109 protein-coding genes, 2 tRNA genes and 1 rRNA gene (1 of these 112 running past the window's edge) are annotated in these 111,039 nt (G+C 41.7%); 57 read left to right on the forward strand and 55 right to left on the reverse strand.

The genetic code is table 11. The features are described from left to right. The 7 genes from rplW to rpsL all read right to left on the reverse strand — a co-directional run. Nucleotides 1-145, reverse strand: partial view of a 50S ribosomal protein L23 gene (gene rplW / locus EW142_RS07710; RefSeq protein ID WP_130612017.1) — the 5' end (the start) only. It extends 146 nt beyond the left edge of the window; only the first 145 of its 291 coding nucleotides appear in the window; its start codon is at nucleotides 143-145; its stop codon lies beyond the left edge, outside the window. 7 nt (nucleotides 146-152) lie between these two features. Beyond that, nucleotides 153-782, reverse strand: coding sequence for a 50S ribosomal protein L4 (gene rplD, locus EW142_RS07715; RefSeq protein WP_130612020.1), 630 nt, complete (start codon nucleotides 780-782; stop codon nucleotides 153-155). Continuing rightward, nucleotides 782-1,399: a 50S ribosomal protein L3 gene (gene rplC, locus EW142_RS07720; protein ID WP_130612023.1), complete on the reverse strand. Its 618-nt coding sequence runs from the start codon at nucleotides 1,397-1,399 to the stop codon at nucleotides 782-784. The genes rplD and rplC overlap by 1 nt, the downstream gene beginning before the upstream one ends. A gap of 158 nt (nucleotides 1,400-1,557) precedes the next feature. Then, a complete protein-coding gene (gene rpsJ / locus EW142_RS07725) occupies nucleotides 1,558-1,863 on the reverse strand; it encodes a 30S ribosomal protein S10 (RefSeq protein WP_007094989.1) in 306 nt (101 codons plus the stop codon). Between the two features lie 13 nt (nucleotides 1,864-1,876). Further along, on the reverse strand, nucleotides 1,877-4,006 hold the full coding sequence (fusA, locus tag EW142_RS07730; protein ID WP_130612026.1) for an elongation factor G: 2,130 nt from the start codon (nucleotides 4,004-4,006) through the stop codon (nucleotides 1,877-1,879). 8 nt (nucleotides 4,007-4,014) lie between these two features. Then, the gene (rpsG, locus tag EW142_RS07735; RefSeq protein ID WP_130612029.1) at nucleotides 4,015-4,491 is read right to left on the reverse strand and encodes a 30S ribosomal protein S7; all 477 of its coding nucleotides are present in this window, start codon (nucleotides 4,489-4,491) and stop codon (nucleotides 4,015-4,017) included. Between the two features lie 20 nt (nucleotides 4,492-4,511). Further along, nucleotides 4,512-4,886, reverse strand: coding sequence for a 30S ribosomal protein S12 (gene rpsL / locus EW142_RS07740; protein WP_031445118.1), 375 nt, complete (start codon nucleotides 4,884-4,886; stop codon nucleotides 4,512-4,514). Between the two features lie 467 nt (nucleotides 4,887-5,353). Between rpsL and EW142_RS07745 the strand changes: the two genes are divergently transcribed. From EW142_RS07745 to EW142_RS07755, 3 genes are read left to right on the forward strand one after another with little or no spacing between them, the layout of a single operon-like run. After that, nucleotides 5,354-8,626: a SusC/RagA family TonB-linked outer membrane protein gene (locus tag EW142_RS07745; protein WP_130612032.1), complete on the forward strand. Its 3,273-nt coding sequence runs from the start codon at nucleotides 5,354-5,356 to the stop codon at nucleotides 8,624-8,626. A gap of 15 nt (nucleotides 8,627-8,641) precedes the next feature. After that, nucleotides 8,642-10,351 carry a SusD/RagB family nutrient-binding outer membrane lipoprotein gene (locus tag EW142_RS07750; protein WP_130612035.1) on the forward strand — a complete coding sequence of 570 codons (1,710 nt, stop codon included), beginning with the start codon at nucleotides 8,642-8,644 and terminating at the stop codon, nucleotides 10,349-10,351. A 16-nt stretch (nucleotides 10,352-10,367) separates the two neighbouring features. Continuing rightward, a complete protein-coding gene (locus EW142_RS07755; protein ID WP_130612038.1) occupies nucleotides 10,368-11,399 on the forward strand; it encodes a hypothetical protein in 1,032 nt (343 codons plus the stop codon). Nucleotides 11,400-11,484: 85 nt separating this feature from the next. Here the strand turns inward: EW142_RS07755 and EW142_RS07760 are convergent, their stop codons facing one another. Together EW142_RS07760 and EW142_RS07765 are read right to left on the reverse strand one after the other, a co-directional pair. Then, the gene (locus tag EW142_RS07760; protein ID WP_130612041.1) at nucleotides 11,485-12,246 is read right to left on the reverse strand and encodes a hypothetical protein; all 762 of its coding nucleotides are present in this window, start codon (nucleotides 12,244-12,246) and stop codon (nucleotides 11,485-11,487) included. Nucleotides 12,247-12,494: 248 nt separating this feature from the next. Continuing rightward, entirely contained in the window at nucleotides 12,495-13,256 is a 762-nt protein-coding gene (locus EW142_RS07765; RefSeq protein ID WP_130612044.1) for a hypothetical protein, read from the reverse strand. Nucleotides 13,257-13,422: 166 nt separating this feature from the next. On the opposite strand from EW142_RS07765, the gene rlmB reads away from it, so the two are divergent. Next, a complete protein-coding gene (gene rlmB, locus EW142_RS07770; RefSeq protein ID WP_130612047.1) occupies nucleotides 13,423-14,160 on the forward strand; it encodes a 23S rRNA (guanosine(2251)-2'-O)-methyltransferase RlmB in 738 nt (245 codons plus the stop codon). Here rlmB and EW142_RS07775 read toward each other — a convergent pair. Next, nucleotides 14,152-14,895 (reverse strand): rhomboid family intramembrane serine protease, encoded by a 744-nt coding sequence (locus EW142_RS07775; protein WP_130612537.1) that lies wholly within the window; start codon nucleotides 14,893-14,895, stop codon nucleotides 14,152-14,154. The two genes, rlmB and EW142_RS07775, sit on opposite strands and share 9 nt — an antisense overlap. A gap of 133 nt (nucleotides 14,896-15,028) precedes the next feature. On the opposite strand from EW142_RS07775, the gene EW142_RS07780 reads away from it, so the two are divergent. Further along, complete coding sequence (locus EW142_RS07780) at nucleotides 15,029-16,306, forward strand: replication-associated recombination protein A (RefSeq protein WP_130612540.1); 1,278 nt, start codon at nucleotides 15,029-15,031, stop codon at nucleotides 16,304-16,306. Here the strand turns inward: EW142_RS07780 and EW142_RS07785 are convergent. The 6 genes from EW142_RS07785 to radC are packed head-to-tail and all read right to left on the reverse strand — an operon-like array spanning nucleotide 16,303 to nucleotide 21,890. Further along, nucleotides 16,303-17,211: a hypothetical protein gene (locus EW142_RS07785; RefSeq protein ID WP_205783241.1), complete on the reverse strand. Its 909-nt coding sequence runs from the start codon at nucleotides 17,209-17,211 to the stop codon at nucleotides 16,303-16,305. The two genes, EW142_RS07780 and EW142_RS07785, sit on opposite strands and share 4 nt — an antisense overlap. Then, nucleotides 17,144-18,604 (reverse strand): DUF5723 family protein, encoded by a 1,461-nt coding sequence (locus EW142_RS07790; protein WP_130612052.1) that lies wholly within the window; start codon nucleotides 18,602-18,604, stop codon nucleotides 17,144-17,146. Before EW142_RS07790 ends, EW142_RS07785 begins: the two co-directional genes overlap by 68 nt. Beyond that, complete coding sequence (locus EW142_RS07795) at nucleotides 18,601-19,152, reverse strand: hypothetical protein (protein WP_240740174.1); 552 nt, start codon at nucleotides 19,150-19,152, stop codon at nucleotides 18,601-18,603. Before EW142_RS07795 ends, EW142_RS07790 begins: the two co-directional genes overlap by 4 nt. Nucleotides 19,153-19,208: 56 nt before the next feature. Then, on the reverse strand, nucleotides 19,209-19,898 hold the full coding sequence (locus tag EW142_RS07800; RefSeq protein WP_130612055.1) for a YjjG family noncanonical pyrimidine nucleotidase: 690 nt from the start codon (nucleotides 19,896-19,898) through the stop codon (nucleotides 19,209-19,211). Beyond that, nucleotides 19,891-21,186, reverse strand: coding sequence for a polysaccharide deacetylase family protein (locus EW142_RS07805; RefSeq protein ID WP_130612058.1), 1,296 nt, complete (start codon nucleotides 21,184-21,186; stop codon nucleotides 19,891-19,893). Before EW142_RS07805 ends, EW142_RS07800 begins: the two co-directional genes overlap by 8 nt. 5 nt (nucleotides 21,187-21,191) lie before the next feature. After that, the gene (radC, locus tag EW142_RS07810) at nucleotides 21,192-21,890 is read right to left on the reverse strand and encodes a RadC family protein (RefSeq protein WP_130612061.1); all 699 of its coding nucleotides are present in this window, start codon (nucleotides 21,888-21,890) and stop codon (nucleotides 21,192-21,194) included. 181 nt (nucleotides 21,891-22,071) lie between these two features. On the opposite strand from radC, the gene EW142_RS07815 reads away from it, so the two are divergent. The 8 genes from EW142_RS07815 (at nucleotide 22,072) to EW142_RS07850 (ending at nucleotide 27,521) form a co-directional block, all read left to right on the forward strand. Further along, nucleotides 22,072-22,554: a nuclear transport factor 2 family protein gene (locus EW142_RS07815; protein ID WP_130612064.1), complete on the forward strand. Its 483-nt coding sequence runs from the start codon at nucleotides 22,072-22,074 to the stop codon at nucleotides 22,552-22,554. Nucleotides 22,555-22,631: 77 nt separating this feature from the next. Then, nucleotides 22,632-23,705: a glycoside hydrolase family 26 protein gene (locus EW142_RS07820; protein WP_240740175.1), complete on the forward strand. Its 1,074-nt coding sequence runs from the start codon at nucleotides 22,632-22,634 to the stop codon at nucleotides 23,703-23,705. Between the two features lie 8 nt (nucleotides 23,706-23,713). Beyond that, entirely contained in the window at nucleotides 23,714-25,135 is a 1,422-nt protein-coding gene (locus EW142_RS07825) for a DASS family sodium-coupled anion symporter (protein WP_130612067.1), read from the forward strand. Nucleotides 25,136-25,209: 74 nt separating this feature from the next. Further along, nucleotides 25,210-25,632, forward strand: a complete 423-nt coding sequence (locus tag EW142_RS07830; protein WP_130612070.1) for a VOC family protein — start codon at nucleotides 25,210-25,212, stop codon at nucleotides 25,630-25,632. Between the two features lie 89 nt (nucleotides 25,633-25,721). Continuing rightward, entirely contained in the window at nucleotides 25,722-26,111 is a 390-nt protein-coding gene (locus EW142_RS07835; protein ID WP_130612073.1) for a VOC family protein, read from the forward strand. Between the two features lie 51 nt (nucleotides 26,112-26,162). Further along, complete coding sequence (locus EW142_RS07840) at nucleotides 26,163-26,573, forward strand: ACT domain-containing protein (protein ID WP_130612075.1); 411 nt, start codon at nucleotides 26,163-26,165, stop codon at nucleotides 26,571-26,573. 2 nt (nucleotides 26,574-26,575) lie between these two features. Then, entirely contained in the window at nucleotides 26,576-27,019 is a 444-nt protein-coding gene (locus EW142_RS07845) for a GNAT family N-acetyltransferase (protein WP_130612078.1), read from the forward strand. Between the two features lie 43 nt (nucleotides 27,020-27,062). Beyond that, entirely contained in the window at nucleotides 27,063-27,521 is a 459-nt protein-coding gene (locus EW142_RS07850; RefSeq protein ID WP_130612081.1) for a GNAT family N-acetyltransferase, read from the forward strand. Nucleotides 27,522-27,535: 14 nt separating this feature from the next. Here the strand turns inward: EW142_RS07850 and EW142_RS07855 are convergent, their stop codons facing one another. After that, entirely contained in the window at nucleotides 27,536-28,891 is a 1,356-nt protein-coding gene (locus EW142_RS07855) for a UDP-N-acetylmuramate--L-alanine ligase (RefSeq protein ID WP_130612084.1), read from the reverse strand. Between the two features lie 96 nt (nucleotides 28,892-28,987). On the opposite strand from EW142_RS07855, the gene EW142_RS07860 reads away from it, so the two are divergent. From EW142_RS07860 to EW142_RS07870, 3 genes are all read left to right on the forward strand, one after another. Continuing rightward, nucleotides 28,988-29,299, forward strand: a complete 312-nt coding sequence (locus EW142_RS07860) for a cupin domain-containing protein (protein WP_130612087.1) — start codon at nucleotides 28,988-28,990, stop codon at nucleotides 29,297-29,299. 3 nt (nucleotides 29,300-29,302) lie between these two features. After that, the gene (locus EW142_RS07865) at nucleotides 29,303-30,088 is read left to right on the forward strand and encodes an SDR family oxidoreductase (RefSeq protein WP_130612089.1); all 786 of its coding nucleotides are present in this window, start codon (nucleotides 29,303-29,305) and stop codon (nucleotides 30,086-30,088) included. Nucleotides 30,089-30,319: 231 nt separating this feature from the next. Further along, nucleotides 30,320-30,694 carry a DoxX family protein gene (locus tag EW142_RS07870; RefSeq protein ID WP_130612092.1) on the forward strand — a complete coding sequence of 125 codons (375 nt, stop codon included), beginning with the start codon at nucleotides 30,320-30,322 and terminating at the stop codon, nucleotides 30,692-30,694. Between the two features lie 39 nt (nucleotides 30,695-30,733). On the opposite strand, the gene EW142_RS07875 is transcribed toward EW142_RS07870, so the two are convergent. The 9 genes from EW142_RS07875 to EW142_RS07915 form a co-directional block, all read right to left on the reverse strand. Further along, nucleotides 30,734-31,462 (reverse strand): LytR/AlgR family response regulator transcription factor, encoded by a 729-nt coding sequence (locus EW142_RS07875; protein WP_130612095.1) that lies wholly within the window; start codon nucleotides 31,460-31,462, stop codon nucleotides 30,734-30,736. Continuing rightward, a complete protein-coding gene (locus EW142_RS07880) occupies nucleotides 31,459-32,517 on the reverse strand; it encodes a sensor histidine kinase (protein ID WP_130612098.1) in 1,059 nt (352 codons plus the stop codon). The genes EW142_RS07875 and EW142_RS07880 overlap by 4 nt, the downstream gene beginning before the upstream one ends. A gap of 46 nt (nucleotides 32,518-32,563) precedes the next feature. After that, nucleotides 32,564-32,914: a hypothetical protein gene (locus EW142_RS07885; RefSeq protein WP_130612101.1), complete on the reverse strand. Its 351-nt coding sequence runs from the start codon at nucleotides 32,912-32,914 to the stop codon at nucleotides 32,564-32,566. Next, on the reverse strand, nucleotides 32,914-33,132 hold the full coding sequence (locus EW142_RS07890) for a hypothetical protein (RefSeq protein ID WP_130612104.1): 219 nt from the start codon (nucleotides 33,130-33,132) through the stop codon (nucleotides 32,914-32,916). The genes EW142_RS07885 and EW142_RS07890 overlap by 1 nt, the downstream gene beginning before the upstream one ends. A 250-nt stretch (nucleotides 33,133-33,382) precedes the next feature. After that, entirely contained in the window at nucleotides 33,383-35,644 is a 2,262-nt protein-coding gene (locus EW142_RS07895; RefSeq protein WP_130612549.1) for a S9 family peptidase, read from the reverse strand. A gap of 213 nt (nucleotides 35,645-35,857) precedes the next feature. Continuing rightward, nucleotides 35,858-36,385: a DUF4136 domain-containing protein gene (locus tag EW142_RS07900; RefSeq protein ID WP_130612107.1), complete on the reverse strand. Its 528-nt coding sequence runs from the start codon at nucleotides 36,383-36,385 to the stop codon at nucleotides 35,858-35,860. Between the two features lie 62 nt (nucleotides 36,386-36,447). Next, a complete protein-coding gene (gene obgE / locus EW142_RS07905) occupies nucleotides 36,448-37,449 on the reverse strand; it encodes a GTPase ObgE (protein WP_130612110.1) in 1,002 nt (333 codons plus the stop codon). A 15-nt stretch (nucleotides 37,450-37,464) separates the two neighbouring features. After that, nucleotides 37,465-37,956: a GNAT family N-acetyltransferase gene (locus tag EW142_RS07910; RefSeq protein WP_165395240.1), complete on the reverse strand. Its 492-nt coding sequence runs from the start codon at nucleotides 37,954-37,956 to the stop codon at nucleotides 37,465-37,467. A gap of 53 nt (nucleotides 37,957-38,009) precedes the next feature. Continuing rightward, entirely contained in the window at nucleotides 38,010-39,128 is a 1,119-nt protein-coding gene (locus EW142_RS07915) for an adenylate kinase (protein WP_130612116.1), read from the reverse strand. Between the two features lie 116 nt (nucleotides 39,129-39,244). Between EW142_RS07915 and EW142_RS07920 the strand changes: the two genes are divergently transcribed. The 5 genes from EW142_RS07920 (at nucleotide 39,245) to EW142_RS07940 (ending at nucleotide 43,905) form a co-directional block, all read left to right on the forward strand. Further along, complete coding sequence (locus EW142_RS07920) at nucleotides 39,245-40,399, forward strand: 5-(carboxyamino)imidazole ribonucleotide synthase (protein WP_130612119.1); 1,155 nt, start codon at nucleotides 39,245-39,247, stop codon at nucleotides 40,397-40,399. 4 nt (nucleotides 40,400-40,403) lie between these two features. Next, a complete protein-coding gene (purE, locus tag EW142_RS07925) occupies nucleotides 40,404-40,895 on the forward strand; it encodes a 5-(carboxyamino)imidazole ribonucleotide mutase (protein WP_130612122.1) in 492 nt (163 codons plus the stop codon). Nucleotides 40,896-40,938: 43 nt separating this feature from the next. Beyond that, nucleotides 40,939-42,969, forward strand: a complete 2,031-nt coding sequence (locus EW142_RS07930) for a M3 family metallopeptidase (protein ID WP_130612125.1) — start codon at nucleotides 40,939-40,941, stop codon at nucleotides 42,967-42,969. Nucleotides 42,970-43,117: 148 nt separating this feature from the next. After that, complete coding sequence (locus EW142_RS07935) at nucleotides 43,118-43,672, forward strand: sigma-70 family RNA polymerase sigma factor (RefSeq protein ID WP_130612128.1); 555 nt, start codon at nucleotides 43,118-43,120, stop codon at nucleotides 43,670-43,672. Between the two features lie 2 nt (nucleotides 43,673-43,674). Further along, complete coding sequence (locus EW142_RS07940) at nucleotides 43,675-43,905, forward strand: hypothetical protein (protein ID WP_130612131.1); 231 nt, start codon at nucleotides 43,675-43,677, stop codon at nucleotides 43,903-43,905. On the opposite strand, the gene EW142_RS07945 is transcribed toward EW142_RS07940, so the two are convergent. Continuing rightward, on the reverse strand, nucleotides 43,902-44,726 hold the full coding sequence (locus EW142_RS07945) for a UbiA prenyltransferase family protein (RefSeq protein WP_130612134.1): 825 nt from the start codon (nucleotides 44,724-44,726) through the stop codon (nucleotides 43,902-43,904). The genes EW142_RS07940 and EW142_RS07945 overlap by 4 nt on opposite strands. A gap of 125 nt (nucleotides 44,727-44,851) precedes the next feature. On the opposite strand from EW142_RS07945, the gene gcvP reads away from it, so the two are divergent. The 8 genes from gcvP to EW142_RS07985 all read left to right on the forward strand — a co-directional run bounded on the left by gcvP (nucleotide 44,852) and on the right by EW142_RS07985 (nucleotide 53,519). After that, entirely contained in the window at nucleotides 44,852-47,701 is a 2,850-nt protein-coding gene (gene gcvP, locus EW142_RS07950) for an aminomethyl-transferring glycine dehydrogenase (protein ID WP_130612137.1), read from the forward strand. 160 nt (nucleotides 47,702-47,861) lie between these two features. Further along, the gene (locus EW142_RS07955; protein WP_130612140.1) at nucleotides 47,862-48,920 is read left to right on the forward strand and encodes a 3-oxoacyl-ACP synthase III family protein; all 1,059 of its coding nucleotides are present in this window, start codon (nucleotides 47,862-47,864) and stop codon (nucleotides 48,918-48,920) included. A gap of 75 nt (nucleotides 48,921-48,995) precedes the next feature. Then, complete coding sequence (locus EW142_RS07960; RefSeq protein WP_130612143.1) at nucleotides 48,996-49,517, forward strand: methyltransferase; 522 nt, start codon at nucleotides 48,996-48,998, stop codon at nucleotides 49,515-49,517. Between the two features lie 48 nt (nucleotides 49,518-49,565). Further along, on the forward strand, nucleotides 49,566-50,417 hold the full coding sequence (locus tag EW142_RS07965; protein ID WP_130612146.1) for a glycosyltransferase family 2 protein: 852 nt from the start codon (nucleotides 49,566-49,568) through the stop codon (nucleotides 50,415-50,417). A gap of 182 nt (nucleotides 50,418-50,599) precedes the next feature. Continuing rightward, nucleotides 50,600-51,601, forward strand: coding sequence for a hypothetical protein (locus EW142_RS07970; protein ID WP_130612149.1), 1,002 nt, complete (start codon nucleotides 50,600-50,602; stop codon nucleotides 51,599-51,601). A 63-nt stretch (nucleotides 51,602-51,664) separates the two neighbouring features. Next, nucleotides 51,665-52,522 (forward strand): hypothetical protein, encoded by an 858-nt coding sequence (locus tag EW142_RS07975; RefSeq protein WP_130612152.1) that lies wholly within the window; start codon nucleotides 51,665-51,667, stop codon nucleotides 52,520-52,522. A 1-nt stretch (nucleotide 52,523) separates the two neighbouring features. Continuing rightward, nucleotides 52,524-52,928, forward strand: coding sequence for a hypothetical protein (locus EW142_RS07980; protein ID WP_130612155.1), 405 nt, complete (start codon nucleotides 52,524-52,526; stop codon nucleotides 52,926-52,928). A gap of 156 nt (nucleotides 52,929-53,084) precedes the next feature. After that, nucleotides 53,085-53,519, forward strand: coding sequence for a hypothetical protein (locus tag EW142_RS07985; RefSeq protein WP_130612157.1), 435 nt, complete (start codon nucleotides 53,085-53,087; stop codon nucleotides 53,517-53,519). Nucleotides 53,520-53,530: 11 nt separating this feature from the next. Here the strand turns inward: EW142_RS07985 and pafA are convergent, their stop codons facing one another. Further along, on the reverse strand, nucleotides 53,531-55,201 hold the full coding sequence (gene pafA / locus EW142_RS07990; RefSeq protein WP_130612160.1) for an alkaline phosphatase PafA: 1,671 nt from the start codon (nucleotides 55,199-55,201) through the stop codon (nucleotides 53,531-53,533). A gap of 118 nt (nucleotides 55,202-55,319) precedes the next feature. On the opposite strand from pafA, the gene EW142_RS07995 reads away from it, so the two are divergent. Then, nucleotides 55,320-56,057 carry an MlaE family ABC transporter permease gene (locus EW142_RS07995; protein WP_130612163.1) on the forward strand — a complete coding sequence of 246 codons (738 nt, stop codon included), beginning with the start codon at nucleotides 55,320-55,322 and terminating at the stop codon, nucleotides 56,055-56,057. Further along, complete coding sequence (locus EW142_RS08000) at nucleotides 56,057-56,824, forward strand: ABC transporter ATP-binding protein (protein ID WP_130612166.1); 768 nt, start codon at nucleotides 56,057-56,059, stop codon at nucleotides 56,822-56,824. The genes EW142_RS07995 and EW142_RS08000 overlap by 1 nt, the downstream gene beginning before the upstream one ends. On the opposite strand, the gene EW142_RS08005 is transcribed toward EW142_RS08000, so the two are convergent. The 9 genes from EW142_RS08005 to porV all read right to left on the reverse strand — a co-directional run bounded on the left by EW142_RS08005 (nucleotide 56,825) and on the right by porV (nucleotide 66,244). Beyond that, nucleotides 56,825-58,282, reverse strand: coding sequence for a DUF389 domain-containing protein (locus EW142_RS08005; protein ID WP_130612168.1), 1,458 nt, complete (start codon nucleotides 58,280-58,282; stop codon nucleotides 56,825-56,827). A 2-nt stretch (nucleotides 58,283-58,284) separates the two neighbouring features. Next, nucleotides 58,285-59,364, reverse strand: coding sequence for a mannose-1-phosphate guanylyltransferase (locus tag EW142_RS08010; protein WP_130612171.1), 1,080 nt, complete (start codon nucleotides 59,362-59,364; stop codon nucleotides 58,285-58,287). An 8-nt stretch (nucleotides 59,365-59,372) separates the two neighbouring features. Beyond that, on the reverse strand, nucleotides 59,373-59,975 hold the full coding sequence (locus EW142_RS08015) for a SprT-like domain-containing protein (RefSeq protein WP_130612174.1): 603 nt from the start codon (nucleotides 59,973-59,975) through the stop codon (nucleotides 59,373-59,375). A gap of 22 nt (nucleotides 59,976-59,997) precedes the next feature. Then, the gene (locus EW142_RS08020) at nucleotides 59,998-60,675 is read right to left on the reverse strand and encodes an SDR family NAD(P)-dependent oxidoreductase (protein ID WP_130612177.1); all 678 of its coding nucleotides are present in this window, start codon (nucleotides 60,673-60,675) and stop codon (nucleotides 59,998-60,000) included. 31 nt (nucleotides 60,676-60,706) lie between these two features. Then, nucleotides 60,707-61,735, reverse strand: coding sequence for a M28 family metallopeptidase (locus EW142_RS08025; RefSeq protein WP_130612180.1), 1,029 nt, complete (start codon nucleotides 61,733-61,735; stop codon nucleotides 60,707-60,709). A gap of 81 nt (nucleotides 61,736-61,816) precedes the next feature. Beyond that, nucleotides 61,817-63,451 (reverse strand): pyruvate dehydrogenase complex dihydrolipoamide acetyltransferase, encoded by a 1,635-nt coding sequence (locus tag EW142_RS08030; protein ID WP_130612183.1) that lies wholly within the window; start codon nucleotides 63,449-63,451, stop codon nucleotides 61,817-61,819. A 4-nt stretch (nucleotides 63,452-63,455) separates the two neighbouring features. Next, nucleotides 63,456-64,454 (reverse strand): pyruvate dehydrogenase (acetyl-transferring) E1 component subunit alpha, encoded by a 999-nt coding sequence (pdhA, locus tag EW142_RS08035; RefSeq protein ID WP_130612186.1) that lies wholly within the window; start codon nucleotides 64,452-64,454, stop codon nucleotides 63,456-63,458. Between the two features lie 83 nt (nucleotides 64,455-64,537). Continuing rightward, on the reverse strand, nucleotides 64,538-65,029 hold the full coding sequence (gene cdd / locus EW142_RS08040; RefSeq protein ID WP_130612189.1) for a cytidine deaminase: 492 nt from the start codon (nucleotides 65,027-65,029) through the stop codon (nucleotides 64,538-64,540). 72 nt (nucleotides 65,030-65,101) lie between these two features. Further along, on the reverse strand, nucleotides 65,102-66,244 hold the full coding sequence (porV, locus tag EW142_RS08045) for a type IX secretion system outer membrane channel protein PorV (RefSeq protein WP_130612192.1): 1,143 nt from the start codon (nucleotides 66,242-66,244) through the stop codon (nucleotides 65,102-65,104). A 383-nt stretch (nucleotides 66,245-66,627) separates the two neighbouring features. On the opposite strand from porV, the gene gldJ reads away from it, so the two are divergent. The 4 genes from gldJ (at nucleotide 66,628) to EW142_RS08065 (ending at nucleotide 70,507) form a co-directional block, all read left to right on the forward strand. Continuing rightward, nucleotides 66,628-68,286, forward strand: coding sequence for a gliding motility lipoprotein GldJ (gldJ, locus tag EW142_RS08050; RefSeq protein ID WP_130612195.1), 1,659 nt, complete (start codon nucleotides 66,628-66,630; stop codon nucleotides 68,284-68,286). Nucleotides 68,287-68,349: 63 nt separating this feature from the next. After that, nucleotides 68,350-69,624, forward strand: a complete 1,275-nt coding sequence (locus tag EW142_RS08055) for a UDP-N-acetylmuramoyl-tripeptide--D-alanyl-D-alanine ligase (protein ID WP_130612198.1) — start codon at nucleotides 68,350-68,352, stop codon at nucleotides 69,622-69,624. A 107-nt stretch (nucleotides 69,625-69,731) separates the two neighbouring features. Then, complete coding sequence (locus EW142_RS08060; RefSeq protein ID WP_130612201.1) at nucleotides 69,732-70,106, forward strand: thiol-disulfide oxidoreductase DCC family protein; 375 nt, start codon at nucleotides 69,732-69,734, stop codon at nucleotides 70,104-70,106. A gap of 101 nt (nucleotides 70,107-70,207) precedes the next feature. After that, entirely contained in the window at nucleotides 70,208-70,507 is a 300-nt protein-coding gene (locus tag EW142_RS08065; RefSeq protein WP_130612203.1) for an HPF/RaiA family ribosome-associated protein, read from the forward strand. A gap of 104 nt (nucleotides 70,508-70,611) precedes the next feature. On the opposite strand, the gene EW142_RS08070 is transcribed toward EW142_RS08065, so the two are convergent. Next, a complete protein-coding gene (locus tag EW142_RS08070; protein WP_130612206.1) occupies nucleotides 70,612-71,013 on the reverse strand; it encodes a hypothetical protein in 402 nt (133 codons plus the stop codon). A gap of 269 nt (nucleotides 71,014-71,282) precedes the next feature. On the opposite strand from EW142_RS08070, the gene EW142_RS08075 reads away from it, so the two are divergent. The 7 genes from EW142_RS08075 (at nucleotide 71,283) to EW142_RS08105 (ending at nucleotide 78,645) form a co-directional block, all read left to right on the forward strand. Next, nucleotides 71,283-73,181, forward strand: coding sequence for a PAS domain-containing sensor histidine kinase (locus EW142_RS08075; RefSeq protein ID WP_313790908.1), 1,899 nt, complete (start codon nucleotides 71,283-71,285; stop codon nucleotides 73,179-73,181). Further along, a complete protein-coding gene (locus EW142_RS08080) occupies nucleotides 73,178-74,227 on the forward strand; it encodes a response regulator (protein WP_130612212.1) in 1,050 nt (349 codons plus the stop codon). The genes EW142_RS08075 and EW142_RS08080 overlap by 4 nt, the downstream gene beginning before the upstream one ends. Nucleotides 74,228-74,288: 61 nt before the next feature. Further along, complete coding sequence (locus EW142_RS08085; protein ID WP_130612215.1) at nucleotides 74,289-75,158, forward strand: universal stress protein; 870 nt, start codon at nucleotides 74,289-74,291, stop codon at nucleotides 75,156-75,158. 84 nt (nucleotides 75,159-75,242) lie between these two features. Beyond that, nucleotides 75,243-76,088, forward strand: a complete 846-nt coding sequence (locus tag EW142_RS08090) for a universal stress protein (protein WP_130612217.1) — start codon at nucleotides 75,243-75,245, stop codon at nucleotides 76,086-76,088. A gap of 14 nt (nucleotides 76,089-76,102) precedes the next feature. Further along, a complete protein-coding gene (locus EW142_RS08095; protein WP_130612220.1) occupies nucleotides 76,103-76,957 on the forward strand; it encodes a universal stress protein in 855 nt (284 codons plus the stop codon). A 10-nt stretch (nucleotides 76,958-76,967) separates the two neighbouring features. Further along, nucleotides 76,968-77,816, forward strand: coding sequence for a universal stress protein (locus EW142_RS08100; protein ID WP_130612223.1), 849 nt, complete (start codon nucleotides 76,968-76,970; stop codon nucleotides 77,814-77,816). Between the two features lie 31 nt (nucleotides 77,817-77,847). Next, nucleotides 77,848-78,645 (forward strand): universal stress protein, encoded by a 798-nt coding sequence (locus EW142_RS08105; RefSeq protein ID WP_165395241.1) that lies wholly within the window; start codon nucleotides 77,848-77,850, stop codon nucleotides 78,643-78,645. Between the two features lie 5 nt (nucleotides 78,646-78,650). Here the strand turns inward: EW142_RS08105 and EW142_RS08110 are convergent, their stop codons facing one another. Together EW142_RS08110 and trxA are read right to left on the reverse strand one after the other, a co-directional pair. After that, a complete protein-coding gene (locus EW142_RS08110) occupies nucleotides 78,651-78,920 on the reverse strand; it encodes a hypothetical protein (RefSeq protein ID WP_130612229.1) in 270 nt (89 codons plus the stop codon). A gap of 96 nt (nucleotides 78,921-79,016) precedes the next feature. Continuing rightward, entirely contained in the window at nucleotides 79,017-79,313 is a 297-nt protein-coding gene (gene trxA / locus EW142_RS08115; RefSeq protein ID WP_130612232.1) for a thioredoxin, read from the reverse strand. Nucleotides 79,314-79,434: 121 nt separating this feature from the next. Between trxA and EW142_RS08120 the strand changes: the two genes are divergently transcribed. The 7 genes from EW142_RS08120 to EW142_RS08150 all read left to right on the forward strand — a co-directional run bounded on the left by EW142_RS08120 (nucleotide 79,435) and on the right by EW142_RS08150 (nucleotide 84,710). Beyond that, nucleotides 79,435-80,277 carry a universal stress protein gene (locus EW142_RS08120; protein WP_130612235.1) on the forward strand — a complete coding sequence of 281 codons (843 nt, stop codon included), beginning with the start codon at nucleotides 79,435-79,437 and terminating at the stop codon, nucleotides 80,275-80,277. 10 nt (nucleotides 80,278-80,287) lie between these two features. Then, a complete protein-coding gene (locus tag EW142_RS08125; protein ID WP_130612238.1) occupies nucleotides 80,288-81,136 on the forward strand; it encodes a universal stress protein in 849 nt (282 codons plus the stop codon). A 59-nt stretch (nucleotides 81,137-81,195) separates the two neighbouring features. Beyond that, on the forward strand, nucleotides 81,196-82,044 hold the full coding sequence (locus EW142_RS08130; protein ID WP_130612241.1) for a universal stress protein: 849 nt from the start codon (nucleotides 81,196-81,198) through the stop codon (nucleotides 82,042-82,044). Nucleotides 82,045-82,054: 10 nt separating this feature from the next. Beyond that, entirely contained in the window at nucleotides 82,055-82,459 is a 405-nt protein-coding gene (locus EW142_RS08135) for a hypothetical protein (RefSeq protein ID WP_130612244.1), read from the forward strand. A 129-nt stretch (nucleotides 82,460-82,588) separates the two neighbouring features. Then, complete coding sequence (locus tag EW142_RS08140; protein WP_240740176.1) at nucleotides 82,589-83,032, forward strand: hypothetical protein; 444 nt, start codon at nucleotides 82,589-82,591, stop codon at nucleotides 83,030-83,032. A gap of 6 nt (nucleotides 83,033-83,038) precedes the next feature. Continuing rightward, complete coding sequence (locus EW142_RS08145; protein ID WP_240740177.1) at nucleotides 83,039-83,719, forward strand: hypothetical protein; 681 nt, start codon at nucleotides 83,039-83,041, stop codon at nucleotides 83,717-83,719. Further along, the gene (locus tag EW142_RS08150; protein WP_130612247.1) at nucleotides 83,694-84,710 is read left to right on the forward strand and encodes a 2-hydroxyacid dehydrogenase; all 1,017 of its coding nucleotides are present in this window, start codon (nucleotides 83,694-83,696) and stop codon (nucleotides 84,708-84,710) included. Before EW142_RS08145 ends, EW142_RS08150 begins: the two co-directional genes overlap by 26 nt. Here EW142_RS08150 and cls read toward each other — a convergent pair. Beyond that, nucleotides 84,694-86,106, reverse strand: coding sequence for a cardiolipin synthase (gene cls, locus EW142_RS08155; RefSeq protein WP_130612249.1), 1,413 nt, complete (start codon nucleotides 86,104-86,106; stop codon nucleotides 84,694-84,696). The genes EW142_RS08150 and cls overlap by 17 nt on opposite strands. A 237-nt stretch (nucleotides 86,107-86,343) precedes the next feature. On the opposite strand from cls, the gene EW142_RS08160 reads away from it, so the two are divergent. The 5 genes from EW142_RS08160 (at nucleotide 86,344) to EW142_RS08180 (ending at nucleotide 92,360) form a co-directional block, all read left to right on the forward strand. Then, nucleotides 86,344-86,793 (forward strand): helix-turn-helix domain-containing protein, encoded by a 450-nt coding sequence (locus EW142_RS08160; protein WP_130612252.1) that lies wholly within the window; start codon nucleotides 86,344-86,346, stop codon nucleotides 86,791-86,793. Nucleotides 86,794-87,230: 437 nt separating this feature from the next. Next, entirely contained in the window at nucleotides 87,231-90,251 is a 3,021-nt protein-coding gene (locus EW142_RS08165) for a SusC/RagA family TonB-linked outer membrane protein (protein ID WP_130612255.1), read from the forward strand. A 12-nt stretch (nucleotides 90,252-90,263) separates the two neighbouring features. Further along, nucleotides 90,264-91,694 carry a RagB/SusD family nutrient uptake outer membrane protein gene (locus tag EW142_RS08170; protein ID WP_130612258.1) on the forward strand — a complete coding sequence of 477 codons (1,431 nt, stop codon included), beginning with the start codon at nucleotides 90,264-90,266 and terminating at the stop codon, nucleotides 91,692-91,694. A 153-nt stretch (nucleotides 91,695-91,847) separates the two neighbouring features. Further along, nucleotides 91,848-92,258, forward strand: coding sequence for a 6-carboxytetrahydropterin synthase (locus EW142_RS08175; protein ID WP_130612261.1), 411 nt, complete (start codon nucleotides 91,848-91,850; stop codon nucleotides 92,256-92,258). 27 nt (nucleotides 92,259-92,285) lie between these two features. After that, nucleotides 92,286-92,360: transfer RNA gene (locus EW142_RS08180), tRNA-Val, on the forward strand. A 90-nt stretch (nucleotides 92,361-92,450) separates the two neighbouring features. On the opposite strand, the gene EW142_RS16980 is transcribed toward EW142_RS08180, so the two are convergent. The 11 genes from EW142_RS16980 to nhaD form a co-directional block, all read right to left on the reverse strand. Then, complete coding sequence (locus EW142_RS16980) at nucleotides 92,451-92,819, reverse strand: DoxX family protein (protein WP_130612264.1); 369 nt, start codon at nucleotides 92,817-92,819, stop codon at nucleotides 92,451-92,453. Then, nucleotides 92,812-93,201 carry an alkyl hydroperoxide reductase gene (locus EW142_RS08190; protein ID WP_130612267.1) on the reverse strand — a complete coding sequence of 130 codons (390 nt, stop codon included), beginning with the start codon at nucleotides 93,199-93,201 and terminating at the stop codon, nucleotides 92,812-92,814. Before EW142_RS08190 ends, EW142_RS16980 begins: the two co-directional genes overlap by 8 nt. Continuing rightward, nucleotides 93,201-93,605, reverse strand: a complete 405-nt coding sequence (locus EW142_RS08195) for a DUF2452 domain-containing protein (RefSeq protein ID WP_130612270.1) — start codon at nucleotides 93,603-93,605, stop codon at nucleotides 93,201-93,203. Before EW142_RS08195 ends, EW142_RS08190 begins: the two co-directional genes overlap by 1 nt. A gap of 25 nt (nucleotides 93,606-93,630) precedes the next feature. After that, a complete protein-coding gene (locus EW142_RS08200) occupies nucleotides 93,631-94,161 on the reverse strand; it encodes a glutathione peroxidase (protein ID WP_417935769.1) in 531 nt (176 codons plus the stop codon). Between the two features lie 20 nt (nucleotides 94,162-94,181). After that, nucleotides 94,182-94,886, reverse strand: a complete 705-nt coding sequence (gene folE / locus EW142_RS08205; RefSeq protein WP_130612276.1) for a GTP cyclohydrolase I FolE — start codon at nucleotides 94,884-94,886, stop codon at nucleotides 94,182-94,184. Between the two features lie 318 nt (nucleotides 94,887-95,204). Next, nucleotides 95,205-95,279: transfer RNA gene (locus tag EW142_RS08210), tRNA-Val, on the reverse strand. A 72-nt stretch (nucleotides 95,280-95,351) separates the two neighbouring features. After that, nucleotides 95,352-96,563 carry a bifunctional folylpolyglutamate synthase/dihydrofolate synthase gene (locus EW142_RS08215; RefSeq protein ID WP_130612279.1) on the reverse strand — a complete coding sequence of 404 codons (1,212 nt, stop codon included), beginning with the start codon at nucleotides 96,561-96,563 and terminating at the stop codon, nucleotides 95,352-95,354. A gap of 4 nt (nucleotides 96,564-96,567) precedes the next feature. Beyond that, on the reverse strand, nucleotides 96,568-97,446 hold the full coding sequence (locus EW142_RS08220; protein ID WP_130612282.1) for an energy transducer TonB: 879 nt from the start codon (nucleotides 97,444-97,446) through the stop codon (nucleotides 96,568-96,570). After that, the gene (locus EW142_RS08225; RefSeq protein ID WP_130612285.1) at nucleotides 97,446-97,832 is read right to left on the reverse strand and encodes an ExbD/TolR family protein; all 387 of its coding nucleotides are present in this window, start codon (nucleotides 97,830-97,832) and stop codon (nucleotides 97,446-97,448) included. The genes EW142_RS08220 and EW142_RS08225 overlap by 1 nt, the downstream gene beginning before the upstream one ends. A 12-nt stretch (nucleotides 97,833-97,844) precedes the next feature. Beyond that, nucleotides 97,845-98,537: a MotA/TolQ/ExbB proton channel family protein gene (locus tag EW142_RS08230; RefSeq protein WP_130612288.1), complete on the reverse strand. Its 693-nt coding sequence runs from the start codon at nucleotides 98,535-98,537 to the stop codon at nucleotides 97,845-97,847. 58 nt (nucleotides 98,538-98,595) lie between these two features. Next, nucleotides 98,596-99,981 (reverse strand): sodium:proton antiporter NhaD, encoded by a 1,386-nt coding sequence (gene nhaD, locus EW142_RS08235; RefSeq protein ID WP_130612291.1) that lies wholly within the window; start codon nucleotides 99,979-99,981, stop codon nucleotides 98,596-98,598. A 236-nt stretch (nucleotides 99,982-100,217) separates the two neighbouring features. On the opposite strand from nhaD, the gene EW142_RS08240 reads away from it, so the two are divergent. The 3 genes from EW142_RS08240 (at nucleotide 100,218) to EW142_RS08250 (ending at nucleotide 107,664) form a co-directional block, all read left to right on the forward strand. Next, a complete protein-coding gene (locus EW142_RS08240; RefSeq protein ID WP_130612294.1) occupies nucleotides 100,218-101,360 on the forward strand; it encodes an acyl-CoA dehydrogenase in 1,143 nt (380 codons plus the stop codon). 323 nt (nucleotides 101,361-101,683) lie between these two features. Further along, nucleotides 101,684-106,189 carry a glutamate synthase large subunit gene (gene gltB, locus EW142_RS08245; protein ID WP_130612297.1) on the forward strand — a complete coding sequence of 1,502 codons (4,506 nt, stop codon included), beginning with the start codon at nucleotides 101,684-101,686 and terminating at the stop codon, nucleotides 106,187-106,189. An 8-nt stretch (nucleotides 106,190-106,197) separates the two neighbouring features. Then, complete coding sequence (locus EW142_RS08250; protein ID WP_130612300.1) at nucleotides 106,198-107,664, forward strand: glutamate synthase subunit beta; 1,467 nt, start codon at nucleotides 106,198-106,200, stop codon at nucleotides 107,662-107,664. Between the two features lie 57 nt (nucleotides 107,665-107,721). On the opposite strand, the gene EW142_RS08255 is transcribed toward EW142_RS08250, so the two are convergent. The 3 genes from EW142_RS08255 to rrf form a co-directional block, all read right to left on the reverse strand. Beyond that, entirely contained in the window at nucleotides 107,722-109,455 is a 1,734-nt protein-coding gene (locus EW142_RS08255; protein WP_130612303.1) for a T9SS type A sorting domain-containing protein, read from the reverse strand. 158 nt (nucleotides 109,456-109,613) lie between these two features. Further along, on the reverse strand, nucleotides 109,614-110,870 hold the full coding sequence (locus tag EW142_RS08260; RefSeq protein ID WP_130612307.1) for an MFS transporter: 1,257 nt from the start codon (nucleotides 110,868-110,870) through the stop codon (nucleotides 109,614-109,616). Nucleotides 110,871-110,955: 85 nt separating this feature from the next. After that, nucleotides 110,956-111,039, reverse strand: a 5S ribosomal RNA gene (gene rrf / locus EW142_RS08265); the annotation flags it as partial.

The raw sequence follows: 111,039 nt of genomic DNA on the forward strand, positions 1-111,039 counted from the left end.
CAACAGAAACACCATAAGTGGCTTCCACTGCCTCTTTGATCTGAAGCTTGTTGGCCTCAGGATTTACATAAAATCCATAACGATTAAAAAGCTCGCTGTCCGCGGTCATTTTTTCCGTAATGATTGGCTTTATCAACACACTCATGATATTCTTATTTCTTTAGGTTCGATTCTATCCCTTCCAAAGCACTCTCAGTCAATACCAAACTTTTAGCGTTAACTATTTTGTAAGTATTTAATTCTGAGTTAGTTATAACTTCGGAGCGCTCCAAATTGCGCGACGACAAATATACATTATTATTCGACCCGCCCAACACTACAAGCGACTTTTTGTTTTCGATTCCCAAAGAAGCCAAAAAAGCTTTGAAATCTTTGGTCTTTGGCGCTTCAAAATTGAAGTCCTCAACGACTACTATCGCCTTCTCTTTTGACTTAAGGGTCAAAGCAGATTTTCTTGCCAAACGCTTCACATTTTTGTTCAGCTTTTGGGTATAATCCTTAGGTCGGGGACCGAAGATTCTACCTCCTCCCCTAAAAATAGGAGACTTGATGCTACCGGCCCTTGCGGTACCTGTACCCTTTTGCTTTTTGATTTTTCTGGTACTACCAACGATCTCAGCTCTTTCTTTGGCCTTATGGTTACCTTGTCTTTGGTGAGCCAAGTACTGCTTTACATCCAGGTAAATGGCATGCTCGTTCGGCTCTATTGCGAAAACATCGTCAGAAAGGTCTACCTTTCTTCCTGTTTCTTTTCCTTTAATGTCTAAAACTGCAACCTTCATTACTTCTCAATTGTTACGTAAGCATTTTTGTGACCAGGAACAGCACCCTTTACTACAATAAGGTTTTTTTCAGGAACCACTTTCAATACTTTCAAGTTTTGAACTGTTACTCTCTCACCACCCATTCTTCCGGCCATTTTCATTCCTTTGAATACTCGGGCTGGATATGAAGCCGCACCGATGGAACCAGGAGCACGCAATCTATTGTGCTGACCGTGGGTTGCTTGTCCAACACCTGCAAAGCCATGTCGCTTCACAACGCCTTGGAATCCCTTTCCTTTGGAAGTTCCAACAACATCAACAAATTCTCCTTCCACAAAAAGGTCGACACCAATGGTATCTCCTAATTTGAATTCTCCTTCAAAATCCCGGAACTCAACGACTTTTTTCTTGGGAGAAGCACCTGCTTTTTTATAGTGACCGGACTCGGCCTTGTTAGCACGCTTTTCTGCCTTGTCATCGAAACCAAGCTGAAGGGCACTGTACCCGTCTACCTCTTCGGTTCTGACTTGGGTAACCACACATGGTCCAGCTTCAAGAACGGTACATGGAATGTTCTTTCCATTCTCGTCAAAGATGCTGGTCATGCCGATTTTTTTTCCTATTAACCCAGACATATTTATAATTATTAATTGTTTACTTTTTTAACTGCCCATATTCGGGCAAAAAAATTGGGTCAAGAAAAGTCTCTGTTCTGACCCAGATTTTTTTCTTTCACCGTTTTTCCTGTACCAACGTCCAGGACATGTCCTCCACCCTATCAGGTGGAATTCAATTATACCTTGATCTCTACCTCAACTCCACTTGGCAACTCCAACTTCATTAGAGCATCAATGGTTTTTGAGGACGAGCTATAAATATCCAACAGTCTCTTGTAAGAGCTCAATTGGAACTGCTCTCTGGACTTTTTGTTCACGTGGGGCGAACGCAAAACCGTAAAGATTTTTTTGTGCGTTGGCAATGGAATTGGTCCAGTAACCACCGCTCCCGTAGTCTTCACTGTCTTTACAATCTTTTCAGCAGATTTATCCACTAAATTGTGATCGTAAGATTTAAGTTTTATTCTAATTTTTTGACTCATCTTGCTGAAAAATTTAAGCGGTTACTCCTTTTACAGATTTAATCACTTCCTCTGCAATATTGGAAGGAGTTTCTGCGTAATGTGAAAATTCCATTGTGGAAGTCGCTCTACCAGAGGACAAAGTTCTCAATGAGGTTACGTAACCGAACATTTCGGAAAGCGGCACCTCAGCTTTTACTACTTTGGAACCAGCTCTGTCGTCCATATTGTTTACTTGACCTCTTCTTCGGTTCAAATCCCCCACAATATCACCCATGTTCTCTTCTGGTGTCAACACCTCCAATTTCATGATAGGTTCCATCAAAACTGCTCTCGCAGCTCTTGCAGCTTCCTTATATCCTATTTTGGCAGCAAGTTCAAAAGAAAGTGAATCAGAATCCACGGGGTGGAAGGAACCATCCTTAAGAGTAATCTTCATACTGTCCATCTCAAATCCGGCCAAAGGACCATTCTTCATGGCTTCCTTAAATCCTTTTTCAACCGATGGAATATATTCTTTAGGAATGTTACCTCCTTTAATTTCATTGACGAATTCCAAACCTGCTCCAGCTTCTTCACCGGCAGGCTCCATAACAAACACAATATCCGCGAACTTACCACGACCACCGGTTTGTTTCTTGTACACCTCTCTGTGATTGGCAACAGCGGTCAAAGCTTCCTTGTACTCAACCTGAGGTTGACCTTGGTTTACTTCAACCTTGAACTCCCGTCTTAGACGATCTACAATAATATCCAAGTGAAGCTCACCCATACCAGAAATAATGGTCTGCCCTGAGGCTTCATCCGTTTTAACCTGGAAGGTAGGATCTTCCTCGGCCAATTTGGCCAAAGACATACCCAACTTATCCACATCGGCCTTCGTTTTAGGCTCAACGGCAATACCAATTACAGGATCAGGGAAATCCATACTTTCCAGCACAATGGGGTGCTTTTCAGAAGACATGGTATCTCCAGTCTTGATATCCTTGAATCCAACCGCAGCACCAATATCACCTGCCTCGATATAATCAATGGCATTTTGCTTATTGGAGTGCATCTGATAAATTCTTGAAATACGCTCTTTTTTACCAGAACGGTTATTCAGGATGTAAGAACCTGCATCCAAACGACCAGAGTATGCTCTAAAGAATGCCAAGCGACCAACAAAGGGATCGGTTGCAATCTTAAATGCCAAAGCGGCAAATGGTTCCTTTGGATCTGGCTTTCTTGTAATCTCGTTTCCAGTGTCTGGATCGGTACCTATAATATCATCCTTATCTAAAGGTGAAGGTAAGTAACGACAAACAGCATCCAATAAGAATTGAACTCCTTTGTTTTTGAATGATGAACCACAGATCATTGGAATGATAGCCCTATCCATAACGGCAGCTCTCAATGCAGCGTGCACTTCTTCTTCAGTGATGGAATCTTCATCCTCGAAGAATTTCTCCATCAACTCCTCATCATATTCAGCTACTGCTTCAATCAAAGCAGCTCTGTATTCTTTAACCTCATCTTGCATTTCAGCAGGAATATCGACAACATCAAATGTGGAACCAAAGTTCTCATCGTGCCACACGATTGCTCTGTTCTTTGCAAGATCAACAATACCTTTAAAGTCAGCTTCCTCTCCAATTGGCAAAACGATTGGAACGGCATTGGAACCCAACATCTCGCGAACCTGCTTACATACCATAAGGAAGTTAGATCCTTGACGGTCCATTTTGTTCACGAAACCAATTCTTGGCACCTTATAGTTATCGGCCAATCTCCAGTTCGTTTCGGATTGTGGCTCAACACCATCAACCGCACTGAACAAGAAAACCAACCCATCCAATACACGTAAAGAACGGTTTACCTCTACGGTAAAGTCAACGTGACCGGGAGTATCGATAATGTTAAAGTGGTATCCTTTAGCATCTGCAGTGGGCTGTCCATTTTCTGTAGGAAACTCCCAAGTACAGGTTGTCGCAGCAGAAGTAATGGTAATACCACGCTCTTGCTCTTGCTCCATCCAGTCCATGGTAGCTGCACCATCATGCACCTCACCAATTTTATGGCTCACACCGGTATAAAAAAGAATACGTTCTGTAGTAGTGGTCTTACCGGCGTCAATGTGAGCGGCAATACCTATATTCCTTGTATATTTTAAATCTCTTCCCATTTTATGAACTAGAATCTAAAGTGCGAGAATGCTTTATTGGCCTCAGCCATTTTGTGTGTATCTACTCTTTTCTTCACGGCAGCTCCTTCTTCCTTGGCAGCGGCCAATACCTCTGCTGCAAGTTTTTGGGCCATTGATTTTTCGTTACGCTTTCTGGCATAACTGATCAACCACTTCATAGCGGTGGAAATCTTTCTGTCTGGACGAATCTGCATCGGGATTTGGAATGTAGCACCACCCACTCTTCTACTACGAACTTCAACATGGGGCATTACATTGGAAAGAGCATCTTTCCATAGTTCCAATGCGTTTTTTTCTTCGTCGGTATTTTTTTCATCCACGATATCCATGGCATCGTAGAAAATCTTGAAAGCAACGGATTTTTTTCCATCCCACATCATCATGTTGACAAAGCGGGTTACCAGCTGATCATTAAATTTGGGGTCTGGAAGTAATGGCCGTTTTTTTGCCTGTTTTTTTCTCATTTCTTCTTCTTAAAAGTTATTTACTTTTTAGGACGTTTTGCACCGTACTTCGATCGTCGTTGTGTTCTTCCGGCAACACCGGCTGTGTCCAATGCACCACGAACGATATGATACCGTACCCCAGGCAAATCCTTTACTCTTCCACCTCTTACCAATACTATCGAGTGCTCTTGGAGGTTATGTCCTTCTCCAGGGATGTAGGCGTTCACCTCTTTACCGTTAGTCAACCTTACCCTTGCAACTTTTCGCATTGCAGAGTTAGGTTTCTTAGGTGTAGTGGTGTAAACCCGCGTACAAACCCCTCTTCGTTGAGGACACGAATCCAAAGCAGCCGATTTACTCTTCTTGGTAATTGTGACTCTTCCTTTTCGTACTAATTGTGAAATTGTTGGCATTAAAAATTTCCTTTTAAAATCAAAACAACCCTCGTTTTGAGGGGTGCAAATGTAATGATAAATAGGAATAAATCAAACGCTGAGCATTTTTTTTGCCATAATATTTATGGTGGGTTTGACATCCTACCCAAGCATATGCTGTATTGGTGCCCTAAGTCCAAACTAAAATAGCCAACTACTTTGATCGATTACAAGAAAAGTCTGTTTCGGTTTTTCTATGCTTCTTATAAATAATCCCTCTCCTCCCCTCTATATATATTAAGGTATAACCCTCGTTTTCATCGGCTCCCTTGATTTATTACCAAATCCTCAAAAAAAGATGCTGTCAATAACGTTTTTACAATTATGGCGATCTTTTTTATATCCTTTCCAAATTCTTAATGATTTCTAAAATTTTCTGAAAATTCCTTTGGATTATTAACATGAAATTATGACTTTAGGGGCTAGCTAATTCAAATAATTAAAAAATGAGAACAAAACTTAATGGATTGTTAACGCTGCTATTGGCGTTTGTTGTGCATATTTCCTTTGCACAAGACAAGACGATTTCAGGTACGGTTACAGATTCTGATGGTCTGCCGCTGCCTGGGGTTAACATTGTCGTCGACGGTACGACCACGGGTACCCAAACCGATTTTGATGGACTTTATTCCATATCGGCAAGTACAGGTCAAATCCTCGTTTTCACCTACATTGGACAAAGAGAAGTTAGACGTACAGTAGGTGCTGGCAGTACAATTAACGTCCAGATGGAAGAAGATGCCCAGGCTCTGGAAGAAGTAATTGTAACTGCACAGGGTATTCGTCGTGAAAAACAAGCCTTGGGTTATGCAGTTTCCGAGGTAGGCAGCGAAGCCTTAGAACAAAGGTCGGAAGGTGATGTTGGTCGTGTATTGACCGGTAAAGCTTCAGGGCTAAACATTACCCAGCAAAGTGGTCTTTCAGGATCGGGTACAAACATCATCATTCGTGGTTTCAGTTCCTTTAGTGGAAGTAACCAACCTTTATTCATTGTTGATGGTGTTCCATTCTCCAGTGATACCAATAACGTTGGTGGCACAGATGGCGATGCCGGAGATGACTTCATCGATGGTAACTCCGGTTCCAGCCGTTTCTTGGACTTGGATCCAAACAACATTGAAAGCGTAAACGTTCTTAAAGGTCTAGCGGCTACCACCCTATATGGTACACTCGGTAGAAACGGGGTAATCCTGGTAACCACAAAGAATGGTTCTTCAGGAGGTGTGGCCAAAAAGAGTGAGATTACGGTAACGTCATCTATCTTCTTTAACGAAATTGCTTCGCTAGCCGATTACCAGAACCAATTCGGTAACGGGTTTGACCAGGCTTTCGGATGGTTCTTCAGTAACTGGGGCCCAAGTTTTGACAGAGATGGTGTAGCCGGTTGGAGCAATGGTATTGATTCACGTGCAAACGTAGGTTTTGATGAGAATGGTACTTTAGCCCACCCGTATTCAACTGCAGCTAGTGCCACAGGTATTCCTGCTGCTTTCCCAGAATTCGCTGGTGAAAGATACGACTGGAGACCTTATAATAGTGTGCCAAGATTCTTTAAAACCGGTACCGTTAAGACCAATTCCCTCAACTTTAGAGGATCTTCCGAAGATGGCAAGGTTTCTTACAATGCAAACTTTGGTCACTTGGATGATACTGGGTTTACACCAGGCAACAACCTAAGAAGGTATACTCTAGGTGTTGGTGGTAGAGCAATCCTATCCAATAAATTTACCGTTGCAGGTACACTTAACTTCTCCAACACAGATTTTAAAAGCCCACCTGTTGCGGCCAGTGTTGGTAATGGGGCTTTGAACCAAGCAACCGGTTCTTCCGTTTTCGGGGAATTGTTCTTTACACCTCGAAGTGTTGACCTAATAGGTCTTCCTTTCCAGAACCCAATTGATGGTTCCAGTGTGTACTACAGACAAAACAATAGTATTCAGCACCCTCTTTGGACGGTAAACAATGCTCAAGTAAGACAGGTAACCAATAGGGTATTTGGTCAAGCTTCGCTTACCTACAACTTTAACGACAACCTTAATTTATTATACCGATTCGGTTTGGACGTCTTCAGTGAAAACAACACCAACCAACAAAATGCTGGTGGTAGAGGACAGCCAAATGCAGAGTTGATCAGTGGTTTCTACCAAACTTGGAACAACACCAATACTATTTTAAACCACGATTTCATTCTTAACGGTGATTATGATCTTTCTGAAAAAGTGGGAATGACTTTCAACGTAGGTGTTACCTCAAGAAGGGAAGTTCTAGATCGTAATGGTGTGGCCAGTAGTGGTCAGCAGGTATTTGATGTCTTCAGACACGTAAACTTTGCCAACCAAAATGAAATTCAGTTCTTCCAGGAAAGAAACATTGCAGGAGCCTTTTTGCAAGCTGACTTTGATTACGATCGTTGGATCTATTTAACACTTGCAGGAAGAAATGACTGGGTTTCCAACTTGGATATAGAGAACCGATCTATTTTCTATCCTAGTGCAAGTTTGTCCTTCATTCCAACATCTGTTTTTGAGGAAATTAAATCAGAAGGTGGATTGAACTACTTAAAACTGAGAGCCGGTTTTGGTACTTCAGCCAACTTCCCAACTGGATATCCTGTTGCAACGACACTTGGAATCAACACTCAGTTCTTCCAAGATGAAGGAGTTGATATTGTAACCAACTCGGTAGGAAACCGATTGGGTAATCCAAATTTGAAGCCTGAGCTTTTGACTGAGTTTGAAATTGGATTGGAAACAAGATTGTTCAATAACATAGTTTCCCTTGAAGCTTCTTACTACAGCAGAACCACAGAAGACCTTATTGTGGATAGACCTCTAGATCCTTCTACAGGATTTACACGTCAGCAAACCAACGTTGGGGAAATTCAAGGTGATGGATTGGAAATCGATTTGGGTGTAGATATTTTCAGAAGCCCAGAAGAAGGTGGTTTCAACTGGTCTATCAACAGTAACTTCACTACGAACAACGCTGAAGTAAAAGACCTTGGAGCAGATACCGACATTATCGTTTATTCTGGTTTTGCCGATTTGGGTAATGCCGCTATCGAAGGTGAGCAGCTAGGCGTTATCGTAGGTACCCGAATCGCTCGTAACGATGCTGGTGAGTTCTTGGTGGACAGTGCCGGTGATTATGTAGAGGAACAAGGACAGTTTGTTATTGGAGATCCTAACCCAGATTGGATTTTGAATGTCAACAATAACATTTCGTACAAGAATTTCAATTTCTCTTTCCTTTTGAACTATACACAAGGTGGGGATATTTATTCAAGAACGGTTTCAACCCTTTTGGGTAGAGGACTTACCACAGACACGGTTGACAGGATCAACACCTTCATTCTTCCTGGTGTGCAGGAGTCTGACGGAAGCCCTAACACAAAGCAAATCAACAACTCTACGTTCTATTTCAACAACGTATTGTTTGGACCAGATGAACTAGGTGTTTATGATGCTACTGTACTTAGGTTACAAGAAGTTTCCCTAGGATACTCTTTACCTAAAAAATGGTTGGACAAGACTCCATTCGGTTCTTTGAGCATTACTGCTTCAGGATTGAACTTGTTCTACGAAGCATTCAATGTACCTGACGGAACTAACTTTGATCCAAACCAAGCTGGTTTAGGTGTTGGTAACGGTAGAGGATTCGACTTCTTGGCAGGTCCTAGCTCTAGAAGATATGGTCTAAGTGTAAAAGCCACATTCTAATTAAAAAAAACAGAAATGAAAAGAATATTTAACAAAATTGGTTCTTGCGCTGTTATTGCAACCTTATTATTAGGTTCATGTGAAACCGTAGAACTAGATATTACAGAGAATCCAAACCAATTGAGTTTGGATCAATCCAGTCCGGATTTACTTTTGAATTCAATTCAGGTAGACTTCGCGACTTTCGTTGAACTCATGGGTCAAAATGGAGGTGACCTTGTGAGAATAGGTTATTTGAATGGTAGAAACTACCAAAACATTGCTAACCTTTCTCCTGCCAACTTGAACTTGGAGTGGAATATCGCCTATCAGGGAGATAATGGTGAAAGTCTTCCTTCAGGTCTTGAAGTGAACGGTATCCTTGCAGATATTAGAGCACTTGCTCCAGCAGCTGTAGAGAATCAGTTGTTTAGACATACTGCCATCTCGCAGTTTATTGAGGCCTACACGATCGTAACATTGGTAGACTTCTTTGGAGACGTCCCATATAGTGAAGCAATTCAGGCGTCGGCAGAAACTCCAATTCTAAATCCAAATGTAGATCCCGGAGCCAGTATTTATGATGCAGCCCTAGCTCTATTGGACACGGCAATCGCTAATTTCCAAAGTGATGTAGTGGCCGAGCCCCAAAACGATTTCTACTATGGTGGAAATTGGGACAACTGGGTGAAAGCCTGTAATACGCTTAAGATGAAAATCTACCTTCAGCGTAGATTGGTGGATTCAGGTGCTGTTGCTAGTTTCAATGCCATTGTAGCTGGCGGGGATTTTATTGATGATACCTCGGAAGATTTACAATTCCAGTGGGGTACAAATTCAATCCTTCCAGATGCTAGACACCCAAGATATGCCGATAACTACACACCTTCTGGGGGTGCAGATTATCTGCCTAACTGGTTGATGAATTTGATGAATAACGCTGACGACCCGAGAATTAGATATTATTTCTTCCGTCAGGTGAACGCAGTACCAGGGGAAGAAATTCCACCCAATGAAGAAACCATTGCTTGTTCTTTGGAACCCGTTCCACAGCATTATACGGATGGAGGTTTCACTTTCTGTACCTTACCTAATGGGTATTGGGGAAGAGACCATGGCCAAAATGCTGGTATTCCCCCTGATGGCTTCTTAAGAGCTATATACGGGGTTTACCCTTCTGGAGGTATTTTTGATGACAGTAGGTTTGAAGGACTTGCTGTTGGAGATGGCGGCGGTGGAGCTGGTGTAACACCAATCTTATTGGCTTCTTCCGTAGATTTTATGCAAGCTGAAATTGCCATGCTTGCCGACCCAGCCAGTGGAGAGCCATTTATTCTTGCAGGTTTGGCCAAATCAGTGGCCAAAGTACAGTCCTTCGGTAGCTTGGATGCATCAGCAGATTTATCCTTTGCTCCAACGGCAGGACAGGTAACTAATCATAGCAATGATGTAAGCGCTGCCTTTACTGGTGCAGACGACAATGGCAAGTGGGATATCTTGGCAGAGCAGTTTTTGGTTTCTTTGTTCGGTAATGGAATTGACGGATATAACTTCTACCGAAGAACTGGATTCCCAACAACGTTCCAACCTAACTTGGAGCCACAGCCAGGAGCGTATATTCGTTCATTGAACTATCCGGCGGATTTTGTGAACAACAATTCTTCCGTTGACCCAAAACCTAATCAAGAGGTTCAGGTTTTTTGGGATACGAATCCTAGTTCACCAACATTCCCAATAGCGAACTAAAAATTATACAGATACAATGAAAACACGATATAATAAAATTGCAATTTTAGGTTTAGCGGCAGCCACCTTCTTTGCCTGTGAAACAGACGATAAGATAGTTGACGGCGTATTGGCGGATGTGGGCACTGGTGCCATTATTAGAACCATTGACGAAGACAACGATCTGGTCTACAACGATGAAACAGATGCATTCGATGCTGGATCCACCTATGCACTTGTTCTTGAAGAACAAGATGAGGAAAACGGAGCCCTTTTGAGCAGTCTCGACATCTTTGTGAATTTTGACGACAACTCATCTGGTGGAACGGATATGACCACTGCGGAGGTGCTTTTAGAAACTCTTCAGGCCAGTGATTTTTCTTCTGGTGATAGAGGATTGCCTCAGGTGAGTGTATCCTATACTTCTGATGAATTGGTTACTGCCACAGGAATTGATGAATCTATGATTGTCGGAAAGGATAGATTTGAGTTCCGACTGGTATTGACCCTTACGAATGGTGAAGTCTATACAAATTCTGATGTAGGTGGACCTGTGAGTGGTGGTGCATTCTTCTCTGCTCCTTTTGAGTATTTCCCAGTAATCGCTTGTTCCATTACGGAAGATCTTTCCGGAACACATTCCTATGTGGTCACAAATCAAAGAGCGGCTCCCGGAGGAGGAGGTGTTTGTGGAGGTGCCGACATTATCGGAACAGTCACATGGACCGAAACTGAAGCAGGCAGTGGTGTTTACACTTCATCAGACATGAGTTTTGGACAATATGAGGATTGCTACGTTGGTAGAGGTGCCGCCGCAAGTGATGAAATAGAAATCGAATGGGATTGCACCCTCTTGACTCCTGATGGGGAAGTATTTCTTGATGATGACGGTGTAGTTGTAGGCGAGGACGACGCCGATTCTGAGGTGACTTTCAGTTATGAAATTACCAATGTAACCGGTGCAGATATGACCATCGAGTTCTCAAGTTCAACAGGTGATGCCGGAACCGTAGTTCTTACAAGAGAAGGCGGGGTAGATTGGCCTGTAATTTTCACAGCGAACAACTAGAAGTAGTTTAGTTATTTAATTGAATATTGAAATAAAAAGCCACCCTTAAAGGGTGGTTTTTTACTTTGTACTAAAATGGCAAATGCTATAAGGTGTTGTAATAAATAAAAATTTGGGTTACGTCCTCAACACTTTTAACCTTTAACCCTTTATCCGAGACAAACTTTTTGACCTTGGCCGCTTTTTCAGGATTGTCCTCAAATAATTTGATAACCTCTTTTTTGGAAGGTTTTAAATAGGTAATTTCCAATTTATCCCCATTTGGCTTTGCAATATATAATTCCTTATCATCAACAAAACGATTGGGCACCTCGAGCTCAAAGGAAGTTTTGGGCTTTTTTCCTTCTTTAAAGAGCTTCCTACGCCTTTCAAACAGAATGATGTCATCGGCTTCCACCATTGTAAAAAGGTAGCCCTCCACATAGTTTCCCTTCTTATCGCCAAAATCATTGTAAGACAACTTGGTTCCGTTTAGAACACAATGAATATCCTTCCTTGGCAGTAACGCCTGTATTTTCTCCTGTGATGGATGTTCTTTGATTTGTATCTCATCAGAATAGCCATCATAGCGTACGTATAGGCTTCCCTCTAAACCATCCTGACTGTAAATCGATGCTTTTTTGAAGTCTTCATTGAAATAGGCAGAGCCTTCAATTTTAAGCCCGTTATCCTTCGGTTTTTGATTCCTAAACTGCTGAAAAATAAAGTCCAAGGTTGGATTTCCTCCCCTTGCATCGAGATCTACGTTGGAACCGCTAAAATTGGATGTTCCCAATTGTGCCATGCCCAAAGCGCCCGCGAAGAGTGAAACTACCAACAGAGCGAACCGCTGCTTAACTACATTCATGGTGTAAGATTTTAAGTATTATATTATTTAGCTATCAAATAAGCGAAAGAAAGATGCATGCTCCTTCCCTCCTTACCTTACTTTGCCCTTAAGTTACGAATTAAGCTCTTAGGATATCCCTGTCATTCAGCTTAATACCGCGTTAAGATTTGTTAAATTTTGAAGTGGGGATATAAAAAGTATTGAAGCAGCCCAGCAAAAAAACCATCCATTTGGATGGTTTTTGGCATACGAAAAATACTTTTTGACTATAAAGTGTTGTAGTACATAAAAACTTGAATCACATCACTTGCTTCCCTTACATTGAGGGCTTTATCCGACATAAAACGCTTCACCAAAGAAGCTTTCTCCGGATTGTTTTCCATTAGTTTAAGAATTTCTTTTTTTGAGGGTTTCAAATATTGGATTTTCTGTCCATCTTCTTGCCCAATGCCAACATACAATTCATTGGCCTCTGTAAAACGATTGGGAACTTCAAGTTCCAAAGATGTTCTTGCTTCCTTACCTTCTTTAAAGAACTTCATCCGCCTTTCGTAAAGTGTCATATTTTCCATCTCAACCTTGGTAAAAAGGTACCCTTCCCTATACCTTCCTTTTCTATCATAGAATTCATTGTATGAGATTTTCGTCCCATCAAGAACACAATGAATATCCTGTCGGCGCAATAATGCCTGAATTTCTTCCTGTGCCGGGTTCTCTTTAATCTGGATCTCATCAGAATAGCCATCATATCGCACATATAGGCTTCCATCAAGACCATCGTTGCTGATTATGGATGCTTTTTTAAAGTTTTGCTGAAAATACGGGGACCCCTCTATTTCTAACCCGTTCTCGCTGGGTTTCACATTGCGAAACTGCTGAAAGATGAAATCCAAAGCTGGATTTCCCCCCCGTGCATATGGGTCGACACTGGTTCCTGTGAAATTCTTGTTGGGCAATTGCCCCATCATAGGGATGGCAACCAAAAGGCCAGCCAATAACAGTTTTGATTTTAGGTATTTCGTTTTCATTTGATGATTATTTAAGGTTAACGTCGGTTGTTTATACAAAATGAAGAAAACGGTTCATTATTCCTTCATCTTGCTTTACTTTGCATCTTCAAGTTACGAATTAAATTCTACAGGATATCCCTGTAATTCAACCTGATACAATCAAAAGCTAAGGCAATCTTCCGAAATGAACGACAAGAATCAAATTTACGGCCTAAGAGCCACCATTGAAGCCATAGAAGCTGAAAGACCGATTAATAAAATCTATTTGCAACGAGGCTTACAAGGAGACCTTTTTAAGGAGTTGGAAACTCTTATCCGCAAAAAGGGTTTGAGCAGCTCTTATGTACCCTTGGAAAAGCTCAATCGACTGACCAAAAGTAATCACCAAGGCGTTGTTGCCAGCATCTCACCTGTCGTTTTTCAAGAGTTTGGCACCTTGGTGGAATCCGTTATTTCAGAAAAGTCCAATGCTTTCTTTCTATTACTAGATCATATTACCGACGTACGAAATTTTGGCGCCATCATTCGAACCGCTGAATGTTGCGGTGTGGACGCCATTGTTATTCCAAAAACTGGAGCTGCCCCAATTACCGATGATACCATCAAAACCTCAGCAGGGGCTGCATTTAACATTCCCATTACCAAAGTGGACCATTTAAAAGATGCTATTTTTTATCTGCAGTCTTGCGATGTTTCCGTCGTTGCTGCCACGGAAAAAGCGGAAAACACACTTTACAATCTCAATTTGGTCGATTCTTGTGCAATTATTATGGGTGCAGAGGATAAAGGAATTTCCCCATCCATCTTAAAAATTGTTGACCATGGGGCGAAACTTCCCATGCTCGGAAAAATTGGCTCATTGAATGTCTCTGTCGCCTGTGGTGTGGTGCTCTATGAGGTAGTAAGGCAGCGCTTAGGATGATGTGTCTCCCTCTTCCTTTGATTTGTAGTGATATCGAATGCGAATTTTTTTAGGGGTCTCCTCTTTCTCTTCTTCAATTTCGATGAAATTTCCATCCTTGTCGAATTGCCTTAAAAAAGGGTCTTCCTCCTCATTAAAATCTTCTTTTTCCCAATCATATCGTTTTTCCTCAGGAGTTTCCACTTTAAGCAAAAAAGCCAAAAACAATCCGGTGAGAAATCCGGAGAGATGACCTTCCCATGAGATACCATCCTTGATTGGAAAAATATACCAAATTAGGCTTCCATAGATGAATACCACAATCAAAGAAAGGGCCACCCATCGATAATGCTTTGTTATGATTCCCTTGAAAAAAATAAAACTTGCCAGCACATAGATCAAACCACTGGCGCCAATATGATACGAACTTCGTCCAATCAACCACGTCAATAATCCAGAGAGTAATATGCCCCAAAAAAGAGCCTTGAAGGCCACTTTCTGATAAAAATGAAAAAGAAATGCCGTAAGCACTGCCAGAGGAATGGTGTTGTTGTATAAATGCTCTACCGAACCATGGATGAATGGACTGAGCACAACACCCCGTAATCCGAACAGTTTTTTTGGATAAATCCCGTATTCATTGAAGTTAAATCCAAATTTCACCTCCACCCAAAACACAATCCAAATGGATAGTACGGCAAAAAGAGGTGCCAATAAAACCTTGTTGGATATTTTAAGCTGATTTTCCGGTAACATAGTTATGGCATTGACAATTACCTTTCCATAATCCACAATTTAGGCAAATTGTCAGGTTTTGGAACAAATTTTGGCATCGCGGGACCTCAATTTTCAATCGTCTGCGTTCCAAATTTATCTTACTTTTATTACCATGAATGCACCTCTGGCAGAACGTGTACGGCCCAAAACGCTTGAAGATTATGTGAGCCAACATCATCTTGTGGGCGAGAATGGCGCTTTGACCAATCAAATTAAGAACGGTTCCATTCCTTCACTAATTTTTTGGGGACCTCCCGGTACGGGAAAAACCACTCTTGCACATATTATCGCGGAAGAAAGCAAAAGGCCCTTTTACACCCTTAGTGCCATTAGCAGCGGTGTCAAAGATGTTCGCGAGGTGATTGAAAAGGCCAAACAAAGTGGGGGACTCTTTACCACCAAAAATCCCATTCTTTTTATAGATGAAATCCATAGGTTCAGCAAATCACAGCAAGATTCTTTGCTGGGTGCCGTTGAAAAGGGATGGGTCACGCTAATCGGTGCAACTACGGAAAATCCCAGTTTTGAGGTTATTCCCGCTCTTTTGTCAAGATGTCAAGTCTATGTGCTGAATCCTTTTGGCCGGGAAGATTTGGAAGCGTTGTTGCACCAGGCCATCGAAACAGATACTCTCTTAAAAGAGAAGCACATTGAATTAAAGGAGACGGAGGCCCTTCTAAGGCTTTCGGGAGGTGATGGAAGGAAGCTTTTGAACATTTTTGAATTGATTGTCAGCGCTGAAAAGTCGGAAAGCGTCACCGTGACCAACGAGCTTGTGCTGAACAAGGTGCAAAAAAACACCGTGCTCTATGACAAAACAGGCGAACAGCACTATGATATCATCTCAGCTTTTATCAAGTCAATTCGTGGTAGTGACCCCAACGCAGCTGTATATTGGCTGGCCCGGATGATAGAGGGGGGTGAGGACGTTAAGTTCATTGCCCGTAGAATGTTGATTTTGGCTTCCGAAGATATTGGCAATGCCAATCCTACTGCCTTGGTCCTTGCCAACTCCACTTTTCAGGCCGTAACTACCATTGGGTATCCTGAAGCTCGTATTATTTTAAGCCAATGTGCTACTTATTTGGCCAGCTCACCAAAGAGCAATGCAAGCTATTTGGCCATAAACGAGGCCCAAGGAAAAGTAAAAGAGACAGGTGATTTGCCTGTACCCTTGGAAATCAGAAATGCCCCCACTAAATTGATGAAAGAGCTTGGGTATGGTGCCGGGTATCTTTACGCACATGATCACAAGGACAACTTTGCTGACATGGAATTTTTACCCGAAGATATTTCAGGAACTACTTTTTATAGACCCAGTGAAAATGCTCGGGAAAAAGCAATAAAGGATTTTTTGGAAAAACGCTGGAAAGGAAAGTACAATTTTTAGAACTTAATGTTCAATTGTTCAAGTTTTTTGTTTCCGTTTTCCATATGCTCCCACCACCAAGTGTCTTCTTTTTGATAAACAATTCCATTTGGTCCACCCTGAACCAAAAAAACGTTTTCCAGCGAACTCTTAACCAGAATTAGTCTTATTTCAGGGGTGCTGTCCACCAGTTGAAAACCATTTTCAATAGGTTGGGCGTAGAGGGTTTCAGCTGCACTTGATTCGGCCTTAGTATAATTTGAAGGAGTTGGCTCAACACTTTTATAGGTCTGGTTTTCTGGGGTCGCTTCCTGCTCAATGACTTTTGATTTCTTTTCCTCCTCCACAGTTTTCACATCATCTTTGAAACTAATTTTGATAGGCTCATCCTTTGGCGATACTTCGGTGCTCTCAGATGGCTTATAGGTGTAGTTTATGGCATCAAAAGAAACAAAGGCCATTTTAATCGCTTCTTTATATGCTTCCTTAAATTCCTTACTTCGACTGGTTCCCTCGATGGTTCTGAAAACTTCGTTGGATTTACAGTCCTTAAATAGTATAGACAGTTTGGTGTTAAACATGGAAGAGGTGTCCTCAACGTCTGTCATCAAAGCCAAGCACCTGTTGGTCAACACATCCGGAGGAAGGGCGTCATCATAGACTACATTGAATCCATGCTGGGTTAGCATATATTTGACCAATGTACTGGTTTGATGTTGATTGGGCTTCCTATAGGCATCAAACTTTTTTGGCACAATAATGTACTTGTATTCATTGAATTGAGCAGAGCCTGAATTGGCCGCCATCACGCCAACCATTACTAAAAGTATTGCTTTGATTTTCATATTGTATTCCCAATCAATTATCGTTCCAAGATAGGATATTAATTCCAAATTGGAAAGAGGCATAATGGCTGTCCGCAACATTTTGATAGCCCAAAAGATTGTCGCCAAGAATGTAAAAATTGATGGGGCCAGCTTGCACGTTGATACCCAATCCCACATTGGAAAAAGAGTACTTGTCAACCGTGTAGGTGGTCTTTACTGAAAAGGATTGACCTAATCGTTTTTGGTAAAAGGCCGTAAGCGCGGGTTGTATGCCCAAAGGTCTTTTTTGAAGGAACAACTGACCTCCAATGCTGTTGCGGTAATATTCCGAGCTTGAGCGTTCAACCACATTGATGGCACAGCCACATTCTTTGGAAAAAGTAGTGCCCCCTCCCTGTCCAAAATCATAGCGTATGGACCCATAGACCTTTATTGGTCGGAAGCTGATGTAGCCATTATCGTTGTCTTCGAGAGGTACGGAGGCCTCAATTTCGTCCACCAAGTCTTGCCAGAGATCTACACCTAAATCATCAATGTCTTCGGGCAGAAAAATGTTGATTCCTTCATTGCTGGCATTACCCCGTACGGTATAATTTTTTACATCCTTAGAATTGTAAATGAACCCAACGTCCAATACACTTCCGGTAATGGTGGTCTGCGGATTAAGTTTATAGGTGAACCCTGCGTCAAAACCCAAGCCCAGATTGCCTCCAAGTAACACCCTTTGGGCAAAGAGTCGTTCCAAATCTTTGCGTGTGGTGTCTGTATCTTCCTCAACAATATCGATAAAGCCCTCTACACCAGCAGTCTGAAGCTGCATATCAGCGGTAATGGTATTCGCTAGGAGGTTATCTTCTCCAGGTACGGTTCGAAAAGTTCCTGAGTTGTTGGTAGATTTAAAATTGAATATACTTGAGTATAATTTTGCACGCACTCCCAAAGTGAGAGATTCGTTCATTTTTCTATTGATGCCGAAATGGAAGACATTAACCATCTCGCCCCGGACGTTCAAATGACCCAGGTCGAAACCCCTACCAATATTTGCGCCTCCATTGCCCTCAAAGGCCAGTATTGCCAAATCCTTGGGCCAGTACACAATGAAGTCCATTTCCCCATACATTCCAAAGGAATAGTAATCATCGGGTCTGTTTCTGCCCCGAAAACCAATGGAAAAACCCTCAATTTGACTTGTGGAACTAAAATCGTCCCTTCTGCTCAAGGCGTCGAGGACACGCTCCCTGACCTTGACATTGAAATCGATACCATCATTGGCAAATAAATCGTTCACCGTTACTCCACTCGTGGCTGCCTGAAAAGACAGACCGGACAATACAGGGACTCCAACATGCCATTTCTCTTGCGCATTCACGCCTGGGTTTACCATCAATGACTGGGGAATTTCATAGAAATCGTACAACAACTGCTTGTTCTGTGAATACAAACCGGTGGCCACGAACGCAGTGGCGCAAAGTGCTAGGAATTTAATTCTCATTTTAATCGAAATAAGAATTCCGCTGCAGATTTCATTACTATTTTAGGGTCAGGTTCTGTGGAGGTGCTTGTAGTATCGCCAAGATTTATTCCCGTTATTCGAATATCTGAGGTGTTGGCCAAAATATCCAAAGGTTTTCCTCCGGGACCATAATCCACTTCAATGGTAAAAGCTGGGGCTGGTCCAGCTGGAATATCAAAAATTTCAGTATCCAAAACACCACCACCCTCATCTAAAAACTCGATGGTAATAATCAAAGGTTTGCTCGTGGTATTCTCAAACTCATAGGTAATGGTCCCCTCCAAAAGTCGCTCAGCAACAAATTCTTCATTGAAAGCATCAAAATTGAAGGTATTGGTGTAAAACGTGTTTACGGTCGTAAATGAATTAATAAAAGGCTCGTCAGCCTCCACTGAAAAAATACTGGATGCCAGTGTCGGGGTAATGCTTAGGTCGTCGAACTGGTCAAAATCCTGTTCATCGGAACAAGCGTAAGAACCCAATAAAAGGGCTCCCATCAATAAGTAGCGCACATAGCGGGCTTTCATTGTTAAAACAATTTTTAGATAAAACAATGGGGCGGCTGGTATACCCTACTATAACTCTACAAAATGCTTTTTATTTCAAGTAGGTCGTCAATAGTTTTGCACAAATTGGGGTCTCCATCGGCATGCGCATTAAAATGAACAGTGTGAAATCCCAAATACCTTGCTCCTAGAACATCGGCCTCCATATTATCGCCGATCATAAGGGACCTATGGGCCGGCACTTGAGCTTTTTCGAGAGCAAATTTGAAAATTCTGGGATGGGGCTTCTTTACTCCCACACTTTCGGAATCAATAACATGCTCAAAAAAGTGATGGATGTTTGAATTTCTCATTTTCTTTTCCTGAATTTCTTGAAAACCATTGGTGATAATGTGCAAGCGATAGTTAGGAGAAAGGTATTCCAGAACTTCCACAGCATTAGGAATCAAATGTTGAAACGACGACAAATGCTCAATGTACTCATCGGCAAGGACGAGAATAGTGTCATCGGAAATCGGAAAGTGCAAAGCATCAAAACTTCTTTTTAGTCTTTGGTACCGAAGATCTGGCTTGCTGATACGGTTTTCACGGTACATTTTCCAATATTCCAAATTGATGGGCCGATAGACCGACATAAAATCATTGAGAACAACTGACACCTGATTTTTGGACAATATTTTCTGGAAAGTGAGCTCTGAGTTTTTCTCAAAATCCCAAAGCGTGTGATCCAAATCAAAGAAGATATCACTGACCACCCCTCTAAACATAATAGCGCTTTAAAAGGGATTGGTAAAGGTCCAGCCAATTGATTTTATGGCTGCTTCCCAATAATTCATTGGAAAACACACTGATCAGCTCCCCATTCACCTCTTTGACCGAACGGAAGACGGTGTCCATCTTAGCGAATACTTCATTGGCCTTTTTATACTTCAAAAAAGCGTAGTCGAACACAGCAAAGGGGTGAACTTTAAGCGGCTGCTTCGTCTCCATGGAAATGTCATAAAAATGAAATGGGGTACAGGTGCCCGCTCTAAAACCTATTTCATGGGTATAGCCCATGGAGAAATCATCGGTAAACTCAACATCAACCAAATTGCGATAAGTCAGGGGTACATTGACACGGTTATAGCGAAGTCTAGAAAAATTAATGGGACGGTGTATCAAATTGCCCAGCCGGTCCTTTTCCTCCTTCAGGACATCTACATTGGCAGAAGATAAATTGGAGGTACTCAGCGACACAGTACTATAATCGGCAACTGACTTAATAAGGTTTCCGAATTTCCGGTTGTTGGGGGAAATATTTTTATCGTGGGCCGAATATTCGGCAAACTGGAAGAAAAATAGGGTTCTTATCGGAAACTTCTTATGAATGCCTATCAAGGTGTCAAAATTGTCATAGGGATCTTCTGAAGCACCCAAAATTACACCTATACGCTTTATCATCCCACTTAACCGGAAATTCCCAAGATCTAACAGAAAACCACCGAGTGATCGAGTAAGGCCCCTGTGGGCATAGCAGTGGGAGGTGGTCACATTGATAATGGAGGTAAATCGATATTTTTTTTCTTTTCGGGTAATATCTGGGAAACGTTCCTTTAACCTTCTAAATAGCTTAAGGGCCCAGAGGTCAACCACAGGCAATTCCAAAAAACCGTGTTGGTAAGCCAGGCTCTCCTTGGCAGGAAAACGCCCTACGCTATCCTTCACATGCGGTAGGTATTCCTCGTACCGGCTTAGCAAAAAGAAACTGGCCGAAAAAATATCATAGGGAATGGAACTTTTTTCATCACAGGCAAAAAAACAAGGAACCCCATCCCAATGGTCTACTTTAATATCCAAATCATTTACCCCTTGCTCAAACAATAGGTCATTGCTTCGAATAAAAAACTCATTTTGCAAGGGTTGTTTAGAGTAGGTGATTTTAGGACCCTTGTGCTTGATGAAGTCCTCCACCTTAGTGGTAAACGAAGTTTCGATGCCCAAAATGCCTTCGAATATCTGCTTTGCGGTATAGGAAAGGCGATTGGTTATTTTATGGGTAAAAATGAGCAACATGGTGTTTACAATATTCCTTTGTCCGCGAAACTCAGGTAGTCATGAGGGGTAAGTATCAAATGATCTAAGATTTTAATATCAAGGGCCTCCGCGGCTACTTTTAGCTTTTTTGTAAGCTGTTTATCTGCACCGCTCGCCCTTAAAGTACCCGACGGGTGGTTATGCGCCATGATCAGGGCCACCGCTCCAAGTTCCAGAGCTTGTTTCAAAACCAACCGAACATCGACCAAGGTTCCGGTAATGCCACCTTTGCTCATTTGTGACTTGTGCACCACTTTGTTGGAATTATTCAGGTAAACGATCCAAAATTCTTCGTGGTCCAATTCGGCCATATAAGGGTACAATAACTCAAAAGCGTCGCGACTACAGGTAACTTTTTCAATTTTCACAAACTCTTCTCCCCTTCTACGCCTGCCAATTTCAAGAGCTGCAGCAATGCTCACCGCTTTGGCTTCACCAATACCATTGAACTTCATAAGGTGATTGACTGATAACTTACCCAAATCATTGAGGTTATGGTTTACCGAGGCCAAAATACGTTTTGCAAGTTGTACAGCACTTTCTGTGCGATTTCCAGAACCTATCAAAATGGCAATCAATTCAGCATCGGACAACACATTGCGGCCCTTTTGCAACAACTTTTCCCGAGGTTTATCATCATCGGCCCAGTTTTTTATGGAAAAGGAAACGGTTTTTGGTTGCATAGGCTAAATATAGCTGTTTCCGAAGTTATCCAAAGGTTGTAGGAAAAATTGTTATCAAGAATATCCCCATTTTGACCACCCAAAAGCCTTTTCAAAGGCTTTTTCTAGGGATTTCAAACAAAATTTAAGAATTTTAAAGAATTACGTATAGTGCTAATTTATAGCATGTTAAATCCACAACATGAAAAACGTTTTGTTTCTGGTCATCATTTTGGGAGGTATCTTCATGGCAAGGTCCCAAAAGGTTGCTAAAATAGATAGCATCCAAATAGTTGGGAAAGTTGATGACTGGAACAAAGCATGGAAAATCAAAGATGTGGACCTCGCAACCAAGTGGTACTCGGACGATGCCGACTTTACCAATGCTTTCGGGTTTAGCATGATTGGTAAAACTGCAATCAACAGCTATTTATCAAAGGTTTTCAAAATGGACTTTGTGATGTCTGGCGACTCCGAACAAACATCCTTGAAGCTAAAATATATCAACGAGACTACAGTACTGGTCATTTCAACAATTTCAAGAATAGGTCAAAAACTGAGCGATAACAGCGAGCTTGGACCGCGGAAAACAACCCATTATAGGTTATTCCAGAAAAGCGACGATTGGGAAATAACCGCGCATCTTATTTCAGATGCGAGAAGTATTGCAACGAATAAGCATTGATTAATGCTACTTTAGCTGATGGTTGTGCAATAATAGACCAGAAATTTTAGCCGAAACCTATACGCTACATTGTTTATATGAAGTTCACAAAAACTATACTCTTATTTCTCTTGGGCCTTGCAGTACAATCGATAAGTGGTCAAAAATCGAAAACAAACTTGGCTAAATTTGAACCCCCTAATGGCAAATGCCTCGTCTTTGTTGGACAAGACCTGGGTGCGACAGGCGGTCTTGATAACTATTCGAATGGGTATTCCGATTTCTTTGATACCCCTTCAGGGGTTACGGTGTATACCAACCTTTCCCCAGGTGATGAATCTTTTGGATACTTTAATAAGGGCCTCGATGGACTAAAGACTATGGCCAATTGGGGGGCAGGAGATTCTTGGGCGCAAAATTATATTGATGATACCACTTATGCCCATAGCCTTATGGCCATTGGCTTGTCCATGGTCAATCATGAAAAAAAAGTGGCAAAAGGAGAACACGATGATCTTATAAAAGAATTGGGGAGTTGGATCAAGTCAACCGGGCGTCCCATTTTTCTTCGGATTGGATACGAGTTTGATGGTTGGGATTGGAACCATTACAAAAGGAAGCACTACTTGAATGCTTGGAAGCGAATACATGCGATTTTCGAGGCTATGGAGGTGAACAACGTTGCTCTGGTTTGGCAATCAAAGGGCACGGGCTCTGATCAGGCGGTTTTGGAAGATTGGTATCCAGGCGATGCCATTGTGGATTGGTGCGGGTATTCCTATTTTGGAAATCCCGATGAAGAAATGATCACATTTGCCAGAAAACATGGAAAACCCGTTTTTATTGCTGAAGCCAGCCCTGTTTTGCAAACGGACAATGTTTATTTTGATTCCGACCTAAAGAAAGAGGCCGTTGCCAAACGAGCTTGGCAAAATTGGTTTGTGCCTTTTTTTCGAACCCTAAATGAGCATCAAGATGTTATTAAGGCGTTTAGCTATATTAATGTAAATTGGTCCATACAACCCATGTGGATAACCAATCCTGTGTTTCAAAAAGTGGATTCCAGAATTCAGGTGAGTGATTTTATTTCAGAAAAATGGAAGGCAGAAATGGCAAAAGCGAGATACCTAAAGCCAACAACCGACCTTTGGAGCCGATTGGAAAACAAATAAGATAACTAATGACCCTAAAACTAAATCCCCCAAGCTCACGTTGGGTAAAACGATTCATCACACTTATTTTCGGTATTGTGCTCTGGCATCTTCCCATTCCCTGGGATCTCTCGCCCGATGCCTGGCATTTGTTCGCCATTTTTATGACAGCGATCCTTGGGGTCTTGATTGATGCCTTATCCATTTTTACTGCTTCTGTTCTGGCTTTGGTCGCAGTGGTTATGCTCAGGGTCCTCACCCCGGAAAAGGCATTTTCAGGGTTTTCAGAGAGTTTTATCCTGCTTATTTTGGCCGCTTTTTTAGTGGCAAAAGGGGTTATTAAGTCCGGTTTGGGAAGACGAATCGCCTTCTTGCTCATTCGACGATTTGGAAAGTCGACCTTAAACCTAGGGTACTGCATTGTTGCAACGGACACACTCTTGGGACCGGCCATCCCAAGCAATACAGCGCGTTCAGGAATTCTGTATCCTATTACACACGCATTATCCTTGGATACGGGGTCTCTACCCACTCCCGAAAGTAGAAGAAAAACGGGCACCTATCTCATGATGACGGCTATATCGGGGCACACCATAAGTTCCGCGCTTTGGTTTACGGGCATGGCCGCCAACCCTGTTGGCGCTGGAATTGCAGCGCAATTTGGCGTAAACATGAATTTTGGCAATTGGGTTTTTGTGGCATCCGTACCCTGTATCATAGCCCTGATTGCAATTCCTTGGATACTTTATAAGCTCTTTCCGCCCGAAAACAAATACACCCCTGAAGCGCCCGAAATGGCCAAAAAAGCTCTGCAAAAAATGGGGCCCATGAGCAAACAGGAACAAATAATGGGCATCACCTTTTTTGGTATGATTCTACTTTGGGCACTTTCCCCAGTCTTAAACATCAATTTGGCGATTGTGGCGTTTCTCGGATTATCTGTTTTGATACTGTCCAATGTGTACACGCTTGACGACATCCGCCAAGGTGCAGGCGATGCCCTCGAAACCTTTATATGGTTTGCCATTTTGTATATGATGAGCACCGCCCTTAACGAAATGGGATTTATGAAGACCTTGGGCGAACAGATTGCGACTTACATTGGTGATTTTGATTGGGTAACGGTGTACCTTTTTCTCACGGTACTTTACGTGGCCATTCACTATCTTTTTGTGAGTCAAACAGCCCAACTATTGGCATTGTATGCGGTTTTCCTGCAGGTTGCCGTAAATGCCCAAGTACCCGCAGCACTTATGGCCTTTATGCTGTCGTTTGCCACCAATTATTTTGCCGTGGTCACGCCCCAAGCTTCGAGTTCCAATGTGCTTTTTGCTGGAAGCGGCTTTTTGCCTTCCGAAGATATTTACAAACAGGGCGCTGTAATCACAGTTTTGAATACAGTGATTTTCCTCCTGGCGACACCGTGGATTCTATGGGCATCCTCCTTATAATGATTTTAGGGAATAAGTACAGCATAATTGATAAATTGAAGGTCATTACGAAAAGGTAAACACAACAGATCACAATGGAACAAAGATTGACCATAATAACCCTAGGTGTTTCGGATTTGAATAAATCTACCGAGTTTTATGAAACCAAATTTGGATGGAAAAAAACGGAGGACAGTAATGCCCATATTACTTTTTTTAGGTTGAACGGAATTTTACTATCTCTTTATAAAAAAGAGGAGCTTGCCAAAGATGCCCAAGTGAACCCCGAAGGAAAGGGCTTTAAAGGATTTACCCTAGCCTACAACACACGATCTGAAAAAGAAGTGGACCAATTAATAGGAAAGTTGAAGGCTATGGGTGTCAGAATCATCAAAGAACCCCAAAAAGCGGATTGGGGAGGCTACAGCAGTTATGTTGGCGACTTGGATGGCTATTTGTGGGAAATCGCTTTTAACCCTTACCTAACTCTTAATGAAAATGGTAATGTAAAACACTAAAGAACCAAATTTTTTCGTGGAGCATTTCTACTTTCCGCTTCACTATAACTTTATCAAATACCACTAAACAAATTCATGAAGTAAGGAAAATGGAAAAATTAGCTCCACAATGGATTGTTGATAATCTGAAAGAGACGATACATTTCTACAAGGAAAATCTAGGTTTCGAGATAGATTGGCAGGGTACCCTCTTTGCCATCATAAGCAAGGGAGATGTAACCCTTATGATTCGGGAACTGCGAGAGGGAAATCTAAAGAGACCCAATAGAATTCCCTTTATAGAATCAGGTTGGCATACCAATGGTTCGGAAGCCTGGGACGCTTATATTTGGGTACAGAACGCAGATGAACTCTATACTGAACTTAAACAAAAGGAAGTGGCCATTTTTCGGGAAATACAAGATTCTGAATATGGAAACCGCGATTTTGAAATTGAGGACAACAATGGATATATTTTGTGTTTTGGGCATAAAACGTGAAGAAATAGAGTTTGAACTCCATAAGCGCTTTCAACCCATACTAAAAACCATATGACCGGAGAAACCAACATATCGGCTTTGATCAAGGAAATGAACCCTATTCTCAATGAAGGGGAATATGTCTTCTGCACAGTGAGGGATGCAGGTAAAATTGGCCATAAGGAAATCTTAGGACAGTTTAAAGAGAAAGAGGGGACCACTCTGATACTTGAACGAACCAAAGCTGATGAGCTTCACCTAAACTATGATTACGTCGCATCATGGATTACACTTATGGTACACTCCTCACTGGAAGCTGTTGGATTGACTTCGGCATTTTCAACGGCGTTGGCTCAAAATAATATTAGTTGCAATGTGGTTGCAGGGTACTATCATGATCACATATTTGTTGGCAAAAGAGATGCAAAAAAAGCGGTTGAAGTATTAAAAAAACTATCGAAAAACCAGTTTAAAGCGTATTAAAAATGTCAACATTGGATTTTGAAATCGTAAAGTATTCCGATTCTTTTCACAACCAACTTCTCGAGGTATGGGAACAATCTGTTTTAGCGAGCCATCATTTTCTTGACCCGAAAGACTTCGAATCCATAAAAAAACTGGTTAATACAATTGATTTCAACTCTTTTGATGTCTATTGCTCAGTCCATAACCTCGCATTAACAGGTTTTATTGGGGTTTTGGATAAGAAAGTGGAAATGTTATTCATCTCACCCCGGTATTTTGGAAAAGGAATAGGAAAAAAATTGATGGATTTTGCAGTTAGAGAATTAAAAGCTGACAAGGTAGACGTTAATGAACAGAACTCAAAGGCGGTTGAATTTTACCAAAAACTTGGGTTTAAAACCTTCGAAAGAACGGACAAAGATGATCAGGGAAACGACTACCCTTTGTTACGAATGAAACGATAGCACCGTTCGTGAAAATAAGCAGGTGCATTGAATAAAAGTTACTATGAAATTGAGAAAAGCTAAACTGGAAGATGTTCCCTTCATTGTTCAAATGTTGGCAGACGATGAACTTGGGGCAAAGCGAGAGAATTTTCAAACTCCTCTTCCCCTGTCATACATTAAGGCATATGAAAAAATAGCTGCGGACAGCAATCAAGAATTAATGGTTGTTGAAAGTGATACTGGGGAAGTAATCGGTACGCTCCAGTTATCCTTTATTACCTATCTCACCTATCAAGGAGGTACCCGTGCCCAGATAGAAGCGGTACGCATTCGAAAGGACGAAAGAGGGAAAGGTCTAGGCAAGAAAATGTTTCTTTGGGCCGTTGAACGAGCCAAGGAAAGAAAGGCCCATGTGTTGCAATTGACGACCGACAAAAAAAGGCCCAAAGCCATTTCCTTTTATGAGGATCTTGGTTTTAAGGCCACCCATGAAGGAATGAAACTGCATTTCAATCTGTAGGCACGCTTTCTGAATTAATCCAGCAAATTTTTGATTTCAGAGAAGTCCAAGCCTCCATAATTTCCTGAACTCATTAATAATAAGGCCGAGTTGCTCAAATCCAAATTAAACAACCGCTCCTTAAAGGTCGCTGGATTTGTAAAAACCTGTAATCTCGAGTTTTCGAAAGCTGCAGAAATTTGCTCCGAGGTAACTTCATCAAGACGCTTGATCTTAACTGCCTCAGGCGAGTAAAAAACAAGGGCTTCATCAGCGGCATCCAAAGTCCCCTTATATTCTTTCAAGAACTCAGCATTTAAACTACTATAAGTATGTAGCTCCAAACAAGCGATAAGTTTTCTATTGGGATATTGATCCCTAACCGCTTTGGTGGTTGCTCCTACTTTACTGGGTGAGTGCGCAAAATCTTTATAAACCACGGTTTCCGAGGATTCTGCTATTTTTTCCAAACGCTTTGAGGCTCCTTTAAAAGATGCAATGGCCTCGTAAAAGTCGGCTTCATCCACTCCCATCTGCTGGCAAATCCATTTTGCCCCCGCCAGATTGTTAAGATTGTGCTTGCCAAATATTTCAATGGGCATTTCACCTTCGGGGGTGTCCAAGAGCGTAACATCATTTTCTACACGATAATCTGGGGTCCGATAGGGAAACTTTCTTATAGAATTTTCAGTCACTTCCACGATATTGGCTAGTTCAGCATCCTCCTCATTATAGGTAATGCTCCCTCCTTTTACAATACCATCGACAAAGATTTGAAACTGTTCAAGATAATTTTGGAAAGTTGGGAAAACGTTGATATGGTCCCAAGCAATACCGCTTACCAAGGCAATGTTGGGTTCATAAAGGTGAAATTTAGGTCTACGGTCAATGGGAGAGGATAGATATTCATCGCCTTCCAAAACGATAAAGTCGTTATGGTCGGTCAAATGGACCATGCGGTCAAAACCTTCCAATTGAGCGCCCACCATATAATCCACTTCTTTTTCGTGATATTGCAAAACGTGGAGAATCATGGAAGTAATAGTGGTCTTTCCATGACTGCCGCCGATGACCACCCGGGTTTTATACTTTGACTGTTCGAACAGGAATTCGGGATAGGAGTAAATTTTCAAATTTAATTCCTGGGCCTTGAGTAATTCAGGATTATCGGCTTTTGCATGCATCCCCAAAATAACCGCATCAATCTTAGAATCTACTTTTTCGGGAAACCAACCCATTTTCCCGGGCAACAATCCCTTCGCCTCCAACCGGCCTTTTGAAGGTTCAAAAATAGCATCATCACTACCACTAATTTCGTATCCCTTGTGATGCAAAGCCAAGGCCAAATTGTGCATAGCACTCCCTCCTATGGCAATAAAATGTATTCTCATTAAACTGGTTTACCGTTCAAAAATAGCCATTGGTCCAACCAATACAAACTAAGACTTGATCTTATTAATCTTTATCTTCGGATAAAATATAGAACCATGAACCTATCTGAAATTCCATCCAAGGAAATTATGCCGGGCTATCACGGAAAAATGATTCATTCGAAGGAAATGACGTGGGCCTTTTGGGATGTGGAGGAAGGGGCCACCGTACCCGAACACCATCATGTGCATGAACAAATTATGCATGTGGTCGAAGGAACGTTTGAGTTTACAGTTGCCGGTAAAACAGGCATTTACGAACCTGGTGATGTGGTCGTAATCCCATCCAACATTCCGCATGGCGGAAAAGCCCTGACTCCCTGTAAATTAATGGATGTTTTTTGTCCCGCTAGGGAAGAATACAAATAACCTATGAACATTTCAATTCTTGGTAAAAATGCCCTTGTGGGGGGAAGCAGCAAGGGTATCGGTAAAGCAATAGCACTTCAACTGGCAAAGAGCGGCGCCAATGTGACGGTAATGGCTAGAAACGAGAACGACCTGAAGTCCGTGGTTTCTGAACTGGATACCTCCCAAGGACAAACACACCAGTATTTGTTGGTTGATTTTTCCAATTTTGAAGCTTTCAAGAAAGTAATTACCAGTTTTTTCACAACCTCAAACGTGGACATCTTGGTCAATAACACCCAAGGTCCAGAAGCGGGTGGCGCTCTTGAAAAAACTGTGGATGACTACCAAAAAGCGTTTGATTTGTTGTTTAAATCGGTCGTTTTGACCACCGAATTGGCCTTGAAGCATATGCAACAAAACAAATGGGGAAGAATCATTAATGTAGCATCCATCTCTGTGAAGGAACCCTTGAACTATCTTGCGCTTTCCAACTCCATTCGTGCGGCTATGACCACTTGGGCCAAGAGTCTTGCCATTGATGTTGGAAAGAATCATATTACGGTAAACAATGTGTTGACCGGCTATTTTGACACTGACCGTATTGCTTCCCTAAACGCAAAAAAGGCGGAAAAAATGGGTGTTTCTCCCCAGGAAGTCCGTGCGGCCATGGAAGCCATGGTTCCTGTAAAACGCATTGGAAAGCCGGAGGAATATGGCTTTTTGGTCACTTTTTTGGCATCGGACCAAGCGGCTTACATCACGGGCACCAATATTCCCATTGACGGAGGCTTATTAAAATCCTTGTAGTCCAACACCGGTCTTGTGTTTTGGAATTTAGGGCATTTTTCTGTGCTAAACGGTAAAGTGGCTCCATCTTAGGAGCATTAATTTGGTGCGTCAATGTTACAGTATTCATTCCCTATTTCATCTTCTATCATATTTTCTGAATGCTCAATATTTGGGGAGTAAAAGCCCAAAAAACTGATAATTTCTTAAAATTTTGTTACTTTTATTGCTTAACCAATAAAACATACCCCTATGAATTCAAAAGTGTTTATGGTTGTTCGAATCTTATTGGCAATTATGCTTTTAGTATTTGGCACCAACAAATTCTTTAATTTTTTACCTCCTTTTGAAGTGCCGCAGCCAGCGCAGGACTATTTTGCAGCAATGGCTTCAAGCAAGACCCTTCATATGGTAGGAATTGTTGAAGTTCTGGCGGGACTTGCTTTACTAATTAACAGATATGGAGCATTGATGGCTGTTATTCTCATGAGCATCTCGGTAAACGCGGTTCTTTTCCATGCTACCTTGGCCCCCGAGGGAATTGGCCCAGCTCTTGGATTATTGATTTTAAATATCTTGGTGCTTGTTGGATACAAAGACCGGTACAAAGACATTTTAAGAGCTTGATATAAATAGAAAAGCCTCCAAATGGAGGCTTTTTTAATACTATAGACTCATACGGTCCTTAAAAATATAAGATTGCCTACGTGACACTTCCACTTCCTCCCCATTCTCCATTTTCAGCTTGAGTTTTCCGTTAAACCATGGAATCACACTTTCAATGAAGTTGGTGTTCACAATTTGTTGACGATTGACCCTAAAAAAAGATTCTATTGGAAGCTTCTCCTCAACTTGGTTCAAGGACTTATATAGCAGCGGTCTTTTGTCTTCAAAGAAAACCCGTGTGTAGTTCCCAACGATTTCAAAATGGGAAATATCTCCAATCTTGACCAGCCAGCACGACTCTCCATCTTTGATGAAAATCTGGCTATTTGCCTTGAGTCTTTGACCTTTATCATTTCCCTCATTGGCGTGCACTTCCATTTTGGCTCTTACCTTGTTCAAGGCCATGCCAAAACGTTTCTCATTTACTGGTTTCAGCAAATAATCCAAAGCGTTGTATTCAAAGGATTTTATGGCGTATTCGTCAAAAGCGGTGGTGAAGACGGTGATGGGCACCTCATCCAACATCTCTAGAAGTTCGAAGCCATCTTTTTCTGGCATATTGATATCTAGAAATAAAAGATCGGGGTTCTCTTTTTGTATCAGTTCGTATCCCAAGTCCACATTTTCGGCTTCGCCCACGAGCTCTACCCCATCTTGATTTTTGAGAAGCTCCTTAAGCTCCTGACGCGCCAATCGGGAATCTTCAACAATTACCGCTCGTATCTTCATGCCAAGGGAATTTTTATGTTGGCCACAACCTCACCAGCCGATTCATTGAGCTGAAAGGAAGCTTTATCCGAGTAAAGCAGCTTAAGGCGTTGCCTTATATTCTTCAAACCCAATTGGGTCGTATTATTGGCTAATTGCAGTTTTCCGGTATTGCGAACCTCAATGACCATCAGCTCCCCTTCTGGTTTAATGCTCAGTATGATTCGACCACCTGTTTTTAAATTCGAAATACCATGTTTTACCGCATTTTCTATCAAAAGTTGAATGACCATGGGCGGAATGTTCAGGTTCAGGGTGTTTGGATCAATATCCTTCACAAACTCCAAACGTTCCTCAAATTGAATTTTGGAGAGGTCAATATAATTGTCCACAACCTCAAGTTCCTCCTCCACAGTAATCGAATTGATGTTGTTCTTGGTCAAGGAATACCGTAAAATCTCCGATAGCTTGGTCAGCATTTCCCTGGACTTTTCAACGTCTTCCAACATTAATCCTCGAATGTTGTTGAGGCTATTGAACATAAAGTGGGGGTTGATTTGACCCTTAAGGGTATTGAGCTGGGCTTGCTTTAGGTTGGTGTTGAGTTCGAGGCGTTCAATACGGTCACGGTTCAACTTCAAAAGCAATTTAATGACCAAATATGTGACCAACCAGGCACCTACGAGAAATAGGGCATTAATCACTTGTAGCCAAAACCCATCGTACGCTTTGAAGACCCGGATTTCTTCCTCGGTAAGACTGGGTCCAAATTTGGCATAAAGGTATCCGAATCCATAATTACCGCTTCCAAAAAGCACACAGGCCACTAAAAAGGCCAGTCCAATTTTCAAAAAATCCCCAACATCGAAAGATTCAAAATCAATATTTCGTTTTAGATACCAACGAAGTATGGAGGTAGATGCAATCCCAATAAAAATTCCAAATACGATAGAGTACGCGATTAGTTCGGTACTTATCTTTTTCATAATGAACAGGGACAAACAATTGATGAATCCCCAACCCAAAAACTGAAGTATCCAAAAGGCCTTATTTTGATTTTCCTTGGTGAGGTTCATAAATTTTCAAGCTTTGACTTTAAATATACCAGTCTTTTATATTCTCTCAATGTATTAGGTGGTAAATTAATCTACCTATTCCAAATCCTAGTCCGAATAAGGCCAGAATAGTCATAAAAGTTACCATTCTAATTTTAAAATTGTTCGGTGGTGAAACTTCCTTGGTTTCAGAACCCAAAATCAAGGTTTTGGATTGGTCATTCATCTGCGTAAAGGAGAAAGAAGAGATTCCCTTTCTTCCGAAATAGGTGTAGAGTAAGACAGCAGCTGCAAAAAATGACATTACAACCATGAGTAGATTATGATCCGCTTCCTCCAGCCTTAAATACCCCACAATGGTGAAAATAAGGGCTGCTACTAAGGTTAGAATTTTTTCATTGCTTTTCATGACCTTCATTATTTTAAGGTTTGGGCCTCCTCGGTTTTCTTCTTTCTCCAATAGCACCTCTTTGATCTTCGGTTATCGAGAAACGCTATCCACATAAATGATGTGCCCGTGTAGAAAAAAGTAATAAAGTCGTTCTTGTCCCACCCTATGGTTTTACCATAAATACCGGTGAGGGTTAAAAACACTCCCACAACCAAAAGGGTCCATTGAACTTTAGAAAGCTTCATTTGTCTTGGGTTTATCGGTTTATATTAATACATCGACTATGATCGAAACTATCAACTTGGCTAAGGCTATCATGACTTTTAATTTATTGTTCACAGCTAAAGTACAATAGGGCCATGCCCGAACGAAGTGTATTATGACCAATGGTAAAAACCTAAGTTTGAACGGCAACAAAGTGCGCTCATCTACTTTATCCCATAAAAAAAGGAGCTTTTACAAGCTCCTTTTCCAATTTTTGATTGATGAAAGTGACTAATCCTTTAAAGGAGTTGGTATTTCTTGCTTACCCAAATGCTTGGCGTAGAAGCCCATCATGGACTTATAGAGTTCAATTCGATTTTCTTCTTTACCAAAGCCGTGTCCCTCATCGTATTTTACCATGTAGGGCACATCGAAGCCCTTGGCGCGAAGAGCACTGACAATTTGATCGGACTCATCGATGTTCACCCTTGGGTCATTGGCCCCTTGCACTACGAACAAGGGCTTTTTGATCTTATCAATTTGATATACAGGTGATACTTCCTCCATGATGGCTTTTTCCTCAGGAATGCCCTCATCGTACCAAATCTCCTTAATGATTTTTAGGTAAGGCTTCCAGTATGGTGGAATGGTCTTCATAAAGGTGAAAAGATTGGATACCCCTACATAATCGACGCCACATGCGTATAAATCTGGCGTTTTGGTTAATCCGCGAAGTACAGCATACCCCCCATGGCTACCACCGTAGATGGCCACCTTATCTGGATTGATCCATCCTTGATCAATTACGTATTCTACGCCATCCTCTACATCGTCCATGGCTTTACGGCCAATTTGTTTGAACCCTGATTCCAAAAATTCTTTTCCGTAGCCTCCAGAAATTCTGAAATTAACCTGAAGGGTAGCGTAACCACGACTTGCAAAAAGTTGGGCTTCTGGATTGAATCCCCAAGAATCTCGAATGCCCTGAGGTCCTCCATGTGGATTTACGATCAACGGCACTTTTTCACCTGCCAAGGCAGCTTTGGGCAAAGTGATGTACCCATGCAAGGTAAGACCATCCCTACTCTTAAAGGCAATAGGTCGCATTTCCGACATATCCTCTTCTTTCAGCTGGGGCATCAAGTTGTACAAAAAGGTAAACTCATCCTTGGCAACATCATAGGAGTAATATTCGCCATACAATCGGTCACTTTGAACAAATATCAAATATTGGTCTTCCTCATCCGTGGCATCTGGAATACTGTATTGTTTTCCTGGGAACTGGTTCACAATTCTTTTGTGAAGTTTAGTGTAGAAGTCACTTACAGGTACTATTTCTGTTTTTTCACCCTCAAACTGGAAATAGTCCAGTTCGTATCCTCTTTTTCTTGAAATACCAAGATCTTGAACATCATATTTATCATTGGAGAAAACCTTTTTCAGGATTTTGTTCTCCTTGAAGTCATAAAGAACCACCTCAGCCTTATCATTGGTCAAATTGGAAACCACGTAGGCATCGTGCGGGTTATCGGTAGCATAGTTAAAATCTAAAATTGAAAAGGCATCCTTCCAGTTCAAACTTTTAGCTAAGCCGTAACCACCCTTGCCATCTTCATAGTACAAATCCATTTCTACACCGTCACGTACCTTGGTGTAGGCTTTAAGGTTTCCATCCTTATCAAAATCGTATCCAGCAATTGGATTGGAAGGGTCATCATTCGTGAAAAGCTGCTTCAATTCTCCGTTGACCACATTCACTTTGTAGGGCTCAAAAACTTGAGGGTTGTTCTTGTTCATGGAAACAATGATATGGTCCTTGTCTTCCTTGAGCAGCTCCGTAAACTGCGCTTGAACACCATCGAATGGGGTCAAATCCTTCAGGTTGCTCCCATCAAGATTGACGGCATACACATGGTAGTTCTCATCTCCCCCATTATCCATAAGGTAAGCCAATCGCTCATTGTTGATCCATCCATAGCCACGAACCAATTCTTCCTTTTCCTCAATGGCTTTTTTGACTTCCCCAGTGGCAATCTCCTTGACCATCACATGTCGTTTTCCATTTTCGTCCTTCTCTCGATAAGACATGTACTTACCATCCGGAGAAAACCGAAATGTAGAGGCTTTGGGTCGGGCAAAATAGTCTTCTACCTTATACCTATAGTCCCCAGCATCCAATGAAGCCAAGGCTACAAGCTCTTCATTTGAGCTCACCAATTCAGGATTGCCCGGAATGGTCTTCTCTTTCTTTTCCAGATTTAAAGGAAGTTCCATTTCGCCTTGGTAAAAGGTCCCCTTCATGGTTTCACCTTCTTTTTTACCTACGTACTTTATTCCTGCCTGTTTGAAAACAATGGTAAGTTCGTTTTCAGCCCAGGTTGTTTCATCCATGGGGATATCCGTTGCACCTTGTGATGGACTGTCCATGGTAGCTGTAAGTTCCCCATCTTCTTCAGAGACATTAAAGATCAAAGGCATTTCTGTGCCTTGCACATCCAATTTTCCATGCCAGGAACCTACCACTTCTTGAGCTTGGGCAGCAATCCCAAACATCAGGAAAAGGGTAGCACCTAAAATTAATTTGATGGTTTTTGTTTTTTTCATGTGTGTTTAATTAAAGTTTTTCAATTGAGAGTTTAAACAAGTGTATCATTAGGACGCATTTTTTTACGCCATGTTACAAGTTTGAGCGTATAAAGGTACCTGAGATGAAAAGGAGATTTGCTGAAATTATGGTCAGCGGTAAATAGGTAAAGGTCAACGGGGTTATCGCTTTTCTGGCGGAAACTTTGAGAACACTTTATCCACCACAGCCCTTAGTCTTTCTTCACGAACACTGGGAGATGCGTTGGAGCGAAAACCGCTTTCGCTGGTGGCTTGCCAGAATAGGGCATCTTTTTGGGCATCTACAAAATCGAATTGGATCATCCTTTGAATTCCAGAATTCCCGACTGGAATCCCCATAGAGACCCCACCGCCAACATTTCTTCCTGCACCACCAATGCCAACTCCGACAGCACTGTTGGAAGCACTTCTAAATTCGTTGCTCAAAATGTTAATGTAAAAATCCGGTTCTTCATCCAATCGATATCCCTTGGATTGCAAGGTGGAATCCAAAACCCTGACCAATCGTTTCTCGTCAAGGGCACTTAAGCCCGACTCAATGTCTGAGAAATAATTATAGGTGGTATAAGAGGAAAAATCCGTCGCCCGATCATAATCATAATTCACTCTTACAGAGCTGCAAGAGGAGAGAAGCAAGCCAACAAACAATATTTGAAAAAGATAGCGCATACGGTTTTAGACTACCTTTAAAAATACGCAATAAATAATTGCCATTCGGCATTTAATACCAGCTATTCGTTTAACAGCTGCCAGAGTTTATCCTTGAGTTCCTGTAAGCCCATTTGGGCCACAGACGAAATAAAAAGATAAGGCGTATCTGGAAAGTCTTTGTCCAATTCGGCACTCATCTCTTGAATGAGTTCCTCGTCCAACATGTCGGATTTTGAAATAGCAACAAAACGCCTTTTGTCCAATAATTCCGGATTGTATTTTTTCAGCTCGTTCAAAAGAATCTGATATTCCTGGGAAATATCATTGCTATCGGCCGGAATCAGAAAAAGTAGGGTAGCATTGCGTTCAATATGCCTTAAAAAGTAATGTCCCAAGCCTTTACCTTCGGCCGCCCCTTCGATGATTCCAGGAATATCGGCCATAACAAAACTTTGAAAATCGCGGTACTCAACAATCCCTAAGTTGGGTTTAAGGGTTGTAAACTCGTAGTCAGCAATTTTGGGCTTGGCGGAGGTCATTACGGATAGCAAGGTTGATTTTCCCGCATTTGGGAACCCTACCAAGCCTACATCGGCAAGCACTTTCAACTCTAGGGTAATTTGGGATTCCTGACCTGGAATACCAGGTTGGGCATAGCGTGGTGTTTGATTGGTAGGACTTTTAAAATGCCAATTACCACGTCCTCCCTTGCCCCCTTCCAAAATAATGCGTTCTTCCTGATCTTCGGTAATCTCAAAAAGCACCTGATTGGTTTCCGTATTTCGAATGACTGTTCCTAGAGGAACTTCAAGATAAACGTCGGTACCATCGGCCCCTGTACTTCGGTTTTTGCTGCCATGTTCCCCATGGCCTGCCTTGAAGTGTTTTTTAAACTTATAATGAATGAGGGTCCAAAGGTTTTTATTGCCACGAACGATAACATGACCGCCACGTCCACCATCACCTCCATCCGGACCTCCTTTGGCCACATATTTTTCGCGATGCAAATGCACAGAGCCCTTCCCTCCATTTCCAGAGGAGAGATGCACCTTTACATAATCAACAAAATTACCTTCAGTCATTTTTTTATTGATTTTTTAATCGCTATGCTTTTTTTGAAATCTATAGGTAATGTTATCGTTCCCTTTAGTGATTTCCTTTTTGAACCTCAATTCTTCAGATAACATCCTCCCAAGTTTTTCAACAGCCTTTAGGGATCGAACGTTCTCAAAATCCACAAATAAAACAACTTCCTTAAAATATTGAAAAGCGTGATCTAGCATTAATTGCTTTATGGCAAAATTATGCGTCCCACCCCAATACTTGCGTGAAAGAAATGTCCATCCTATTTCAACCGCGTTTGGAAAATCATTCAATACCTTGAATCGAGAGCTTCCGATACACTTGCCGTTCTCCACATCTTCGATCCAAAGTGCACCATTCGATTTTATGGATTCTGAAAAAAACTTGACAAATCCAGATAGGGTGTGCCTTTTCTTGTCCGGATGTTGTTCCCAAATCGATGCGTCTGATGCCACACGATAAAGCGGCACAAAATCCTTAGCCTGTAAGGGCCTAAGACAAACCATGTCATTTTGCAGAAAAGGTTGAAGTTCATGGCCCATCATGTAGCAAATGAAGACTATTCTAGTTCAAAAAGGGCATCTATCACCTTGGCCAGTCGCCCCGTGATTTCATTTATTTCTCCAATTCCATTTACGGAATGGAACTTGCCTTGCTTTTCGTAATAGGATTTTAAGGGTGCTGTCTTCTCGTTGTACTCGTCAAAACGATTACGAATTTTGCTCTCGTCTTGATCATCAGAACGTCCACTTGCCTTCCCACGTTCCAAAAGACGCGCCACCAAAATATCATCTTCGGCTTCCAAGGCTATTGTTGCATTTACCTGCATATCCTTGGATTCCAAAAAATTATCCAAAGCTTCGGCCTGTGCCGTGGTTCTGGGAAAGCCATCAAAAATAAAACCCGCAGCTTCTTGGTTCTTTTCCACTTCGTCTTTCAACATATCGATGGTCACCTCATCAGGAACCAAATCTCCGCGGTCAATGTAGGACTTAGCAAGCTTGCCAAGCTCCGTACCGTTTTTCATGTTGTAGCGGAACACATCCCCAGTGGAAATGTGTTTCAAATTATATTTCTCTTTCAAAAACCCTGCTTGGGTTCCTTTTCCTGCGCCCGGCTTTCCAAAAAGCACTAGGTTGATCATATTCCCTTGGTTTAGTTGATATACTTCTCTTAAATTTCTTCCCAACTCGTTGTAATCCAGACCGTATCCCACGATGAAATCATCTGGGATTTCCATGCCCACATAATCAATCTGATATTCCCCATTATAAATCTCCGATTTATAGAACAGCGAGGCAATTTTAAACTCCTTGGCATTAGTTTGCGAAAACATGTGCACCAGTTGCTTCAAAGTACGGCCCGTATCGATTACATCCTCCAAAATGATGACACTTTTACCGTTGATATCTTCTGGTATGTCCAAAAGGCTTTCAACAATGCCCGTGGATGTCAAACCTTGATAGGAACTCAAACGGACAAACGACACGTTGCATGGATATGGGTAAGCCTTTAAAAAATCAGAAACAAACATAAAAGCTCCGTTCAAGACCCCCACAAATAAGGGCACCTCATCTTTATAGTCCTCTGCGATCTCCTGGGCCATTCGTTTCACTGCGGCAAGGATTTCATCCTCCCCTAAATAGGGCTTAAAGTACTTGTCGTGAAGCTTGATCAAAGGTTCATCCGTTTTAATAGGTGGGCAAAGATAACATTTTTAAAGGCTCTTTCGGTCCAAGGCTTTATAGGGTCAGGGAATTGCGTTATTTTTGCTCTCATCACAATTGAAAATTGATGCACTTTTTCTCTTCAAATTTTACTTTAGGGATTCTAGGCGGGGGACAACTGGGCAAAATGTTGCTTTATGAAACCCGAAAATGGGATGTTTACACCAAAGTAATAGACGCTTCTTTAGAAGCACCCTGCAGAATTGCCTGCAACGAATTCGTTCAAGGGGATTTAATGGATTTCGATGCCGTTTACAACTTCGGAAAAGGAGTGGATGTATTGACCATTGAAATTGAAAATGTGAATGTTGATGCTTTGGAAAAATTGGAGCAGGAAGGACTTACGGTTTATCCATCCTCCAAAACCCTGAGAACTATTCAGAACAAAGCTTCGCAGAAGCTGTTCTACGTGGACAATAACATTCCCACTGCGTCCTTTACACGATTCGCATATGCCTCTGAAATTGAGGATAGCTTGTCCAATGGTGGGCTTCAACTACCCTTTGTTTGGAAAAGTGCCCAATTTGGTTACGACGGGCAAGGAGTGAAAATTGTGCGAAAGTTGGAAGATTTAGAGCATTTGCCCAATGTGGAGTGCATTGCCGAAAACAAGGTTGACTTCAAAAATGAATTGGCTGTGATTGTGGCAAGAAATTCTAAAGGAGAAAGTAAAACCTATCCTGTGGTGGAAATGGAATTTCATCCGGAAGCGAATCAAGTGGAATATGTGATATGTCCTGCACGAATTGAACCTGAGGTCATGAAAAAGGCCATCGCAGTGGCTTTAAAAGTCTCCGAAAGTTTTAATCATGTGGGATTATTGGCTGTTGAGCTTTTTCAAACCCAGGAAGATGATATTTTGGTCAATGAAGTTGCCCCAAGACCCCATAACAGTGGTCATTACAGTATTGAGGCGAGCTATACCAACCAATTTGAGCAACATATCCGCGCCATTTTGGGTTTGCCGCTTGGAAAAACGGACAGTAAAGTGGCCGGGATTATGGTAAACTTGGTAGGAGCCGAAGGGCATACCGGGGATGTTGTATATGAAAATATAGATGCCATTTTGGAGATGGAAGGGGTCACACCACATATTTATGGGAAAAAACAAACGCGCCCATTTCGAAAAATGGGCCATGTGACCATTGTGGACGAAGATGTGAAAAAAGCAAGGGCCATGGCACAAAAAGTCAAGGAAACAATTAAAGTAACAAGTCATTGAAATTATGGGGAAAGTAGCAGTAGTTATGGGCAGTACGAGTGACCTTCCAGTCATGCAGGAAGCTGTTGATATTTTAAAGGGATTTGACATTGAAGTGGATGTAGATATCGTTTCGGCACATCGAACTCCGGAAAAACTGTTCGATTTTAGCAAAAATGCCCATAAAAATGGCTATTCCGTTATTGTGGCGGGAGCAGGTGGCGCCGCCCACCTTCCAGGTATGGTCGCTTCCCTATCACCATTGCCCGTTATCGGTGTTCCTATAAAAAGCAGTAATTCCATTGATGGGTGGGATTCGGTGCTTTCCATCCTTCAAATGCCGGGAGGTGTCCCTGTAGCCACAGTGGCCTTAAACGGAGCCAAAAATGCCGGTATTTTGGCCGCACAGATTATCGGTAGTTCGGACCAATGTGTTTTGGACAAAATAGAAGTCTACAAACAAGGCCTGAAGGAAAAAGTCATCAAAGGCGCCGAAGAAGTACGAAACAAAAAATAAGCTAGCCCGTATCAGGGAAAATCTCAAATTTTTACAATAAACAATGCACAATCCTTTGTTAGCCCCATTTGATAGGGCTCCCTTTGAGCAAATCAAGAATGAACATTTTAAACCTGCTTTTTTGGAAGCTATTGAAATGGCACGAAAGGAAATTGAGGACATTAGCAGCAATTCCGAAGCTCCAAGCTTCCATAACACTTTGGAGGCCCTGGACTTTTCAGGTCAGCAATTGGATAGGATATCCAGCCTTTTCTTTAATCTGAATTCTGCCGAAACGAATGAGGAAATCCAAAAAATAGCCCTGGAAATTTCTCCCTTGCTTTCGGAATTCGGTAACGATATCATATTGAATCAAGCGCTTTTTGAACGCATAAAATCAGTCTATACCCAACGAAATGACCTACAGCTTTCCGAGGAGCAAAAAACATTACTGGAAAAAAAATACAAACGCTTCAGTCGTAATGGCGCCAACTTGGATGAGACAGGAAAAAAGAGACTTCGTGAAATAGATGCTGAGTTATCGAAGCTCACCTTGAAGTTTGGTGAAAATGTTTTGGCCGAGACGAACAAATTCGAAATGCTCCTGACCAATGAGGAAGACTTGAAAGGATTACCTGAAGGGGTTAAGGAAGCTGCTGCGCAATTGGCAAAATCAAAAGAAAAAGAGGGTTGGATGTTTACTTTGGACTATCCTAGTTACATTCCCTTTATGAAATATTCAGAAAACCGGGAGCTTCGCAAAAAACTCTCCTTGGCTTTTGGGAGTAAAGGATTTCACGGTGATGAACTCGATAATCAAGAAAGCATTCTGACAATTGTAAACCTTCGCCATGAACGGGCCACTCTTCTGGGGTACGAAACCCATGCCCATTTCGTTTTGGAGGAACGTATGGCCGAGACCCCAGAAAAAGTACTTGATTTTTTAAACGAGCTTTTGGAAAAGGCCAAACCGGCAGCCAAAAAAGAATTTGAGGAATTACAGGCCTTTGCCAAGGACTTGGACGGAATTGAACAACTGCAAAAATGGGATAGTGCCTACTATTCCGAAAAATTAAAACAGCAGCGTTTCAACCTGGATGATGAAAAGCTAAAACCTTATTTCAAACTTGAGAACATCATTGATGGAGTTTTTAAGGTTACCCAAAAATTGTTCGGACTTCACTTCAAAGAGGTGTTTGACATCGAAAAATATCATGAGGAAGTCAAAACCTATGAAGTTTATGATGATTCGGGAGCCTTTGTCTCGCTCTTCTATGCCGACTTTCATCCTAGGCCCGGTAAAAGAGGTGGCGCATGGATGACCTCATACAAAGGACAATACATCAAGGAAGGTGAGAACAGCAGGCCCCATGTTTCCAATGTATGTAATTTTACGAAGCCAACCCCCTCAAAACCATCGCTGCTCACCTTTAACGAGGTTACCACCCTCTTTCATGAATTTGGACACGCCCTTCATGGGATGTTGGCCAATACAACCTATCCCAGTTTGTCGGGTACTTCTGTCTATTGGGATTTTGTGGAATTGCCCAGTCAGGTTATGGAAAACTGGTGCTACGAAAAGGAAGCGCTTGAATTGTTCGCCTTCCATTATGAAACTGGGGAGTTGATTCCGATGGAATTGGTGCAAAAAATAAAGGAGTCTTCCAACTTCCAAGAGGGCATGGCCACGATGCGCCAATTGAGTTTCGGGTTTCTGGATATGGCATGGCATGGTACCAATCCTACTGCAATCACGGATGTAAAGCAATATGAGGAAAAAGCATTTCAAGACACACAACTTTTTCCATCGACCAAGGAAACCTGTATGAGTACTGCCTTTGCCCATATTTTCCAGGGTGGCTACTCCTCGGGATATTACAGTTACAAATGGGCCGAGGTTTTGGATGCGGATGCCTTCGCCTATTTCAAGGAAAATGGCATTTTCAGTAAGGAAGTGGCGGATAAATTTAGAGAGCATGTTCTTTCGAAAGGAGGTACGGAAAATCCGATGACACTTTACAAACGCTTCAGGGGAGCTGAACCCCAAATTGAGCCACTATTGGAAAGGGCTGGGCTGGTCAAAAAGGCTGGGTAGACAGTTTGCTACCAACTTCATACTGTTAATCTTTGTATAAAGTAAAAGCGCCATGAACATTTCGTGATACTTTTTCAAGTGGTTTGCAGTCGACAAAGCTTAAAATCATTAACTAAAATCCACTACATTTGGTACTTGTAGATTAAGTATGGCGACTCACGAACTTCATCCCGAAACTTGGGTAGATCAATATGCAGACTACCTTTTTAACTATGCCGTCGCTCGGGTGAGTGACGCTGAGATTGCTAAAGATCTTGTTCAGGAGACCTTTTTTGCAGGTTTGAACTCCGCAAAAAATTACAAAGGAGATGCCGCTGAGAGAACTTGGCTAATTGCTATTTTAAAGCGAAAGGTCATCGATCATTACCGCAAGATCAACTCCAATAAGGGCAAAGCCGAGGTTCGAATCAACTACAACTCGGATTCTGAGTCGGAAGGTGACTGGTTGGAGGAACAAGTGGCCGACCCTTTCAGCAAAGATGGTGACAATACCATCGAAAATGAGGAACTCGGGATGGCCATACAGGAATGTATTTCAAAATTGCCCCAAAAACAGTCCGTGGTTTTTAAGATGAAAACCATTCAAGGGATGAGTACTGAAGATATTTGTAATGAATTGGGAATTAATCCGTCCAACCTGTGGGTAATCATCCATAGAGCGCGTACCGCGTTGATGGGTTGTTTGAATCAAAATTGGTTTTAGTTATGAAAATATCGTGCGAGCAGGCCTCACACATTTGTAATAAATCGCAATATAAGGAAGCAGGGTTTTGGGAAATCTTTCGGCTTCGACTGCATATACTCACATGTAAAGCCTGTGCGAGTTTTACAAAGAAAAACACGGCGCTTACTTCCCTTTGCGAAAGAGCAGGTCTGAACACCCTTTCTGAGGCTGACAAGGAATCCATGAAAAAGGACCTGGAACAGCGTTTCTAGAGGAAACTCTCCAATGCCCAGTAAAAACAAAGCCAAAAAATAGGAATGGCTTCCACCCAAAGGGATACGAAATAATCCTTATGAAATCTACTTCCTGACCGAAAGAACAGCATTAAGAGTGATGTTAGAAAAAGGCGTGCTATGATTTCTTGTTGGGTGACATCGTCCTTTAAAAATGTCATCAGAAAAAAGATACCGGTCAAGACAACACCCAATATCCTTGTTTGTTGAACACCAATGACCTGCGGAATTGTCCTAAGTTTTGGGTCATCCCATTTCAAATCCCGTATTTCAAAAGGCAGTATCAAAATGAGCACCAAAATAAAACGTTGAACAAGTAGAACTCCCAAGTCCCAAGAAAAGGACAATTTGGCCTCCAATATGGGAAGTAGTACCGTAAATCCTGACCAAACAGCTGCTACCACGTAAACCTTAAGTCCTCCTAAATTTCTGAGGTTTTTCAAACTTGGCAGTAACGGAATAGCATACAAGGCGGAAAGCATCCCCAAAAGTAGAATGGCCAACCACAATTCTTTGCTTAGCTGAGCCCCAAACAAAAGAGCCAATCCAAAACTTAAAAAACTAAAAATCTGTATGTTTTTATGGTAGGCGTTGGCCACAATTAAATATTTCTCTGCCTCCACCCCATATTTCACAAAATTATAGCACACTATGGTGGCAAAAAAAATGAATCCCACCAACGAAAAATTCAGTGAAATGTTCAACATTTGGGTAGTGATAATGAACAAGGAGACAACGGCAAAAGCCACATGCACACTGGCATCCAGATAAAAGTTAAAAATAGCTCGTAGCAGTCGCATTCAACAAAATTTACTTTCAGGTCGCAAAGGTTAATTTTCGGTTAACAACTTTGGCCCTCCTCACCTCAAAAATGCCCATTTTCATTGAATTAATCGCTAATTTTGTGGACTTTATAAAAATGACTATGAATACTGAGGTTTTTGCTTCTCGACACATTGGGATCACCGAAAACGACCTTCCCAAAATGCTTGAGACCATTGGCGTTGACAGCATAGAACAATTGATTCAAGAAACCATTCCAAATGAGATTCGTTTGGAATCCACATTGCAACTGCCGGAAGGTGTGAGCGAACACGAGTTTTTGAACCATTTGGAAGCTCTTTCCAGAAAGAACAGCGTGTTCAAAACATACATTGGAATGGGGTATCACGAATCTTTGACGCCTTCTGTAATTAAGCGCAATATTCTTGAAAATCCAGGGTGGTATACAGCATATACACCATACCAAGCTGAAATAGCCCAAGGAAGGCTTGAAGCCTTGTTGAACTTCCAAACCATGGTTTGCGATCTTACCGGAATGGAATTGGCCAATGCTTCACTTTTGGATGAAAGCACCGCTGCTGCCGAAGCCATGACCATGTTGTATGATATAAGAAGTCGACAGCAAAAGAAAGAAGGGGTTCTCAAATTCTTTGTTTCAGAAGAGGTGCTACCCCAAACACTAAGCCTATTACAAACAAGATCTTTGCCTTTGGGTATCGAATTGGTGATTGGAAATCATGAAGATTTTAATTTCTCATCAGAATTTTACGGTGCATTGCTTCAGTATCCAGGAAAGTACGGCCAAGTCCATAACTATGCGGAATTTGTGCAAAATGCAAAAGCCAATGACATCAAAGTTGCTGTTGCCGCCGATATATTAAGTTTGGTAATGCTAACACCTCCGGGAGAATGGGGTGTGGACGTTGTTGTTGGTACTACACAACGGTTCGGAATCCCTTTGGGCTATGGAGGCCCACACGCAGCTTTTTTTGCCACCAAAGAGGAGTACAAGAGAAGCATTCCAGGTAGAATTATAGGCGTCACCAAAGATTCAGATGGCAACCGTGCCCTTCGAATGGCCTTACAGACCCGTGAACAACATATTAAAAGAGATAAAGCCACTTCCAATATTTGTACTGCTCAAGTATTGCTTGCTGTAATGGCGGGTATGTACGCCGTATATCACGGACCTAAAGGTTTGCAGTTTATTGCTGAAAAAGTCCATGCTTCCACGAAAAAACTGGCCATGGGAATCACCCAACTTGGTTATGAGCAAGAAAACACGATTTATTTTGACACACTTTTGGTTAAAGTTGATGAGGCCACCAAGCTAAGGGCCATTGCTGAAAGCAAAGAGATAAATCTTAACCATGTTGATGAAAAATCGGTCTCCATTTCTGTAAATGAGGCCACCTCCCATAAGGACTTGGAGCTTCTCTTATCGTGCTTTGCTGAACTTAAAGGCGATAGCTCCCCTCACTTGGAATCCACTTCTGAGGAGATTTTACCAATGGGCTTAAAGCGCGTTGCCCCTTATTTGGAACATGAGGTATTCAATTCCTATCACTCCGAAACAGAGTTGATGCGCTACATTAAAAAATTGGAGCGCAAGGACTTGGCCTTGAATCATTCCATGATTTCCTTGGGCAGTTGCACGATGAAACTAAATGCCGCTTCCGAAATGCTTCCGCTAAGTTGGGCCAACTGGGGAAATATTCACCCTTTTGTGCCCCTCGATCAGGCGGAAGGGTATCAAATTGTTCTCAAAGAGCTCGAACACCAATTGAATGAGATTACCGGTTTTGCAGCTACATCACTTCAGCCCAATTCTGGGGCCCAAGGGGAATATGCCGGACTGATGACCATAAGAGCCTACCATAGATCACGTGGGGAGGAGCATAGAAATATTTGTATTATTCCAGCTTCTGCACATGGCACCAATCCCGCTTCGGCGGTTATGGCGGGAATGAAAGTGGTGGTTACCAAAACCGATGAACATGGAAACATTGATGTTGCCGATTTAGAGGAGAAAGTATTGCAACACTCTCAAAACTTGGCAGCTTTAATGGTGACTTACCCTTCTACGCATGGCGTTTTTGAATCGTCGATTGTAAAAATCACCAAACTGATTCACGACCATGGTGGTCAGGTGTACATGGATGGTGCAAATATGAATGCCCAGGTTGGCCTAACCAATCCTGCAGTTATTGGAGCTGATGTTTGCCATTTGAATCTGCATAAAACCTTTGCAATTCCACATGGGGGCGGAGGACCAGGAGTCGGGCCTATTTGCGTTGCTCCTCAACTAAAACCTTTCCTTCCATCCAACCCCGTGGTGCCAACAGGTGGAGAAAAGGCTATCACAGCTATTTCAGCAGCCCCTTGGGGCAGTGCACTGGCTTGTTTGATTTCCTATGGATACATTAAAATGCTAGGAGCCAAAGGGGTAACCGATGCTACGAGAATTGCTATACTAAATGCGAACTACATCAAAGACCGTCTAAAAGGAAAATATGATGTACTGTACACTGGTGAAAGGGGAAGAGCTGCACATGAAATGATCATTGACTGCCGCCCATTCAAAGCACATGGCATAGAGGTGACGGATATAGCCAAACGTCTAATGGATTACGGTTTTCATGCTCCTACCGTTTCGTTTCCCGTGGCAGGTACCATTATGATCGAGCCGACTGAAAGCGAAAGTCTCGCAGAGCTAGACCGTTTTTGCGAAGCGCTATTGGCCATTCGACAGGAAATTGACGAAGCAGATGCAGAAAATCCGAACAACATCTTGAAAAATGCGCCACATACGCTCGCTATGGTCACAAGCGATACCTGGGAATACCCTTATAGTAGGAAAAAAGCTGCATTCCCGCTGCCTTTTGTGTCGGAGAACAAATTTTGGCCAACAGTTCGAAGAGCAGATGAAGCCTTTGGGGATCGTAATTTGATTTGTACTTGTGCTCCCATAGAAGCCTATGCAGAGGTATAGCAAAAGGCGATAAATACTAGGGCGAAACATGAACATTCATAAAATTTTCGCCCTTTCTTTTTAAAAAAGATATTTTAAGGGGTATTGAGCGTCGTAAATGATATTATGCGTGCATAACAAGCGATTGCAATACGGCTTATATTAACATCAAAACCTCAACATGAAAATAGGTATTACCGGAACTGGAAGCTATATTCCATCCGTCATTGCAAAAAATGAAGATTTTCTAAATCACGAATTTCTTGGTACCGATGGTGCAAAGTTTGGCTATGAAAATGCGGTTATTATTGAGAAGTTCCAGTCTATTACCGGTATAGCTGAAAGACGTTATGCCCTACCCGAGTTAAACACATCCGATTTAGGACATCTTGCCGCCGATAAGGCGCTTCAAGATGCAGGGATTGACAAGGAAGATCTGGATTACATTATTTTCGCCCACAATTTTGGAGATATCGAACATGGTAAAATTCAAGGCGACACCTTGCCCAGCCTTGCCACTCGAGTAAAACATTTGCTTCGTATCAAAAATCCGAAATGTGTTGCATATGACATGATTTTTGGTTGCCCTGGATGGATTGAAGGTGTAATTCAGGCTTCAGCCTTTATCAAAAGCGGGTTGGCAAAAAAATGCTTGGTCATTGGCGGTGAAACCTTATCGCGGGTTGTTGATGAACATGATAGAGATAGCATGATTTACTCTGATGGTGCCGGTGCTGCGGTTATTGAGGCCAATCCAGATGGGGGGGAGATTCTAGGCCATGCGTCCTTGACTTTTGCCAATGGGGAAGCCTATTATCTATTTTTTGACAAGACCTATAATGAGGGAGGTTGTTCCAATACGCGTTATATTAAAATGCATGGCCGAAAAATATACGAGTTTGCTTGTACCCATGTACCTAAGGCGATGGCAGACTGCTTGGAAAAAAGCGGGGTTGACATCGACGAGGTAAAAAAGATTTTCATCCATCAGGCCAATGAAAAAATGGATGAGGCCATTATCAAAAGATTTTATCGCCTGCACAACAAAGAGGTACCTGAGAATATTATGCCCATGAGCATTCATAAACTGGGAAATAGTTCGGTAGCTACCATTCCAACCCTCTATGATTTGGTTCGGAAAGGTGAACTGGAACCCCACGGTGTTGAGAAAGGGGATGTAGTGATTTTCGCAAGTGTTGGTGCGGGCATGAATATTAATGCCTTTGTATACAGGGTTTGATAAATCCGAAAAATAATTAGCATTTAGCCTAGGTTTTTCTCCTTTATTCTGATTTCTTTTTTGGATTTTTGACCTATGTACGAGAATAGCTTTCCCAACAAACGCTACCGCCATACCTTGGCGTTTCTTCAAAAACATATCAAAAGCTCTGAAAACATACTCGATTTGGGTGTGGAAAATCCTTTTTCAGAAATCATGAAGCATAGTGGATATTCCGTGGAAAACACCAAAGGACAAGACCTCGACGTGGAGTTCGACCAAATAAGAAATTCCGATGCTGAGGTGGTAACGGCCTTTGAAATATTTGAGCACATGATTGCCCCTTTCAATGTACTGCGGGAAATCAAGGCGAACAAACTGATGGCCAGCATCCCATTAAAACTTTGGTTTGCCTCGGCCTACAAGAGCAAAACGGACCCTTGGGACCGGCATTATCACGAATTTGAAGACTGGCAATTCGATTGGCTACTGGAAAAGTCTGGGTGGATCATAAAAGATACGGCCAAGTGGACCAACCCCACCAAAAAAATTGGATTGCGTCCGCTACTTCGGCTTTTTACCCCTAGATACTATATTGTATATGCAGAGCGCAAATGAGCCAAAGATTCTTTGGGAATTGTAGTTTGTTTTGCAGAATTTTAGCGAATGCGTATAGGCATCATCATACCAGCCCATAACGAAGGTCCACATCTGGCTCAATGTTTGGATTCATTTGTCAACCAAACTATAAAACCCGATGAACTAATAGTGGTTGATGACAATTCTTCGGACGATACCCATCAAATAGCTGTCGAATATTCCCAGAAAAACTTATGGATTAAGGTTGTAAAAAGAAAATCTTCTGATGCGCATATCCCAGGCACCAAGGTGGTGCAAGCCTTTAACTATGGACTAGAACAACTATCTGAAACAGATTTGATTGGAAAGTTTGACGCCGATATTGTTTTGCCTGCCAATTATTTTGAGACAATGGTCCAACATTTTCAAGCTAATTGGAAATTAGGCATGTGCGGGGGTCTTCTTCATGTTAAGAAAAACAACCATTGGGAGTACGAGAACATTGCTGACAAATCCCACATTAGAGGTCCAATCAAGCTGTATCATAAAACATGTTTTGCTAAAATAGAGGGGCTACGATCAGGTGTTGGTTGGGACACTGTTGATGTTTTGCTTGCAAAATTCCATGATTTTGAAACCTATGTTGACCCTTCCTTACATGTAAAGCACCTACGCCCAACAGGTATGGGGTACAGTTTAAAAAAGGCACATGCCAAGGGAGAAGCTTTTTATCGAATGCGATATGGAATCGCTCTTTCCAAAATTGCCGCTTTCAAGATGGCCCTGAACGCAAAGAGTCCCAAACTATACTTCCAAATCATCTGGGGGTATTTCAAAACATTACGGCAAGGTACCCCAAGATTTGTTACTTCGGAAGAAGGGGCCTTTATTCGAAAATACCGTTGGAAGCGTATCTTTTCGAAGTTGTTCAAAGCATAAAACACCTACCTTTTCTTATTCTCTCCACATTTCTTGATTTATCAATTCAAATCCATCATCGGTCAGTTATTGTTCTTTTTTCTCGATAAAAAGAAAGATTTTACTTCCATTCATTAAAATGATATGCCCTTTTTAAAAAGGACGTCGACCTCTCAACAAATAGCAACTTGAAAACTTACTATATGAAACTTTTGAGAGACTATCGAATCTTTTTTCTTGCACTACTGACCCTTTTGGTTCATTCTTGTCAAAAAGAAAACAATACCAATATTCACACAGATGCCCAAGATGATACGGTCGAGGGCAAAACCATTGTTTTGGGAAATGAACTTTCGATTCCCTACACCACGGAGAACATGCAAACAGCCTTTGACAACCTCTTGTTCAACTTGAAGAGCAAATCAAAAAAAAGCGCGTTGGCCAAAACTTTCAAGGTTGAAAAAGAAATTGAAGTGGTTCCGTCCCATTACTACTATCGTTTTTTGCCCAAGGACAGCCTTGAACATGAAATGATCACCCAAGACACCATTCTTCAAGTATCCAATGTTCCTTTACATTACGAAATCAAGGAAGAAGGCGATTTCTATGATGACCCAGAATTGGAAGGTGATGAAAATCCTAGTGCACTCTCCTACCTCTATGCTGTAGTTCCCTATAACTATGAAGTACCCGGAAATGTGCATAAGGAACGTTTGGACAACTTCTACTTTGCCCCAGAGATGGATGATAAAGAAGCAATGGAAGAAGGCGAAATTGAAGTAAAACTACCCCGAAACAAAACCACTAGGGACATCCTGACCGTGGATGAAAGCGGGGAGGTCTTCGAGTATTTGGAATTGGAGGCTCTAAAACTGACCAACAATTTGGAAGCGGATGAACTGGCAATACTACGATTTTATTTACCCAACGATTCTACTGCAACTACGTACAGTTATGCAGAGGCAGCTCAGTTGGGTTATGAACAAAGAGACCTGATCATTGATTTGACCTCAGTAGAGACGATGTTAGAACAGGAAGCATTGGCCGGTCGCCGTGGATGGACACCAAGTGGACGAATTACCGTTTATGAAGATGTAGTGAACAAAACAGTTGGTGTAATGGCCGCAGAAGTCAAAGTACGGAAATGGGGCCTTGTGGTCATTCGTAGGGCACGCACAGACCGAAATGGCAACTTTAGAACGTGAAGAACTCGAACTAAACGGGTAAAATATGCTGTTCATTTTAACAGTACCAGAAGATTTCGAATTATGGCAGGCTCCATCTTTATCCGAGCCAAGCACCGAGGCACCCGAAGGTACAAGAGAAAGGCATGGAAGCAACATTTCTCATATGGTAGAAGCAAGTTCTATGCTTTGGTGCATAATGCCGCCTACGATTTTTACGATAGGGCTGTACGCAAGTTTGGTATTCACCATCCCAACCAAAGTTGGTTGCGGATAAGTGCACGATACTATGGTGAACTAGCTGACTCAAGACATAATGACTTAAATATCAATGGGGGTTTTGCTTGGGTTCCTTTGTTAGGGTGGAAGTCTGAAATACAAGTAGGTCGTTTATCCCAAGGAAAATATGAAGGCAGTGATAAAATCTATGGCATTGTAGCACATGAAATGGCGCACGCCAGTCATTACCGAATGGATAGGTATTTCTTTCTTAATGTTCGTTTTTTAACTTTAAAAAATCGTTGTAAAATGCGTACAATATCTGAAAGCTGGGCTGAGGGAGTAGAGACGGTTGTTACAAATGATAGATTCCAACAACTCAGTAATAACTATAAAGCATCACCAAGCACTACATCTCCTTCAGTAGGCAATTTTTATAATTCCAGATTTCAAGCTTTACAATATCCATCTATTAGTGAATATACACCTATAGTAGCAGATCTGAGCGATAGCTTTAACCAAAGAACAATAAACGGTAGTTCAAACAAAAATAGACCCGACGACCGTGTACATGGTTATACATTGAATCAAATCCAAAGAGCCTTAAAAACTAGTAGAAGTTCACACGATTGGAAGGAAAGACTAAAGAGTTTATATAACAACTCCACCGAACACTTGGTTGATGCGCTCTTTAACGAATATATGTACGATAGATGCCAATAATATGAAGAGAATCTTTTTTACCGCAATCCCCGTCCTTTTTATTTGTTGCTCAGAAACTACTGAAGATATTTACTTCACCCTTTACAATGACACCGATAAAATTGTCTCTCTAAGGGCATTTGCAAGAGATGAAAATATACTAGTAGATAAAATCAATTTGCCCCCCTTTTCACAACATATCCAAAAACAACGTATTGGTTTTAGTGACACTCAAAGTAGGGCCTTTTATTCAGGGTACGGAGTAGATTCCGTTAGGGTTATATTTAATAGGGCAAAAGTTGCCATTTACACTGCCTATGCCGGAGAAAACATCAATCTTGAAATAATATATGGGGATAATCGGGAGTACCATATAACAAATAAAGATTTTTCCAAAGCAATGGACTGCAGCAATGATTGCGAATAACCAAAACCACTGCCTAAAGGCTCAAAGGTCAAACTTCCCGTATGACTCAATGGTTATAAGAAAGCTTAAAAATCGTACACTTCTGCTCAACCGAAGTATTTGTAGACGAGCTGTTCGGAGTCTATATGTTTGATAATTGCAGATAAGAGATGTTAGATGAAAAAGTATATTATTGTCTCGATACTTTCCATTATGCCCATGGCTTGTGGCATAATTGAAGATACCTCCGAGGAAACAGTCACCTATACTTACATTTTAAAAAATGAGACTGGAATTGCTTTACAAATTATCAGTGATTTTGGTAGAATAGAATTGATTTCCAACGGTAACTCATTCCAATGTGAAACAATTGCCAATCCCGGTTATGTGGGGGGGCTTTGTTCAGGTGAACTTGAGATTCGTATTCCCGACTCTAATAAAGGATATCGTTGCTTTGGTTTAGGTTCCGAATCAATAGGGTTATGTTTTGTTGAAGACAGAGGACTCTTCACTATATCAAACTACACCGTTTTTAAAGAAATCGACACCCGAACGTATGAATATATACTAACCCCAGAACTTATTGAGAATGCTTTTGAGTTACCTGATTAGAAAGGAAAAAACTATTCCAAAACCTCTCCTATCGGCTCTCCTGTAGTTCCATTGGGAAAGGCGATTCCCAGCAATGTTGAAATAGTGGGAGCAATATCAGGAATTTCCGTTCGGTCCGCTGTACTGCCCTTTTTGATGCCCTTTCCAAAGAACAACAGTGGCACATGGGTATCATAGATCATTGGTGTGCCATGGGTCGAACCTGTAGATCGGTACGTAGCAAATCCTGGTCTTGCGACAAACAGAACATCCCCCGAACGTTTTTGGTTGTATCCTTTTTGTAGGATGTATGGGATACCTTTTTTATAATTGTTTTGCCACATTTGATATCCGGTAAATACGTGGCCAATGTTTTCATACCTCAACAATTCCATGGCAATTTCCTCTTGGGCATCATCCAAATCAATGTCAAGATTTGCGATGACCTTATGGTCCAAAAAAATCTGATAGTTTGATATGTTTTTTACAATATCCGTAGTGCCATAACGGTATTTCAAAAACTCAGTAAACTTGGTTTTCATGCCATCCATGTCCATATACCCTGCTGGAATTTTTTCATCCTTCAAATAAGCGGGAACATTGATTGCGCCATGGTCTGCCGTCAAAAACACCGTATACTGACCTACCCCTACTTTTTGGTCCAAAGTGACCAAAATACGTTCTAGGTCCAAATCAAGGCGTAGATACGTGTCCTGAATCTCCTTGGAATTCACACCGTACTTATGCCCAATGTAATCGGTGCTGGAGAAACTAATTGCCAAAAAATCTGTGATGTTGTCAGTTCCCAAACCTTCTTTATCCAGAGCTTCTAGAGCAAAGTCGGCGGTAATGCTATTGCCATATGGCGTGTATTTCAATATTTCAAAATCTTTCTCTTTGCTTAAAAGGTTAGGTGTGGCATGAGGAAAAACTGGACTTGCCTCATCCTCAAAAGGAGTTTCATAGGTATTGTTGTCCGTCCCGCTTTCCACATAAAGACTGATATCCTTCAAAGTGTTCCAGGCTTTTTTGTAATCTTTTATTTTGTTGGACGCATTGAAATCAATAACCCAGTTAGGAAGTTGTTGCATATAATAACTACTACTCACCCATTTCCCAACATTATCTCCTTCAAACCAATAGGCGGCATTGGCCATATGCCCTCCAGGGAGAACGGCTCCTCTATCCTTAAGGGCCACAGCGATAACCTTGGCTCGCTTTTGTGTATGCAGGCGCAACTGGTCAGTGATGGTCGTACTAAGCATTCGATGTGGGGACATCTTACCTACATCCGAAGTTGTACCAATAGAAGCATAGGAATCATCCCCAGCGCAATAGACCTCCTTATCCTGCACTTTGTCATACCAACTGTTTCCGATAATCCCATGGGTGGCCGGAGTGGTACCCGTATACACTGAGGCGTGCCCTGGTCCTGTACTGGTGGGCGCATAATTAAAATGATGGTTCTTGCAGTTAAATCCTTCTCGTACCATACGCTTAAATCCTCCTTCTCCATAGTGGTTCCAAAATCGTGTGAGGTAATCGTAACGCATTTGGTCCACAACAATACCAACGACCAGTTTGGGGTTTTGGGTAATTTCCACGGGTGGCTGGACCTCCAATTTCTTCTTGTTGCGTTGGCCCAAGGCTGAAAAAAAAACAAGGACAGAAACCAGTAGTGCTAAAAGGGTAGTCTTACTCATCGGATATGTTTAGTCTATATTTCACAAAGCTATTCAATATTGGCATTTAATAATTTAATTGAAGGTTAAATACAAAGCAATATTCTTACTTTTATCGCTGGAAGTCTATTTTTAGCGCATGAATTACCTTGAAGCGATTGGGAAATACTTCATTATGGTTTGGGAAGTATTTAAGAAACCCACCAAATGGCCAATCATGAGGTCGTTGATATTTAAGGAAATCGATGAACTTATTTTCGGATCTCTAGGTATTATCATTTTCATTTCCTTCTTTATCGGCGGAGTGGTCACCATTCAAACAGCATTGAATTTGAACAGCCCCCTTATTCCCAAAAGTTTGATAGGGTTTGCAACACGTCAATCGGTGATTTTGGAATTTGCGCCAACCTTCACCTCTATTATCATGGCCGGTAAGGTAGGCTCCTATATCACTTCGAGCATTGGGACGATGAAGGTTACCGAACAGATTGATGCCCTTGAGGTGATGGGGGTGAATTCATTGAATTATCTTGTTTTTCCAAAGATAATTGCCATGCTGATGTACCCATTTGCGGTTGCAATTGCCATGTACATTGGCATTTTGGGCGGATGGATTGCAGGAGCTTTTGGAGGTTATGCTCCCAGTGGGGAATTCGTTAAGGGGCTTCAGCTCGATTTCATTCCGTTTCATGTTACCTATGCTTTTATCAAAACGGTGGTTTTTGCCTTTGTTATTGCGACTATCCCCTCTTTTCATGGTTTTTATATGAAAGGTGGTGCCCTTGAAGTTGGAAAGGCAAGTACCACTTCCTTCGTATGGACCAGTGTGGTCATAATAATATTGAACTATATTCTCACTCAACTCCTCTTGGGCTAATGATTCAGGTAGAAAACGTACATAAATCTTTTGGAGATGCCCATGTGCTCAAGGGAATAACCACCCAATTTGAACAGGGAAAGACCAATTTGGTCATTGGGCAAAGTGGTTCGGGGAAGACGGTTTTTTTAAAGTGCCTTTTGGGTCTTTTTGAACCCGAACAAGGCACCATTACCTACAACGGACAGGTATATTCTGAGCTCACTATCAATCAGCGTCGAGACCTTCGTCAAGAAATGGGAATGGTCTTTCAAGGTAGTGCACTGTTCGACTCCATGACAGTTGAGGGCAACGTGATGTTCCCTTTGGAGATGTTTACCAAACAGACCAAGGCTGAAATGAAAGACAGGGTCGATTTTGTTTTGGAGCGGGTAAACTTGGTAGATGCCCATCAGAAGTTCCCTTCGGAAATCTCCGGAGGTATGAAAAAAAGAGTGGCCATAGCACGGGCCATTGTCATGAATCCAAAATATTTGTTCTGTGATGAACCCAATTCAGGATTAGATCCGAAAACGGCAATCCTTATCGATAACCTGATACAAGAAATCACCAAAGAGTACAACATTACCACGGTGATCAATACCCACGACATGAACTCTGTTATGGAGATTGGCGAAAAAATCATTTTCCTTAAAAATGGGTTCAAAGAATGGGAAGGTACCAACAAGGAAATTTTCAAAACTGACAATGAGGCGGTGACCAATTTTGTTTATTCCTCGGAGCTTTTCAAAAAAGTACGTCAAATGTACATTGAGGAGCGTAACTGATTAAGGGATCACCTCTTTCACAACTACCGTGGAGTCTTGCAAACGAACCTTCAACCATTTAGTAATTTTCTGTAGGTCGGAATTCTTTTCATTTTGTCGAACCCCATCTTTCCACTTTAATTCAAATACCGGAAGCGTGTCTAGTTTTTTGAAATCGGTAAGCATTTGATACGAAAAACCAACACCGGTCACATTTTGATAGTTGGCCCGTAGCTCTGCGCTAATATTTTGAAAGGGAATCTGTTTTGAGGCGCTTTTGGTAAGGTCGGCCACAGTCTGCTCCAACAGCCGTATTTGTTCGTCTTTGTTTAGTAGTTCGGCCTTATTCTTTTCGTAAAGCTCACTCACATAGTTAAATTTCTCCTCAGAATCGTCCCTGCCACCTTGCAGTATCCTAAACTCAGCATCCTTCAATCTCGAGAACTCGTTTTTTTGCACCCGCCACGTATTGATCACGTTTTCAGGAATCAACTCGTCCCCCATGCACACCAATTCTATTAACGGGGTACCACCTTCAACGAACTCAATCTTTGTCAGGTTGTCCACATACCTTCCTGAAGAAGTGAACTGATATACTTCAATAGTTTCTTTCAGGAATTCTTGGGCCTGTTTCTTAAAAAGGGATTCTTGAAATACGTTGTAAAAGGTAATTCCTGCAGGAATCATCACCAGAATACCGGTAATCGAAGCTACCCTGGCGATAAATCTTCTCCGCTGCGAATTTGCATAGCGGACCATGGGAAATCGAAGGAATTTGATAACCAAAAAAGTAGCGAGTCCAATAAAAATAGTGTTGATAGTAAACAAATACATGGCCCCGGCGGCATACCAAGGCTTACCTATCGCCAAGCCAAAACCTACTGTACATAAGGGTGGCATAAGTGCAGTGGCAATGGCAACTCCAAATATGACACTGGCAATGGTTCCCTTTTTTGCTCGGGCGATCACCAAGGCGAGTCCTCCGAAAAAGGCAATTAAAACATCGCGGATATCCGGCTTGGTGCGAGCTAAAAGTTCGGAAGATTCATCCCGTAGAGGAAACAGATAGAAAAACAAAAAAGCCGTTACCACACTCAGCACGACCATCACTGCAAAATTCTTCAGCGACCTTCTTAGCGTGTCAATGTCGTTAATGGCCAGAGACATGCCCATTCCTAAAATAGGACCCATCAAAGGGGATATTAACATGGCTCCAATAACTACAGCAGTAGAATTGGCATTAAGACCAACGGAGGCTATAAAAATGGAACAGACCAAAATCCAAGAAGTGTGCCCCTTAAAAGGAATATCGGCGATGATGGATTCCTTGGTCGCCGTAGCATCCGTATTGCTTCGGATTTCCAAGAGTTCGGATAAAAATCTCCGAACGCTGCCCAGCAGCCCCTTAAAATCTCTTTTTACATCATCCCCACTATCCTGATTCGGCTTGGGGTCTTCCGCGAACAAATTTTCACTCATATTTAGGTGTATTGCTCCCCAAACTGCTCTTTTACCTCACCCAACACTTTTTTAATATCCTGCTGTTTGGACTTTGGATAAATCAGAAGTACTTCTTCCTTATCCACAATAATATAATCTTCCAACCCATCAACCACAACGATTTTGTCTTTTGCTGTTCGAATCATATTGCCTTTTGCATTATTCAAAAGGATTCTACTGTTCACAACAGCATTTTTGTTGTCATCTTTATCCAACTTTTCATATAGGGCGCCCCAGGTTCCTAGGTCGTTCCAGTCAAAAGTGGCGGGTAGGGTAAAAATGGATTGGGATTGTTCCAAGATAGCATAATCAATGGAGATGTTCTCTGCCTTTGCATAATTTTCTTGTATGAAAGTGGCCTCATCCGAAGTATTATAACAAGCGATTCCTTGCTCGAACAACTCATATTGACTTGGCTGGTATGTTTTGAATGCATTTACGATAGTCTCCACGCTCCACATAAAAATACCGGCATTCCAAAGAAAATTGCCTTGCTCCAAGAACTCCCTTGCTGTTTCGTAATCGGGTTTCTCCCTAAATTGGGACACCTTTTTGAGTTGGGCGTCACTTTCTTTCTCGTACTCTATATAACCAAAGCCGGTATTGGGAAATGTAGGGCGAATGCCAAGAGTACAAAGCACCGACTCGCTGGTACATTTGTCAAAACAAGCTTTTACATCCTGTTCAAAGGCCTGCTCATCTTCAATCCAATGGTCACTTGGAGCCACTACAATCACCGCATTGGGATTCATTTTTTGAATCTTCAGTGAGGCATATAAAATACATGGGGAGGTGTTGCGCATTGCAGGTTCCAAAACAACCTGATTTTGTTTCACCAAGGGCAATTGCTCAAGAACCAAATCATTATAGCGCTCGTTGGTAAGAATGAGAATATTCTCTGAAGGTATAAACTTGTTGAGTCGGTCGAAGGTTTTTTGAATCAGGGTTTTTCCTGAGCCCAACATATCATGGAACTGTTTAGGGTAAGAAGAGGTGCTCACCGGCCAAAATCGAGATCCCACACCCCCAGCCATTAATACGGCGTAATAGTTTTTATTCATTCCCATCCTTATTTTATGAGTTCCACTTCTGCGTTAGGCTGAAACAAATATACCTTGCCTGTAGCCAATTCGATACATTCGTAGCGTTTTATTCTTTTTTTTCCTTTTTGAAATAGTTTACCATTGTACAATCGAAAAGTACTGCCCGCTGGAAGCTCAAAAACATAAGATTTTCCTTCTTCTTGTTTCGGGTCAAAGGTTTTTAAAGCTATGGATAATCTGGCATCGGTACTGCTGCTAGCCTTTGGATTTTTGAAATGATTGGCCAAAATGGGCAACAGTTGCGATGGAAAAATTTCAGGCCTAATAAACGGAATCATAAGGTGTTGAAAAGTACGCTTCCATTCAATACCATGGGGTTTTATACGTCGTCCGTAGCGTTCAAAGGCCACTAAATGGGCAATCTCATGAATCAATGTAATCAGAAAACGGTATTGGTTTAGGGATGCATTAACTGTGATTTGATGACCTCCATTAGGCATTTTTCGATAATCCCCATGCCGTGTTACCCTATGGTTTACAATTTTTAGGTGGACGCCAAACTCTTGAATCAGTTCAAAACAAGGTTGCGCTGCTCTTTCTGGGAGATATTTTTGTAAAGTGGAATTCACTTATACAAAGTTAAGCTTTTGTTCAAGGTGTGCTATTGCTCACTTGAAGCAGTTTTCCGTTGTACAATTGATGCCCGTTCAAAGCAAAGTCCTTTATGTAAGTCGCCATTTGAACAGCGGTTACGGGAGCTTGATAACCAGGGAACGCCTCGGCCAGCATTTCAGTCTGTACTGCCCCTAGGGCCAAGACATTAAAACTAGGACCTGTTTCCTTGAATTCCTCGGCCCAGAGCTCGGTCATGGTGATAACAGCACCTTTACTGGAACTATAGGCCGACAAACCAGGAAACTTAACACTGCCCTGAACCCCTCCCATTGAACTGATGGTGACCACATGACCTTCCTTACCCATCATGGGCAAAACGGTTTTGGTCATCTCTGCCACACCAAAAACATTGACTTTGTAAACGGCTTCAAATTCTTTGGCTGTAGTCTCCAAAAAAGGCTTGTTTAACAACCTTCCTGCATTGTTTATCAAAACGTCAACCGATTTCCAAGATGAAATGGCCTCTTCTACCTTGGTAAAGTCCTGTGGATTTCCCAAATCAAAAGAAAAAGTAGTCACGTTTGGCAAATTCAAGGCTTCGATTGGTTTTTCATTCCGTGATAGGGCTAAAACCTGGTGCCCTTCTTCTGCGAATCGCTTTACCAATTCAAAACCTATACCCCTACTTGTACCCGTTATGATAACATTTGCCATGGAGAATCCGGTTCTTGATTTTTGAACTTTATTAGTTAACCTTAACCTCTTTTTCTGGTGAATTGGCAATACCTTCCAGCACTGGAATCAACTTGTTCACCACATTGGCCATGTGATCAAAATCCATAATATCCGATTCATCCCCAACTCTGTGATAGTAGTCAAAATTGGTAAAATCAAAAGTGCAGAAAGTATGGGAAGGCACTCCAAATTCCGTATGAAAAGGATAATTGTCAGATCGTTGGAAAAGGTTGTAGTCTTTGGCGGTTCGCAAAAACCCAACGAGATTTTCGTCGGCATATTTGTTGCTCACTTCTGCCAAATTTGATTTCTCATACCCTGTGATATAAATCAAATAATCTCTTCCTTTAAGTGGCACGCCCGTCATCTCAAAATTCAACATCGCATAAAGGTTCAGGTTATTTTCCTTCATGTTTCTGGCCATATGCTTGGAGCCCAAAAGTCCTTTTTCTTCCGCGCTGAAAAGCGCAAAAATTAAGCTTCGCCTGTTGGTTTTTTTGGTTCCGAAATAGCGTGCCAATTCCAATACTGTTGAAGTACCGGAAGCATTGTCGTTAGCCCCATTGGCTATAGCATCACCATTTTCAGCCTTGATTATCCCTATATGATCATAGTGGGCACCTATTAAAATATACTCGTTTTTTAGGTCTGGGTCTGAGCCCTCAACCATTCCCACGATGTTGTATGACGTTTTTTTATAGTTGGCCAAAGTATCACGAAAGGATTCATAATAAGGAGCCAAACCGTAGGATCTAAAATAATTTTCGGCGTACTTGGCGGCCATTTCAATGCCTTCGCTCCCGGAATCACGCCCTTTTAAATCATCGGATGCTAGAAAATTCATCATTTCTCCAATACGGGATTCACTTGTAAAAAAAAGAGTTTCCAAGGGTGCCTCATTGATGCTGGAAACCTCACCCACCTGAATCTTTACCCCATCAGGTCCAGAAGGTGGCGGAGGTGTGTTTTGAGTTACCAATCTAGAGGAACCACAGCTAAACAATAGCAAAGTTCCCAGCGTGAAAAGAAGTTTTCTCATATAGTATGTATTGAAGTTTTTAAAGATAAAAAAAGCATCCTTAAAAGGATGCTTAGTTTCATGTTTTACCAAAGATGAAGCTTATGCCAGCATAGTCACAGGATTCTCCAAGTAAGCCCTTAGCGTTTGAAGAAACTGTGCTCCCGTTGCTCCGTCAACCGTTCTGTGATCGCAGGCCAAGGTGACCTTCATAGTACTTCCTGGCACAATTTCGCCATTTTTCACTACGGGTTTTTCCACAATGGCCCCTACGGAAAGAATGGCCGAATTGGGCTGGTTGATAATCGAAGTAAACTCCAAAATTCCAAACATCCCCAAATTCGAGACCGTAAAAGTGCTACCTTCCATCTCGTCCGGTTTTATTTTTTTGGTTCTTGCTCTTCCTGCAAGGTCTTTTACCGCCGCTCCTATTTGCGTGAGACTTAATTGATCAGTAAATTTTAATACGGGCACTACAAGTCCTTCATCAACGGCAACCGCAACGCCCATATGCACATGGTGTTTATAAATCGTAGAATCACCGTTCCAAGTAGTATTTACCTGAGGATGCTTTTTCAATGCCATGGCACAGGCTTTCAAAACCATATCGTTGAACGATACTTTAGTATCTGGCAAACTATTGATTTGAGCACGGGAAGCCTTGGCGTTATCCATATCCACCTCAATGGTTAAATAATAATGGGGTGCCGAAAACTTGGATTCTCCCAATCGTTTGGCAATCACCTTTCGCATGGTGGAATTTTTCACTTCCTCCATGCTTTCTTCACCAACTGGTAATGTGATTGGTGCCATTAGAGTAGCCTCGGATGGAGCAGAAGACTCACTAACTTTAGTGGGTTCAGCTACTTTTTGTGTCGGCTGATAGTTTTCAACATCTCGTTTTACAATTCTCCCATGGTCTCCGGAACCTTGGACGTCGGCCAAATTGATTCCTTTGTCACTGGCTATTTTTTTCGCAAGTGGAGAAGCGAATATTCTCTGTCCGTTCTGACTAACTTCAGCCTCAACGGCCTGAACCTCTTCTGTCTTAGAACTTTCTTGAGTGGCCACAGGTGCACTTTCTGCGGCATCACTTTTGGTTGATGCACTGAGCACAGCACTAACATCTGTACCCGCAGGACCTATCACAGCAAGTACATCATCCACGGGGGCTGATTCTCCTTCTTGAATTCCTATATGCAAAAGTGTACCGGAGTAAAAGGATTCAAACTCCATGGTTGCTTTATCTGTTTCGATTTCAGCAAGAATATCCCCTTCTTCAATAGTATCTCCGACTTTCTTCAACCAACTCGCCACGGTACCTTCCTCCATAGTATCACTAAGCCGGGGCATGGTGATGATTTCAACACCTTCCGGAATCTCAGCTTTTTCGGTTGGAGCAGCTACGGGAGCAGCAGCAACCTCCTCGGTCTTCGCGGGCTCCTCGACAACTTCGGGAGCATTTCCTCCTCCATTTAATAAAGCCGAAATATCTTCCCCTTCATTTCCGATAATGGCTAGAAGAGAATCTACCGGTGCTCCTTCACCTTCCTGTATACCGATATGAAGAAGTGTTCCTTCATGGAAGGACTCAAACTCCATAGTCGCCTTATCGGTTTCAATTTCAGCAAGAATATCTCCTTCCTCAATTTTATCTCCCACCTTTTTGAGCCATTTTGCCACGGTACCTTCTTCCATGGTGTCGCTCAGTCGAGGCATGTTGATTACTTCTGCCATTTACCTATAGTTTATGTTGTAAAAATGGATAGTCTTCTTGTTCGTAAACCATGTCATATAATTGCTGCACAGGAGGGAAATCGGATTCTTCCGCGAACTTCTCACATTCAGAAACTAAATCCTTCACCCTTTTGTCCATCACCTTGATTTCCTCTTCCGTGGCATACCCTTTTTCCAAGATCACATCTTTGACTTGGGTGATTGGGTCTATTTTTTTGTATTCTTCCACCTCTTCCTTGGTTCGGTAGTGCTGCGCATCAGACATTGAATGTCCTCGGTAACGATAGGTTTTCATTTCCAGGAATGTGGGCCCACCACCTGTTCTTGCCCTTTCAACCGCTTTATCAACTTCCTTGGCCACAATCGCTGGATCCATCCCATCCACATCGGTACAGGGCATTTCATATCCCAGTCCCAGTTTCCATATTTCTGTGGAGTAAGATGTTCTTGCTACGGAAGTCCCCATAGCATAACCGTTATTCTCACATATAAAAACCACAGGAAGCTGCCACAACATGGCCAGGTTGAAAGCTTCGTGTAACGAACCTTGTCTTACCGCACCGTCACCCATGTAGCAAAGAGTCACTGCATCCCGTTTAAAATATTTGTCTGCAAATGCAAGACCTGCACCTAAAGGAATCTGTCCTCCAACAATACCATGTCCTCCATAAAAACGATGTTCTTTGGAGAAGATGTGCATGGAACCACCCATACCTTTTGAGGTACCTGTGACCTTCCCGAAGAGTTCCGCCATTACCTTACGGGGATCAACGCCCATACCAATGGGTTGAACATGGTTTCGATATGCTGTGATCATACGATCTTTCGAAAGGTCCATGGCGTGCAACGAACCTGCCAAAACAGCTTCTTGACCATTATATAAATGGAGAAAACCTCTAACTTTTTGTTGAATATATACAGCGGCCAATTTGTCCTCGAACTTTCTCCAGAACAACATGTCCTCATACCATTTTAAGTAAACTTCTTTGGTGATTTTTTTCATTAACGGTCGAATTAATTGATTTTCTCCGGTTCAAGAGAAAAGCAAAAATACATATATATCTGTTTTGTAAAAAGAATTGTTTTTTAAGAATCCCCTAAAAATGAATTGCCAAAAGCCAAAGGCAAAATATCGGCCATTGAGGAACATTTAAAAATAGGCCCTTTTTCCGCTTGAAGCAATATGGCAATGGGCGATTCTTGACGTTGTTCGTACTCCATAATGGACTGCCTACAGTTGCCACAGGGAGCGGCAGGAACGTCAACCACATGGTTTTTTGACGCAGCGCTTATGGCTATTGAAATAATGCGTACGCCTGGGAACCTTGCCCCGGCTTGAAAAACCGCAACACGCTCGGCGCATAGTCCAGAAGGATAGGAGGCATTTTCTTGATTATTTCCGATGACCACTTCCCCATTTTCCAGAAGCAGTGCTGCTCCAACTTGAAAATTTGAGTAAGGCGCGTAGGCATCTTTGCGGGCAGAGATGGCAGTTTCCAGTAATTGCTTGTCAGAGGAAGATAATTCATCTACATGATCATAAATGACCAATTCAAAGCCGACTTGTTTTTTTCTCATCGAGGTAGGATACTTCCCAAAAATAAGAAAACCTGTCGATGGACAGGTTTTTCTTTATATGTATCGTGTTCTTTAATCGTTGAAGTATTCTTCTCCAAAGTTGAAAGTAAGCGAGAAACGTAGGGTATTTTCTAAAGGATTTCGAACCTGGGAGGTTGAGAAAAGATAGGACAGGTCGATTTGTGCAGATTTAAATTGAAATCCTGCACCTAAAGTAAAGAACTGTCTTGCACCTTTTTCCTCACTTTCATTAAAGTATCCCCCGCGAAGCATAAAAGCTTCTTGAAAACGGTATTCCGCCCCTAAGGCCCACGTGATTTCCTTTAGTTCCTCGCTGAAACCGTCAGGTGCATCACCAAACGACTCAAAAGCGCCGCTCAAAAATCCGATTTGTTGGTATTCGTCATTGTCCTCGGCGGTGATCAATCCGTCTCCAGTAAAATCTCTTGGCGTCGGTACCAATAATTTATTGAACTCGGCATGAAGGCCCAACACGTTGTCTTGGTCAAAAATGAAATCAAATCCACCCCCGAACTTTAAGTTTGTTGGCAAGAAATTCTCTTGACCTCCCTCATCGTATTGAATTTTACCTCCCAAATTGGAAATATTGAATCCAGCTCTCCAACGACCATCAAAACTGTTGTAGGCAATTTCCCTGGAACGGAAAAAACCCGCCACATCCACGGCAAATGAATTGGCCGCTTGGGAATCTTGGGTAGCGTCTTGGAATCTTAGGTTCGAGCTAATGAATCTAGCACCAACGGCCATGGAAAAGGTTTCACTCAATTTGAGGGAATATGATCCATCCACTGCAAATTCGTTAGGTTTCACCAATGTCGCGTCCTCGTCTATGGTTTGCCGGAGTTCGATTTCCCCAAGTCCAAAATATCGAAGGCTAAAGGCAAAGGCACTTCGATCATTGACTTTATTGTAGAAACTTGCGTTTAAGAGGGAAACATCGTTTACAATGCTTTCCAAATAGGGCGTATAACTGACTCCGACTCCTGTTTTTTGGGTAGCAAAGGCATATTTAGCGGGGTTCCATTGCTGGGAGAATACATCAAAAGTGGTCGCCACTCCCATATCACCCATACCGGCTGCCCGGGCATCGGATGCTATTGTTAGGAACGGTACAGCGGTTGTAATGGCTCTCTCTTGTTGTGCACTTAGGTGGGCGACTGCTAGCAAAACCGCCACTACTAGTAACTTTTTCATTTTTTGTTTTTAGCGTTAAAAATGTTGGGGCTAAAACACCCTTAACCTTATAATATGCATGAACATATTAGAACAAAACGAGCTTTTCCTTAAATTCTTGTGAAACAACCCATTTTTTTTAAGATGATTTTTAAGAAAATAGAATCTCGATATATCAAACTGGAAATGCAAAACATCCTGAATCGTTAAATCCAGTACTCTCCATACTATTTTCCATATGCGTGCGTTAACACTACACAGACGGACATTTATATTGGTCGTTATTCTTGTAATGTTACAAAATATAATGGTCAATATTTCGTTATTAGGATTGGAAAATCAAAATCAAATTGAAGTTGCAATGGGGGTAAAACCCTGAATTTAAAAGTACTCAAGCCCAAATTATGAAAAAACATCTTATCAAAGTTGTACTTTCTTGCGCCGTTGTTCTCGGAGGAATATCGAGCTGTAAAAACTCAAAATCCTCCTCTTCAAAAAATGTTTCTAGAGCCACTGGATGGAAAATCAATGCAAAAGAAGGCGGTTTTCAATACAATTCCGATTTTAAGGAACAAGAAACCCCTCCTGGAACCGTATTTATAGAAGGTGGAACCTTTACCAAAGGTAAAGTGCAGGATGATATCATGCACGATTGGAACAACACACCTACACAGCAACACGTTCAGTCCTTTTATATGGACGAAACGGAAGTTACCAACGTAATGTACCTCGAGTATTTGGATTATTTAAAGTCGGTATATCCTCCCGAAAATCCGAATTATGCGAATATTTATAAAGGAGCCCTTCCCGATACTTTGGTATGGAGAAACAGACTGGGCTTTAACGAAACCATGACCAATAACTATTTGAGACACCCCGCTTATGCAGAGTATCCGGTGGTTGGAGTGAATTGGGTACAAGCATCACAGTACGCAGAATGGAGAACCGATAGGGTAAACGAGGTCATGTTGGAACGTGAAGGGTACTTGGCAAAAGATGCGAAATATAAAGTTTTGAATGGTGAAATAGGTGGTACTTTTAGTACCGAGGCCTATTTGAACAACCCTGAATCAGTGTACTCCGGACAAATAGATTCTTTACAAGGAAAACAAAAAAAGGATTCCATTAACACTTTTGCCAAAAGAAGCAGCGGTGTTATTATGCCAGAATACAGACTGCCCACTGAGACTGAATGGGAATATGCGGCTCAGGCCTTAATTGGTTCCCGTGAGTACAACAACTATAGAGGTAGAAAAAAATATCCATGGGAAGGTGATTACACCCGAAACGGACAACGTGTAGGGCGTGGTGACCAATTGGCCAACTTTAAGCAAGGTAAAGGTGATTACGGCGGAATTGCAGGTTGGTCCGATGATGGAGCTGACATCACTGCTGAAGTAAAGTCATACAAGCCCAACGATTTTGGTCTTTATGATATGGCCGGGAATGTTTCTGAATGGGTAGCTGACGTTTATCGTCCCATTGTGGATGATGAAATCAGTGACTTTAACTACTATCGAGGTAATATCTTTATGAAAAAGGCTATCGGTGAAGATGGAAAGGTTAAAGTACTTGGAGATCAAATAAAATATGACACCTTACCCAATGGTAAAATTGTGGCAGTGAACCTTCCAGGTGAGATTGAAATGGTTCCTGTTGAAGAAGAAGATACCTATTTGAGAACAAATTTCGATTCGAGTGATAATAGAGGATACCGTGATGGCGATCCAGGTTCATCAAGATTCTTTGAACGTTTCAGTGATGAGGCCGACAATCGCAAAATGTATGATTCTCCTAAGCACAAAGTTGAAAGAGATTCTACAGGAAAGCTGGTCCGTCAATATGATACTTCCAATTACAGAACTTCATTGATCAATGACGAGGTTCGTGTATATAAAGGAGGATCATGGAGAGACCGTGCGTTCTGGTTAGATCCTGCACAAAGAAGGTATATGCCACAGTATATGGCCACGGACGATATCGGTTTCCGATGCGCCATGTCAAGAGTTGGCTCTAAATCGAAGACCAAGAACAAGACTATCCGCCATAAAAAAGCGCGATAATACACTACAAAAGAGTATTTCTGGCCCCGACATTCCGTCGGGGCTTTTTTTTATCTTCGGGGCATGAATTTAGAACAGCTTCATCAACTTTTTCTCGAGCATCCCACAGTTAGTACAGATACAAGGAAAATCACTCCAGATTGCCTGTTTTTTGCTTTAAAAGGACCCAACTTTAATGGAAATGAGTTTGCTTCGGAAGCCCTAAAAAAGGGAGCCGCCTACGCTGTAGTGGATGAGAAGAAATACAAGACTTCCAAACAGCACATTCTCGTGGAGGATGTTCTAGAAAGCCTTCAAAAGCTTTCCACATTCCACAGGAACTATTGCAATGCAAAAATCATCGCCTTAACGGGAAGTAACGGGAAAACGACTACCAAAGAGCTCATTTATGCCGTGCTTTCAAAAAAATATAATACCATAGCCACCCAAGGCAATCTGAACAATCATATCGGTGTCCCCTTGACCCTATTATCAATCAAAGAAGATACCGAAATAGCTGTTGTGGAGATGGGTGCCAACCACCAGAAGGAAATTGCATTTTTGAGTTCCATTGCACAACCCGATTTTGGATACATCACCAACTTTGGAAAAGCCCATTTAGAAGGTTTTGGTGGTGTTGAAGGGGTCATTAAGGGGAAAAGCGAGCTTTATGACCACCTTATGGCCCATGATGAGCACATTTTTATGAATGCCGATGATCCTATTCAGCTTCAAAAATTGGAATCCTATGTAAAGAAAATAGGCTACAGTACCGAAAAGCACGAGTATTACACTATTAAATTTTTAGGTGCCAAACCTTTTGTTTCCTTGGAATTCGAAGGAACCAGGGCTAACACCCAGCTGGTTGGTGACTATAACTTTTCCAATTGTTGTGTTGCTGTTTTGATAGGCAAATACTTCAATGTCCCCGTGGAAGACTTAAAAACAGCCCTTGAATCCTATGTACCTGACAATAATCGATCTCAAATAATCGATAAAAATGGGATTAAGGTAGTATTGGATGCTTATAACGCAAATCCGACCAGTATGCGTGCTGCGGTGGAAAACTTCAAAAACATGGAGTGGCCCAGTCCTATTCTTGTTTTGGGGGATATGTTCGAATTGGGCGAATCAGCGGCCATGGAACATCAAAGTATTGCTGACCTGTTAGCCTCTAAAGGGTTCGAACGGGTTTTTTTGGTGGGAGAAAATTTCTATGGCACCCAAAGTGGGTTTATGCGTTTTAAAACTTTTGATGATTTCAAAATCTACTTGGAAAGTAATCCGATAACAACAGGCAATATCCTGATTAAGGGCTCACGTGGCATGGCTCTCGAGCGCACCTTGGATTTGCTTTGAATCAATAACGGAATCTTAAATTTTTCAAAAACTTGCTGGTTTCCAACCCATAACTTGAAATTATCCGGACGTTCCTTCGACCCATTGCATAACAAATCAATAAAGAGATGGAACGAAACATTATCATTTTTGATGGAGAATGCAATCTTTGCAATGGGGTGGTTCACTGGTTATTAAAGTCCGCACCGCAGGAAACTTTTCAATTTGTTCCCTTTCAGTCCCCTTACGGACAGCAAATCCTTCAGGTCCATGGTTTTCCATTAAACCAATTGGAGACCGTTATCCTTCTTGCCAACGAAAAGGTTTTCACCCACTCTGAGGGTTTCTTGAGAATACTATCTCAAATCCCTAAATGGAATTCCATTTCCAAACCTCTTCTTTGGGTGCCCCAATTTTTAAGGGATGGTATTTACAAATTGGCAGCGAAAAATCGTGTGCAATGGTTTGGCAAATCCAGAATTTGCTCTGTGAATTTTTCATAAAACTTCTTCCCCTTCTTTTTTTAGATAAATCTTATGACAAACGTCATTTTCGAGCATTGAATGTAAAGTTACATTTGAGTAAATCTTTAAAATAATATCAGATGACGATTGATATCCAATATCAGAAAATGCAAGAGAGTGAATCTTTAAATACCATCTTAATCCGAAAATTGGATAAGTTGGCCAAAAAATATGAGTGGATCATAAAGGCCAACGTGCTCTTCAAGCTCAGCAATGACAAAACAGGAAGGGATAAAATCTGTGAAATAGAACTCAGCGCACCTGGACCCAGAATCTTTGCAAAGTCCGTAATGGATGATTTTGAAAAGGCCTTGGTGGAGACCGTTCATGACCTTGACCGCCAATTGCAAAAGCGTCAAGAACAGTTTAAGACGTATTGATGAAATAAGCATAGATATTACAAAAAGAAATAGGGGCAATTGCCCCTATTTTTATTTCCCCTTGGCATTATTGCCAAGGAAGATTTCTAGGTGGTTGTTACTTTCTAAACCATAAGCATCTGCAATCTTGCCAAAGCGATCAATTCAGCCTTATTCTTACCATAGGCTGCATTGGCAATGGCATTGGCCGTATCCAGAATCAAAACCTTTATATATGAATTGAACTTGTCTTCGTGTGCTTTATAAAACGCCTCAAAGTCTTCATAGCTTGATTTAGCATCTTTCTCATACTCCAAAAGCCAATCGAAGACGGTCTCAATTTGAAAAGCGGCATCTTCCCCATATTCGTCCACCATTTCATCCACATCGAGCCAGTACTTTCGAATAAAGCTCTTAAGCTTGTCCAATTCCTTCGCATGGACACTTTTATCAGCACAGGCAATGGAATAAAACAGCTTGCCCAAACTCTGATAAAACTCGTTTCCAATAATCTGTGATTGTACCATCCGTACCGTATTTTATGTATCTATATTTCAAAAATAAATGAGAAGCATCCCGCATCACATGACATTTATCAACTTTGGATACTAGGAAATAAGATTTTCATAATGAAATTGCTTCCGTAGAATGTTGGTGCTTCGTATTTTTAAGGCTAATGTTTTGAGAATAGCAATTTGAAACAAGTCTTTGGTTTTTCATTTCTTGAATCATCACAAAAATAACCTTGGACAACCTTTTTGGGAGTCTTTAATTTGGATTCGGCATCGACAAAAAAATACAGGTTTTTAGAGAGAATAGCGATATGTTCCGTCTTTTGGCGGAAGGTGTATCGGAAGGTATCATTGTGGTGAACAACAAACAGCAGATTGTTGCCACCAATTCGGCGACCGATCAAATGTTCGGCTACGCCAAGGAAGAGTTGGTTGGGCAATCCTTGAATATTTTGATTCCTTCAAAATACCATCATGCCCATGGTGGTCATTTCAAAGATTTTCTTGCTAAAAGTGGAAAGCGAAAAATGGCAGAGGGACGAGAGCTCTACGGTGCGCGAAAAAACGGTGAGGAATTTCCCATTGAAGCCGGTCTCAATCCGTTCCCATTATCCGGTAGCACCTATATCATGGCCCTGGTCATGGATGTATCCTCTAGAAAAGCCATCGAAGAAGATCTCAAGCTTAAGAGCAAGGCACTCAGTTCGGCAATTAATGGAATCATCATAACCGACGCCCAGCAAGAGGACAATCCGGTTGTTTATGTAAACTCAGCTTTTGAGGAACTTACGGGTTATGCCAGAGAGGAAATATTGAATCGCAATCTAAGATTCTTACAAGGAGAAGATCGTAATCAAAAAAGTATAGAAGAACTGCGAAATGCAGTCAAAAATGGGGAAAGCTGTGAAGTCGAGATTCGAAACTATCGCAAAGATGGGACACTTTGGTGGAATAAACTGTCCATTACCCCCTTAAAGGATTCCAACAATAGTGTTACCCACTTCATAGGCATCCAAAACGATATTACTGAGCGAATTGAGGCCGAAGAGGAGCGTAACCATTGGAATAAAATTTTTGAAGAGTCGCTCAATGAAATATACGTTCTGGATGCCAAGACCCTTCGATTCATTAGCGCCAACCAAGGTGCACAGAACAATCTGGGGTATTCCCTACAAGAACTACAGCAACTTACGCCTTTGGATTTAAAACCGGAGTACAACAAAGCTTCTTTCAAAAAGCTGATAGCCCCATTATACAGTAAGGACAGGGGTAAAGTACAGTTTGAAACCATCCATTTGCGGAAAGATGGCTCAACATACCCTATAGAGGTCCACTTTCAAATTTCAAGTATTGGGAACAAAAGTGTAATTATTTCCATTATTCTCGATATCACAGACCGGAAGAACTATACAGAGCGGCTGGAACGGACAGTTGAGGAACGAACAAAACAACTTCGCCAAGCATTGGAAAAAGAAAAGGAACTCAATGAACTTAAAACGCGTTTTCTTTCCCTAGTATCCCATGAATTTAAAACCCCATTGAGCAGTATTCTTACCTCGACCACCCTGCTAACCAAGTACACCCAAGAGGAACAACAGCCAAAAAGGGACAAGCATATTTCCACAATCCGGAATAAAGTGAAGTATTTGGACAATATTCTGAACGATTTTCTGTCCATCGAAAGATTGGAGACTGGAAAAGTAAAATATAATCTAGTAGAATTTCCGCTGAGCAAAATAATCAACCAAGTCATTTACGACGCCAATTTGTTACTGAAGACAGGGCAGACCATCAATTATCCCGAAAATATAGATGATGTCATGATTACGTTCGATGAGAAAATATTTGAATTGGTGCTTTCAAACCTCATCCATAATGCGATTAAATATTCGCCAGAAAATACCAAGATAGATATTCAGGTAAAAGAAACCGGCTATGCACTTCAATTAAAAGTGATAGATCAAGGCATTGGTATCCCCAAAGAGGAGCAAAAGTTCATTTTTAATCGGTATTTTAGAGCAAACAATGCACTGCTTAACCAAGGCACGGGAATCGGGCTTAACATAGCGAAACAGCATCTTGAAAATCTTGGGGGCAACATCACATTCGAGAGCGAGGAAAACAAAGGCAGTACCTTTACTATTGAAATCCCCATAATTGTTGAAGAAAAAGTCAATACATGAAAACCATATTGTTGATTGAGGATGATTTGGCCTTACGGGAAAACACCGCTGAATTGCTGGAGTTGAGCGATTATCTGGTTTATTCCGCTTCCAATGGTAAGATTGGCATTCAACTGGCCAAGGAAAAACAACCCGATATTGTTGTTTGTGACATTATGATGCCCGAAGTGGATGGCTATGGCGTATTAGAGGCTCTTTCTTCAGATGAATCCACCAAATACATCCCCTTTATTTTTCTCTCCGCAAAAACAGAACACAAGGAAATTCGAAAAGGAATGGACCTTGGGGCAGACGATTATTTGACCAAACCTTTTGAGGAGGAAGACTTGCTCAGCGCCATTGAAAGCAGATTGGCCAAAGCCGAAATCCTGAAACAAATGTCTGAGGGCACACCAACCGGTAACGGGGAAAATCAGGAAATGCGAACCCTTAATGAGTTAAAGAACTTTTTTGATGATAATGGGGAAGTATTGCAATTCGATAAAGGCAAAATCATTTATCTAGAAGGAGCGCATTCCAATAAAATTTATCTGGTTTTAAAAGGGGTCGTTAAGTGTCATAAAATGGATGAGGATGGTAAAGAGCTCATAACTGAACTACATCCTGCCGACAATTTTTTAGGGTTTTCTTCCTTTATGGAAAACATCCCCTATCAAGAATCGGCCACTGCCGTGGAACCCACCGAACTTGCGGCCATTTCCAAAACGGATTTAAAAAATATTCTACAAAAAAACCATACCGTTTCCCTGGAACTGATGGAGCTGTTATCAGGTAATATAACAGACATCAAGGAACAGCTTTTGCAAATGGCCTATAGCTCTGTCCGGAAAAAAACGGCTCAAACCCTCTTACAATTTGCTGAAATTCTCGATAAGAAAATTGAGGAGCCCATTAAAATATCGAGAAGTGACCTGGCCAGTGTGGCTGGAATTGCTACTGAAAGTCTTATTCGCACCTTATCCGGATTCAAAAAAGAAGGACTTATTGATATTGAAGGTAGGAACATTCGGATTCTGCAACTAGAACAACTTCAATTTGTACATTAACTTTTCAGTTTTATGATTTTCGTCATAATTCAATAAATCCACCGGGGCTATTTTTAACCCCGTGTTGAATTATCCGATTAAGAATATCTTGGTTCCAGTGGATTTCTCCGAGAATTCATGGAATGCATTGTGCTATGCCGCTGAGCTTTTCAAACAAGTGCGGTGTGATTTTTATGTCCTTCATGTTGCAGATTTGCGTGAAATGGAAATCGATGCTGCACGATTATTCTCCATACCCAAAAGTTTCCAAAAAGCAGAAAAAGTCGATAAAAAAGTATTGATGACCGCTTTTTTGACTAAGGCAAGTCATCATCTTAGGAACAAAAAACATCGTTTTTTTTCACAAATAGAGCATGGAAGTTTAATAGACTCCGTAAAAAAACAGTTGTCCGAAAAGAACATCGACCTTATTACTATGGGCACCCGAGGTACTGGCACATTAAAAAACAAGGTTATTGGAAGCAATGCAGGGGCCATAATTACACGAATTCGTTGTAATACCTTGGTTGTTCCCGAAATGGCCAAGTTCTATTCTCTTAAAAACATTACGTTTCCAACAGATTTCAATATTTTCTATACCCCCAGAATCCTTAAAAGCCTATCGGAAATACTTGATTTGAACAAAAGTAATCTCGGTGTTGTCCACTTTGCCAATGGCAAGGGTGAGGAAAACTTTACTGAGGACCAAACCAACACCAAGGCCTTTCTTTTGGATTACCTCGATGAAGTCCACCCCGGACGAAATAGCTATCAGGTGGTTCGCAATAAAAAGATGATCAATGCCATTCAGGATTTTGTAAAAGAGGAGAAAATTGATATGATAGCCATCATTGCCAGAAACCTGAACTTCCTTCAGCAGTTATTTTTTGATTCCCGTGTAGAACGCATAAGTTTTCATACCACTGTGCCTATGTTCATCATTCATGAGTAGGTTACCTTACTCCCAAGAATGACCAATATCATGGTGTAATTTCGATTCTTCCGATACTTTTAAAACCATTCAAAGTGGAAAGTAATGAAGAAGGTTTTAATACCCACAGATTTCTCTAAAAACGCCGATCATGCTGTCGATTATGCTCTTAATCTGTACCGATGTGAGCGTACCCATTTTTATTTTCTGCATGCCTATGCAGATCAAGCTTATGAACTTGGAAAGTCCAAATCAAAATCCGAAATGGACAGTATTGGGAAAGCGTTGCATGACCAAACCACTGCCGCCCTAGAAAAGACCGTTGAAAGGATAACGGATCCGCTGCCCAATCCGAGACACCACTATGAGGTAGTAGCGGTTTTTGATGCCTTGGTGGATGCCATCAACGATTTGGTAGAACATGAGAACATCGATTTGGTGATAATGGGAACCCAAGGAGCCACCGGTAGCAAAAATGTTTCGGTTGGGAGCAATACCGTACAGGTTTTCAAATATGTGAAATGCCCCGTATTGGCCATTCCGGAAGGGTACGTCTACCATGAACCCAAAAATATTCTCTTCCCGACGGATTATCAACTTCCCTTTAAAAGAAGGGAATTAAAGCTTCTGGATGATATGGCAGGGTTCTTCAAATCGAAGATACACTGCATCTATTTTACAAAGTTTGATACCCTTTCCCATCGACAAAGCGACAATAAGCTTTTCTTGGAGAAATCCTTATCAAGAGCCTATCTCTCCTTTGGACAGGAGGACGATGTTAACGTGCTGGATGGAATCGCCAAATATCGAGCGAACAATGAGGTGGACATGATTGTGATTATCAACTCGCGCAATTCCTTTTTGGAGAATATGTTGTTTAGAACCACTGTCGATAAAATGGGGTTGAGAACCGACATCCCCCTTTTGGTGATGCAAAATGTTTATAGGTAATTAAATAGTGATCAATGAAACAGATACTGGTACCCACGGATTTTTCAGATAATGCATGGAATGCAATCGTTTATGCTCTGACCCTTTTTAAAGAAGAAGAATGTGTTTTTCATTTTTTGCACACCTATACCCCGGCTTTCTATCGCGTAGACTATGTTATGGGAGGGCCTGAGTTTAGCGCCATTCCCGATAGCGGAGTAGAACGGTCCCTAGTAGGACTTGAAAAAACATTGGAAAGAATCAAAAAGCTCCACCCCAACGTGAAACACCGGTACAATACGCTTTCTTCCTTCAATACCCTTACCGATGAAATAAATGAGGTTACCAGGGAAAGAAATATAGAGCTCATTGTTATGGGAACCCAGGGCGCTACCGGGGCCAAAGAAATATTCTTGGGCACCAACACGGTACATACCCTTAGAAAGGCAAAAATCCCCGTATTGGTCATTCCGAACAAGTATGGTTACACTCCTATTGATTCCATTCTATTTCCCACTGATTACTGGAGCGACTATAAAATGGAAGAGTTGGGATTTTTACTGGACTTCACCAAATCCATGGAAGCTGAACTCATTGTCTTTCATGTTAACGAGGAAGATGACCTTACCCAAGCACAGCAGACCAACAAAAAATTGCTTGCCGATAAGATTAAAGATATCAAACACCGTTTTGTGCTGGACAGAAACCGCCTAATGCCAACTGCAGTCTACGAACACCTTGAAGAAAGCAATGCAGGACTTTTAGCAATGATGAACAGAAAACATAGCTTCTTTGAACGCCTTTTGATCAGGCAAAATGTAGAGGTTTTTGGATTTCATGTCGAGGTTCCTTTTTTGGTAATACCAGACACTGCAGACATAAACAAATAAAAATGCTATCATGAAAAATATATTGTTGCCCACAGACTTTTCGGATAACTCTTGGAATGCCATTTTTTTCGCCTTGAAACTTTTCAAGGACGTTTCCTGCAACTTTTATGTGGTAAACACCTATGATCCAGATCCGAAGAATGTAATTGGTGCCCGAACTTATGTTCGCACCGGAATGATTATAGATGCCCTCGCAGAATCTTCTCAGCAGGGTCTTGAGAAAATGGAAAGCTATATTCAAGAAAACCATTCGAATCCCAATCACTCATTTGAGTACGCCTCATTGAAAGGTGAATTACTGGATACCCTTCAGGATTACCGCAAACAAAAGGATATCGACTACATTATAATGGGTACTCTTGGGGCAACAGGAGCAAAAGGAGTTTTTATGGGCACAAATTCGGTTAGAATGGTAAAATCCGTTCGTAACTGTCCCATTATTCTTGTTCCCAATGAGTTCAATCTCCAAAAACTTGAGCGAATCATTTTCCCCTCAGATTTCTCCCGGTTCTACGACAAGTATGAATTAATGCCCTTGATAGAACTTGCCAAAATGTGCAAGGCTTCTTGTCAAGTACTCTACCTGACACAGGAGTTTGCGTTGACTGACGAGCAAAAACGCAATAAAAAAATGCTTACAGAGCGGCTGGCAGAACTCGATGTCACCTTCAATAATGTGGAACTAAAGTCCAAACTTGCAAAAGGAATCAATGAGTTTGCTAAAGAACAGCGAGCAGATTTGATTGCCATTGTCCATTATCGGCATACATTTTTCGAAAAACTGACCAGGGAACCAGTGGTGAAAAAAGTGGCATTCCATTCTCAGATTCCCCTGCTTATTCTCCCTGAACTATCTTGATCTTGTTGTTTGAATTGTTAAAATTGAGCTATTGAAACATATTCTGTTACCCACTGATTTTTCTGCCAATGCCCTAAAGGCAATGCACTATGCGGTTGCCCTTTTTGAAAATGAAAAAACTACTTTTTATGTGTTGCATGCCCATTCCTTTGAGAGCGGCAGCAAAATGGAAGCTCAACAAAACCTTCAATTGAGCACGGAAGAACTACGTAATTACAAACCGAACCCTAAACATCTTTTTGAACCCCAATTTTTGGAAGAACCCTTATTCATAGGCATTGAACCCCTAATCATTAAAAAAGATATTGACTTCATCGTTATGGGAACGAAGGGTTCTTCAGCCCTAAAAGAGCTTTTTATGGGCAGTAGGGCTGTAAAAATGATAGAAACCATACGATATTGTCCCATTCTAATGGTACCTGACGCTTACGAATTGGCTCCCCTATCCAGATTCATGATCGCCACAAATTTTGACCATTATTATGAACGGATAGAACTTGCCCCCATCATAGGTTTGGCCAAAGACTTAAAAGTAAAAATAGATGTGGTTCATATCATTGAGGAGAAAACCTTGAGTGATTACCAAGAGAAGTTGAAGCAGCTTCTGAAAAAGAAGTTGTTCAAACTCGACTATGCCTTTGAAGAAATCTCATCAAAAGGCACCCTACAAAAAACCATTACCTCATTAGCGAAGGAAAGAGAAGTAAACCTCTTGGCCATGACCCATCACAGATATGGGTTCTGGAAAGAATTTTTCTCTACCAGGGTAATTAAAAAAATTGCGTTTGATATTTCAGTACCCTTTTTGGTTTTGCCAGAAGTGGACTAGGTTTTTCAGCTATACATAGGGCGACTGCGGAAAGATCGGTGCGGACTAAACAATTTTTTCAGCGCATCAGCACTCATTTTTAAACGACAACCTATTCGCATTAATTCCCGGTATGCCATATCCAAGGACTTAGGGTCGTTGTAGAGCAGAAGTATCTTACCAGACTTAAGGTCCACATCCAATATTCGAATATCCATTATCCTGCTCAGATTTCTAGCAATCATGCTCTCATCCTTGGGAGAATATTCCCTTTCTATTTGAATTATTGCTTTCATGACACAGTCCTTTACAAGGTCAATAATAGGATGTTGCATCGAAACAGTAAATGACTTTTGTCATGTTGTCCAATTACATGAATCCTTGCTTTGACATCAATGTGCTTGTATCACATCAACAAGGTCTTTTTTCTGTAGAACTCCCGATTGGCGCCATACCGTTTTCCCATCTTTAAATAGTAAAAGGGTGGGTACTCCCCTAACTTGATATTTGTTTGCAATTCTTGGATTCTTGTCCACATCTATCTTATAGATTTTGATATCGTCTCCCAGTTCTTCCTTCACTTGGTTTAAAATGGGGGCCAACATTTTACAGGGACCACACCAATCAGCATAAAAGTCAATCAAAACCCTCTCATTTGAATTGATGATTTTAGAAAAACTTGAATTCATTGTAGCTACGTTTTGTTACAGCAAGATAGAAAAACCAAAGTCGCTCAAAACTGACCGCGGTCATGGCATATGGTACCGTTGAATTCTAATTTTGGGGAACAACGTTAACATCCTGTCTCCTATGAAAAAAATTTTGCTGCCCACCGATTTTTCCAAAAATTCATACAATGCGGCAGAATATGCGCTAAGGCTTTTTAAGGATGAGCCATGTCTCTTCTACCTAATGCATACCTATACCCCACCCGTGTATCACACAGAGTACGTTATGTCTGATACCCTGCAAATGGGCCTGGGCGATTTTTTTCATGAAAATACTATGGAACAACTTTCCAATTTACAGAACAAGTTGGAAGGAAACTTCAAAAACCCCATGCACCAATTCAAACTGCACGGGACCCAGAACCTGTTGGTGGACGAAGTTCGTGAGATGGTCGGTGAAAAAGAAATCGATTTAATTGTAATGGGAACACAGGGTGCTACCGGAGCCAAAGAACTCTTATTCGGTAGTAACACCGTACATGTTCTCAAAAAAGCGACTTGTCCTGTTATAGCAGTTCCCGACGGATTCGAGTACGAAAACCCAAAAGAAATTCTATTCCCTACCGATTATGAGATTGTATATCGAGAAAAGGGATTAAAAGAGTTTTTACATCTGGCCTACGAACATGTTTCGCGAATCGAAGTCCTTCATATTGCAAGAGGGCACGAATTGACCCAATTCCAAAAGGAAAACAAATCCCGCCTGGAAAAATTACTGCGACCCATTGCCCACGTTTTCCATGAAATCGACAATAACGAGATCATAGCCGGGATCAACGAATTTCAGCTTAAGAACAAAGTCAATCTATTGGTCATGGTCATGAACAAGCACACTTTTCTTGAGCAACTGTTTATCAAACCCGTGATCAAAAAAATCAGCTTACACCTCAATATTCCCTTTATGGTAATCCCCTATTTCAAATAAATGTACTGTTATGAAAAATATCTTATTTCCCACAGATTTCTCCAATGACGCCTACAACGCGCTTCATTATGCCACGCTCTTATTCGCCTCAGAAAAATGTACTTTTTATATACTTAATATCTACAATGAGAATGTCGCACTTCGCTCCCAACGTTTTTTAAAAGAGGGCGGGAAAGTATTGATTCGACAATTGGCCGAAGAATCCCAAGAAGATTTGTTGAAGACGGTTCACCGCATTAACAGGGATACGGATAATGCCAAGCACATTTTTAAGACGGTTTCAAAAAAGGGAGAAATGTTAGAGGGTATCCTATCCTCTATCCATACTTTGGACATTGACCTTGTTGCAATGGGCAACAAAGGAAAAATGGGGACCAAAGAAATGTTCCTTGGTGGAAATACGGTCAGAGCCATCAAGAAAATTGAAAAATGCCCCGTGCTCATGGTCCCCCGCGAAACAGAATTCGTTCCTCCAAAGAAAATTGCTTTCGCCACACACTTTATGAAAGACTTTGAGCGAGATGTGTTGGATCCTCTTCGATACATCGCAGAAATGCACGAAGGAACGATACATACTGTTCACGTAGATGAGCGAGAGGAGTTGGATGAGGAACAACAGACCAACAGGTCACGGCTTATAAAAGAGTTGAAAGGAATACCTTTTGAGACACATTGGAGACCCCGCTATACCGAAAAGTCAAAAGTCATCAACGATTTTGTGGAAGACCTAAATATCAACCTACTGATTATGATCAACTACGAACATAGTTTGTTGGAAAAAATTATCCGTGAGCCCGTAATTTCAGAAATAACAACACATTTAAACATTCCTTTTTTGGTGATTCCCAGTGAAGACTGACAACTGTCATTGTTGCGAAATGATAATGCCAATAGCTTAGTCCTTAGTAAACCATTAAAATGAACAAAAGAGTATTAATTCCAACAGATTTTTCCCAGAATGCATTCAACGCCATTCGGTATGGAATGCAACTTTATAGTGATCAGGAGTGCGACTTCTATTTGTTAAACGCCTTCCAGGTCAATATGTACACCTTGGATAACATGATGGTACCAGAGCCTGGTAACACCGCCTACGAAACAGCCAAAAAGCAATCGGAAGATGGGTTTGAAAAATTGAATGCCTTGTTAAAGGTACAGGCCGAAAATCCAAAACATAGGTTTCATACCATTTCCACCTTCAATTCATTGTCAGAAGCAATTCGGAATGTAATCGCCAAAAAAGACATTGACCTGGTAATTATGGGAACCAAAGGTTTTACCGGTTCGGATAAGGTTGCATTTGGGACGAACACGGTCAACGTCATGGAAAAAATTGTGGAATGCCCAGTAATGGCGGTTCCGGAAAACTATGACTATGCGCCTCCCAAGAAAATCGTTTTCCCCACGGATTACAAAACCGATTTCAAACGTAGGGAGCTCAAATACTTATTGGAAATCGCCCAACTGCATGATGCCCAAATACATGTATTGCATGTAGAAAAGGGTTCTGGGCTCAATAAAGCTCAAAAGAACAACAAAACCCTTTTAGAAGAAATCCTTCAAGGTTCAGATTTTCAAAACCATACCTTGAGCAAGGTCAAAGTTCATGAAGGGGTATTTTCGTTCATCGAAGAACAACACTGCGAAATGGTCGTATTTGTAAACAAAAAGCATTGGTTCTTTGGAAGTATCCTGTCGAACCCGTTGGTAAAGAGTCTGGGGTATGACGCTACTGTGCCCATTTTAGAGCTTAATGATAATACCTAAAAAGAATACTATGAAAAATATTGGCATTTGGATGGATAAGGAAAAAGCTAAAATTGTGGTGCTTGACAATGGGAAAGAGTCTCTGGAAACGCTTTCCTCAGAAATCGAGTTTTTCAACCCTAAAGGAGGGTCTCGTTCAAAAACCAGGTGGGGGCCACAAGATGTTGTTCAGGACAGCAAATACTTGGAAAGGGAAAAGCATCAAATGAAAGCGTATTTCAAGAATATTCTACCTTCCTTGAGGGATGCCAATAAAATTGCTCTTTTTGGACCGGCTGACACGATTGATAAATTCAATATTGAACTTGAGGATAATTATCCCGATATCTTTGAGAAGGTCAAAACCGTAACAAAAAAGGATAGTATGACCGACAATCAGGTTAGAGCACTGGTCCGAGACTTCTTTCAAGACTGATTTCCTTCAGTTCAATTGGTGATTTAAAATTCAGAATTCACACTGCACTACTCACTGGTCGTCTTTATTTCGCAATAAACTGACCGTTGTCATTTTTATAAGGTACCGTTCAATTTACATTAGTGGTGGATGATGAGTACGAAAAAATCATATAAATACATCGAATGGTTAAGTCCAGATGAAATGCATGAAGCTTCGCTTGGATGGTTGTCAGAAATGCTCTTTTGCGAAGATGAACAAAAGTTCCTGAACAATTTGATTCAATCCTATACCCTCTCGCTTACAGATAGGAAAGTGTTTGAGGAAAGCAAAAAAATCGTGACCGAACTTTCAAAATGCGAGGAGCGCCTTACAGAATTAATAGAACAAGTAAGGGCTCACGAGCGGCTTCTGAAAATTATGCTGGACAAGATTGACCAACTAAAAATGGAAAAAGCCTACATCGAGACCCATAACGACCTCACTTTTGATATCAACCATTATCTGGAAGCATATCGCGATATAAAACAGCGCTTGTTTCAATTGTTATCGAAAGTGATGAAATCACAAAAACAGAAAAGACTCCTTAATTAGCATAAAATGAAAATCATGAAGCCTTTTGCCTTATTGACCACAATGTTTCTCCTTTTTGGGTGCAGTTCGGCACATCTCATCAGTAATTGGAAAAATCCCGACTATGTTATATTCGATGCCAGCAAGGTTTTAATTGTAGGGATGACCCAAAATGAGGAAGCACGAGTAGAGTTTGAGACCAAATTGAAAAAAGAATTTCGAAAAAGGGATATTGAGGCCATGCGAAGTATCGACCTCTTCGATGTTTCTTTCACGGATACGGCCAAAACGGAAGAGGAATTGGATGAAGTCGAACAATTGCTCCTATCACGAGATTTCGATGCCATTTTGCTCACTAAGGTGGTAGGTTCAGAAGATTTTAAAAAATTCCGGCGACGTATGTCAGAGCTTGACCAGCTCTACGGCAAGTTTCGAGATGATTACCTCGGCAACCAGCAAATTTATTATGAAACCGACTACTACGACCAATATACCGTTTACCATGCGGAGACCTCCCTGTATTGCATTTGTATTGATAAGGAAAGAGAGTTGATATGGCGAGGGGCCATTGATATCACAGACCCCATTGATATTAAAAAAACAACCGAGGACTACATTAAATTGATAGTGTTGGCCATGGAGGAACAAGATATTATTTTCAGAAACGAAACCGAGGACGCCGATGAAAGTGTTGGTCTACAGCGCTAAGGAATTTGAAATTCCTTTTTTGGAGCAGGCCAATAATAATAGGCATCAACTTACTTTTGTAAAAGAACCCCTGGACATTGATACTGCCTTCAAGTCCATAGGTCATCAAGCAATAGCGATTTTTTCCGGTGACGATGCCTCCTCCCTGGTCTTGGAAACCTTGAAGAACCTAGAGGTTAAATTCATTACACTTCGCTCTACCGGCTATAACAATGTTCATCTTGAAGCAGCAAAAAAGTATGGCCTGCGAGTTGCCAATGTACCCAATTATTCGCCCCATGCCATTGCGGAACATGCTGTTGCCCTTCTTTTGGCTTTGAATAGAAAGATCATCCCCGCAAATCAACAAGTGCAGCGTCATAATTTTCTGTTGAATGGCCTCATGGGATTCGATTTACATGGAAAGACCGTAGGAATCGTAGGTACAGGGAACATTGGTTCTGTTATGGCCAAAATTATGCATGGTTTTGGATGCCGTCTATTGGGCCATGACCTTGTGGAAAATACCAATCTGAAAAAGTCGTATGACCTACAATATACAGACTTGCAAACCTTATGCGCCAAATCGGATATTATTAGTTTGCACCTTCCGTTGGACCGAAATACTTATGATATCATTGATGGTAAGCTCATAGACGGCATGAAAAAAAATGCCATTTTAATAAATACGGCCCGAGGAGCCCTTGTACACACAGAAGCCCTAATCAAAGCATTGAAAGAAAACAAAATTGCGGCTTATGGCACAGATGTTTATGAACGTGAAAAAGGTGTTTTCTTTAGAGATAACAAATCGGAGGAAGTTAAGGATGAGTTGTTAAAAACATTGATTTCATTACCCAATGTATTGCTTACCCCACATCAAGCTTTTATGACGCGAGAGGCGCTCAGAAATCTTGCCCAGACCACTATTTCGAATATAGATGCCTGGGAACTCGGACAGGTTTGTGAAAACGAGCTTTGGGAAGAAGAAAAAGCTAAAGAATCGGGCTAAAAATCTTGGCCGTCCCTTCCTTAAGCTTGGTAATCCAGGTTCGTTGTTTAAACTGGTCGTAATCCAATTCGATACTATTTAAGCAGTCTTTTAAGAAATCCCGCTTTAGCTTTTCAGCGAAACCTTCATCGTAGACCAGGGCATTTACCTCATAATTATGTTCAAAACTTCTCATATCAATGTTAGCGGTTCCAACCGTAGCCAAGGAATCATCACTAACAATGATTTTACTGTGCAAAAACCCATCAGGAAATAAGAACAATCGAACACCAGCCCTAAGTAACGGCTCAAAATAGGACCGTATGCTCCAATCCACTATGGTGCTGTCACCACGTTCCGAAACCAATAATCGAACATCAACCCCACTCAAAGATGCGGTTTGTAGCGCATGAAGTATTTCAGGACCCGGCATTACATAGGGGTTAGTGATATAAAGATATTTTTTTGCTGAGGTAATCATTGAAAAGTATGTCTGTTGAATATTGGCAAAATCATCTTCGGGGCCGCTTGAGACTATTTGTATCGGTACGAAATCCTCAGAGTCTGCAAGGTTGAATTCCTTAACATCATTCAATTGTAGCTGTTCTTCGCTTACCAAAAACCAATCAGAAAGGAAAACTTCCTCAAGTTGACTAACGGCAGGGCCTGTTATTTGTAGATGCATATCGTGCCAAATTCCAAGATCTGGATCTCCTTTCAAATATTTGTCAGAAATATTGATACCGCCGGTGAACCCATGAATACCATCAACGATAATTATTTTTCTATGGTTTCTATAGTTCAATGCGGATAAGAATCTATCAAAGCGAAATGGCAGAAACGGAAATACCTCCACACCAGCAGATTTAAGTCCTTTTATATACTTTTTACTTAAGGTATAGCTTCCAATGCTGTCATAAATCATTCGCACTTTCAAACCTTGTTTTACTTTAGACTGAAACAATTGCAACAATCTATCTGCTAGATCTCCCTCTTCAAAAATGTAGTATTGTAAGTAGATATATGATTTTGCATTTTCCAATGCGTTAAAAATGGATTGAAAGGTGGTTTTACCATCCTTGAGCAAAATAGCTTTGTTGTCCTCTAGCGGGAAAAACCCGCAGTTTTTGCCCACTAAATTTATGATCCGTCTATGTTTCAGATTATCTTTTTGGGTAATGCCTCCCCATGTTTTGGATGCACCTTTGAATGAAACGTCTTTTTTCTTAAGAATCTTGTTCTTTCTTCGATTTCTTCCCAAAAGAAGGTACAGTAAAATACCACCAACGGGAATTGTAAAAATGGCAAGCAGCCAAGCGAGGGTCTTTGAAGGGCGTACTCCATTGACCAAAAGTCCCAATATCAAAGAGATGGCAATTATGACGTATAGGACCAGAAATATAGTTAGCAGCGCCATTTGATTCCTTTAAATTGTCATGCCTTTGAAGTATTCAAAGATCAATGTACTAAATCCGTTGACTTGGAATTATGATTAGGGTCATTCATTATCAAGCCTTTGGCGAAATGCGAGCCTAATATATATGGTAAGGGTAAACCCTCCCGACTTATACTTACGGTAATCCTTATCGGAAAGAACCAGAGTACTAGGCTTTTATGGTAACTAGTACTACAACTTAATCAAAAACGGGGCGCCATGAGAGGACTTTTCTTTAATCTTTTCTCAAAAGCACAGCACAAAAGCTACCATCCAACTCCTGTTCTGGTTTCAAAATATGAGAAGTCAGGACTAACCATGGAACAGGCCATGGACATCAAGGAAAAAATCAAATGGGCTTTTGAAAAGGACAAAATCTACAAAGACAACGATATTGGGTTGAACGCTCTCTCCACCCATATCAATCGGGACCGTTACAAAGTATCGCAAGTCCTTAACGAACATTTGACTCGCAACTTTTATTCATTATTGAATTATTACAGGATACGGGAAGCTAAACATATGCTTGCCAACAATCCCGAAATCAGCGTAAAAGCTGTAATGTACGAAGTTGGGTTTAACAGCAAAACCTGCTTTTATAGTGCCTTTAAAAAGGAAACGGGTTTGAGCCCTAATGATTTTCGAAATCTGGTTAAATACGCATCCTAAACCTTCCTTATTTACTTGTTTTGCCCAGCACTTATTGCAAAAAAAGGAATGGACTGGTATCCATTTCGCCTTTCTGCTATCCACAAAGTGCAGCAATTTCTATTGTAACCTCTTATCCCTTAAGTAAATAGGTTAATAATAAATCCTAACACGCGAATAAATATTTGTTAAAAAGAGTTCTTCCCGTTGGGCTCGACTTTTTTTAGAGTTCTTCCCGTTTTAAAAGTACTTATCAAACTATGGTATCTGGTTGTTTTGCAACTGCAATTGTAAAGGTAAGGCGGTGAGAGGCCTTACTACCTATTAAATATTAAACTTTCCATTAAGTTTTGTTTTCGTACTAGGGAGTATTATTTGAATTAGCTATCAGACCCCTTCTCCCGCCTACCTTTCTCAGTTGCGCTAACTCATTAATTACTAACAAAACTTTTAACTCTATGAAAGTATTGAAACTGTTTGGGACCCTTGCCCTACTGTTGTGTACTACAACGGTATTGTCCCAAGAAAAAACAATTACGGGTACGGTCATTGACCAAATTGGCATTCCACTACCCGGGGTCAACATTGTGGTACAGGGTACAACAACGGGGACCCAGACCGACTTTGACGGAAACTATTCAATTTCTGCCAGCGAGGGTCAAATCCTGCTCTTCACCTATCTGGGACAAAAAACCGTGAGAAGGACGGTAGGTGCCAGTAACGTCATTGACGTGCAAATGGAGGAGGATGCGGAAGCCTTGGAAGAGGTGGTCGTCATTGGTTACGGTAACCAGGAGGAGAAGAAAATAATCCAGAACGTGGGTATCGTAAAGCAGGAGGCCATTGAGAACCTTCAAGTGGTTTCCGCCGATCAGTTGCTTCAGGGACAGTCCGCGGGTACGCAGATTGTAAATGCCTCTGGTGTTCTTGGTTCTGCAGCGGTAATCCGGGTACGGGGTGTGAACTCCATAAACTCTGGTAGCCAGCCCCTAATCGTTATCGATGGGGTGCCAATCACGGATACCGAAACCAATACACTAAACAGAGGGGGTAACACAGGTATCAACCCACTTTCCTATGTGAACCCGAACGACATCGAGTCGCTAACGGTTCTTAAGGATGCGGGTGCGACCTCCATCTATGGTTCCAGGGGTGCGAACGGGGTTGTGTTAATCACCACCAAAAAAGGTAGAAAAGGTGAAAAGACCACTGTGACCCTAGATGTCAGCACTCAATTTTCGCAATCCACCGATGTACCGGACATTTTGACCGCGGACGAGTTCCGTCAGTTCAAGTCTGAAGTGGCCACCATCCAAAATGGAGGTGTAACGGTTTCCCCAGAAGACCTCAATCTAGGTGCTATTGGTTCCGGCGGAACGGATTGGCTTGGAGGTGTACAACGTACAGGGGTTTCCCAAAACTATAACCTCGGGGTTCGAGGAGGTAGCGAGAAGACCTCCTTCTTCTTTGGTCTTGACTTTCAAGATTCTGAAGGTTTCATCATTGGGAACGACCAGCAAAGGGCCGGTGCCCGTATCAACATCGATACGCAGGTGACCGATTGGTTGAAGGCAGGTATGAACCTAGGTGTTACGAACAACCGATTGAACAGGGTAGGTGTTGAGAACAACATCAACGCACCTTTCACCACGGCCTTCCTACAGAGTCCTGTTGTACCAGCATTTGATGCCGATGGCAACTTTGTACAATCAGGATCCTTTATCCCGAACATTTTTGCTAGGGTGGCTTTAAATACAGATGAGCTGAAGACATTCCGTGTCATCGGAAACGCTTTTACGGAAATCACACCTTTCCCAGGATTTACTTGGAGGTCTGAATTCGGTATCGATAAATTGACCTTGGAGGAGTTTATCAGAAATGCAGAGTTCAACTCTCCTGGTGGTTTTGCACAGCAGCTTTTTGTAAATGATGATCGTTGGTTGACCAACCAGACCTTGAACTACGCCAATACCTTTAATGATGACCACAGTTTGACAGTTCTTGTCGGTCTTAACTACGAGGAGACCTTAAATACAAGATCCAATGTTTCCTCCACAGGTTTCTTGACCGACGGTTTGAGGAACCTTGGCTCCGGTTCAACACCTACGGTATTGAATGGAGACAGGAACCCTGCGCGCTTATTTGGTCTTTTCTCGAGGGTTTCCTATGATTACAAAGGAAAATATCTTGTGGAAGGGTCCGTGAGACGTGATGGTTCGTCACGTTTTGGGGCGAACAACCGTTTCGGTTACTTCTGGTCCGCAGCAGCGGGTTGGATCATCTCCGAGGAATCCTTCCTTGAGGACGTGAGCTTCTTGGACTTCTTATCATTAAGAGCCAGTATCGGAACCGTGGGTAACGACCGTTTGGGATCTTTCCCATCCTTGGGTCTGTTCAACGCTGGTCCTATTGGGGATTACAATGGGGAGTCTGGGGTAATACCTAGCCAACCTGAGAATCCTGATCTGAAATGGGAAGAGAGTGAGACCTTGGACATCGGTATCAAGTCCACTTGGTTGAACGGAAGGATCAATTTCAATGCTTCCTACTTCAAGAAGACCACAAGTGATCTTCTATTGCAGCAGACCCTTCCTCCTCAGACTGGATTCAATTTTATCAGTAGAAACATTGGTGAAATGGAGAACTCAGGTCTGGAGTTTGAGTTGAGCACCATCAACGTAAGCTCAGAGAACTTTGAATGGAGGACCAACTTCAACCTGACCACTATTGACAACAAGGTGACCAGATTGAACGAGGATGCAGCTACCGATTTGCAAGGAAGAAGAATCATTGATGGTCCAATCCAAAGGGCCATCGAGGGCGAGCCGCTCAACAACTTCTTCTTGATCCGCTATGTTGGGGTGAACTCACAGACCGGTGATGCCGAATGGTTGGATGTCAATGGAAATATTACAACAAACCCAGGTTCAGGTGACAGGGTAGTTACCGGTAGTCCACTTCCAGATTTCTCTGGGGGTATGACCAACACCTTCAAGATCTTTGATTTTGACCTTTCCGTATTGATGAACTACTCTTACGGTAACGAGGTTGTCATCGACGGTCTACGATTTGCAGATGGTAACGATGCCATTGGTGGTATCGTGAACATCAGGAGACAGAATTTGAACTTCTGGAGGCAGCCAGGTGACAATGCCTTCCTGCCAAGTCCTACAAGTTCCACGTTCAACCTGTTCAACCAAAGGTCCTCACAGCAGCAATTGGATGCTTCATATCTGAGGTTGAAGAACGTTACCTTGGGCTACAGCCTTCCAGAGAAAGCTCTGGAGCGTTTGGGCAACATCTTCAGTGGTGTTAGGTTCTATGTCACCGCGACCAACCTGTTCACCATCAAGGCAGATGAAATGGATGGAATTGACCCAGAGGTGACCGATGACATTGACCCATTGTTCCAAGGGGAATCCTTCTTTACAGCCCCGCAGGCCCAGTTGTATTCATTCGGAGCAAGGTTAACATTTTAAAAAAAGATAAATATGAAAACGATAAAAGTATTAGCATTGATTCTAGGTCTTGGCATGTTTATCTCATGCGAGGACCAGTTGAACGTGGTACCGGAGGACAATGTGGCCTCAAACACGGTATTTGGTAGTGTTGCCACTATCAATGGTGCGGTTGTAGGTATCTACAGTTTGAACCAGAGTGGTGACTTGAACGGTAACCCACAGTTGATGGGGGATTTTATGGCGGATGATGTGAACTTCGTGGGAAGTTTCCCGTCCCTACAGGAAGTAGATCAATTCGAGACTTTGGCTACCAATACCACTGTGGATAACGTGTGGCTTGATGGATATCAATTGATTGGTGCGGCCAACAACGTCATTGTGAACTTGCCAGAGGTTAGTGTCGATGATGTGACCGGTTTGACCGAGGCGACCAAAACGCAGTTGGTGGCAGAGGCCAAGTTCTTAAGAGCCTTGACTTATTTTACTTTGGTGAACTGGTTCGCCCAGCCCTTCCAATTTTCCGGAGGGAGCAATTTGGGGGTACCTATTGTGACACAGCCTTTCGAGGGTGGTGACATCGCCGAGTTCCAGTTGGAGCGTTCCACGGTGAACGAGGTGCACGCCTTTATTGAGCAGGATTTGTTGGATGCCGTTGCCAATTTGCCTGAAGATAATGGTGTTCGAGCCGAGGCAGGATCTGCCAGAGCGCTTTTGGCACGATTGTACCTCTACAGAGATCAATTTAATGATGCTGCCAATTTTGCCAACCAGGTAATCGGTTCAGGGGAGTATACATTGGCTTCGGACTATGATTTCTACGATAATAACCCTGGTTCCTCTGAGAACATCTTTGTGGCAATCAATACACCCACTGATGGTCCTCAAGAAACGACTGTATCGGATGAGGTCTATACCAACTTTTACAACGCAGCGCCAGGAGGAAGGGGAGATGCACCTTTCAGTGCAGATCTTTTGGCCGATTTTGGTTTTGCAGTGGGTGATACAATTACCGATGATAGAAGATTTGATGAACTTTCCACACCAGCTACGGATGCGGGCGGGAATGCCACTTTCTTTACAACCAAATATCCTGATATCATAAACAATGCATCCGACGGAATGATCTTAAGGATCACTGAAATGTACCTTATTCGTGCGGAGGCCAATTTGAGAGCAGGAACTTCAGTGGGTGATACTCCCTTGAATGACATCAATCTCTTGAGAACCCGTGCGGGTCTTCCAGATTTGTTATCTGTTGATTTGGACGGTATACTGACCGAGAGAAGAAAGGAACTTTGTTTTGAGGGACACCGAAGAATGGACCTTTTGAGAAACAACAGGAACCTGAGACCTGGAGGTGGACCCGAGTCTGCTCCTGGGGCCAATAAGGTGATTTTTCCGATTGTTGAGGATGAATTCACGAATAATCCTAACATCACTCAAAATCCTGGAAACTTCTAATATTTGAATTTTTGATAGTCAGCCGCCATCACAAAATTGTGATGGCGGTTTTTTTGTTTTAGCTCTTGCCTTTTTTGCTCTTACCCGTTTTGCGTTAGGTAGGTTTTAACAAGGGATATGATTAACTTTGCCTTCTTAAATCTTTACGGATAAATGATTGCCACTATTTGTCGCAAAGCCCATTTCAATGCTGCACACAGACTGCATAATCCAGATTGGAGCGATGAGAAAAACATTGAGGTATTTGGAAAATGCAATAGTCCAAATTACCATGGGCACAACTTTGACCTAGAGGTTCGGGTTAGAGGTCCTATAGATCCAGACACAGGATTTGTTATGGATTTGGCCCATTTGGGAAAGCTTATCAAAGAAGAAATTGAAGAAAGATTTGACCACAAAAATCTAAATGAGGATTGTCCGGAATTCTCAGATTTGTTCCCAACAACGGAATACTTTGTAAAAGTCATTTATGATATTCTAAAACCCAAACTCAAGGAACCACAATTGTTGCACATCACCCTGCATGAAACCCAAAAGAATTCGGCAGAATATGGAGATTGGTAACAATTTTACGATATTGCACCCCCTTTTGGGATATTAGCTCAGTTGGTTTAGAGCGCTGCCTTGACAGGGCAGAGGTCACTGGTTCGAATCCAGTATATCCCACTAAAAAACCTCGAAAAAATCGAGGTTTTTTTATTTTGCCAAGTTGAATTGTTCGAAATACGGGATATATTTTTGAGCCTTCTTCGAAAGTTAGACGTTCCTAAGCCCCCATGCCCACCAAATTAAAAGGGGCTGACCTATAAGAAGTCTAGACCATGAAATCCATTCTTTAATACAAAGGCTATTGGGAACACAAGAACCTACCTGAATAAAATAAACGTGCGAAGGAACAAGTAAGACCAACAATAAGACAATACCCCATGCGCCCATCCTTCTAGTTCTCGGTAACCAAAGCATCATGGCCAAGATTAACTCTAAGGCTCCGACCATATAATTCGTGAATACATGAAAAGGTATATAATCTGGAATCAACCCCAAGTAAAAATCTGGATGAAGAAAATGATTGGCCCCAGCAACGAAATAAAACACCGACAGGGTGTACAACGTCAACCTACGCATGGCTCAAAGCCCATTTCCTTTCAATATGGACTTTCCGTAGAATAAGAAAAAAGGGAATCCACCAGATGAAATCGTTGGTTATTAAGGTATAAATGAACTCAAATGGAACAATGTCGTGGATGTAATTGAACACAAATCCCAATGGTCCGAAAATTTTTCCCAAAAAGCCAACAGCAACAATAGGCCAATGTACCAAAGGATTGTATGAAGCCCACCAATATCCCAATCCATAAACTCCAATCACCATGCCCATGCCCTGCCATACCATTGGATGATTTAAGGGCTCCATACCCACAAGCTCAAAAAAATGGTTGGGAAAAAATATAACCCAAGAGCCCCACAATGTATTATAAATTGCTGCTAGTCTTAGGGTCAGCTTCATTACAACTCAAGTTTCTCCCAAACATAATCCGAACCCAATCGAAAACTGCCCATATGATCAAAATTGCACTCCTCCGGGGTCAAAATAGATAAAAAGGGCTCGTCTTTTTTATTCTTATACAAATGATAGGTATTCCCGACCAAGGGTTGAAAGCTAAATTTGGCTGAATAAACAAGGTTATTGTACTCAAACCGCTCTTGTAGGTTTTGGTACCTTTGCCTTATCTCCTCATATTCAGCAGTGATTGCCGCATTTACCATCCCTACACCCTTATTCTTCCAAGGCGCCAAATTTTCCATTTTTATTACAGGTGCACCAACATTGGTGGCATAGGGTTTTAAGGCAGCATCGTATTTACCCTGCTCCTCATTGAATACTACGTTATCGGGCTTTTTATCCTTCATAAGCTCTTTTGAATTAATACCCAAACTACACCAAGTTTTTGGTGATTTTAGAACTCAAAGGTCCTGTGGTTGAGTAAAAATAATCAATGAGAGTGCCTTCTGGGCTTACCAAGTACTTCTGAAAATTCCAACGAACCGCGCTATTGGACCTGCCGTTCATACTTTTTTGGGTGAGCCATTGGTACAATGGGTGCTGAGCCTTTCCTTTGACCTGGACTTTTTGGGTCATTAAGAAGCTTACACCATAGTTTTTTTCGCAGAAAGATAGAATCTCCTCGGATGAACCTGGTTCTTGTGACCCAAATTGATTACAAGGCAGCCCTACAATCATAAGCCGGTCTTGATACTCCTTATACAGACGTTCCAAGTCCTTGTACTGATTGGTGAAACCACACTTGGAAGCCACGTTGACAAAAAGAATGAATTTTCCTTTTAAAGTAGATAAGTTGATAAGGGAACCATCCAAACCATTGATGGATATATCGTAAAGTTCCTTCTTGGCTCCGCTGTCTGTTGTTGAGCTCGTTTGAAAAGCTTTTTTGCTGATGGAATCCAGAAATTTCAATAGTGTTTCGTTTAGTTGTTGATATAATTGTAAAGTTCTTGAATCTTTTCTGGAGTATTGAATTGTCCCCCGTAAAAAGACGTAACGGTTGCCGAAGTGTTGTCCTTTATTCCACGCGATGAAACACATAAATGTTTGGCATCAATAATTACGGCTACATCTTTGGTTTCAAGAATAGATTGAAGTTCCACAGCGATTTGATTGGTCAAACGTTCCTGAACTTGAGGACGCTTTGCAAAGTACTGCACAATTCGATTCAATTTAGAAAGCCCAATAACCTTCCCTGAGGAGATATAGGCCACATGCGCCTTGCCAATAATGGGAACAAAATGATGCTCGCAGTTGGAATAGAAAGTAATGTCCTTCTCCACCAACATTTGATTGTATTGATATTTGTTTTCAAACAGGGCTACCTTAGGTTTATTGGCAGGGTTAAGGCCAGAATAAATCTCTTCAATGTACATTTTGGCCACGCGCATGGGAGTGCCTCTAAGGGAATCATCATTCAAATCGAGTCCCATCACATCCATAATTTGAGCGAACAATTGAGCAATGCTTTCCTTTTTTTCCTTATCGGTAAGCTTAAAAGCATCAGGCTTCATAGGTGTTTCAATACCTGTATATAAATGCTCATCCCCTATTTCCTCGTGGGAGAAACCGTTCAGCAATTCCCCTGAATCAATAAGATTATCCAATAGTATGTCTTGATTTTTCATAAAACTTGTTTGTCGTTACGTTCAATAAGGTTTGGGTGACCGTTAAAGTTCTTCCCAAAAACTCATTTAGGTAAAACTATCTATTTTGTTTAATACTTTTTGTTAAAGTTTAAACAAAATTACAAGAAGTACAGAAATAGCGATTTTCGGACTCCGAATTCAATCCAAAATGCCATATTCTAATCTGGACTTCCCGTAAGCAAACCTTCTAGAGGAAAAAATGAAAATGGACAAACCCTGGGAGATGCGGGCAACTTGTTGCAGACTAATGGAAACAAAAAAACCCTCACCGAATAAGCGAAGGTTTTTCTTTTGATGTGGGCCCTACTGGATTCGAACCAGTGACCCCCTGCTTGTAAGGCAGGTGCTCTGAACCAACTGAGCTAAGAGCCCGTTCCATTTGTTAAACGGGAGTGCAAATATAATGTCATTTTTTGTTTACCAAAACAAAAACTCTTGAAAATATCAAACAATCTCAGCCACAACAAAAGTACTGCCACCTACATAGATAAAGTCCTCCTTAGAAGCATTGGCTTTTGCAGCCTTAAAACCTTTGGCCACCGAACTGAAGCTCGTGCCATACAAACCTATTTCCTTGGCTATCGATTCCAATTCTTCCACGGCCAAACCTCTGGGAATATTTGGTGAAACAAAGTAATATTCCGCCTGTTGCGGGAATCGCCTCAGAAGCTTCTTCAACTCCTTATCGTTTACAAAACCTAGAACGAAATGAAGTTTTTTATACTTCTGCCGCCCAACTTGTTCCATCACCGACATTAGTCCTTCTTGATTATGGGCCGTATCACAAACCATCAAGGGTTTTTTTCCAAGAACTTGCCACCTTCCCAGAATCCCTGTGTTCTTTACAGTACGCGATAGTCCTTTTTTGACATCCTTTTTGGAAATTTCAAATCCTTTCAGCATCTGAATTGCAGCTAGCACACCGGTCATGTTTTTTCTTTGATAATCCCCCAAAAGGTCCGTTGGATAAGTTTCCAAGTCCAAATCCTCAGCAAAAACAATTTCTGAGTTCTTCTGAGCAGCTATCAACCGGAAGATTCCCTCTGTTTCAGATTGTCTTTCGCTTATTACAATAGGGGTATTCTCTTTGATGATTCCTGCTTTTTCCAATGCGATTTTCTCAAGAGTGTTCCCCAAGAGTTCCATATGATCATACCCAATATTGGTAATCAGGGATACTTCGGGTTGTATGATGTTCGTAGAATCCAATCGACCACCCAGTCCTACTTCAATTATGGCAATATCAACCTTTTCTTCGGCAAAATAGGTAAAAGCCATTCCCACGGTCATTTCAAAAAAGGAAAGTTCATTTGCTTCTAAAAAAGGTTTTTGTGCTTTAATAAAATCTTTTACGTAATCCTTGCCAATGGGTTTTCCATTGATTTTGATACGCTCTCGAAAATCTTTTAAGTGTGGTGAGGTATAAAGACCGACCTTGTATCCTGCTTCCTGTAAAATCGAAGCCAACATATGGCTTGAAGATCCCTTGCCATTGGTGCCTGCCACATGAATGCTTTTGAACTTCCGATGGGGGTTTCCAAGAACTTCAGAAAAGTGTAAAATATTGTCAAGCTTATGCTTTAAAGCAGCAGCACCTTTTTTTTGGTACATGGGAAGTTGGGCAAACATCCAACTTATGGTTTCTTGGTAGGTCATAATGTTATTGGCCCAGCTTGAAGTTAACCACTACAAAACCAATCTGCTGTGAAGGTGCGTTGGAATCCAAGTTCCATCGATGAAGCATGGCGGTCTTTCGGGCTGGATCCAATAAACATGGAGCATTATTTGTTGTACCCTTGACCCCAGGGGTAGCCTTAATAACTTTCCCATTGCGGTCAACCACAATTCGAACCACAACTCTTCCATCTTCATTACAATCTTGCTGTACTTTCCCCTTTTTTAACAAGCTACGTCCGTTCAGTCCATAGCCTCCAGTGCCGCTGCCACTTCCAGGCGCCCCATAAGAACTGGTGGCATACGGATTCCCTTCTGGGCTACCTTTGTCCCCAGCTTGATTATCATCTCCTTCACTACCAGAAGTAGTGCCATCAGACTGGCCAATCCCTCCAATTAATGCATCCAGCTTGCGTTTTTTTGCCTCTTCCTCTTTTCGTTTTTGTTCTTCGGCTCTCCTTTTTTCGTTCTTTATCCGTTCCGCTTCTGCCTTGGCTTTCTTTGCTGCCTCGTCCGCACGACGTTTTGCCTCTCGTTCTTGATTTATCTTAATGGTTTCCTCCGAATCTTGGGTGAGTACTTTCTCCACCGGTTTATCTTCTGCCGGTTGTTGCGGGACGGTCTCCTGAATAACCTCCTCAATAGGCTTTACTACCTCCTCTTTAGGTTGTGATCTTACTTTTTCCTTCGGTTGAACTTCTCCCTTACCAAAATCCATCGTGCCAAAATTAATGGCTATACCATTTTCTATGGGGGGATCCATATAAGTAAGTCCGATGTAAAAAAGCAATAAGAGAAGAACACTTAGCAACAAAGTGGTAAGTGTAAAGGATTTTTTCTTGTGTCTCGTATCTAATAACGCCATTATTTTGGCCGCACGGCCAAGATAACCTTGTAACTGTTCCTGTTGGCAATGTCCATAACATTAACTGCTTCTTTAATGGCCACATTTTCTTCTGCCCTCAGGATAATGGTAGGCTTATCTTGCCCTTCAAGTGCTTTTTTTAATTCAATTTCAATGTATTCTGCGCTAATCTGTTCGTTGTTTACAAAATATTCCAGGTTCTTGTTGATCGTCACCGAAACATTTTGGGTATTGGTAGATTTTCCCTTTGCTTTTGGCAAAAGCAAATCCAACGCATTGGGAGCATTGGAGGTAAGCATAAAAAAGACCAATAGCAGAAATACTATATCTGTCATTGATGACATGCTAAACTCAGGACTTACCTTATTTCTTCCTTTCAATTTCATATAGGAACCAGATTAAATAGGTTCATTCAACAAGTCCAAAAACTCAACGGCATTGGCCTCCATTTTATGAACGACCTTATCGGTTCTATTCACCAAGTGGTTATATCCGATATAAGCAATAATACCAACAACCAGTCCAGCTACAGTAGTGGTCATCGCTGTGTATATACCCGATGCCAACAAACCCATCTCGGCCTGACCTCCACTCGATGCCATTTGGTGAAATGCCAAAATCATACCAATCACCGTTCCCAAGAATCCAATCATGGGTGCTGCACCGGCCACGGTGGCCAAAACGCTCACGTTTTTCTCCAGTTTATATACTTCAAGGGTACCAGCATTCTCAATGGCGGTGTTGATATCGTCCAAAGGCTTCCCAATTCGGGAAACTCCTTTTTCGGTCAATCTGGCCACCGGAGAATCGGTCTGTGCACATAATAAACGTGCGGCTTCAAGCTTTCCACTCATGACATGATCACGAATTTGATTCATGAAATTTTTGTCAATTTTGGAAGCTGCCTTGATGGCAAAAATTCTTTCAAAGTAGATGTAAAGAGCGACAAACAAAAGGACAAAAAGTACAATGATAATCACGATACTTCCCGCACCGCCGCTAACAATCAAATCAATTACAGAGAGTGTCTTTTCCTCAGAAATGGGCACACCTATTTCCGTACTTGGATCTAAATCTTGATAAATGTTCATATAAAATCCCCAAATTTATGTTGCAATAATAACGGAGATTTTACGAGTTAAGTATTTTTTAGAAGAAATAACGCATTCCAATAAAGCAAATGGCTCCGGCAATGAATCCGAGGAATGCCAACCATCCTATTTTTTTGAGGTACCAAAAGAAATCAATCTTTTCCATCCCCATCGCTACAACACCCGCTGCAGAGCCGATGATCAACATACTTCCCCCTGTACCCGCAGAATAGGCAATAAAATGCCATAAAGGATTATCCATTGTTTCTGAGAACATGCCCAAACTAGCAGCCACCAAAGGAACGTTATCAATAACCGCTGAACCTATTCCCAATAATATGACCACGAGGTCGGAAATTTGAGTTCCAGCAATCTCGGTTCCCAGCAGAGGCATTCCTTGTTTAAGACCTTCAGCAAAGTTAAAAAGCAACCCTAGCGATTCCAGGGCGGCAACTGCCATCAAAATTCCCAAAAAGAATAGAATACTTGGCAGTTCAATTTTGGTCAATGCGCTATGCACTGGACTATGGTGTGATCCCGCATCACTTTCCGGGTCCACTGAAGAAATGGTGATTTTTGAACTACTATAGATTTCAGCAAAAGTGGCTACAATTGCCAAAGACAGCATCATACCCACGTAGGGTGGTAAATGCGTGACAGTTTTGAAAATTGGAACGAATACAATGGCAGTTAAGCCCAAGTAGAGCATCTTGGCCCCAAATTTTGACTTGGACGGTTCACTTGCATCTGACTCTATTTCACCCTTAAAAGCTGGTAAAAATGATGCTATAAAGGTAGGCACCAACATGCATAGTAGCGATGGAACCAGTAGATAGCTTATAAGTTTCACGGTAGTGACTTTGTTACCAATCCAAAGCATGGTTGTTGTTACATCCCCAATTGGAGACCAGGCCCCACCTGCGTTAGCCGCAATAACAATCAAACCTGCATACCACAATCTTGCATTTCTTTCCTTAACAATTTTCTGCAAAATGGAAATCAATACAATGGTGGCTGTCAAGTTGTCAATAATGGCAGAAAGAATAAAGGCCAAAAAAGCAAAAATCCAGAGAATCCTTTTCTTGCTTCTGGTCTTTACAAAGGTCTTTATGGTGGCAAACCCATCGAAGTAATCAATAATCTCCACAATGGTCATGGCACCAAGCAAAAACACCAATATCTCTGATGTTTTTCCAAGATGATGCAGCAAGGTCTCTTCAAGAATGTGCATCTTTTCTTCATGGCCCAAAGCCCCAAAATTTTCAAGAAGGGCGTGTTTTGTAGAATCGAACCACCCAGAAAAACCATCTATTCCGAATGCCATTAAGGCCCATAAAACGGCCATCATGGCCAAAGCGGGAATAAGTTTATCGATTTTAAGATTGTGTTCCAGTGTTATGGCGAGATATCCAAGTACAAAGATGACAATCAGAAGGGTTTCCATATTCAGTTGGTTATTTAGTTGTTAGTTATGCCAGAAAATGGTCTAGTCAGCTAAAGATATTCAAAATGAAATTTCCCACATAATCTAATCTTAATAAATATCAATGCCGATTTTTTGGAGCTCCAACCCTTGCATTAGAAAAAGATTAAATCATTCGCATTTAGAAGCAGTTTTTTCTGAAAATTCACCATCTTAAAGCTATATTTGTATTCCATTTTTAACTATTTCACAATTTTATGGAGTTTACACTTTCGGAAGAGCAGTTGATGATACAACAAGCAGCTCGTGATTTTGCAGAAACCGATTTATTGCCCGAGGTTATTGAAAGGGATGATGCACAGCGTTTTCCCGAAGAACAAGTGAAAAAAATGGGGGAATTGGGATTCATGGGCATGATGGTGGAGGAAAAGTATGGGGGCAGCGGAATGGATACCCTTTCCTATGTTTTGGTGATGGAAGAGTTGTCCAAGGTAGACGCATCGGCATCTGTTATAGTATCCGTAAATAATTCCTTGGTCTGTTGGGGATTGCAAACCTATGGGACGGAGGAGCAAAAACAAAAACACCTAACACGTTTGGCCTCGGGAGAGATTATCGGGGCTTTTTGTCTTTCAGAACCCGAAGCTGGTAGCGATGCCACTTCCCAGAAGACCACTGCTTTTGATAAGGGAGATCATTATGTAATCAATGGCACCAAAAATTGGATTACCAACGGTGGAACCGCCGAAGTTTATTTGGTAATCGCCCAAACCGATATCGACAAGGGCCATAAAGGAATAAACGCCTTTATTGTAGAAAAAGGAATGGATGGCTTCGAAATAGGGCCCAAAGAAAACAAATTGGGAATCAGGGGAAGTGACACCCATTCTTTGATTTTCAATGATGTAAAAGTTCCTAAAGAAAATCGAATTGGCGAAGATGGTTTTGGGTTTAAATTTGCCATGAAGACCTTGGCCGGCGGACGAATTGGAATTGCAGCACAAGCTCTAGGCATTGCGGCCGGAGCTTATGAGCTTTCCAAAAAATATTCCAAGGAGCGTAAAGCCTTTGGTACCGAAATCATGAATCACCAGGCCATTGCATTTAAACTTGCCGATATGCACACTAAAATACAAGCGGCAAGACATTTGGTGTATAAGGCCGCTTGGGACAAGGACAACGGTAACAATTATGACCTTTCTGGCGCTATGGCTAAACTGTACGCTTCTGAAGTCGCCATGGAAACAGCCGTTGAGGCCGTTCAAGTTCATGGAGGAAATGGTTTTGTAAAGGACTACCATGTGGAGCGCTTAATGCGAGATGCCAAAATCACCCAGATTTATGAAGGCACTTCGGAAATTCAAAAAATCGTTATTTCCAGAAGTATTCTTAGAGATTAAAAAATAATCCATTTTATAATGATAATACCCCCTCCTTTTGGTGGGGGTGTTTTATTTTAAGTTGTGTTTTTTTATAAAAAAAGTTATCTCCAATGGGGAATAAGACTTTCCTCATAGGAATTATTTGTTAGGACCCCCGTTTTTTTGTTATCTCTCCAATACGCATCCTTGATTTTAGCATAATCTCAATTTAACATTCCCAATTTTTAGCATATGCATATTTTTTAACGATTTTCTACATACGTTGATGAATTATGTGACATTTATAAAAATCGTTGCTATTTAATCACCCCTAATGATATATTTGAGGAAATATCGTAATGATGGGATTGAAAAAACAAGGGCTGTATTTACCAGAATTTGAGCACGATAATTGCGGCGCTGGGTTTATTTGTAGTCTAAAAGGACGTAAATCCAATGACATTATCCATAAGGCACTGGAGATTTTGGACAAGCTGGAGCACAGAGGCGCGGTAAGTGCAGATGGTAAGACAGGGGACGGAGCTGGAATTTTGGTAGATATTCCGCACGACTTTTTTAAGGAAGTCTGCTCATTTGAACTTCCTAAGCCTGGAGACTATGCCTGTGGGAACGTTTTTCTTCCCCAAAAAGAAAATCAACGTGATTTTTGCATCAGTACGTTTGAAGAGAATCTCAAAAACCAGGGCTTGCAGCTTTTAGGATGGCGCGATGTTCCCGTAAACCGTTCAGTTCCTGGAAGGATAGCCAAGGAAACCGAACCATTTGTAAAACAAATTTTTGTAGGCAAAGGAGATGCACTCGATGATTTTCAATTTAACCTAAAGCTCTTTATCGCTAGAAAAATAACGGAGCATACCATTATTGAAAGTAAGCTTTCGCAACTTCAATTCTTTTATTTGCCCAGCCTTTCTACTAAGATTATCATTTTCAAGGGTTTGCTTGTGCCCAACGATATCAGCAAGTACTACGAAGACTTGTTGGACCCAAGGGTGGTGACCCGTCTTGCATTGGTGCACCAACGTTTTTCAACCAATACTTTTCCAACGTGGGACCTAGCACAGCCCTTTAGATATATGTGCCATAATGGGGAAATCAATACCCTTCGCGGTAATGTTTCGCGCATGCGATCTCGTGAAGAACTCATGCAAAGCGATTGGTTTGGGGAAGACATCAAAAAAATACTGCCCATCGTTTTACCCGGAAAATCCGATTCCGCCAGTATGGACATGGTTGTGGAGCTGCTCTTAATGACCGGAAGGTCATTACCTGAAGTTATGATGATGTTGGTTCCGGAAGCTTGGGAAAAGAACACTGAAATGTCTGCGACCAAAAGAGCTTTCTATGAGTACAATTCCTGCTTGATGGAACCTTGGGACGGACCAGCCTCCATACCCTTCACAGATGGCAATTATATAGGTGCGGTTCTAGATAGAAATGGGCTGCGTCCCTCGCGGTATTCCGTAACCCAAAAAGGATATGTGATCATGTCCTCCGAAACCGGCGTTGTCGATTTGGAGCCGGAAGACATCGAATTCCATGGACGTTTAGAACCAGGAAAGATGTTTTTGGTCAATATGGAAGAAGGAAGGATTATAAATGATGAAGAAATTAAAGAGGCTATTGCCAAAAAGCATCCTTACCAAAAATGGCTGAAAAACAACCTGGTACATCTGAAGGATATTGCTTATAACGACTGTCCGGTGTTTTATGGGGAATTCCCAATAGCCACCAGAACCGCTGCTTTTGGGTATACCTTGGAAGACATCAACACCATTATTCTTCCCATGGCAAAAAATGGCAAGGAGCCCATTGGCTCTATGGGTTCGGATACTCCAATTGCTGTATTGTCGGAACGGCCACAGCTTATTTACAACTATTTTAAGCAGCTCTTTGCCCAAGTGACCAATCCCCCATTGGATGGAATCCGGGAAGAACTGATTACAGACATTAGCCTCACCCTAGGAAGTGATCATAACATTTTTGAGTTTTCCGAATTGCATTGCAGAAAATTGAAAATTCAGAATCCGGTAATTTCCAAGGAGGATTTGGACAAAATTAAAAATCACGATGCCAGCCCAGATTACAAAGTGGTCTCCATTTCCATGTTATATGAAATTAACAAGGGACATAATGGTTTAGAGGAAGCCTTGGAATCCATTTTACAACAAGCTTCCAGAGCCATTGACGATGGGGCCAATATCATAATCTTATCGGATAGGATGGTAAGCACAGAAATGGCCGCTATTCCTGCGCTATTGGGATGCTCCTTTGTGAACAGTGGATTGCGAAGCATGGGTAAGCGCTCCAAGTTGAGCATCATTATTGAATCCGCGGAACCTCGCGAGGTTCACCATTTCGCCCTACTATTCGGATTTGGTGCAAGTGCCATCAATCCGTATTTGGTCAATGAAATCATTGGGCAACAATTGGAAGAAAACAATATCACTGAATATACTTTTGACGAGGCCATCAAAAATTATAACAAGGCTGTCGGAAAAGGCATTCTTAAAGTGATGAACAAAATTGGGATTTCCACCTTGAATTCATACCGTGGTTCCCAATTATTCGAATGCATTGGTTTAAACACCAAGGTGGTAGATAAATATTTTCCAAATACCCCTACTAGAATTCAGGGTATAGGACTGTATGAAATTGAGAAGGAGATAGCCAAGCGCCACAAAAAGGCATTCAAGAAACAGGAGTTAGCAGCCAATCTAGATTTAGAGATTGGCGGAGAGTATCGCTGGAGAAGGGATGGTGAAAAACATATGTTCAATCCGTTGAGCATCGCCAAACTTCAAAAAGCGGTACGCAATAACGAGCCGAAGACTTATAAGGAGTATTCTGAATTAGTCAATGAGCAATCAAAAAACCTGATGACCATCCGTGGTTTGTTTGAGTTTTCGAATTTCGATCCGATTCCATTAGAGGAAGTGGAGCCTTGGACCGAAATCGTGAAACGATTTAAAACTGGAGCGATGTCTTACGGTAGCATCAGTAAGGAGGCCCATGAAAATTTAGCGATTGCAATGAACCGAATTGGCGGCAAGAGCAATTCGGGTGAAGGAGGAGAGGATTCGGCTCGTTTTTATAAAAATCAATCGGGTGATTGGAGGAACAGTGCCATTAAACAGGTGGCATCTGGTCGATTTGGGGTTACCTCAAATTACTTGACCAATGCGCAGGAAATTCAAATCAAAATGGCGCAGGGTGCTAAACCAGGCGAAGGAGGTCAACTTCCGGGGCCAAAGGTGAATCCCGCAATTGCCAAAACAAGAAATTCCACACCATATGTGGGGCTTATTTCTCCTCCACCGCACCATGATATTTATTCTATTGAAGACTTATCCCAGTTGATTTATGATTTAAAATCAGCGAATAGGGAAGCTCGCATCAATGTAAAATTGGTGTCAGAGGTGGGAGTAGGTACAGTTGCTGCTGGGGTTTCCAAAGCAAAGGCAGATGTTATTCTTATTTCCGGGTTTGATGGAGGTACCGGTGCTTCGCCTTTGACCTCTCTCAAACATGCCGGCCTTCCTTGGGAACTGGGTATTGCAGAAGCGCAGCAGACTCTAGTCCTAAATGATTTGCGAAACCGCATTGTTTTGGAGTGCGACGGACAGCTGAAAACAGGTAGGGATGTAGCTGTGGCCTGTTTGCTTGGGGCCGAAGAATTTGGTTTTGCCACTGCTCCTTTGGTTGCTTCTGGATGTATTATGATGCGGGTGTGTCACCTAAACACATGCCCGGTGGGTATTGCCACCCAAAATCCAGAGTTACGTAAAAAATTCAAAGGCAAGCCCGAACATGTGGTAAACTATATGTATTTCGTCGCCCAAGAATTAAGGGAAATCATGGCCAACTTGGGCTTCAGAACAGTAAACGAAATGGTCGGTCAAGTGCAAAAACTCGACCGAAAAAAAGCTATTGAGCATTATAAGGCTGTAGGGATAGATTTGAGCCCTATTCTGTATCAGGTAGACGTTCCTAGGGGAACGAAATTCTACAATACCGAAAAACAGGAGCATTCCGTAACAAATTCCATTGAGTTCGATGTCATCGCCAAAGCACACCCCTCATTATTTAGAAAGGAAAAGACCACTTTGGATTTTCCAATCAAAAATACGGATCGCGCAGTAGGTGCTATTGTCAGTAATGAAATTTCTAAGATTTATGGGGAGGATGGCCTACCGGAAAACACACTAAAACTGAATTTTACAGGTTCAGCTGGGCAAAGTTTTGGAGCGTTTGCCACCAAGGGGCTGACCATGATTGTAAACGGAAATACCAATGATTATTTGGGAAAAGGGCTTTCAGGAGCCAAGTTGATCATCAAAGTACCTTATAAATCGACCTTGCAACCAGAAAAGAATATCATCACCGGCAATGTGACCTTATATGGTGCAACTTCCGGTGAAGCCTATATCAATGGCAAAGCTGGGGAACGTTTCTGTGTTAGAAACTCGGGTGCAAAAGCCGTAGTTGAAGGTATTGGTGATCACGGTTGCGAGTACATGACTGGGGGAGTCGCTGTAATTCTTGGGGCTGTTGGTAGAAATTTTGGAGCTGGAATGAGTGGAGGAATTGCCTATGTATATGATGTCGACAATTCCTTTGAGAAAAAATGTAATGGCGAAGCCTTGAACCTACTCCCTGTTGAGGAGGATCAAGACATCAAGGAGCTTCGAACCCTGATCGAAAACCACTACAACGCCACGTTAAGCCCAATAGCACAAAACATCTTGGAGAATTGGGAAAAAGATTTGCCCAAGTTCATCAAAGTGTTCCCAGAAGAATATCGCCAAGCACTTATTCGATTGGAAAAAGAAAAATTGCAAACCTTATAATTCGTAAAATGGGAAAGATTACAGGATTCATGGAGTTTGACAGGAAAGATGAAGCCTACGCTCCTGTTAAAAAACGAATTGGGAACTATAAGGAGTTCACGATTCCATTGAAGGAAGAAGAACTAAAAAACCAAGGGGCCAGATGCATGGATTGTGGTATTCCCTTCTGCCATAGTGGTTGTCCCCTGGGAAATCTAATACCCGATTTCAATGATGCAGTTTACCGCGGAAAATGGGAAAAGGCCGCTAAGATTCTACACTCCACCAATAATTTTCCAGAATTCACGGGAAGACTATGCCCCGCTCCCTGTGAAGAAGCTTGCGTATTGGGAATCAATGAAGATCCTGTTTCCATAGAAAATATTGAAAAAAATATCGTAGAGACCGCATTCGAAAAAGGCTGGATCCAACCTGAACCTCCTTTCAAGCGGACCAGTAAAAAAGTAGCTGTTGTTGGATCTGGGCCAGCGGGACTTGCTGCGGCACAACAACTAAATCGTGCAGGACACACCGTAACTGTTTTTGAAAGAGATGAAAAAATTGGGGGATTGCTTCGGTACGGTATCCCGGATTTCAAGATGGAAAAACATGTTATTGACCGAAGGCTGGAAGTCTTGGAAGCTGAAGGTATTATTTTCAAAACAGGCGTGCACATTGGTAAGGATGTAGATGCGACGGACTTACAAAATCAGTTTGATGCTGTTGTGCTATGCGGAGGGGCAACTGTTAAAAGACCCCTTCGTATACCGGGTTCGGATTTGAAGGGAGTGATTCAAGCCATGGATTTTCTACCTCAGAATAATAGAAAAGTAGATGGAATACCTTTTGAAGGTGAAGAAATCGACGCCAAAGGAAAAAATGTTATCGTTATTGGAGGTGGGGATACAGGTTCTGACTGCATTGGCACCTCTATTCGCCAGGGAGCCAAATCCGTTACGAACTTCGAAATTATGCCTAAAGCGACTCCAGAGCGTCCAGAAGAGCAGCCCTGGCCTTTCTGGCCCATGCGTTTGCGCACCAGTTCATCCCATAAGGAAGGTGCCGACAGGGTTTTTAGCATTTCCACAAAAGAATTTGTTGGTGACAAGAATGGGAATTTGACAGGCTTGATTACGGCCGAAGTAGAGTGGGTCAAGGAACCCGGAAAGCGCCCAATTCTAAAAGAAGTTGAGGGGACAGAAAAAAAATGGGACTGTGATTTGGTACTATTGGCCTTAGGATTCACCGGTTCGGAGACCTCAATCGCTGCCCAACTAGGGCTAGATATGGATTCACGTACCAATATCAAAGCATCAGCAAAAGATTACGCCTCCAATGTCCCTGGAGTGTTTGTTGCCGGTGATCAACGAAGGGGTCAATCACTAATTGTTTGGGCCATATCTGAAGGTAGGCAAGCTGCCCATCATGTGGACCGATATCTTATGGGAGAATCCAACTTGCCCCTTAAAGGTGAAGGGGATTTGCCTAGGATCTAACAGAATATTCTAAATTCTTAAGAAAGCTCCTATGAGGAGCTTTCTTTCTTTGATAAGTCATCTGATTATCAATCTATGTGTCTCTACTTTATCAGCTGTAACCAATCGAAGGAAATAGAGGCCAGCGGTAAATTCTTCCACATTGAAAGGCTCTCCAATTTGATAGGAATCTGAAAAAACAATCCTCCCGTCCATGGATACTAGTTGTAGTGTGACTTCGTCATAGTTCGCATTCTCCAATCGGAAAGTGGAGTAAGTGGGATTCGGATAGAAAACTGTTTTTATTTCTTCTGTAAGAGATACATCGTATAAATCATCAGTATCAGGTAATCTGGCTAAAAGTGAAGTGCCAGAAGATTGGTATTCGAAAGCTCCAATATCAAAAGTTGTCGCAGAAGGACGGGATGCATCGTTCATATCGAAAGTCATACCCCAAGAGGTCAGGTCGGACCCAACATCCACCACAGCGGAACTCAACGAACTTGGACTATAATCGTTGTTTGCAACATCCGTAAGACCCAATGTATCTATTTGGCGGGTCATGATATTTGTATAAATATTGGTCAATAGACTATCCCTGGTTTCACGCTCGTTAAAATCAAAATAACTTTCCTGATTCTGTTTCCAAGTATTGCCCCCTTCAAAATCATAACCGGGGTCGACCACCAAATTATTTACAAAATAGGAAGGCACCTCACTTTGATTTCGATGCAAATCTGCTGGATCAATGGGGTGCAATACTGTAGTATTGTAGTGCACTCCGGCCCGTTCTGGTTCAATTATGGTGTTATTGGCAATGTAATACCCTTCGTTGGGGTCAATAAACTCATGTCTGTGATGTAAGAACACGCCATGCATTTTCGGTTTTACAAAAACATTGTTGAATACTTTTGTGCCACTTTCGCCATTAATAATCTGCATTCCCCATCCCTTCTCCAAAGGGCCGTTTTCCATATAATTATTATAAACTTCATAGGCTCCCCCTCCAAGGCTCAAAGCAAAAGCCTGGCCCCATCGGCCTTCAGTGCCATAGTTTTTAATTACGTTGTCCCGAACCTTGGCATTAAGATGGGCCAAGTTGACCTGAATGGCATCCCATCCCGTGTTTTCTACAATGTTATGATGGACATCTACGTTTTCAAGCCAGTGTCCATAAACAGAGGTTCCACCACAATTTCTTCCACCATCGAGCTTATATCCAATAGTAAAACCCATATAAATGCCTTCTCCTCCGGTATCGTGAAAATAGTTGTGATGAATATTCAGATTTTTCATGACAAAGCCATTGGAACGCCAAGTTGCAGAATTGTTACAATCAGGATCGGTTTTTGCCATAAATCCTGCAAAACCTGCGGATGCCACTTCAATATGATCAACTTCAATATCGGTTGACAAGGCGCTTAGGACCACTCCCATTGACCAAGACCCCGTACCTGTAATCTTGATTCCGTAAGTTGTACTTGTATGACCAGTACCAGTTAAATGAATATACTTACTGTTTTTGAACTCCAATGCGGAATAGGCGGTCTCATTTAAAGTTACTTGTCCTCCACAATTTTTAAACACCACAGGATTGGATGCGGTTCCTTCAAAATCATAAAATCGAATTCCGGCATAGTTTCCTGCTGGAATGCAGATTGTATCGCCGGGAGAGTAGCTTATCTGGGAGGCCCAGACCAAATTCAAGGTTGTTGTTGACAATCCCGACAAGGTTATATCACAATTACAACTTTGTCCTCGAGCTCCCAGGATTACCAAAAAGAAATAGCAAAAGAGTAAGGGTTTTTTCATGGTATTTAGTGTTTGAAATTACTAGCCAAATACCATAGCATGTTACTCCCAAATGGGAAAATTTTATAGGTTAGGGGAACCAAGTTGAAGATTGGAATCTTCTAAAGATACTATATTGTAAGAATAAACCTACAATATTTTCTTTTTATCTAAAACCGTCACCCTTTCGATTTAATCTTTACCGTTTTATTCTTTATCAGAGGTTTCGCCCAAAAGGCAATGAAGAGAATATATAATAATCCTATGAAGTTAAAGATCATCCCAAATCTAAGAGAAGTCAAATCACCCAAAAAGCCAATAAGCAGTTGAAACAAAGCTCCGCCGACTATCCCCGTCATCAATATTCCTGCAAAAGAACCATGCATTTCCTTAACTGAGTTAAGGGCCAATGAAATAATTATGGGATACATTACCGCCATAAAAAATCCACAAGCTTGAAAACCATATAGAGAAAACTGTTTTGGTCCGAACAGTCCAGACAATAGGCATACCATGGTCAAACTAGTAAATAGTTTCAAGACCAATTTGCTGTCCAGTAATTTAAGTAGAACCAAGCCTACCAAGCCCCCGATTGTCATAAGTCCCCAAAAATTGGCTACCGCCTTAGCTCCCACGGTTTCAAAATCAAATCCATGATATTGATACAGAAATTTTGAAATCCAAAAAGATATGCCTTGTTCGACGCCCACATAAGCAAAAATTCCTAGGAAGAAAAAAATGACCGTTTTCGATTTCAATAAAGCTGTAAAAGAATTCAAATCGCCTATCCTCTCGTCCTCATTTTGAGTGGTCTTGGGCAGCTTAAGAAACAAGGTAACCACGAGCATCCCCACAGCAAACAAGGCAAAAATTACATAAATACTTACCCAGCGAAGATCTAACACTACCAAATGTCCTGCTATTTGATTTAAAAAGCTGGAAAGTCCAGCTTCATCCTCAGCTAATGATAACGTATATATCAAGGGAGCAACAAAAGAAGCCAGTCCAAAACAAAGCTGTCCCAAAACCGATGTGAAGGCATAATTTTCTTCTCCCCCCGATACCCGTAGCAGGGGATTAATAACGACTTGTAGAATAGCCATTCCACATCCAATAGTGAAGAGAGCAACAAGAAAAAAAGTGAAATTCGGGAAAGCTACAAAGAGCAGTGAGCCGAGAAGTGCCAAGAAAAATGCGGTCAATAAAAGTCTTTTCTGACCAACCCTTTCCAGAAGTAGTCCCGCAGGTATTGACATGATGCCATAGGCCAAAAAAAATGCAAATGGAAGAAATGCCACCATGGTCTTGCTAAGTCCAAAACTTTCGGAAGCGCTAGGGTTTAAAGAACCTAAAATATTGGTCAGGAAGGATATAAAAAAAAAGGTGAGCAGCACATAAGCCACTACAAGATAATTGGTGCGAAGCTGATTGGTCATTGTTGAAGATAACAATTTTGAATCATTCCTTGACCAATGGTTTATAAAACAAAAGACGCCCCATGCTGTTGCAAGGGGCGTCCAAGGAAGGCGGCTACCTACTCTCCCACCTGGTGTGGCAGTACCATCGGCGCAAACGGGCTTAACTTCCCTGTTCGGGATGGGAAGG

Source organism: Flagellimonas allohymeniacidonis (genome assembly GCF_004296335.1).
GTDB classification, from domain to species: Bacteria; Bacteroidota; Bacteroidia; order Flavobacteriales; family Flavobacteriaceae; genus Flagellimonas; species Flagellimonas allohymeniacidonis.

Coding starts and splice junctions, on each gene's coding strand:
- rplD (WP_130612020.1), bottom strand. CDS start 782: ATGAAGGTTGCAGTTTTAGACATTAAAGGAAAAGAAACAGGAAGAAAG.
- rplC (WP_130612023.1), bottom strand. CDS start 1,399: ATGTCTGGGTTAATAGGAAAAAAAATCGGCATGACCAGCATCTTTGAC.
- rpsJ (WP_007094989.1), bottom strand. CDS start 1,863: ATGAGTCAAAAAATTAGAATAAAACTTAAATCTTACGATCACAATTTA.
- fusA (WP_130612026.1), bottom strand. CDS start 4,006: ATGGGAAGAGATTTAAAATATACAAGGAATATAGGTATTGCCGCTCAC.
- rpsG (WP_130612029.1), bottom strand. CDS start 4,491: ATGAGAAAAAAACAGGCAAAAAAACGGCCATTACTTCCAGACCCCAAA.
- rpsL (WP_031445118.1), bottom strand. CDS start 4,886: ATGCCAACAATTTCACAATTAGTACGAAAAGGAAGAGTCACAATTACC.
- EW142_RS07745 (WP_130612032.1), top strand. CDS start 5,354: ATGAGAACAAAACTTAATGGATTGTTAACGCTGCTATTGGCGTTTGTT.
- EW142_RS07750 (WP_130612035.1), top strand. CDS start 8,642: ATGAAAAGAATATTTAACAAAATTGGTTCTTGCGCTGTTATTGCAACC.
- EW142_RS07755 (WP_130612038.1), top strand. CDS start 10,368: ATGAAAACACGATATAATAAAATTGCAATTTTAGGTTTAGCGGCAGCC.
- EW142_RS07760 (WP_130612041.1), bottom strand. CDS start 12,246: ATGAATGTAGTTAAGCAGCGGTTCGCTCTGTTGGTAGTTTCACTCTTC.
- EW142_RS07765 (WP_130612044.1), bottom strand. CDS start 13,256: ATGAAAACGAAATACCTAAAATCAAAACTGTTATTGGCTGGCCTTTTG.
- rlmB (WP_130612047.1), top strand. CDS start 13,423: ATGAACGACAAGAATCAAATTTACGGCCTAAGAGCCACCATTGAAGCC.
- EW142_RS07775 (WP_130612537.1), bottom strand. CDS start 14,895: ATGTTACCGGAAAATCAGCTTAAAATATCCAACAAGGTTTTATTGGCA.
- EW142_RS07780 (WP_130612540.1), top strand. CDS start 15,029: ATGAATGCACCTCTGGCAGAACGTGTACGGCCCAAAACGCTTGAAGAT.
- EW142_RS07785 (WP_205783241.1), bottom strand. CDS start 17,211: ATGTTGCGGACAGCCATTATGCCTCTTTCCAATTTGGAATTAATATCC.
- EW142_RS07790 (WP_130612052.1), bottom strand. CDS start 18,604: ATGAGAATTAAATTCCTAGCACTTTGCGCCACTGCGTTCGTGGCCACC.
- EW142_RS07795 (WP_240740174.1), bottom strand. CDS start 19,152: ATGAAAGCCCGCTATGTGCGCTACTTATTGATGGGAGCCCTTTTATTG.
- EW142_RS07800 (WP_130612055.1), bottom strand. CDS start 19,898: ATGTTTAGAGGGGTGGTCAGTGATATCTTCTTTGATTTGGATCACACG.
- EW142_RS07805 (WP_130612058.1), bottom strand. CDS start 21,186: ATGTTGCTCATTTTTACCCATAAAATAACCAATCGCCTTTCCTATACC.
- radC (WP_130612061.1), bottom strand. CDS start 21,890: ATGCAACCAAAAACCGTTTCCTTTTCCATAAAAAACTGGGCCGATGAT.
- EW142_RS07815 (WP_130612064.1), top strand. CDS start 22,072: ATGAAAAACGTTTTGTTTCTGGTCATCATTTTGGGAGGTATCTTCATG.
- EW142_RS07820 (WP_240740175.1), top strand. CDS start 22,632: ATGAAGTTCACAAAAACTATACTCTTATTTCTCTTGGGCCTTGCAGTA.
- EW142_RS07825 (WP_130612067.1), top strand. CDS start 23,714: ATGACCCTAAAACTAAATCCCCCAAGCTCACGTTGGGTAAAACGATTC.
- EW142_RS07830 (WP_130612070.1), top strand. CDS start 25,210: ATGGAACAAAGATTGACCATAATAACCCTAGGTGTTTCGGATTTGAAT.
- EW142_RS07835 (WP_130612073.1), top strand. CDS start 25,722: ATGGAAAAATTAGCTCCACAATGGATTGTTGATAATCTGAAAGAGACG.
- EW142_RS07840 (WP_130612075.1), top strand. CDS start 26,163: ATGACCGGAGAAACCAACATATCGGCTTTGATCAAGGAAATGAACCCT.
- EW142_RS07845 (WP_130612078.1), top strand. CDS start 26,576: ATGTCAACATTGGATTTTGAAATCGTAAAGTATTCCGATTCTTTTCAC.
- EW142_RS07850 (WP_130612081.1), top strand. CDS start 27,063: ATGAAATTGAGAAAAGCTAAACTGGAAGATGTTCCCTTCATTGTTCAA.
- EW142_RS07855 (WP_130612084.1), bottom strand. CDS start 28,891: ATGAGAATACATTTTATTGCCATAGGAGGGAGTGCTATGCACAATTTG.
- EW142_RS07860 (WP_130612087.1), top strand. CDS start 28,988: ATGAACCTATCTGAAATTCCATCCAAGGAAATTATGCCGGGCTATCAC.
- EW142_RS07865 (WP_130612089.1), top strand. CDS start 29,303: ATGAACATTTCAATTCTTGGTAAAAATGCCCTTGTGGGGGGAAGCAGC.
- EW142_RS07870 (WP_130612092.1), top strand. CDS start 30,320: ATGAATTCAAAAGTGTTTATGGTTGTTCGAATCTTATTGGCAATTATG.
- EW142_RS07875 (WP_130612095.1), bottom strand. CDS start 31,462: ATGAAGATACGAGCGGTAATTGTTGAAGATTCCCGATTGGCGCGTCAG.
- EW142_RS07880 (WP_130612098.1), bottom strand. CDS start 32,517: ATGAACCTCACCAAGGAAAATCAAAATAAGGCCTTTTGGATACTTCAG.
- EW142_RS07885 (WP_130612101.1), bottom strand. CDS start 32,914: ATGAAGGTCATGAAAAGCAATGAAAAAATTCTAACCTTAGTAGCAGCC.
- EW142_RS07890 (WP_130612104.1), bottom strand. CDS start 33,132: ATGAAGCTTTCTAAAGTTCAATGGACCCTTTTGGTTGTGGGAGTGTTT.
- EW142_RS07895 (WP_130612549.1), bottom strand. CDS start 35,644: ATGTTTGGGATTGCTGCCCAAGCTCAAGAAGTGGTAGGTTCCTGGCAT.
- EW142_RS07900 (WP_130612107.1), bottom strand. CDS start 36,385: ATGCGCTATCTTTTTCAAATATTGTTTGTTGGCTTGCTTCTCTCCTCT.
- obgE (WP_130612110.1), bottom strand. CDS start 37,449: ATGACTGAAGGTAATTTTGTTGATTATGTAAAGGTGCATCTCTCCTCT.
- EW142_RS07910 (WP_165395240.1), bottom strand. CDS start 37,956: ATGGTTTGTCTTAGGCCCTTACAGGCTAAGGATTTTGTGCCGCTTTAT.
- EW142_RS07920 (WP_130612119.1), top strand. CDS start 39,245: ATGCACTTTTTCTCTTCAAATTTTACTTTAGGGATTCTAGGCGGGGGA.
- purE (WP_130612122.1), top strand. CDS start 40,404: ATGGGGAAAGTAGCAGTAGTTATGGGCAGTACGAGTGACCTTCCAGTC.
- EW142_RS07930 (WP_130612125.1), top strand. CDS start 40,939: ATGCACAATCCTTTGTTAGCCCCATTTGATAGGGCTCCCTTTGAGCAA.
- EW142_RS07935 (WP_130612128.1), top strand. CDS start 43,118: ATGGCGACTCACGAACTTCATCCCGAAACTTGGGTAGATCAATATGCA.
- EW142_RS07940 (WP_130612131.1), top strand. CDS start 43,675: ATGAAAATATCGTGCGAGCAGGCCTCACACATTTGTAATAAATCGCAA.
- EW142_RS07945 (WP_130612134.1), bottom strand. CDS start 44,726: ATGCGACTGCTACGAGCTATTTTTAACTTTTATCTGGATGCCAGTGTG.
- gcvP (WP_130612137.1), top strand. CDS start 44,852: ATGAATACTGAGGTTTTTGCTTCTCGACACATTGGGATCACCGAAAAC.
- EW142_RS07955 (WP_130612140.1), top strand. CDS start 47,862: ATGAAAATAGGTATTACCGGAACTGGAAGCTATATTCCATCCGTCATT.
- EW142_RS07960 (WP_130612143.1), top strand. CDS start 48,996: ATGTACGAGAATAGCTTTCCCAACAAACGCTACCGCCATACCTTGGCG.
- EW142_RS07965 (WP_130612146.1), top strand. CDS start 49,566: ATGCGTATAGGCATCATCATACCAGCCCATAACGAAGGTCCACATCTG.
- EW142_RS07970 (WP_130612149.1), top strand. CDS start 50,600: ATGAAACTTTTGAGAGACTATCGAATCTTTTTTCTTGCACTACTGACC.
- EW142_RS07975 (WP_130612152.1), top strand. CDS start 51,665: ATGGCAGGCTCCATCTTTATCCGAGCCAAGCACCGAGGCACCCGAAGG.
- EW142_RS07980 (WP_130612155.1), top strand. CDS start 52,524: ATGAAGAGAATCTTTTTTACCGCAATCCCCGTCCTTTTTATTTGTTGC.
- EW142_RS07985 (WP_130612157.1), top strand. CDS start 53,085: ATGAAAAAGTATATTATTGTCTCGATACTTTCCATTATGCCCATGGCT.
- pafA (WP_130612160.1), bottom strand. CDS start 55,201: ATGAGTAAGACTACCCTTTTAGCACTACTGGTTTCTGTCCTTGTTTTT.
- EW142_RS07995 (WP_130612163.1), top strand. CDS start 55,320: ATGAATTACCTTGAAGCGATTGGGAAATACTTCATTATGGTTTGGGAA.
- EW142_RS08000 (WP_130612166.1), top strand. CDS start 56,057: ATGATTCAGGTAGAAAACGTACATAAATCTTTTGGAGATGCCCATGTG.
- EW142_RS08005 (WP_130612168.1), bottom strand. CDS start 58,282: ATGAGTGAAAATTTGTTCGCGGAAGACCCCAAGCCGAATCAGGATAGT.
- EW142_RS08010 (WP_130612171.1), bottom strand. CDS start 59,364: ATGAATAAAAACTATTACGCCGTATTAATGGCTGGGGGTGTGGGATCT.
- EW142_RS08020 (WP_130612177.1), bottom strand. CDS start 60,675: ATGGCAAATGTTATCATAACGGGTACAAGTAGGGGTATAGGTTTTGAA.
- EW142_RS08025 (WP_130612180.1), bottom strand. CDS start 61,735: ATGAGAAAACTTCTTTTCACGCTGGGAACTTTGCTATTGTTTAGCTGT.
- EW142_RS08030 (WP_130612183.1), bottom strand. CDS start 63,451: ATGGCAGAAGTAATCAACATGCCTCGACTGAGCGACACCATGGAAGAA.
- pdhA (WP_130612186.1), bottom strand. CDS start 64,454: ATGAAAAAAATCACCAAAGAAGTTTACTTAAAATGGTATGAGGACATG.
- cdd (WP_130612189.1), bottom strand. CDS start 65,029: ATGAGAAAAAAACAAGTCGGCTTTGAATTGGTCATTTATGATCATGTA.
- porV (WP_130612192.1), bottom strand. CDS start 66,244: ATGAAAAAGTTACTAGTAGTGGCGGTTTTGCTAGCAGTCGCCCACCTA.
- gldJ (WP_130612195.1), top strand. CDS start 66,628: ATGAAAAAACATCTTATCAAAGTTGTACTTTCTTGCGCCGTTGTTCTC.
- EW142_RS08055 (WP_130612198.1), top strand. CDS start 68,350: ATGAATTTAGAACAGCTTCATCAACTTTTTCTCGAGCATCCCACAGTT.
- EW142_RS08060 (WP_130612201.1), top strand. CDS start 69,732: ATGGAACGAAACATTATCATTTTTGATGGAGAATGCAATCTTTGCAAT.
- EW142_RS08065 (WP_130612203.1), top strand. CDS start 70,208: ATGACGATTGATATCCAATATCAGAAAATGCAAGAGAGTGAATCTTTA.
- EW142_RS08070 (WP_130612206.1), bottom strand. CDS start 71,013: ATGGTACAATCACAGATTATTGGAAACGAGTTTTATCAGAGTTTGGGC.
- EW142_RS08080 (WP_130612212.1), top strand. CDS start 73,178: ATGAAAACCATATTGTTGATTGAGGATGATTTGGCCTTACGGGAAAAC.
- EW142_RS08090 (WP_130612217.1), top strand. CDS start 75,243: ATGAAGAAGGTTTTAATACCCACAGATTTCTCTAAAAACGCCGATCAT.
- EW142_RS08095 (WP_130612220.1), top strand. CDS start 76,103: ATGAAACAGATACTGGTACCCACGGATTTTTCAGATAATGCATGGAAT.
- EW142_RS08100 (WP_130612223.1), top strand. CDS start 76,968: ATGAAAAATATATTGTTGCCCACAGACTTTTCGGATAACTCTTGGAAT.
- EW142_RS08110 (WP_130612229.1), bottom strand. CDS start 78,920: ATGAAAGCAATAATTCAAATAGAAAGGGAATATTCTCCCAAGGATGAG.
- trxA (WP_130612232.1), bottom strand. CDS start 79,313: ATGAATTCAAGTTTTTCTAAAATCATCAATTCAAATGAGAGGGTTTTG.
- EW142_RS08120 (WP_130612235.1), top strand. CDS start 79,435: ATGAAAAAAATTTTGCTGCCCACCGATTTTTCCAAAAATTCATACAAT.
- EW142_RS08125 (WP_130612238.1), top strand. CDS start 80,288: ATGAAAAATATCTTATTTCCCACAGATTTCTCCAATGACGCCTACAAC.
- EW142_RS08130 (WP_130612241.1), top strand. CDS start 81,196: ATGAACAAAAGAGTATTAATTCCAACAGATTTTTCCCAGAATGCATTC.
- EW142_RS08135 (WP_130612244.1), top strand. CDS start 82,055: ATGAAAAATATTGGCATTTGGATGGATAAGGAAAAAGCTAAAATTGTG.
- EW142_RS08140 (WP_240740176.1), top strand. CDS start 82,589: ATGATGAGTACGAAAAAATCATATAAATACATCGAATGGTTAAGTCCA.
- EW142_RS08145 (WP_240740177.1), top strand. CDS start 83,039: ATGAAAATCATGAAGCCTTTTGCCTTATTGACCACAATGTTTCTCCTT.
- EW142_RS08150 (WP_130612247.1), top strand. CDS start 83,694: ATGAAAGTGTTGGTCTACAGCGCTAAGGAATTTGAAATTCCTTTTTTG.
- cls (WP_130612249.1), bottom strand. CDS start 86,106: ATGGCGCTGCTAACTATATTTCTGGTCCTATACGTCATAATTGCCATC.
- EW142_RS08160 (WP_130612252.1), top strand. CDS start 86,344: ATGAGAGGACTTTTCTTTAATCTTTTCTCAAAAGCACAGCACAAAAGC.
- EW142_RS08165 (WP_130612255.1), top strand. CDS start 87,231: ATGAAAGTATTGAAACTGTTTGGGACCCTTGCCCTACTGTTGTGTACT.
- EW142_RS08170 (WP_130612258.1), top strand. CDS start 90,264: ATGAAAACGATAAAAGTATTAGCATTGATTCTAGGTCTTGGCATGTTT.
- EW142_RS08175 (WP_130612261.1), top strand. CDS start 91,848: ATGATTGCCACTATTTGTCGCAAAGCCCATTTCAATGCTGCACACAGA.
- EW142_RS16980 (WP_130612264.1), bottom strand. CDS start 92,819: ATGCGTAGGTTGACGTTGTACACCCTGTCGGTGTTTTATTTCGTTGCT.
- EW142_RS08190 (WP_130612267.1), bottom strand. CDS start 93,201: ATGAAGCTGACCCTAAGACTAGCAGCAATTTATAATACATTGTGGGGC.
- EW142_RS08195 (WP_130612270.1), bottom strand. CDS start 93,605: ATGAAGGATAAAAAGCCCGATAACGTAGTATTCAATGAGGAGCAGGGT.
- folE (WP_130612276.1), bottom strand. CDS start 94,886: ATGAAAAATCAAGACATACTATTGGATAATCTTATTGATTCAGGGGAA.
- EW142_RS08215 (WP_130612279.1), bottom strand. CDS start 96,563: ATGACCTACCAAGAAACCATAAGTTGGATGTTTGCCCAACTTCCCATG.
- EW142_RS08220 (WP_130612282.1), bottom strand. CDS start 97,446: ATGGCGTTATTAGATACGAGACACAAGAAAAAATCCTTTACACTTACC.
- EW142_RS08225 (WP_130612285.1), bottom strand. CDS start 97,832: ATGAAATTGAAAGGAAGAAATAAGGTAAGTCCTGAGTTTAGCATGTCA.
- EW142_RS08230 (WP_130612288.1), bottom strand. CDS start 98,537: ATGAACATTTATCAAGATTTAGATCCAAGTACGGAAATAGGTGTGCCC.
- nhaD (WP_130612291.1), bottom strand. CDS start 99,981: ATGGAAACCCTTCTGATTGTCATCTTTGTACTTGGATATCTCGCCATA.
- EW142_RS08240 (WP_130612294.1), top strand. CDS start 100,218: ATGGAGTTTACACTTTCGGAAGAGCAGTTGATGATACAACAAGCAGCT.
- gltB (WP_130612297.1), top strand. CDS start 101,684: ATGGGATTGAAAAAACAAGGGCTGTATTTACCAGAATTTGAGCACGAT.
- EW142_RS08250 (WP_130612300.1), top strand. CDS start 106,198: ATGGGAAAGATTACAGGATTCATGGAGTTTGACAGGAAAGATGAAGCC.
- EW142_RS08255 (WP_130612303.1), bottom strand. CDS start 109,455: ATGAAAAAACCCTTACTCTTTTGCTATTTCTTTTTGGTAATCCTGGGA.
- EW142_RS08260 (WP_130612307.1), bottom strand. CDS start 110,870: ATGACCAATCAGCTTCGCACCAATTATCTTGTAGTGGCTTATGTGCTG.